The following is a 112,447-nucleotide window of genomic DNA, read 5'->3' on the forward strand; positions in this document are numbered from 1 at the left end:
GCGAATTGGCCAGGAAATAGTCGACTGCTTCCTGTTCGCTCCAACCCTTCGAGTGAATGCCTGTGTCCACCACCAGCCGGATCGCGCGCCACATTTCGTTGGTGAGCCGCCCGAAGTCGGAATAGGGATCTTCGTAGGCGCCCATCTCTTTCGCAAGCAGCTCCGAATACAGCGCCCATCCCTCGCCGAAGGCCGAGATGAACCCGCCCTGCGAACGGAATTTCGGGATACCGGTCAATTCCTGCGCGATCGAGACCTGCATGTGGTGGCCGGGATTGCCCTCGTGATAAGCGATCGCCTCGAGCACGGGCTTGGGCATCGCCCGCATGTCTGAGAGGTGCGCATAATAGATGCCCGGGCGCGAACCGTCGGGTGTGCCCGGGCGATAATGCTGCGCGGCCCCATCCTGCTCTCGGAACGGCTCGACCCGGCGCACTTCCAGCGGAGCCTTGGGGAGCGTGCCGAAATACTCGGGAAGCTTGTCATCGATGAATTCGAGATGTTCTTCCGCCTGGGCAATATACTGCTGCGCGCCGGCATCGTTGTCAGGATAGAAGAAGCGGTCGTCCTCGCGGGTGAAGGCGAAGAAATCCTTGAGCGTCCCTTCGAAGCCGACCTGCTCCATGATCGCTTCCATCTCGCCGCGAATGCGGGCGACTTCCGAAAGCCCCTTTTCGTGGATTTCGTCAGCGGTGAGCTCGGTTGTCGTCATCGTCGCGAGCCGATGGTCGTAGAAGTCGCCGCCATCGGTGAGCGTGCTGACGCCCTGCGCCTGTTCGGCGGAATTGGGCCGGTCTTCGGTGAACCAGTCGATCACCCGGCGATAGGCCGGAGCCATCTCCTCGACCAGCGCCGTTCGGGCATCCTCGCGCAACTCGTCGGCGCGTTCCTGCGTGATCGTTCCGTCTTCGACGAGCCGCGCGAGATGGTCCTGTGTCGCGGTCCACAGCGCCGCAGGTTCTCCGTCACCGAATGGAGCACCGCTGGTAAGCTTTTCGGATTCGGCGATCACCGCATCATAGGCGAAGCGCGGCGGACGTGTGCCCTCGGCGGCATTGTTCTGCGCGCGTTCGAGCAGCTGGTCCATCGCGATACCGATCGCGCCGATGCGGGCGATGAAGGCGACCATATCGCTCTCGTCCTCGACTTTGTGCTGGGTGAGCAGGAAGCTGGGAAGCGCGGTGTGCGTCCCGTTCATCTGGGTGAGGATGTATTGCTGGTCGCGCCATTTCGCCGCAGCTTCGGCCTGGTCGAGCCGGAACTGCCACATGTCCCATGACAGCTTGGCTTCGTCGGAAAGCTGGTCGTAGTCGAAATTGGCTTCCATCTCGCGCGTCGCCGCGCGCCACCATTCGAGCTGTTCCTGTTTGGCTTCGACAGAGAAATCGTCGATCTTGTCGTAATCGGTCTTCCGGCCCAGCGCGGTCTGCTGGATCGGGCTGAACTTCAGCGCTTCCTCGAACTTCGCATCGAACCATTCGTTGATGCATTCGGTCTGGGTCGTCGCGCATTCGATCGCCGCTACCGGCGGCCCCATCATGTCGCAGGCCGTGAGCGCAATCGACGACAGCAGCAGCGCTGCAATGTGTTTTTTCATTTTTCGGATTTTCCCTGATTCCCCAACTTTGCTTTCCGACCCTGCGACACCGGCGGGCAAATTGGAAGGGCTGACAAGGGCAGGCGATCGTGCCCGACCGATCAATCGTCGCCTTCGCGAACTTTTGCGATGCTCGCCGAGGCCATCGGCTCGCCAAGGCCAAACAGCCTGCGCACCCGTTCGTTGGGCTTGAGGTTGGCGCGCGGATAGTGCCGCTGGTAGAGTTCGCGCAGCTTCGCCATGTGGGTGTCCTTCCCGAGGCTAGTCGCGAATTCGCCAACGATCGCGCTCTTGCCCCAATGCGGGCGGACGTCGTCGAAATAGGTCAGCACTTCACGCTGCAAACGCTCGAGCCAGGCAAAGTCGCGGGTGTCGGCAAAGACGTCGATGGCTGCTGTGGGGCGCCCGAAGTTCCCCGCGAACGGGAGCGGCGAGGCGTCGCTCAGCTCGCGCACTCCGATCAGACTCTTGAGATAGAAGCCAAGCGGCCGCCATTGCTCCAGCTCCAGCATGATGAATCTCACGACCTCGTCGGCGCGTTCGAGCGGGACGTGGAAGGCGAGGTTGTAGGCGGTGTGGGTGGTCGAAAAGAAGCCGGTCAGGATGTCCGGTGAGCGCTGGCTCTTCAGCAGCGGTTCGGGGTCGTAGAGATAGTCGAGGTCCGCCGGATCGGTGATCGTGCGGCGGTGGCTCCGCACGTCGATCCGGTCGACGAGCCGCTGGAGCGAGCGGCGCAGCTTGGGGAACATCCGGTCGATCGCCCAGTAGCGTTCGATGATGAACATCGCGAGACCCGCCATAGAGAAGACATTCGGACGGTGCTGTTTCGCGCGCTTGCCTTCGCGTGCCGGGCGCAAGGTATGGAGCATGATCAGCGGATCCGAGGGGTTGCTGTAGGGGACGACCGCCCAGGATGTGGCGACCGACCCTTTCTTGAGCGCGGGCTTCTTCGATAGCCGGGTGATCCAGGCGTCCGATTGAAAGCTTTCGAGCGGCGCGGATTCGAGCGTGACGCTGGTGATCGGGCCGACCGTACCGAAGGACAGCACGGCATAGGGAAAATCGGGATCGCCGCGCTTGAGGGACACCTCGCGCCCATTGCCGTCGAGAAACGTTAGCGCCGTGACACCGTCGGCCATGGTGGCCCGCGCGCCATAGCCGTGCGTGCCGGTGACCAGAGCGCCGGGTACGGTCTGGGCCATGTAATTGCCGCTGTTGAACATCTTGCGCTCATGCTTGAGCAGTTCGCGCTTCAGTTGTTCGATCGTGGTCGAGGGGCCACAAGTGATGGTCCGGGTGACGGGATCGAAGCTGGTAGCGTCGAGCGCCGATGCCCCCATCATCGCCGCGTTGAGACCGGGAACGATCTGGATGCCGTTGTAGCTGTGCGACTGGCCGACGCAGAAATAGTCGTTACCGGAAACGAATTCGGAGAGGTTCTGGTCGGCGTCGAAACGGTGCTTGTACACCTCGCCGAAGAACACCTTCATCCAGGCATCGAGGCGTTCTTTCGCAACTGCGCCACTGTCTGCAGTAGCGTTCTCCCCACGCATGAATTCCGGCAAGATGCGCATAGACCCGCCCCCCGTTCCAGACCCGCAGCGGCAATGATCGGAGGATTGCATTGATCTTGCAAACAAAAAACCCCGGGAGCGCGAACTCCCGGGGCCTTTGTGTTCAAGCGATGCGGCCTGCGCGGGCTTAGAAGCCCATGCCGCCGCCCATTCCGCCCATGCCGCCCATGTCGGGCATGGCCGGGGCTGCATTCTTGTCTTCCGGAGCGTCGGTGATCGCCGCTTCGGTGGTGATCAGCAGGCCGGCAACCGAGGCTGCGTCCTGAAGTGCGGTGCGCACGACCTTGGTCGGGTCGATCACGCCGGCATCCACGAGGTTCTCATAGGTGTCGGTCGCAGCGTTGAAGCCCTGCGTTTCGTCGCCTTCACGAAGGAGATTTCCCGAAACGACGGCGCCGTCGTGACCAGCGTTCTGAGCAATCTGGCGAACCGGCGCCAGGATCGCGCGGCGAACGATGTCGATACCGCGGGTCTGGTCGTCATTGTCGCCCTTCAGGCCTTCAAGCACCTTGGTCGCATAAAGCAGCGCGGTGCCGCCGCCCGGGACGATGCCTTCTTCCACAGCGGCGCGCGTTGCGTGCAGCGCGTCGTCGACGCGGTCCTTGCGTTCCTTCACTTCGACTTCCGAAGCACCGCCGACCTTGATCACGGCAACGCCGCCAGCAAGCTTGGCGAGGCGCTCTTGCAGCTTCTCGCGGTCATAGTCGCTGGTGGTCGCTTCCATCTGAGCCTTGATCTCGCCGACGCGGGCCTTGATGTCGGCTTCGTCACCGGCACCATCGACGATGGTGGTGTTGTCCTTGTCGATGGTGACGCGCTTGGCTTCACCGAGCATGCCCAGCGTGACGTTCTCGAGCTTGATGCCGAGATCTTCGCTGACCATTTCGCCCTTGGTGAGGATCGCGATGTCCTGCAGCATGGCTTTGCGACGATCGCCGAAGCCGGGTGCCTTGACCGCAGCAACCTTCAGTCCGCCGCGCAGCTTGTTCACGACGAGGGTCGCGAGCGCTTCGCCTTCGATGTCTTCGGCGATGATCAGCAGCGGACGACCGCTTTGGACCGCCGCTTCGAGCACCGGCAGCATCGACTGGAGGTTCGACAGCTTCTTCTCGTGGATCAGGATGTAGGGGTTATCCAGTTCCACGGTCATCTTGTCCGGGTTGGTGATGAAGTACGGCGAGAGATAGCCGCGGTCGAACTGCATGCCTTCGACGACGTCGAGCTCGAATTCGAGACCCTTGGCTTCTTCGACGGTGATGACGCCTTCCTTGCCGACCTTTTCCATGGCTTCGGCGATTTTCTCGCCGACTTCCTTGTCGCCATTGGCCGAGATAACGCCGACCTGGGCGATTTCGGAGGAGCCGGAGACGTCCTTCGAACGGCTCTTGAGGTTCTCGACAACCTTGGTGACGGCGAGGTCGATGCCGCGCTTGAGGTCCATCGGGTTCATGCCGGCGGCGACCGACTTCATGCCTTCGCGCACGATCGCCTGGCCGAGCACGGTGGCCGTGGTGGTCCCGTCACCGGCGAGGTCGTTGGTCTTGCTGGCGACTTCGCGCAGCATCTGCGCGCCCATGTTCTCGAACTTGTCCTTGAGCTCGATTTCCTTGGCGACGGTGACACCGTCCTTGGTGATGCGCGGTGCGCCGAAGCTCTTGTCGATGACGACGTTGCGACCCTTCGGGCCGAGCGTCACCTTCACGGCGTTTGCGAGCGTATCGACGCCCTTGAGAATGCCTTCGCGTGCTTCACGCGAGAATTTCACGTCCTTGGCAGACATTGATGTTTCTCCTGAGAAAAAGTGGTGATCCCCAGCGAAGGCCGGGGTCTTGTTCGGTATCGAGGGAGGTCCCAGCCTGCGCTGGGACTCAAGATATCATCAGCCGATGATCCCCATGATGTCGCTTTCCTTCATGATCAGCAGGTCTTCGCCGTCGATCTTGACTTCGGTGCCGGACCACTTGCCGAAGAGCACGCGGTCGCCGGCTTTCACATCCATCGGGATGCGATCGCCATCGTCGTCACGGGCGCCTTCGCCGACGGCGACGATCTCGCCTTCGCTCGGCTTTTCCTGCGCGGAGTCGGGGATGATGATGCCGCCAGCGGTCTTCTGGTCGGCTTCGATGCGACGGACCACAACGCGGTCGTGCAGCGGACGAAATGCCATTGTTATGACCTTCCTAAGAATGATTATGACTTTTTGGCACTCTCCCCACGAGAGTGCCAGCACGGCGCATGTGGTTGCGGGAACTTCGTGAGTCAAGGACGGTTGAGTAAAAAAATGCAGGGCCTGGACGGGTCCGCTGTCGCCTCAAACTTCCAGTCACAACGGAGCCCATTCGAGCATGACTCTCGACACCGATTTCGCCGCGCTTTCCGTACCTGAAACGATCCTGCTTTGGTTCAAGGCCAACATGATGGACCTGATCGGCGCGGTCGCTGTCCTGGTCATCGGACTGACTATTGCGGGGCTCCTCTCGCGCAGTGTTTCCCGGGCGCTTGCCAAGTCCGACAAACTCGATCCGAGCGTTGCGGGCCTTCTTTCCAACCTTGTCAAATACTCGCTCTGGGCGGTCGTTCTCATCACGGTCCTGACCCAGTTCGGAGTCGAAACCACCAGCATCATCGCGGCCCTGGGCGGCATGGCGCTTGCGGTCGGCCTCGCGCTTCAAGGGACCCTGAGCAATGTCGCATCCGGAGTCATGATCCTGGTGCAGAAGCCCTTCAAGGTGGGCGAGACCATCAGCGTCGGATCGATCCTCGCCACGGTGCAGGAAATCGGCCTGTTCACCACCGAACTGAAGCAGCCCGACGGTCTGTTCGTGATGATGCCCAACAACGCCCTGTGGAACCAGCCGATCGTCAACTTTGCGCGGCATCCCGTGCGTCGCTTCGAGCTTGTTGTGGGAATAGGCTATGGCGACAGCATGGAGCAGGCCCGGAGCGAGTTGATCGCGCTGGCCGAGGCCGATGAGCGCGTGCTCGCCGAGCCCGCGCCGGTCGCCTATGTCAGCTCGCTCGACGACAGTTCGGTGGGTATCAGCTTGCGGGTGTGGTGCAACACTCCCGATTACCTCGGCCTGTCATGGGATCTCACGGAAGCGGCGAAAGCGAAGTTCGACGAAGTCGGCATAACCATTCCGTTCCCGCAGCGCGAGGTCACGACGAAGGCTGCGTGACCGGGGCGGCGGCGGCGCGCGCGGTCAGATCCAAGCGGTCGCGCAGCGTCCAGCGCCAGGTCAAGAGGATTGCCGCCGTCGCGAGGCCGGTTGCCAGGCCGATCCACACGCCCACGCCCTCCAGCGGGGTGAAGAACCCGAGCCCGATCGCGAGACCGAAGCCGGGCACCCAGTAGCTGAAAATCGCGATCCACATCGGCACCCGCGTGTCCTGCAATCCGCGCAAGGCTCCGGCGGCGACCGCCTGTACCCCGTCGACCAGCTGGAACGCGGCGGCAAGCACGAGATATTGCAGCGCGAAGCCGACCAGCGCCGCGTTCTTGGCTGCATGGGGATCGACGTAGATCGACAGCAGCGTGTAGGGCGCGAGCACCATTGTACTGGCGGTTACAGCCATAAAGCCGGTGGCGATTGCGATGCCGACCCATCCGGCCCGCTTGATCCCGACCGGATCACGCGCGCCATAGAAATAACCCACTCGGATGGTTGCCGCCTGCCCGACCCCGAAAGGTACCTGGAAAGCGAGCGCGGCGAGCTGAAGCGCGACGGTGTGACCCGCAAGCTCTGCCGCGCCGAAGCGGCCCATAAGGAAGGCCGCCGCGCCGAATATGCCCGCCTCGGCTGTCACGGTCAGCGCAATCGGCGTGCCGATGCGGACGATCAGCCAGAAGCGCTGCCAGTCCGGCTTCCAGAAACGATAGAAGATGCGGTAGCGCGCCAGCGCCGGGTCGGCGAGAATCGCGACGATATACACCAGCACGGTGAAAATCGATGTGATGATCGTCGCCACCGCCGCGCCTGTCAGCCCGAGCTCGGGCGCTCCCAGATTGCCGAAAATGAAGGCATAGTTTGCAGCCGCGTTCACGAAGATGCCGAGGCCCGTGATGGCGGTCGCAAAGATCGGGCGACCGAGAGCCGAGACATAATTGCGTAGCACCCCTGCGAGCAGCATCGGGATCAGCGAGAAGATGATGACGACATTGTATTCGGCCGCGAGCGCGATGATGCGTTCCTGCTGGCCGGTGACGCGCATCAGCGGTTCGAGCAGCAGGCATATTCCCATCCCGATCACGCCGGTTATGACCGCCAGCCACAGCGCCATGCGCGTCGCTCTGCGCACGGGACGCATGGATCGCGAGCGCGCGCCGATGGCCTCGGCGATCAGCGGTGCGACCGCTCCCGTCAGCGAGGTCATCGCCCACAGCACCAGCCCGAACAAAGCCACGGCCAGGGCGGAGGCGGCAAGCGGCTCGTCGCCCAGCCGTGCGATGAAGATGACGTCGACCGCGTAGGTAAGCATCTGCAGCAGATTTGCAGCCGCCAGCGGCGCGGCGAGCAATGTCGTCGCGCGCAATTCGCCGCTCCAGGAGGGCGTTTCGAGATGCACCGTCTCGTGCATAAAGCCGGCCCGGATACGCGCGCGGTCGAGTCGGGGAAAGCCGGTCTTGTTCAGCGCTGTAACTTAGCTGTGACGCTGCGGCATTGGCGCTACACCGTTAGATGTGAGTTGGTCTCCAGTTTGGGTGGAATTCGGCGTTACACCTGAGCTTCCTATTCAGACGAGGCTTGTCGCCATAACCACCATGCGAGCGCAATCCTTACGCCTGTTTGGAATGGGCCATAAAGATAGCCGTAGATCCATCCCGTTATCGCGGTAAGACCTGCTGCAGGAGCAAGATAGTATCCTGCGAATGCAGTCAGAGAGACCACGCCAAGCGCAACCATCACCACCCCAATGATTTGGCCCAAGAAGTCGAACGACAGTAAGCCAAATCCCAGAAGAACCGAGCCAACACCGAAGCCGAACAACAGCACGAAATACTGGCTGTCGGAGATCGCGGGGAAACCGATCAGAAGAGTTTCGAATGCCTGTCTTTGCGATCCATCTTCGGCGTTGAGTAGACCAGGTCTCCAGAACTGATTGAGTGTATCGATAATGAATGCTTGTTGCGTCATCTCGGTAACGGCCCAAATCATAAGGTAGAATATCCCAATCAAGGCCAAAGCGGGGCGCTTCTTCCAAATAACAAACGCCGCGCCAATCGAAGCGATAAACGCGAACTGAGGATGGAAAAATAGAATCCAAGGTTTGTAGAGAGCCAACCAATTGGACGATAGTTGCGCTTCATTCAGTAGGCCTTCAGCCGGTTCAGGGTTGGGGCCATAAATCAGAACAGCAGTAGTTATAGCTGAGCAGAGGGACGCCCACACCGCGACCATAAGTAAGCCTCGCAGAGGGCCTTTCGGGTTCTCAAGTGCTGTCTTCATCCCGACCTGTTAGCTGGAGCAGCGCTGCCCTTCAAATTGCCTAATTGACCAAGCGGGAACCCAGTTCGACGAACGAGCAATCTGGAGAAAACTTAAGCGCCTCTTCCGGTTGGAAGCCCGACGCCCGCAATTAGCTCGGTAACTGACACAAAAAAAGGGCGGCGCCATCGCTGGCACCGCCCTCCGTTGATCAGTCGAAACTGAAAGAAGCTTACTTGAGCTCGACGGTACCGCCAGCTGCTTCGATCTTGCCCTTGATCTCTTCGGCTTCGGCCTTGTTGACGCCTTCCTTGAGCGGCTTCGGCGCGCCTTCGACGAGACCCTTGGCTTCGGTCAGGCCCAGGCCGGTGATGGCGCGGACTTCCTTGATGACCTGGATCTTCTTGCCACCGTCGCCGGTGAGGATGACGTCGAATTCGTCCTTTTCTTCAGCCGGAGCGCCGGCGTCGCCGCCGCCAGCCGGGCCAGCAACTGCAACTGCAGCAGCAGCCGAAACGCCCCACTCTTCTTCGAGGGCCTTGGCGAGTTCAGCTGCCTCAAGGACGGTCAGCTTCGAAAGTTCTTCAACAAGCTTGGCAATATCAGCCATGATGTTCACTCCAAATTTTGGCGGGGCGGAAAAATGCCCCATGATGTTTCGTCTCTTGCGAGAAAGCGTCTCTTAAGCGGCTTCGCTGGCGCCATAGGCACCGAACACGCGGGCAAGCTTTGCAGCCGGTGCATTGACGACCTGAGCAACCTTGGTTGCCGGGGCGTTGACCAGACCAACAATCTTTCCGCGCAGCTCGTCGAGCGACGGCATCGAGGCGAGTGCCTTGACCCCGGCTTCGTCGAGCACCTGCGTGCCCATCGAACCACCGACGATTTCGAGCTTGTCGTTCGACTTGGCGAAATCGACAGCGGCCTTGGCAGCCGCGACCGGGTCTTCCGACCAGGCCAGCGCGGTCGGGCCGGAGAGAAACTCTTCGATCCCGACGTAATCGGTGTCCTTCAGGGCGAGCTTGGCGAGACGGTTCTTCGCAACCTTGTAGGAAGCACCGGCTTCACGCATCTTCCCGCGCAGTTCGGTGGACTGGTCCACCGTCAGGCCGAGGTTGCGGGTCACGACGACCACGCCGACCTCTTTGAAGACGTCGTTGAGCTGGGCAACCGCTTCGGCTTTTTGCGAACGATCCATGCCTTACTCCTTCACTGTGGCCGCACGCAGGCTTGCGCACGACCGGCTCACATTCACCCATGCCGATCATCGACACGGGAAAGGTCCAACGATGGGGAAGGAGTGCGCCGCGAAACGGCACGTGTGGCCGCCATTGGAGGGGGCCGGAAAATCTCGTTTCCCCGTCTAGGCTGGAAATTAAGAGAGCCCGATTGCTCTCACCAACTGTCTCGGACGGACGACTGCTCCACCTTTCGATGAAACGGTCGGCGGCGCGTCTAGCCGGTTGGCCGCAGGAGTCAAGGCGCGATGTTGCCGAAGAACAGGTCGAGATGCGCGCTGGCCTTGTGCACCAGGGTGATCAGCGTGAGGCTCGTCGTGGCGGCAATGGCGAGCAGGAGCGGGCAGATAAGGGCGTAGGACATGGGTTGCCTCCGATTTCGATGCCGCGATTGTGTCGGGCTGGGGGCTGGCTCGCGATGGAGCGGATACGCGATCCGCAGGGGCTCGGGCGACGCAAATGGTCCGGTCGATCCTGGGGCGGGATCGACCGGGCCATCCGCTGCCAACCGGCAAAGCCAGGTTAGTCGCTGGTCGACAGTTCGACGCTGTCTCGGCGGCTGCAGACGAAGCTGTCGCTGATCACCTTGTGCTTCTTCAGTCTCCATCCGAAGTGCTTGCCGGGCAGCCGGTACTCGATCCGCAGCTTCGTTTGGCGCTGATTGACGCGGCGCAGATTGCGCGTCTCGTCCCACGTGACGCCCGGCGAGAGTTTCTCGTTGCGGACATAAATCGAGCGCCAGCCGCCGTTGCGACCCTTTGCCGGGTCCCAGTAATCGATATCGACGATCTTGATCTTGCCGCCGGTGTCGTTGGTGAATTCGATCGCGACGTTTTTGCAGGTGTTGCCCGCCATGGCCGGAGCCGCGGCTCCGAAAGCGGCGGTTGCGGCAAGGGCGATGGTGGCGGCAGTCTTTGTAACGGTACGGGTATTCATTTCGGTTCTCCTGAAAGTGTTGGCAGAAACCCCTCTCGAGTTCCTGCCAACCTTTCTACGGAGCGCTCCGATTGCGCTGTATGGGGTGGATCCCCCATCATTCGGGCGAGGCTATTCTCCCTTGTCGTAGGCGAGCAGATCGCCCGGCTGGCACTCGAGTTCGCGGCAGATCGCAGCGAGGGTCGAGAACCGGATCGCCTTGGCCTTCCCGGTCTTGAGGATCGAGAGGTTTGCCAGCGTGAGGCCCACGCGCTCGGCCAGTTCGGTGAGGGTCATGCGGCGTTCGTGCAGCAGGTCGTCGAGTTTGACCATGATCGTTGCTCCTTCGTCTTCTGCTGGCATCACACGGTCCCTTCGAGGTCTTCGCGCATCGCTGCGCCGTGTTTGAACACGCGGGCGAGGATGAACAGGACGATCACCATCAATATGCCGGTCAGGTCTAGGCCTGCATCGATCTTGAGCGAGGTACCCTCAATCCGCACCGCCCATTCGGATACGATGAGACCAAGCGCGGCGATCGGTATCATCAGCAACTGTACGCCCAGAAGAAGCCAGGCCATGACACTCAGCCGGTCGGCATTCTCCGGGACGAACGGGTCCCGCTCACCTACGGTGCCGATGACGGCACGAAGCTTTCCGAAGAACAGGAAGACGAGGGCGACGGCCACGATCGACAGCGCGAACAGCCCCACCAAAGGCAAGGTGGGCAAGTTAGAAAGGGTTTCGGCATGTTCAGCCGAAATCTCGGTGTTGATTGCATTCTCGAAGAAGATCACGACCGGGATCATGATCGCAAGCACGATTGCCGCGAGCGCCATCACGCCCTGCATGAAGATGGTCAGGACCTTTCCGGCAAGCAGCAGTGGGTCGTTGAATTGTTCTTTCATTGTGTATCCCCTGATTGGCCTTCGTTCAGGCCAGTTCGGCTGCGATCACAGGCGACATGGCCTGCGCGGGCGGTACGGAAACGATAGTGCCGATCGAGCTGAGGGTGAGGAACAGCGCGGCGGCAAGGGCGAGAGATTGATTTGCGATACGTGACATATTGAACTCCTTGATGCGTCTTATTGAAATTCGATAATCACGATCTAGGAGCGATTCGATTTATTGTCAATCAACAATATTGAAAAACAATATGTGGCATATCGTTTTGCGCGGATCTTTGCCGGTGCGGAGTTGACGAAGTTGACACTGTGTCACCCTCATATTTCGAAGATTTTCGACTGATTATGAGAGACTTAGGGGCCAGAAACGAAGTTGACACTTTCCGGAATCAAACTGGAAATCCGGGTGTGGAGGGATCGATGAAAGCGCATGCAACGACGCTATTGCCCGATGCCGGAGTAGGAAAGTTTTCGCTGGCCCCGGCCAGGCGAGCCGCCGCCCAATCGCCCCCTTTACAAATCCGGCGTGCGCCCTAAATAGCCCACACACGCCAGCTTCGAGACAGACCGATTCATGCGCGGGGATCGGTTCCAGAATAGAAGCGGCGCTAGCCATATTCGCGACGATTAGATCAGCTGCACCCAGGCGGCCCGGAAGGGTTGCGCCAAGGCGTGCGGCTCTTTTGCGTCGAATATGGACCCGTTTCGCGTGACGTGAGTTTTCATTCCGGCATGCGGGTCTTCTGCCCGCGCGCACCAATATAAAGAGGCGAATCTCCTCCATGGCGACCAAGGCGAAGGCACCAAAGACTTCGAACAAGCTCCGCAGCCGCAAGGCGCAGGGCACCGCGAAGAAGCGCATCCGCAAGATTTTCGGCGACATCCACGAAGTCGTCGACATGCCCAACCTGATCGAGGTCCAGCGCGAGAGCTACGAACAGTTCCTGCGCTCGGACAAGGAAACCGGATACGTTTCCGGTCTCGAAAAGACCCTGCGGTCGGTCTTCCCGATCCGCGACTTCGCCGGCACCGCAGAGCTCGATTTCGTCAATTACGAGCTTGAGCCCCCCAAATACGACACCACCGAATGTCGCCAGCGCGGGATCACCTACGCCGCTCCGATGAAGGTCACGCTGCGCCTGATCGTCTTCGAAGTCGACCAGGAGACCGAGACCCGCTCCGTCCTCGATATCAAGGAGCAGGACGTCTACATGGGCGACATGCCGCTCATGACCGAGAACGGCACCTTCATCATCAACGGCACCGAGCGCGTGATCGTCTCGCAGATGCACCGTTCGCCGGGTGTTCTGTTCGACCACGATCGCGGCAAGACCCACTCCTCGGGCAAGCTGCTGTTCGCCGCCCGCGTGATTCCGTATCGCGGCTCGTGGCTCGATTTCGAATTCGATGCGAAGGACATCGTCAACGTCCGGATCGACCGCAAGCGCAAGCTGCCGGTAACGGCGTTGCTGTACGCGCTGGGCCTCGACAGCGAGGAAATCCTCCACCACTTCTACGACACCGTCATCTGGGAACGCGCCAAGGACGGCTGGAAGATCCCGTTCGTGCCCGAAAACTGGCGCGGCCAGAAGCCGACCTTCGCGCTTGTAGATGCCAAGACCGGCGAGGAAGTGTTCCCGGCCAACCAGAAGATCAGCCCGCGCGCCGCCAACAAGGCGGCCAAGGATGGTCTGACCGAACTGCTGCTGCCGACCGAAGAAGTCGTGAGTCGCTACGCCGCCAAGGACATGATCGACGAAAGCACCGGCCGCATCTACATCGAGGCGGGCGACGAGATCACGCTCGAGCATGTCGAAACCTTCGACAATGCCGGGATCGACAAGCTCGAACTGCTCGATATCGACGAGATCAACACCGGTCCGTGGATCCGCAACACGCTCAAGGCCGACAAGGCCGAGAACCGCGAGGAAGGCCTCGAGGCGATCTACAAGGTGATGCGCCCGGGCGAACCGCCGACCAAGGAAACCGCCGAAGCCCTGTTCGAAGGCCTGTTCTTCGACGGTGAGCGCTACGACCTCTCCGCCGTGGGTCGTGTCAAGCTCAACATGCGTCTCGAACTCGATGCCGAAGACACGGTGACGACGCTGCGCAAGGAAGACATCCTTGCCGTGGTCAAGGAACTCGTCGGCCTCAAGGATGGCAAGGGCGAAGTCGACGACATCGACAACCTCGGCAACCGCCGCGTGCGTTCGGTCGGCGAGCTGCTGGAAAACCAGTATCGCGTCGGGCTGCTGCGGATGGAGCGCGCGGTGAAGGAGCGCATGAGCTCGGTCGACGTCTCGACCGTCATGCCGAACGACCTTATCAACGCGAAACCGGCTGTGGCTGCGGTGCGCGAATTCTTCGGCTCCTCGCAGCTGTCGCAGTTCATGGACCAGACCAACCCGCTGTCGGAAGTCACCCACAAGCGCCGCGTTTCGGCGCTTGGCCCGGGCGGCCTTACGCGTGAGCGCGCGGGCTTCGAAGTCCGCGACGTCCACCCGACGCACTATGGCCGCATCTGCCCGATCGAAACGCCGGAAGGCCCCAACATCGGCCTGATCAACTCGCTGGCGTCGTTCAGCCGGGTCAACAAGTACGGCTTCATCGAAACCCCGTACCGCAAGGTCGAGAACAACAAGGTCACCGGCGACGTGATCTACCTCTCCGCCATGGAAGAGCAGAAGCACACCGTCGCGCAGGCTTCGGCCGACCTTACCGACGACGGGACATTCGTGGAGGACCTCGTGTCCTCGCGCCACGCAGGCGACAACCTGATGGCTCCGAACGACCAGATCACGCTGATGGACGTGTCGCCGAAGCAGCTCGTTTCGGTCGCGGCGTCGCTGATCCCGTTCCTCGAAAACGACGACGCCAACCGCGCTCTCATGGGCTCGAACATGCAGCGCCAGGCGGTGCCGCTTGTGAAGGCCGAAGCCCCGTGGGTCGGCACCGGCATGGAAGAAACCGTGGCGCGTGACAGCGGCGCGGCGATCGCGGCCAAGCGCGGCGGTATCGTCGACCAGGTAGACGCGACCCGTATCGTGATCCGCGCCATCGGCGATGTCGAGCCCGGCCAATCGGGCGTCGATATCTACACGCTGCAGAAGTTCCAGCGCTCGAACCAGAACACCTGCATCAACCAGCGCCCGCTGGTGAAGGTGGGCGAAACGATCGAGGCCGGCGACATCATCGCCGACGGTCCCTCGACCGACCTTGGCGAGCTGGCGCTCGGCAAGAACAGCCTCGTCGCGTTCATGCCGTGGAACGGCTACAACTACGAGGACTCGATCCTGATCTCCGAACGCATCGTGAAAGACGACGTGTTCACCTCGATCCACATCGAGGAATTCGAGGTCATGGCCCGCGACACCAAGCTCGGGCCGGAGGACATCACCCGCGACATCCCGAATGTCGGCGAGGAAGCGCTGCGCAACCTCGACGAAGCGGGCATCGTCTACATCGGTGCCGAAGTGCACCCGGGCGATATCCTGGTAGGGAAGATCACGCCGAAGGGCGAAAGCCCGATGACGCCGGAAGAAAAGCTCCTCCGCGCGATCTTCGGCGAAAAGGCTTCGGACGTTCGCGACACCTCGCTGCGCCTGCCGCCGGGCGTTGCCGGGACCGTCGTCGAAGTGCGCGTGTTCAACCGCCACGGTATCGAGATCGACGACCGTACGCGTGCGATCCAGAACGAGGAAATCGAGCGCCTCCGCAAGGACGCGGCGGACGAACGCAACATCCTCAACCGTGCGACCTACAACCGCCTCAAGGACATGCTGCTCGGCCAGACCGCCTCGGCTGCTCCGAAGGGCGTGAAAAAGGGCGTCAAGATCGACGAGGACCTGCTCGATGGCATCGACCGCCACGAATGGTTCAAGTTCGCGGTGGCCGACGACAATCGCCAGGCACAGATCGAAGCGATCAAGTCGCAATACGACGAAGCCGTCGCCGGCATCGACGCCAAGTTCGAGGACCGCAAGGAGAAGCTCGAACGCGGTGACGAACTCGCCCCGGGCGTGCTCAAGATGGTCAAGGTCTTCGTCGCGGTGAAGCGCAAGCTGCAGCCGGGCGACAAGATGGCCGGTCGTCACGGGAACAAGGGTGTGATTTCGCGCATCCTGCCGGTCGAGGACATGCCGTTCCTCGAAGATGGCACCCCCGTCGATCTCGTGCTCAACCCGCTCGGCGTGCCTTCGCGCATGAACGTCGGCCAGATCTTCGAAACCCACCTCGGTTTCGCGGCTCGCGGGCTCGGCATGGACATTGCGCAGAAGCTCGAAGAGTGGCGTGCAGCCAATCCGAATGCTGCTGAGGACTACAAGAAGGCGAAACCGCCCGAAGCTGTCGTCGAGCGTCTGAAGGACGTCTATGGCGAGCAGTATTTCGAGGATATCGACAGCCGTTCGACCGAGCAGATCGTCGAACTCGCGACCAACCTGAGCGCGGGCGTGCCGATGGGCACTCCGGTGTTCGACGGAGCGCGCGAACCCGACGTCACCGAAATGCTGGTGAAAGCCGGCGTCGACAGCTCGGGCCAGTCGACCCTGTTCGACGGGCGCACCGGTGAAGCGTTCGACCGCAAGGTGACCGTGGGCATCATTTACATGCTGAAGCTGCACCACCTTGTCGACGACAAGATTCACGCTCGCTCGATCGGCCCGTACTCGCTCGTCACCCAGCAGCCGCTGGGCGGCAAGGCGCAGTTCGGCGGACAGCGTTTCGGCGAGATGGAGGTCTGGGCTCTGCAGGCATATGGCGCTGCCTACACCCTGCAGGAAATGCTCACCGTCAAGTCGGACGACGTGGTCGGCCGCACCAAGGTCTACGAAGCGATCGTCAAGGGCGACGACACCTTCGAAGCGGGCATTCCGGAGAGCTTCAACGTGCTCGTCAAGGAAATGCGCTCGCTCGGCCTCAATGTCGAACTCAAGTCGCTGAGCGACGGCGAGGACGACGAGGACGAATGGCCGGAGGCAGCGGAATAAGGGGAGCGGGCTTCGGCCCCTCCCGCCTTTTCGCACCTAAGAATTCATCCCCCGAGGGAACCAAGTCATGAACGAACTGACCAAATTCACCAACCAGCTGGCCAAGCCGGAAACCTTCGACCAGATCCAGATCGGGATCGCGAGCCCCGAGCGCATTCGCTCGTGGTCGTTCGGCGAGATCAAGAAGCCGGAAACGATCAACTACCGCACGTTCAAGCCCGAGCGTGACGGCCTGTTCTGCGCGCGCATCTTCGGCCCCGTGAAGGACTACGAGTGCCTGTGCGGCAAGTACAAGCGGATGAAGTACAAGGGCGTCGTCTGCGAGAAGTGCGGCGTCGAAGTGACCGTCACCAAGGTGCGCCGCGAGCGCATGGGCCACATCGAGCTGGCCGCGCCGGTCGCGCACATCTGGTTCCTCAAGTCGCTGCCGTCGCGCATCGGCCTGCTGCTCGATATGCAATTGAAGCAGCTCGAGCGCGTGCTCTATTTCGAAAGCTACGTGGTGATCGAGCCGGGTCTGACCCCGCTCGAGAAATTCCAGCTGCTGACCGAAGACGAGCTGCTCGAAGCGCAGGACGAGTATGGCGAAGATGCGTTCTCGGCCGATATCGGTGCCGAGGCGGTCAAGGTCATGCTGATGGATCTCGACCTCGAGCAGGAGCGCGAAGACCTGCTTGAAGAGCTCGCGACCACCAAGTCCGCGCTCAAGCCCAAGAAGATCATCAAGCGCCTCAAGGTCGTCGAGAGCTTCATCGAATCCGGCAACCGTCCGGAATGGATGATCCTCGAAGTGATTCCGGTGATCCCGCCCGAACTGCGCCCGCTGGTGCCGCTCGACGGGGGCCGGTTCGCGACCTCGGATCTCAACGATCTCTATCGCCGCGTGATCAACCGCAACAACCGCCTGAAGCGCCTGATCGAGCTGCGCGCGCCGGACATCATCGTCCGCAACGAAAAGCGCATGCTGCAGGAAGCCGTCGATGCGCTGTTCGACAATGGCCGCCGTGGCCGTGTCATCACCGGCGCCAACAAGCGTCCGCTGAAGTCGCTCAGCGACATGCTCAAGGGCAAGCAGGGCCGCTTCCGCCAGAACCTTCTCGGTAAGCGCGTCGACTATTCGGGCCGTTCGGTCATCGTGACCGGTCCGGAGCTCAAGCTGCACCAGTGCGGCCTGCCCAAGAAGATGGCGCTCGAACTGTTCAAGCCGTTCATCTACGCCCGCCTCGATGCCAAGGGTCTTTCGATGACCCTCAAGCAGGCGAAGAAGTGGGTCGAGAAAGAGCGCAAGGAAGTCTGGGACATCCTCGACGAGGTGATCCGCGAGCACCCGGTGCTGCTGAACCGCGCGCCGACGCTTCACCGTCTCGGCATCCAGGCGTTCGAGCCCGTGCTGATCGAAGGCAAGGCGATCCAGCTTCACCCGCTGGTCTGCTCGGCCTTCAACGCCGACTTCGACGGCGACCAGATGGCGGTCCACGTGCCGCTTTCGCTCGAAGCCCAGCTCGAAGCACGCGTGCTGATGATGTCGACCAACAACATCCTCTCGCCCGCCAACGGCAAGCCGATCATCGTGCCGTCGCAGGACATGGTCCTCGGCCTCTACTACCTCTCGATGGAGCGTCAGGAGAAAACGCCTGAATTCCTCGAGAACGAAGACGGCACGAAGGAAGAGAAGCTGCCGCGCTTCGCCGATATGGCCGAAGTGCACCAGGCGCTCGAAACGAAAACGGTCACGCTCCACACCAAGATCATCGCCCGCGTCCCGCAGGCCGATGAGGATGGCAATGTGGTGATGAAGCGCTTCGTCACGACGCCGGGCCGCATGCTGATCGGCGAATGCCTGCCCAAGAACCACAAGGTTCCTTTCGACATCATCAACCGCCTGCTCACCAAGCGCGAAATCGGCGACGTGATCGACCAGGTGTATCGTCATACCGGCCAGAAGGACACGGTGCTGTTCGCCGACGCGATCATGGTGCTCGGCTTCCGCTACGCCTTCAAGGCGGGGATCTCGTTCGGCAAGGATGACATGATCATCCCCGATGCGAAGGTGAAGCTTGTCGACGAGACCAAGGAACTGGTTGCCGGTTACGAGCAGCAGTACCAGGATGGCCTCATCACCCAGCAGGAAAAGTACAACAAGGTGATCGACGCCTGGAGCCGTTGCGGTGACCAGGTTGCCGACGCCATGATGGCAGAGATCAAGTCGCAGCCGATCGACAAGAACGGTCGCGAGGCAGAGATCAACTCGATCTACATGATGAGCCACTCGGGTGCGCGTGGTTCGCCGGCGCAGATGAAGCAGCTCGCGGGTATGCGCGGCCTGATGGCCAAGCCGTCGGGCGAGATCATCGAAACCCCGATCATCTCGAACTTCAAGGAAGGCCTGACCGTCCTTGAATACTTCAACTCGACCCACGGCGCCCGCAAGGGCCTCGCGGACACCGCGTTGAAGACCGCGAACTCGGGATACCTGACCCGCCGCCTCGTCGACGTGTCGCAGGACTGCGTCATCGTCGAGGAGGACTGCAAGACCGACAACGCGCTCGAAATGCGCGCGATCGTTCAGGGCGGCAGTGTCATCGCATCGCTCGGCGAACGTATCCTCGGTCGCACCGTGGCCGAAGATCTCGTCAATGCGAAGACCGATGAAGTCATCGTCAAGGCAGGCACTCTGCTCGACGAGCCGATGGTCAAGGCGATCGAGGAAGCCGAAGTGCAGTCGGCCAAGATCCGCAGCCCGCTGGTCTGCGAAGCCGAACAGGGCGTTTGCGCGACCTGTTACGGCCGTGATCTTGCCCGCGGTACTCCGGTGAACATCGGCGAGGCTGTCGGCGTGATCGCCGCGCAGTCGATCGGTGAGCCGGGAACCCAGCTGACGATGCGGACTTTCCACATCGGCGGCGCGGCGCAGCTCAACGAGACTTCGCACCTCGAATCGATCTCGGACGGCAAGATCGAATATCGCGACATGCCGACCATCACCGACAAGAAGGGCCGCATCCTTTCGCTCGCACGCAACGGCGAACTCGCCGTGATCGACTCCGAAGGGCGCGAGCGCGAGATGCACAAGGTGCCCTACGGGACCGTCCTGATGTTCAAGGACGGGGCGAAGGTGAAGGAAGGCGATCGTCTCGCGGAATGGGACCCGTTCAGCTTGCCGATCATCACCGAGCAGTCCGGCGTGGTCAAATACCAGGACCTCGTCGAAGGTACGACGCTCGAAGAGCAGACCGACGATGCGACCGGTATCGCCCAGCGTGTGGTGACCGAGAACCGGGCGACCGGGCGCAAGAAGAAGGAAGAACTGCGTCCGCGCCTGACCCTCCTCGGCGAAGGCCAGAGCGAGGATGAAACCGAAGCGCAGCGTTACCTGCTCGCTCCGGGCACCACGCTGTCGGTCGAGGACGGCCAGCAGGTCGAAGCCGGCGACATCCTTGCACGTGCATCGCGCGAGGCGGCCAAGACCCGCGACATCACCGGCGGTCTGCCGCGTGTGGCCGAACTGTTCGAAGCGCGCATGCCGAAGGACGTGTCGGTCATCGCCAAGATTTCGGGCAAGATCGAGTTCGTCCGCGAATACAAGGCCAAGCGCAAGATCGCGATCGTTCCGGAGGAAGGGGATCCAGTCGATTACCTGATCCCCAAGACCAAGGTGATCGACGTGCAGGAAGGCGACTTCGTGAAGAAGGGGGACACCCTGATTTCCGGCTCGCCGAACCCGCACGACATCCTCGAAGTCATGGGTGTCGAGGCGCTTGCCGAGTACCTCGTCAACGAGATCCAGGAAGTCTATCGACTCCAGGGCGTGAAGATCAACGACAAGCACATCGAGGTGATCGTTCGCCAGATGTTGCAGAAGGTCGAGATCACAAACGGTGGCGACACGACGCTGCTGCCGGGCGAACAGGTCGATCTGGCCGAAATGATGGAAATCAACGCCAAGCTGACCAAGGGCAAGAAGCCGGCAGAAGGCACGCCGATCCTGCTCGGGATCACCAAGGCGTCGCTGCAGACCCGCAGCTTCATCTCGGCGGCTTCGTTCCAGGAGACCACCCGTGTGCTCACGCAGGCGGCGGTTGAAGGGAAGAAAGACACGCTGATCGGCCTCAAGGAGAACGTGATCGTCGGTCGCCTGATCCCTGCTGGCACCGGTGCGGGCATGAACCGCATGCGCGTGACCGCATCGAGCCGCGACGCGGCGCTCAAGGCCGCGTGGAAGAAGCAGCAGGAAAAGCTCGCTGCCGAGAACGCGCCGGAACCGGAGCCCGAAGCCGACGCCATTCCTTCCGAGGAAGCGATGAAGGCGGCGATGGGCGGCGGAGACGACGCCGAATAAGCGTCGCAGCGGCCCGCGCCACGAATTGAACAACCCCGCCGGAGCAAAGCGCTTCGGCGGGGTTTTTCGCACCCGCTTTCTGGCGCTCGTCCGTTGTTGGGCGAGTGATATCCTCGTGATGGTCCAAGGGAGGGACGCATGATGAAGAAACTCGCACTCGCCGCAGCCGCATCATCGCTGCTCGCGCCGGTCCACGCGTTGGCACAGGAAACCATCGTCGTCACGGACTCGCGACAGGATCGCTCGGCCACCAACGCCTATTTCTCACCCAACAGCGGACCATCCGCGATCGGCGTTACCCGGCAGGCCGACTACTTCGTTACGCCGCTGTTCGTCAGCTCGGATTCGCGTGACAGCGACATGCGGATCGACGAGCTGTTCGGCAGCGCTTACGGAGTGGAAATCACCGGGCTCGAAGGCGATCTTTATTGGCAGCAGGCGAGCGAGACCGAGGTGTTCCTCTCCATCGAGCACGAATTCGTAATCCGTCCGCGTTAGGTGTGACTGCATGTCCGATCCCGATGACATTCCGAATTCGTGGGAAGGCGAACCCGATCCGGGGCCGCCCGACGAGTTCACACAGATGCTGTTCAAGAGGCCGGGGCCTCCGCCGCCGCATCTCGTGAAGTTGGGCGAGACGCTTGTCGGTCGCGCAAAGCTGAAGCTCCGGGATTTCCGCGTCGACCGAGAAGATATCGAATGCGCCGCAGTTGCAGCGGCGAAGAACGGTGAATTGAGCCAGCACGATGCGCGGCTGATCTTTCTCGATACCGGCGATGTTGTTTCGAGGCCGCTGGTGCAGCGCTATCTCGATGCGCGCGAATTCGAGCTCATCGCGAAATATCTAAGGTATCGCATCATGTATCACCCGAGCGGATGGCTGACCGAGCGCAACCGGCTGGCGCTCGACGGCATGATCGCCGGGGGCGAAGCGGCGATGGCGGTCGGGCTGCTGCGCGAATTCCTCAAGAAGCTGCACCGCCACACACAAGAACGGTGGCGGGCGGCTGGCAGAAAAGCGCCGAAGGGCATGACTGACCCGCACTCGCGCGATACCTACGACAAGATGCGCAGCGATGCGATCCGCGAACTACCGGGTCACCTTCAGATCGCCGAGCTCGAACTGGCGGAGATCGGGCAATACCTGTCCGAGCACGGGAGCCGCGAGGACAACCGCGCAATCGAAAAATTTCGAGAGGAAATCGCCAAGGTGCGCCAACGCTTCGGCATCGAGTGATTGAAACCTGGCCCAAACGCTATTGCGAATAAATTGCAATAAAGCTATCCGAGTCGGGTCATTCCACGCCGACCGGAGGATTCCCCGCACCGATGCCCCGCAGCAATCTGCCCTCAGCCGCCGCCCGCTCGACCATCGCCGATCTCGCCAGATCTCCCCGCATCGAAAGCCTCGGCCCGCTCGGCGCGCGGTTCGTCTACTCGCTTCGCCTCATTGCCCTTCACGATCGCGCAAACCGCGACCCGGTTTCCGAATTGGCGGTGCGGCTCGGCAGTGTCGAAGTCGCGGCGAAGGCGCTTGCGCTGGCGCAGGCGATATCCTCGGTCTGGCCCGAGAATATCCATGTCTCGCGCTTCTGTTGCCAGATGCTCTCGCACGACGAGGCCACCATCGGAAAGCTGATCGACAGCGCCGCGACCTGTGATCGTGCCGGGTTCGAGGAGGCGATCGCTGGGTTGGTCCGCCCCGATCGCCATCACCGCCTTTGGGACGCAGCGCTAGGCCTCGTCGCTGCCGAGACCCGCGCCGCCTGAGCACAAGTGGCGCTTGCCGCGCCGCGCGCCGCTGTCTAACGGCAGGCGGCATGACCACAACGCGTTTCGCCCCGTCCCCCACCGGCCGCCTGCATGTCGGCAACATCCGCACCGCGCTCCACAACTGGATGCTCGCGCGTAAGGCGGGCGGCACCTTCATCCTGCGCATCGACGACACCGACGCCGCGCGCTCGAAGGAGGAATATGTCGAGGCGATCCGCGCCGACCTCGCATGGCTCGGAATCGAGGCAGATCGGGAATTCCGCCAGTCGCAGCGGCTCGAGCGTTACGAGGCGGCATTCGAGCAATTGCGCGCAGCGGGCCGGATCTACCCCGCCTATGAGACCCAGCAGGAACTCGAACTCAAGCGCAAGATCCAGCTCGGTCGCGGATTGCCGCCGATCTACGATCGCGCCGCGCTCGAACTCACCGAACAGGAACGCAAGGCCAAGGAATCGGAGGGCATCGAGCCGCACTGGCGGTTCAAGCTCGACCATGACGAGCCGATCACATGGGAAGACGGGGTGCGCGGCCCCAACGCATTCGACCCCAAGCTGCTGTCCGATCCCGTTATCCGCCGCGCCGACGGGTCGTGGCTCTACATGCTGCCGAGCACGGTCGACGATATCGACATGGGTGTGACGCAGGTGCTGCGCGGCGAGGACCATGTCTCGAACACCGCGGTGCAGATCCAGATGTTCACCGCGATGGGAGCGGCGCCTCCCGACTTCGCGCACGAAGCCCTGCTGGTCGGCAAGGAAGGCAAGCTCTCCAAACGGCTCGGCTCGCTCGGCTGCGATGCGTTTCGCGAGCGCGGGATCGAACCCGAAGCCATCGTCGCGCTGCTCGCGCGGCTTGGCACCTCGCTTCCGGTCGAGCCGATAGTCGATCGCGAGGCGTTGCTCGAAACTTTCGACCTTTCGACGTTCGGCCGCGCGCCCGCCAAGTTCGACGACGCCGAGCTCGATCGGATCAACACCGCAATCGTCCACGCGATGCCCTTTGATGCGGTCAGGCACCGTCTGCCCGAGGGTATGGATGCTGCCGGCTGGCACGCGGTCCAGCCCAATGTCGCGACCGTGGGCGAAGTCGAGGACTGGTGGCGGCTGGTCACCGGCCCGATCGCGCAGGTCGAGTTCTCCGACGAGGACCGCGCCTACCTTGGCGAAGCGGCGCAGGCGCTCGAATGGGGCGACGACCCATGGCACGCGCTCACCGCCGCGCTCAAGGACAGCACCGGTCGCAAGGGCAAGGCGCTGTACCTGCCGCTGCGCCAGGCGCTGACCGGCATGAACCATGGCCCGGACATGGGCGAGCTGCTGCCGCTGATCGGCGAGGACGAAGCCCGCGCCCGGCTTGCGAGCGCTGCGAAGTAAACCGCCGCTTTAACCCGATTTACGAACCTTTGTGTTTGTCTGGATGCGGCGAAGGTGAATCTCGCCGGTATTCAGGGGGAGTTTCATGGCTGGCAGCAAGAGCGGCACGGAACTTAAGGCGGTCGTGCGCTATCGCACTCGCTCGAAAATGGAGATGCCGGTGCTCGATCTGAGCGCAGGCGGATGCATGGTGAGTTCGCGCGGCTGGTCGGCCAAGCCCGACGAAAGCGTCTCCGTGAAGCTGCCGGGACTCGGCTTCATCCCCGCCAAGGTGGTCTGGATCGAGGACCAGCGCGCCGGGATCGCCTTCGAGGAAGCGCTCTACGGCCCGACGCTGGAACACCTGATGGGCTGAAATCGGTCCAAGCCGAAGATGACGAAGTTGACACCGTGTCAAGCAGAAATCGTGTCTCCAAGTCCTGGATAAATAATCACAAATTGGCCTCTCGGCGAAGTTGACACTTTGCAGATTTCAAATTCGCGCGTGAGCAGGGTGCCATGAGCGGACAATGGGTGCGACGATGGGAAAGAGCAGGCAGCACGCTAGCGGTCCGGGGCGGAGTAGGAAACGTCCGACTTTTGGTGGGGAGTGGACTTTCGCCCCGCGCTGCGGTTGCGCCCCGTTTTGCCAACATATCCGGTAAGTGCTATTTCTTTGTCAGGGCCGCTTGCGTGATCGCGCGGTCCGAGTCTCGCCTTGGCCGTTGGTCACATCCAAGGGAGAGGAATAATGAGAAAAAGTGCAATCGGTGCTGCGATAGCAGCGTCCGTCACGCTGAGCACGCCGGCGATGGCGCAGAACTTCACTTATGATGTCACTTGGGGGCCGGTCGAGTCCTACGGCGGCTTGAGCAGTCCGGATGGGCCGCAGTATCGCGGCGGTGCAGTCAAAGGCACCTATGTTTCGACCGATAGCGATGGGACCGTCGCCAATGGCACGGTCAGGTGCGTCGGCACCCGGCAGCCTCCGGGCATTTTTGCCATTCACCTCGCTTGTACTTCACAAGACCAGCAAGGAACCTACTCTGTGGCCTATGGCTGCAACTGGCTGGGCGAACCGGGTCCAGAAACCCCACTCGGCTGCGTAGGCGCTTTGGAGGCGACGGACGGCGAGTTGAAAGGCACGCGTGGCAGCCTGACCATGTACTGGTACTCGAACGAAAAGGCAGTTGGCACGGGGCAATGGTACACTGCACAATAGAAAGCGAGCCAGAATAGCAAAACTCACCGGCCGCGGAGCGCGCGCTCCGCGGTCGGCTTCTGATCCATCCTATCCGCCGGCGCTTGCATTCGCTCAGGGTGGCAAGCCAGCACATTGATCTCCAAAATGGCTTTCTTGAACGCCTTGCGCATCGCACAGCGTCATTGCTTGAATAGCCTGCGGGATGAGGTTGAGCGTGAACCTTCAGGTGCGCTCCGCTTCATCTGCAATTGCTCCTTCGAATCCATCGCATCGTCCGCAATCGGGTCGAAAGCCGCCTGCTACCCTCCGTGCTTGTCCAGCTCGTCACCCGATAGCGTCACGACGTGCAGCAGGTTGGTCGCGCCCGGAGTGCCGAACGGCACGCCTGCGAGCGCGATCAGCTTGCTGCCCGCCTGGCCGAAGCCGTGGCGCAGCGCCATGCGCTTGCCCTTGGCGATCATCTCTTCGAAGCTGCCGATATCCTTGGTCGCCACCGCATGCGCGCCCCACAGCAGCGCGACCCGGCGCGCGGTCCGCATCGAGGGGGTGAGCACCAGCATCGGCGTGTCGGGCCGCTCGCGCGCGACGCGGCGCGCGGTCGATCCGCTCGACGTGAACACCGTGATCGCGCTGATCGAAACGGTGTCGGCGATGGTCATGCAGCTGTGCGCCAGCGCGTCCGCCGTGGTCTTGTCGGGCGGGGTTTCCAGGAACCGCACGCGTTCCTTGTAACCCTCGTCGCGTTCCACCTGCGTCGCGATCGAGTGCATCATCGCGACCGATTCCTCGGGCCAGTCGCCCGCCGCGCTCTCGGCCGAAAGCATCACTGCATCCGCCCCGTCATAGACGGCGTTGGCGACGTCGGACACTTCGGCGCGAGTCGGCATCGGGCTTTCGATCATGCTTTCGAGCATCTGGGTCGCGACGATCACCGGCTTGCCCGCGCGGCGGGTCGCATTGACGATCCGCTTTTGCAGAGGCGGGACCTCGAACGCCTCGAGCTCCACCCCGAGATCGCCGCGCGCGACCATGATCCCGTCGGCCATGTCGATGATGTCGGACAGGCGATTGACCGCCATCGGCTTTTCGATCTTGGCGCACAGCGCGACGTTCTGACCGCCCGCCGCCGCGATCAGCTTGCGCGCTTCGGCAAGGTCGTCAGGCCGCTGGACGAAGGAAAGCGCAATCCAGTCCGCTCCGTGTTCGACCGCAAAGGCGAGATCCTTGCGGTCTTTTTCGGTCAGCGCAGGGATCGGAACCTCTGCGTCGGGCACGTTCACGCCCTTGCGGTCCGAAATCACCCCGCCGACTTCGGCCGAACAGAAGATGCGGTTCTCGTCCGCCTCCTTCACCCGCAGGCGGATCTTGCCGTCGTTGATGAGCAATCGCTGGCCCGGCTCCATGATCCCGAACAATTCGGGGTGCGGCAGGCACACGCGGGTCTCGTCGCCCGGCGTTTCGTCGCGGTCGAGGGTGAAGTGGCCCGAATGGCGGATCACGGCTTTGCCGTCCTTGAAGGTGCCGACGCGCAGCTTCGGGCCCTGGAGATCGGCGAGCACGGCGATGGGGCGCTGGAATTGCTTTTCCAGCGCGCGGATCGCGGCGATCGTCTCTTCGTGATCGGCGTGGCTGCCGTGGCTCATGTTGACCCGGAATGCGTCGGCGCCGGCCCTGAACAGCTTGCGCAGCATCTCGGGCGAGCGGCTTGCCGGACCCACTGTCGCCAGAATCTTGACCTTCCGGCCTCGCGGGTCGATCCTTGTGTGATCGCGTTTTGCCATCGATCCCAATTTCCCTTGTTTGGTCGATCCTATGGCACAGGCAGATTGCAACTCAAGGAATAGTCATCATGGATACGAATTCACCCGATCCGCTCGACCAAATCGACGATGCCGTTGCGGCGGCAGCATTCCGGCGGCTGGTACGGCACTTGCGTCATCGCCACGACGCGCAGAACATCGACCTGATGGGGCTGGCAGGGTTCTGCCGCAACTGCCTCGCCGACTGGATCAGGGATGCCGGGTACGAAGGCGACAAGGCCGCCGCGCGCGAGCTCATCCACGGCATGCCGATGGAGGAATGGAAGTCGAGCCGCCAGACTCCGGCCACCGAAGCCCAGATTGCGGCGATGGAAGCGAGCCTGACCAAGAACCAGGCCGACCTGCGCTAGGTTTACCCACATCAAATCGGACTGTTGTGGAAAGCGCACTTTTGCCCGCGCGCGGTGCTGCCTATTCAGCGGCCAACCGATTCTCAATTCACCGGAGCTGATTGAACCATGGCCGAAGCCACCGACGACCGCCTGCGCCTGCTGATCGAGCGCATCGAACGCCTCGAGGAAGAAAAGAAGGGCATCGCCGACGATATCCGTGACGTCTACGCCGAGGCCAAGGCGGTCGGATACGACCCCAAGATCATGCGCCAGATCGTGCGACTGCGCAAAATGAAGCCCGACGACCGCAGCGAACAGGAAACGATCCTCGAAACCTACAAGGCCGCGCTGGGCATGGGTTGAGGCCGGATGTCATTGAACTTTCCCGATTGTGTATTATCTCGATAATACAGCAACAAAGGGAGAATTTGAATGGCAGGACCGTGGAAGGACGCGCGCGGTGTGATCGTCACCACCACCCCGACGGTGGAGGGCCACCCGATCCAGGAATATTGCGGCATCGTCGTCGGCGAAGTGATCGTCGGCGCAAACCTGTTTCGCGACCTGTTCGCCAATATCCGCGACATCGTCGGCGGACGCTCGGGCAGCTACGAACGCATCCTGGCCGATGCGCGCAACCAGGCGATCGAGGAATTGCAGGCCGAATGCGCGAGCAAGGGAGGCAATGCCGTTGTGGGGATCGACCTCGACTACGAAGTGATCGGCGACACCGGCTCGATGCTGATGGTCTCCGCCAGCGGAACCGCGGTGAAGATCTGAGCGCCATGATTGTGGCGCATCGCCTTGCAGCGGGCGATCTTGCGGGCTTTCGCGCGATGAACGCGTTGTTCTCCGAGGTATTCGGCGAACCGGAGAACTACACCGCGCATCCGCCGGACGATGCCTATGCCCACGGCTGGCTCGCAAACCGGAACAATATCGCTATCCTGGCGCAAGCCGATGGCGAGCCGGTCGGTGCGCTCGCGGGCTATGTCCTGCCCAAATTCGAGCAGGCCCGCAGCGAGCTATACATCTACGACCTTGCGGTTCTCGAAAGCCATCGCCGGATCGGCGCCGCCACAGCGATGATCGGGGAAATGCGCCGGATCGCGCGAGAAGTCGGCGCATGGACGGTGTTCGTGCAGGCCGACATCATTCCCGAGGACGAGCCGGCCCGCGCGCTCTACCGCAAGCTCTCGCACAGCGAGATCACCGCGCTGCATTTCGATATCGAGCCTTAGCCTTCCATTCCCGCAGCCATCGCCAGCAGCGCGAGGCTGATCGCAAAGCCATTATGCGCGGCGTGGGTCACGATCGCGGTCCACAAGCCGTAGTTTACGCGGCTGTAGGCGGCGATGGTGCCGAGGATGAATTGCGGGAGCAGCAATGGCAGCAGCGCCAGCAGTGTTCCTTCGGTATAGTTGAGCAGATGCACCAGTGCGAAGCCCGCCGCGCTGAGCCAGAAGAACACCGGGAACAACGCCGCGAACCAGCGCATCGGGGGGCGCTTTCGCAGGGCGATCAGGGCGATGATCGCGAGCACCAGACCGCCCAGGATCGACAGGCCGACGCCCAGTGTCGCCTCCTCCCCGGTATTCGCCACGCCTTGCATTGCAGCCACCACTCCTGCCCCCAGCATGATCGCGAAGGCAACGAGATAGCCGGGCTTGCCCGAGAGCCAGCCGCGAAACACCAGTTCCTCGAGCACCGGCGCGGCGATCACGATCAGCGCGATTGTCCCCGCGTTGAGATCGAGCTGTGCGTTGAGGTTCTCGGGCAGTTCGACCCCCAACGCCACCACGGCCATCAGGATCGCGATCAGCGTTCCCATGATGATGAGATCGAGCACAATCATCCGCCCCATGGCCCTCGTGGCGATGCCACCGGGGGCAATTTCTTCGGGAAGCGCCGGTCGCTTCAGGAACGCGCCGAATTTGCGCCACTCGGCGCGCATCGATTGCGCTTGGTGGATCGCCGGATCGCGCGGATCGCCTTCGCCGAAAACAGCTTCGATCGCGGCGGGGTTCGAAGGGCTTGTGGTCATATCGCTCATCGGGCTAATGCGATGCCAGTTTCATCCAGCTTAAGCCACCAAGATCTGAAGGCTGAAAAAGAGTTCCCATGGCAGGCCATTCCAAATTCAAGAACATCATGCACCGCAAGGGTGCACAGGACAAAAAGCGTTCCAACCTGTTTTCCAAACTGAGCCGCGAAATCACCGTCGCGGCCAAGATGGGCACGCCCGATCCGGACATGAACCCGCGCCTGCGGCTCGCGGTCAACACCGCCAAGGCGCAATCGATGCCGAAGGACAACATCCAGCGCGCGATCGACAAGGCGAGCGCGGCCGACGGCGAGAATTATGAAAACGTGCGCTACGAAGGATACGGCCCCGGCGGCAGCGCGATCATCGTCGAGGCGCTGACCGACAACCGCAACCGCACCGCCACCGCCGTGCGCACCGCGTTCAGCAAGAACGGCGGCAATCTCGGCACCGAAGGATCGGTCGCGCACGGTTTCGAGCGGCTCGGCTATATCGAATACGGTGCGGACGCAGGCGACGAGGAAACCGTCCTGATGGCGGCGATGGAAGCGGGGGCTGAGGACATCGCTTCTTCGGAAGATGGCCACGAAATCTGGACCGCGGCCGACGATCTTCATGCGGTTGCCGAAGCGCTCGAAAAGGCGCTGGGCGAGGCCAAGGAAGTGAAGCTCGCATGGAAGCCCAACCTCACCGTCGAACTGGACGAGAAGGATGCGGGGGTGTTGCTCAAGCTGGTCGATGCGCTCGACGACGATGACGACGTGCAGACCGTGTGGGGCAATTACGACATCAGCGACGAGATCATGGACAAGCTCGACGCGTGAGCCACCGGGCGTGACGTGGCGGGAATGGGCCTTCGCGCTGGTGCTGGGGGCCGCATTCCTGCTCGCGCTCGTATGGCGCCTGGGCTGGCGGATCGGGTTGTAAGACGATGATAATCCTCGGCCTCGATCCTTCGCTGTCCTGCACCGGCTGGGGCGTGATCCGGGCCGAGGGATCGCGCATCGCGCATATCGCCAATGGCCAGATCAAGACCTCCGCGCATGCGCCGATGCCCGACCGGCTTGCCGATATTCACCGCGCCATCGGCGGGGTCATCGCACAGCACCGTCCGACTCGTGCGGCGTGCGAAGAGGTGTTCGTCAACAAGAACCCGCAATCGACATTGAAGCTCGCCCAGGCGCGCGGCGTGGTGCTGGCTGCGTGCGGGGCGACCGGGCTCGAAGTGAACGAACACGCCGCGCGGCTGGTCAAGAAAGCGGTGGTGGGAACGGGCGGGGCGGAAAAGGCGCAGGTGCAGGCGATGCTCGGGATACTGCTTCCCGGCGCGGATATCGCCGGAGCCGATGCCGCCGATGCGCTTGCGGTCGCGATAGCCGACGCGCATCTCGCCCCGTCACGCTGATGAAATTCGGACCTCGCTGCATTCGGTCATGCGCCGGACCCTTTCTGCCATCACTCTTGCGACGACCAGCGTGGCCATGCGCGAGCCCCCGTCTATCTTGATCGAGCCGGCATCCACCAGCGCGTCGAATTCATCGCGGTAGCCGGCGATATCGGTCATCGTACCCACCACGCTTTCACCTATCACCGCCCTTGCGAATTTCAGTCCCTGGCCTTTCATGAAGCTCTCCGCCTTGTCGCTGGCATTGGCGACAGCATCCTCCCACAACTCCTCGACTTTTTCGGCAAGATAGTCACGATCCATCAGGTGCCGGGGCAATGCGGTTGTCGGAATTGCAAACCAAGCCTGTTCGCTTTTGCCGTCCTTCTCGACATGGATGACAAGGATTGCTGCAAAAGGCGTGATGCTTTCCTTCGCCTTTACTCCCATCGCTTTTTTCATTCCGGCCACCGCAAGCTTTTCGACCAGCGACGTGTCATCGGCGATCGTGCGTGCAAAGGTTTCTTCGCTCACTTCAATCAATTCCACCGCCTTCACGTCGGCTTTGAGCGGTGCCCAGATCGTCGGCCGGTCAGGTCGGAGAAGGAAGCTCCAATCCAAGAAATGATCTGGTTCGTCGCTGGCGCTATCGGCCTTTTTCACGAAAATCCTTTCGCCTGCGTCGTGCAAAGCCGCGTTGCAAAGGGGTGAGGTGAAATCGCGAACCCCTTCGGCTGTCTTGAGAGCCATTGTGAGGAAAACCGGAATGCTCTCGCCGGAATGATCGGGGAACAGGGAATCGATGAGCCTGCGTTTTCTCCATTTCACAACGGATTGCGCGGTCGCCACGATGATGATGAACGCGACGAAACCGGCAGCCATCGCGGCCAGAGCGCCCCAATCCTGTGCGAACCGCTCGTTTAGGTCGATGGCAAGAAAGAGGCCGAAGACCGGACCGACCAGCATCGCGCCCCAGATAATGATTTTGTTGCTGGATTCGAACGAATTGATTTGCGAGACAGCCATTGACCCCCCTGTCGGCCACATCGTTGCCAGCATTCGCGCTAAACTCAAGCGACCGCTTGCGAAGGGACGACAAGGCGGACGTATCCGTCAAGCGAGGAATGAATGAGTATCCACCTATACGGCATCCCCAATTGCGACACCGTGCGCAAGGCGCGCAAATGGCTCGAAGCGCGCGAGCTCGAATATGCCTTTCACGATTTCAAGCAGGAGGGTGCCGACCCGGCGAACCTCAAGGAATGGATTGCCGACAAGGGTCTCGATATCGTGCTCAACAAGCGCGGCACCACTTACCGCAAGCTTTCCGACGACGAGAAAGCGGCTGCGGGCGATCCTGATCGGGCGGTCGCCCTGCTCGTTCAGCACCCTTCAATGATCAAGCGCCCAGTGGCCGTGCATTCGGGCGGTACTTTGGTTGGATTCAAGGAAGAAGAATGGTCCGCAGCCTTTTGAGGAATTTGGCTCTGGGCGCGCTCGCCTGTGCGCTCGCCATTCCCGCGCCGCTCCTGGCGCAAGACGACCCCCTTGTCATCGCGCATCGCGGCGCCTCCGGCGACCGGCCCGAACACACGCTTGCCGCCTATGAGCTCGCGATCGAACAGGGCGCGGATTACATCGAGCCCGATCTCGTGGTGACCAAGGACCTCGTGCTCGTCTCGCGCCACGAAAACGAGCTGTCCGGCACCACCGATGTCGCGAGCCGCGAGGAATTCGAAGATCGCCGCCGCGACAAGATGATCGACGGGCAACGGGTGGCCGGCTGGTTCGCCGAGGACTTCACGCTCGCCGAATTGCGCACGCTGCGGGTCCGCGAACGCGTGCCGAGCGCGCGGCCCGCCAATGTGCGCTACAACGGGCTTTACCAGGTCCCGACATTTGCCGAGATCGTCCAGCTGGTGCGCGCCAAGGAAGCCGAGACCGGGCGCCGGATCGGGCTGTATCCCGAATTGAAGCATCCGACCTTCCTGCTCGAGGATTCGGGGATCGACATGGTCGACCTGCTGCTGAAGGAATTGCGCGATCTCGACATTGGACCGGACGACCCGATCTTCATCCAGAGCTTCGAGGTCGGCACGCTCCAGCGGCTCGACAAGCGCAGCGACTACAAGCTGGTGCAGCTGATCCATCCCGAAGGCGGGCCGGTCGACGAACCCGACATGCGCTATGCCGAGATGGTGTCGCAGACCGGTCTCGAAGAGATCGCCGCCTATGCCGACGGGATCGGGCCGTGGCTCGGCTATGTGCTCGATCCGGCGACGATGGAGGCGACATCGCTGGTTGCGGATGCGCATGCGGTCGGGCTGGAAGTCCACCCCTGGACCCTGCGCAAGGAAAACGGTTTCCTCCCCGCCACACTGCAAAGCACCGGCGGTCCGGCGGCCGATGGCGCCTATCGCCAGCTGTGGCAGGCCGCGATCGCCAGCGGCGCGGATGGATTTTTCACGGACAATGTGAGGGAATTCGTGGAGGTCGCAGGCGACTAGACGATACGCTGCGCGGCGAGGATGTAGTTCAGCGCCTCGTTGTCCGAGAGGTGGAGGCCCTTGCCGATGCTGAAGGATATCCCGCGCAGCTCGGTGACTTCGAGGCCGACCTCGGCGAGCAGATCCTCGAATTCCTCGGGCGTGATGAAGTCGTTCCAGTCGTGTGTGCCTTTAGGAACGTAACCGACCGCCTCGGCGGCGCCGACCAGCAGCAGGCGCGATTGCACCGTGCGGTTGGGCGTCGACATCACGAGCAGCCCGCCTGGTGCGAGCCGTGCCGCGACGTCCTTGAGGAATGCGCGCTTGTCGGCCACGTGCTCGATCACTTCGACGCTGGTCACAAGGTCGCACTGGCCGATATCGAGGCTCGCGACCTCGCCCGCCATGTAGCGGATATCGAGCCCGACCATCTCGGCATGGGTCGCTGCGACCGACACGTTCTCGGCGCTGGCGTCCACCCCCGTCACCTCGGCGCCCAGTCGGGCAAGCGGTTCACACACCAGCCCAGCGCCGCATCCGATATCGAGCGCGGTCTTGCCCGCGAGTGGCCTGATGCCGCGCGGATCGGTGCCCCAATGTGTGTCGACCGCTTTCCGGATGAACTCCATCCGCACCGGATTGACCTGGTGCAGCGAGGCCATCTTGCCCTTCGGGTTCCACCAGTCGCGCGCCAATCCCGAGAAGAACTCGGCCTCTTCCGGGCGGATGGTTACATTTGAGACGTTTGCGTTTCCCATCCACCCCCGTTAGCAGCGCGCGAAAGGTCTAACCAGCAGGAGAATCCTGGCTTTGGCCAAGAGTGGGCAACGTATCGTGATGAAATTCGGCGGCACCTCGATGGCGGGGACCGAACGGATTCGCCGCGTCGCCAATATCGTGCGCGCGCAGGCGGCGGGTGGAAACGAGGTCGCGGTCGTCGTCAGCGCGATGGCGGGCGAGACCGACCGGCTGGTCAATTTCTGCCGCGAGGCGAACGCGCTCTACGATCCCGCCGAATACGATGTCGTGGTCGCCAGCGGCGAACAGGTGACCAGCGGGCTGCTCGCGCTGACGCTGCAATCGCTGGGCTGCAAGGCGCGCAGCTGGCTCGGCTGGCAGATGCCGGTCAAGACGGTCGAAGCGCATGCCAAGGCGCGGATCGAAAGCATAGACGCACCCGAGATGGTCGCCAGCATGGAAGCGGGAGAGATCGCCGTCGTGCCGGGCTTCCAGGGAATTTCCGAGGACGGGCGGGTGACGACGCTCGGGCGCGGGGGGTCCGATACGTCTGCGGTCGCGGTCGCCGCGGCGGTGAAGGCCGATCGCTGCGATATCTACACCGATGTCGACGGGGTCTACACGACCGACCCGCGGATCGTCGCCAAGGCGCGCAAGCTGAAAGCGGTGACCTACGAAGAAATGCTCGAACTTGCGAGCGTCGGTGCGAAAGTGCTGCAGACCCGCTCGGTCGGGCTCGCGATGAAGGAAGGGGTGCGCCTGCAGGTGCTCTCCAGCTTCGTCGGCGACGATGCCGTTTCGGCGGACGAATTGCCCGGGACCATGATCGTCTCGGATGAAGAAATGGACGAATTGGTGGAGAAGGGCCTGATGGAACGCCAGCTTGTGACGGGGATCGCGCACGACAAGAACGAGGCGAAGATCATCCTCACCCGCGTGCCCGACAAGCCGGGCGCGGTGGCTCACATTTTCGAGCCGCTGGCGGATGCGTCGATCAATGTCGACATGATCATCCAGAACGTCGGTCGCGACAAGGGCGAGACCGACGTGACGTTCACCGTGCCGCAGGCCGACCTTGCGCGCGCTCAGGCGCTGCTCGAAGACAAGCGCGAGGACATCGGCTTCAACCGCATCATCACCGACAGCCAGATCGCGAAGATCAGCGTGGTCGGCGTGGGCATGAAGAGCCATGCGGGCGTTGCCAGCACGATGTTCCGCGCGTTGTCCGATCGCGGCATCAACATCCAGGCGATCTCGACTTCGGAGATCAAGGTCAGCGTGATGATCGACGAGGACGAGACCGAACTCGCCGTCCGCGTGCTCCACACCGCCTACGGGTTGGACGCGGTTGATTAACGCGCCTCATCCTGCGGCTCGCCGCGGGCGTTTGGTCGATATTAACCATAGCCGGTAGGACTTTCTTAAAGCAGCTAACCGGACTCATGGCGCTCCCAATCGGAGTTGCATGCCATGGTCATCAAAGCCCACCTCGATCCGGCCCCCAGCGTTCTCGACGAACGGCGCGAGCCGCGCCGCGCGCTGCACATAGAAACTTCCGGCGTCCTTCCGAGCGGGCTGGAGGCCAATGTCACCGTGCTCAACCTGTCGACGACCGGTCTGCTGATCGAAACCGATGTGCCGCTCGAGACAGGAGAGATGCTGGAGATCGATCTGCCCGAGATCGGGCCGGTCGAGGCCGAGATCATGTGGCAGAGCGATCGCCTGTCGGGTTGCGCCTTCGCCGACAGCCTGCCGAAGAGCGCGCTCGCGACGGTCGACTTGCAGGCCTTGCCGGCTTCCTCGCCGTCACACATTCCCCATTCGCCCGGCGAGCCCTTCGGGACGCGACTCAACCGGCTCCGGCGCGAACGGGGTCTGACCCTCGCCCAGGTTGCCGCATCGCTCGATGTCAGCAAGCCGACAGTGTGGGCCTGGGAAAAGGGCAAGGCCCGCCCGCTGCCCGAACGGATCGAGGCGATCGCAGAAGTGTTGGGCGTCTCGGTGGAGGACTTGTCCGAAAGCCGCGAGGGCGATGCCGGTCGCAGCGTTGTCGAGGATTGCCGCCTACGTATCGCCACGGCCTATGCCACGAGCCCTCAGAATATCCGGATCATGGTTGAGGTATAAAAACAACACACCCCATGTTTTACTCAACAACGGGACGAGTCGTTCCAAATTTATGGTAAACGAATTCTAGCGTTGATTCGTTTTTTAGTTCAGTAAACTGACTAGACTAACAATATAAAGCAGTCAATACCGGAACAGTAAGGGGAAATTTAGTTCCGGATGGTTGTGCGTTAGCTTACAGCTTGCCGAATTGAAGGCGGAAAGACAGGGGTAGGTCGCTAACGCCGGGGGCAATTCGGCATGAATATGGGTTTGAGTGATGTGGAAGGCCGTGTGTTGCACGGTCTTGTTCAAGAGGCTTCGGGTGACATTGTCGTAAGGCTGGACGCAGACGGCTTTATCGTATTCGCATCGGAAAACGTCGCGGATCTGGGGCATGATCTGACAGGGCTGCTGGTGATGCCGCATGTGGCGGATCTCGCCGCGCCGGAACACAAGTCTGCGCTCTCGCGCTTCGTCGAACAGGTGCTGAAGGGCGAAAAGCCCAAGAGCTGGTTCGAGTTTCCGGTGAACGTCCAGCCGCGCGGGGAGGATCCCGATCCCGAGGAATGCAGCCGCTGGTATGCGCTCAGCCTGCGCCGGATCGATTGCGATCGGGGCGAAGTGCAGGGCGCGCTCGGCCTGTTGCGCTCGATCCAGCACAAGCGCTCGCTCGAAGGCGAGCTGCACAGCCGCGCGGTCACCGATCCGCTGACCGGGCTTGCCAATCGCCAGGCGTTCTGCGCCAGCCTCCGCCGACATCTCGCGCATGGCGGCGGCGACATGATCGCGATGTTCGGGGTGGACCGGATGCGCGCGCTCTACATGCAATTCGGCCACCGCACCGCCGACGAGATCATGTGGGGCTTTGCCAAGTTCCTCGAGACCATGGCGTTGCCGGGACATGAGGTCGCACAGGTCGATAACGAGCGCCTTGCTGTCGCGCTCACCAACATGTCGCCCAAGGCTGCGCGCGAATGGGCCGAGGATGTGCTCAAGACCTTCTCCAGCCTCGCGCTGCCTTCGTCTTCGCGAGCGCCCAAACTTAGCGCGAGCGCCGGTCTTGCCCGGATCGAATGCACGGTCGACTGGACCCTGAGGCAGGCCGAGCTGGGCCTGGTCATGGCGCGCGCGGGCGGCGGCATGAAGGTGCGGCAATGCGGTTATCAGCGCGGGGCGGGCCACATCCACCAGGCCGCGGGCTAGACCGCGCGGTCGCGCCCGATCGCGGTGCAGCGTTTGGAGTTGCGCGCTGCTGGCGCTAAGCGCTTGGGCCATGGCTCACATTGCAACGATTCTCCTCCTCGGCTCGGGCGAACTGGGCCGCGAATTCGTCATCTCGGCCAAGCGGCTCGGCGCGCGGGTGATCGCCTGCGATGCCTATGACGATGCCCCTGCGATGCAGCTCGCCGATGCGCGCGAGGTGTTCTCGATGCTCGACGGCAAGGCGCTGCGCGCGGCAGTCGAGAAGCATCGCACCGATTATATCGTGCCCGAAATCGAAGCGATCCGCACCGAAGTGCTGGCCGATCTGGAACACGAAGGCTTCAACATCGTCCCTTCGGCGCATGCGGCGCAGCTGACCATGAACCGCGATGCGATCCGCGATCTTGCGGCGGGGGAACTCGGGCTGGTGACGTCGAAATACCGATATGCCGAGAGTTTCGAGGAAGTCGAGGCAGCGGTCTCGCACACCGGCTTTCCTTGCGTGATCAAGCCGGTCATGTCCTCCTCGGGCAAGGGCCAGAGCAAGGTCGAGGCTGAAGCCGAATTGCAGGCTGCATGGGACTATGCCGTCGCCAATATGCGCGGAGACCGCGCGCGGGTGATCGTCGAGGAATTCATCGATTTCGATTACGAGATCACGCTGCTGACGGTGCGGCACAAGCAGGGGATTTCGTTTTGCGATCCGATCGGACACCGTCAGGAACGCGGCGACTACCAGGAAAGCTGGCAACCCGCCGCGATGAGCCCGACGGCGCTGGGAAAGGCGCAGGACATGGCGGCGAAAGTCGTTGGCGCGCTGCAGGGCAATGGCCGCGGCTGGGGGCTCTACGGGGTCGAATTCTTCGTGCGCGGGGAGGAAGTGATCTTCTCAGAACTCTCTCCGCGTCCGCATGACACCGGCATGGTGACGCTGGTCTCGCAGGACCTGTCCGAATTCGACCTGCACGCCCGCGCTATCCTAGGCCTGCCGGTGCCTGCGGATATTGCCAGCTGCCCGGCCGCTTCGGCGGTGATCCTCGCCGACCGGGATAGTTCCAACTTCGTCTATGAGGGGCTCGGCGAAGCGCTCGACACTCTCGAGGATGTCGATGTGCGGATATTCGGGAAACCGGTGACACGGCCGTTTCGCCGGATGGGAGTCGCACTCGCGACCGCCGAGGATACGGATGAAGCCCGCCGCATCGCGGGGGATGCAGCGGGCAAGATCCGGATCGAGTATCGCGACTAGCGGCAGCGACCGCGGTCGATTTCGCGTCCGAGCAAAGCGCCGCCGGCTGCGCCGAGGACCGTGCCGAGCGTGCGATCGCCGCGCGTGTCGATTTCGCGGCCCAGCAGCGCACCGAGCGCCCCGCCGACGATCAACCCGGTCGTTCCGTCGCGCTTGCGGCAGTAGACCCGTCCGTCGCGTCCGCGCCACACCCGGGTGTCGCGATAGACCGGCTCGTAATAATCGTCATCGTCATCGTCGTAGTCGTAGTCGTAGTCGTAGTCGCGGTACCGCTTGGCGCGATGGCGGCGTTCCTTCCAGTATCGCTTCTCGGCCTTGCGCCGGTGTTTCCAGTAATCGTCGTCGTGATAGCCCGAGACCAATTCGCTCATCGCGCCGGTCTCGGCATGCGGCATGGCGGGTATCTCGACGGCATGGGCCGGTGCGGCGAGCACCGCGCTTCCCATCGCCATTCCGACTGCTCCCGATAGAATCATGTTTCTCATTGACCGTCTCCAGTTCTGCACCTGAGTCAGCTTTGGACCAAGTTTCCTGAACGGCCCGGATGCACGATTGTCAGGATTCGGAAAGCTGGGATGAACGGAATGCCTCTTGCGACGAACGCCGAATTCTTGCCGTTCGCTGCGTCGCCAATTAAGCGCGCTGGGATGGATTACCCGACGACCACGGCATCGCGGCTCTAGCATGGCAGACCCGTTGATCCTCACCCTGTCCTGCGCCGACCGTCCGGGGATCACCGCCCGGGTCACCGGCTTCCTGTTCGAGCGCGGGTGCAACATCCTCGACGCGCAGCAGTTCAACGACCGCTCGGACGAAGGCGACCGGTTCTTCATGCGCGTGGCGTTCGATCCGACCGGGACCGGCAGCGAGAGCCTCCGCGCGGATTTCGCGCGGCTGGCTTCGGAATACGGCATGGAGTGGAAGCTTGTCGCCGAGGACCGCCCGCGCCGGGTCATCATCATGGTCAGCAAGTTCGACCATTGCCTCGTCGATCTGCTGTATCGCTGGCGCACGGGCGAGCTGAACATCGATCCAGTGGCGATCATCTCCAACCATCCGCGCGGCGCGGCGATCAGGGTCGATATAGCCGACATCCCGTTCCACCACCTGCCGGTGACGAAGGAGACCAAGCCCGACCAGGAGGCCCAAGTCCGCCGGATTGCCGAAGAGACCGACGCCGAACTGGTGGTGCTCGCGCGCTACATGCAGATCTTCTCGGACGCGCAATCGGCGCATTTCGCCGGACGCTGCATCAATATCCACCACAGTTTCCTGCCCGGCTTCAAGGGCGCAAAACCGTATCACCAGGCGCATGAGCGCGGGGTCAAGATCATCGGCGCGACCGCGCATTTCGTCACCGCCGATCTCGATGAAGGGCCGATCATCCACCAGGATGTCGAGCGCGTCAGCCACGCCGACACCGCAGACGACCTCGTGCGCAAGGGCCGCGACATCGAGCGCCGCGTGCTGGCTGAGGCGGTGCGGCTGTTCGCGCAAGAGCGGGTCCTGCTCAATGGCGGCCGTACGGTGGTGTTCCGGCCCTAGGGCACGCCCTTGCGGATGTAGATCGGGTTGGGAATGCAGGGGCGCCCGTCTACCGGAGCATCATAGGCTGTCGACACCGGCGGTATGCGTCCATTGCTCCACCATGTCGTGATGTATCCCGCGCCGAGGTTCGCGGTGTAGGGGCAATAGGCGCTTGAATAGGCGGGCGCGGGCGGATTGTAGCGCGCCTGCCGGTCGCGCAGCCGCGCAAGCGCGGTGCGCTTTCGTTCGAGGCACACGCTGTCGTAGCCTTTGAACTTGCCTTCGCGGTCGTAGACCGAACATTGCTCGTAATCGCCGTCGGACAGTGTCTGGGCGGCAGCCGGCGCGGTAACGCCGAGTGTGCCCGCAAATGCCGCAGCCGCGAGCGTGATCGAAAGTCTCATGGAAACGTGTCTCCCCCGAGTTGCGTGACCCGGGAAAGCGCTAGACCCGCAGCATTTTAGCCTCGCTGAACTGAGTTGTTGTCTTCGAGCAAGGTTGGAGCGTCACCGCCGCGCCATCCTGTCCGCCGCAGCCTCCATCGCCTTGTCCTCATTAGCGCGCTGGATCACGTAGGCGCGGATCGCTTCGATTTCCTCTTTCGAAAGCGAGGGGGCGAAGCTGGCCATGCCGTTGTCCTTTAGGATGCCGTCATGCACCACCGCCTGCCACGCGGTCGGGTTTCCGAGCGTGCCCGAACGCCTGAGGTCGGGAAGCTCGGTCGATCCGACAGCGGCGGGGGCGTGACACACCGCGCAATAGCGCGCGTAATTCGCCTTGCCGAGCGCGATGGTCTCGGCGTCCGCCCGGCTCGGCGGGGGATCGAGCGGAAGGTTTGCCAATTCCGGCATCGGTGGCAGTTCGCCGTTCGCGCCGAGCTTGAACACCAGCAGGCGCGAGATGTTGCGCACCGGCCCCTGGCTGTTGATCAGGTCGCCATCGGCGGTGATCGCATAGGCGCCGCCCCAGCCGGCCAGCACCGCGACATATTGCTCCCCATCGACCGTATAGGTGATCGGCGGGGCGACGATCCCGGTCTGCGCTGGGAAGCTCCACAGCTTCTCGCCGCTGGCCGCGTCGTAGGCCGCGAACTCGCTGCCCGAATTTCCCTGGAACACCAGCCCGCCGCCGCTGGCGAGCAGCCCGCCGTTCCATGGTCCGGGGAATTCGACTGTCCAGCGCGCTTCCTGCGCCACTGGATCCCACGCCGTCAGCTTGCCCTTGACCGTGCCGTAAAGCTGGCGGCGGATGCCGAGATCGGGCGGAAGATCGCCCGCGCCGAGATCGTATCCGACATTGAAACCGCGCGCGCGATCGGGCTTCCAGTTCGCCTCGGGAGCATAGATCGTCGCCGCCTCGAATGCGGGGATGTAGACCAGCCCTTCGCCGGGATGATATGCCATCGGGTGCCAGTTGTGTCCTCCCAGCGGCCCCGGCATCACCATTGCCGGCTGGCCGGTCACGTCGATCCGCGTTTCGGGATTGAAGATCGGGCGACCGTTCGCGTCGATCCCGGTCGCCCAGTTCTGCGGGATGTACTCTTCGGCGCTGATGAACGCGCCGGTTTCCCGGTCGAGCACGTAAAAGAACCCGTTCTTGGGCGCCTGCATGAGTACCTTGCGCGGCGCGCCATCCAGTTCGATGTCGGCAAGGATGATGTGCTGGGTCGCGGTGTAATCCCACGTCTCGCCTGGTGTGGTCTGGTAATGCCAGACATATTCGCCGGTATCGGGCCGGATCGCGACGATGCTGGAGAGGTAGAGATTGTCTCCTTCGCCCTTGCCGTCCTCGCCCGGAGAGCGATAGGCGCGGTTCCACGGGCTCCCGTTGCCGACACCGATATAAAGCAGGTTCAGGTCGGGATCGTAGGCCATCGAATCCCACACCGTCCCGCCACCGCCGATGCCGTTCTCGCTGCCGAGGACGTCGCCGAACCATGTTTCGGACGCCCTTTGCAGGTATTCGGGATCGTCGGACGAATCGCCATCGGGCACGGTGTAGAACCGCCACAGTTCCGATCCGTCTTCGGCGGAATAGGCCGCGACATAGCCACGCACGCCGAATTCCGCGCCGCCATTGCCGATGATGACCTTGCCATCGATCACTCGCGGCGCGCCGGTGACGGTGTAGCTGCGTTCCGGATCGGTAGTCTGCACCGACCAGTTGACTTCGCCGGTGTCGCGATCGAGCGAGACAAGCCGTCCGTCGAGCGTGCCGAGGAACAGGCTGTTCCCCCATGCCGCAAGTCCGCGATTGACCGTATCGCAGCACGCCTTGACCCCGGTCTCGCCGGGCACCTCGGGATCGTAATCCCACAGCGGTGCGCCGGTCGCAGCGTCGTAGGCCTTCACCTTGCTCCATGCAGTGGTGAGGTAGAGCTTGCCATCCATCACCAGCGGCGTCGCTTCCTGTCCTCGCGCGGTGTCCATATCTGCGTACCACGCGAGGCCGAGGTCGCCGACGGTTTCGGCGTTCACCTGGTCGAGCGGGGAATAGCGTTGTTCCGAATAGGTCCGCCCGTGCGTGATCCAGTTCGCGGCATCTCCATCGGCGGCGAGCAGCATTGCCTGGGTTACGCCGCCTTCTTCGCCGCCGGAAAACAGCTCGCTGCACGCAGCGATCGAAAGCGCGCTCCACGCAAGGACGCCGAGCGCCCAGTTCCTGATTGTCATGCGGATCCCTCTCCCTATCCGCTTCCCATGTTGCCGCGTGCGGGAACGGTTGTCCATAACCACGCGTCTTCATAGAAACGCGAGATGTGCCAAGAGGAGATGCGGCAATGTGCGATGAGGCAAAACTGAAGAATTGGGCGAAGGACGCGATCAGCCGCAGGCAGTTCGGCGTACTGGCCGGCGCCGCGGCGGTCGTGGCCTGCGCTCCGAACGGGGGAGAGGCGACCGGAGAGAGCTCCGCAGGCTCGCGCTCGATGTTTTCCGATGCGGTCTCTTTCGCCACCGAAGACGGCACGATGGACGGTGTTCTCGTCTATCCCGAACAGGGCGAGGACTATCCGGCCGTGATCATGTGGCCCGATATCGCCGGCCTGCGCCAGTCGAAGATCGAAATGGCGATGCGGCTCGCGGCCGAAGGCTATGCGGTGCTGGTCGTGAACCCTTACTATCGCGATGTGCAGGGCGAGCAGTTTGCCGACTTCGCCGCCTTCATCGAGGCGGAGGGATTCCAGAAGGTCCGTCCGTGGCGCGAGAAGCTGACCGCCGAGGCGATCATGCGCGACGCCAAATCGATCGTCGCGTGGCTCGACGGGCAGGAGCAGGTCGATACGTCGCGCGGGATCGGCACGCAGGGCTATTGCATGGGCGGACCCTTCACCGTCTGGACCGCCGCTGCAGTCCCGGACCGCGTCAAGGCGGCGGCGAGCTTCCACGGTGGCGGGCTGGTGCGCGAGGACAACCCGATGAGCCCGCACAACGTGCTCGATCGGGCGCAAGCGAGCTTCCTGATCGCGGTCGCGCAGGACGACGATGCCGAGGATCCGCAGGCCAAGGCGACCTTCGCCCAGGCGGCCGACGATGCAGGGCGCCCCGCCAAGATCGAAGTGTATGCCGGAGATCACGGCTGGACCGTGCCCGACAGCCCCGCCTATGCCGAAGAGGCAGCGGAAAAGGCCTATGCCGACCTGCTGGAGCTCTATTCAGCGACGCTGTAATCCCAGCGCCGGTCCGGGCCCGGCGGTTTAGGCGATCTTCGATCCCGCCTTGTTCCGCGCGTTGGCGCGTTCGTCGCTGCGCCCGAAACGGCCGAACCGGCGGTAGCGGGTCATCCACTTGTCGAGGAACAGGCCGAGCGGGCGCGGCGTGATGCCGAGATCGGCAAAGGTGCGGTGCTCGCCCGAAACCACGCTTCCCGCCTTGAGCAGCGTCCACTGGTCGCGGCTCATCGGCGTGCCGGGCAGGCTCGCGAACAGGCCCGAGACGCCATCGGGCATGGCGATGAAGCGGCGCTTGCGCCCTTGCGCCTCGGCGATGCGCTGGTTGATTTCCATCATGGTGAGCACTTCGGGGCCGCCCAGCTCGTAGATGTGCCCGCCATGCGCCGCCGGATCCTCGAGCGCGACCGCGATCGCTTCGGCGACGTCGTCGGCGAACACCAGCTGCATCTTCGCATCCGGTCCGAACACGGGGAGGGCGGGGAGCATCTCGATCATCTGCCCGAACATGTTGAGGAAGTTGTCGTCCTTCCCGAACACGATCGAGGGCCGCATGATCGTCGCCGCCGGGTAGGCGGCGAGCACATTGGCCTCGCCCTTGGCCTTGCCGCTGGCATAGGCGGTAGGCGAGCTTTCGTCGGCTCCGATCGCGCTGACATGCACCACCGCAGTGACGCCTGCTTCGCTCGCGAGCCGCGCGATAGTGCCGGGCGCCTCGCCCATCAGCGTGTCGAGATCGCCGCTGAAGGCGCCGACGAGGTTGACCACGTAATCCGCCCCGTGGAGTGCCGCCTTGACGCTGTCCTCTTTGGTAATGTCGCAGCGCGCGAACTGCAGCTGTCCGAGATTGGCGAGCGGCTGGAGCGAGTGCGCCTTCTCCGGGTGGCGGCTGGCGATGCGCAGCCGCGCTCCGCGTTCGAGCAGGCTCTGCGCGACGTAATTGCCGATATAGCCGCTGCCACCGAAGACGGTGACGAGCTTATCGGCGAGCGGAGAGGTCTTGGTCATGTTCGGGCGATCCCGTGTGGCTCTGGTTACTGAATGGCGGTGCCAATGCTTCAACACGGCTTGCCGGGCAAGTGTTCCCTTACCATATTGCGGAGACAAAGCGTTGACAGGACAGCGCGCGGCTCGCTATTGGCCCGCGCCTACCGAGCGGCGACGCGACGACGACTCGCTGCGACAAGTGTGCCCAGATGGCGGAATTGGTAGACGCACCGTCTTCAGGTGGCGGCGCTCGCAAGGGCGTGGAGGTTCGAGTCCTCTTCTGGGCACCAACATTTTCAAGCACTTGAAACCCTTGAAAAACAGCGCATAAAGCCTCTTTGAAGTACACTTTCGAAGTACACAGAGAGGCTCATGTGTCTGGTAGGATGCGTCACCTTCAACTGATCAACGGTCACTATCGGTACCGCCGCCGCTGGCCCAAGAACGTGATCGCGGTGGCAAAGGGTGAGTTTTTTATTCGCCACCTTGGCACCTCGAGTCTCGAGGAAGCGGTGCGTTTGCGACCCGCTGCGGAGATCGAGTTCTTCTCGGAAGTGGACCGCCTTGGTCAGTTGGTGGACAACGCTCCTAGAGAAGTGACGCAAGCTGAAGCGACAATCCTGGTGTCTCGTTGGTTTGCAGAGCGGGTCAAGAAAGATGCCGAGTACGACCTACTCCACCCGACAGTTGACCCTGAGGCTCGTCGAGTAGCCTTCGACGGCACCAACCCGATCATTGAAGTTGTGTCGGAAATGATCGGCACCGGCGACCTCGAGGTCTTTGAAACTCATGCAGAGCGGCTCTTCGCTGAGCACGGCATCAAGGCCGACCGTGATACTCCTGGTTTCCGTCTCGCGGCTCAGCTTATGGCGAGGGCGGATAAAGAGCTGTGGCAGATGAGGGACGCCAGGATTCGAGGCGACTTCGGCTACCAGCCTTCTGATCCGGTCTTTGCCTCCGCGCTAAGGGCAGTCGATGAAAAGAAGGCCAAGCCAACGCTCGGTGGACTCATCGAGGCATTCAAAAAAGACCGTGAAGACAGATGGTCGCCTTCGAGCACAGCGGCCTATGTCCCAGTCGAAAGAGTCATGCGGGAAGTGCTCGGCTCTGCCCGTCAGCTAGATACCATCACACGAGAGGATGGCAGAAAGCTGTTCGATGTAGTGCGCCAACTGCCGAGAGGTCTCGGCAAGTCACCCAAGCTTCGCGGCCTTTCGATCCTTGAAGCCATCAAGACCGACTTCCCCAAGCTCTCCCCCAAGAGCATCAACGGGACATATCTGGCAATGATGAAGGCGACTTTCCGCTTCGCTGTTCAAGAGCAGTGGATGGCGGCTGATCCATTGTCGGGCCTTAGTGTCCATGATCCGGTTGCAGAGGCCGATAAGCGCGATCCATTCACCATCGAGCAACTCAACATCATCTTTGGCGGTGAGCCGTGGTGCCCTCGAGACGACGCTCCGAAGGGACGTCCTCTACACTATTGGGGCCCCTTGATGGCTCTCTATCACGGCATGCGGAGAGGCGAGATCGCCCAACTTACCACCGACGACATCACAGAGATCGATGGAGTGCCTGTTATTCTGGTTAGGGCAGGCGGAGCGAGGCGCCTCAAGACAACCAATGCACGGCGGATGCTGCCCGTGCATCCTGAGCTCATTACGCTCGGCTTCTTGGATTACGCGAAGGCGCAAAAGGACAGCGGGGGCGAGCAGCTTTGGCCCGGGGAGAAGCCGGACTCGCGGGGCAAATGGGGCGATGGTTTCTCCGACTGGTTCCTTCGCCTTTTGAAGGAGCGCGAGGTGACGGGGAACAAGCTGGGTCTGCACAGCTTCCGTCACAACTTCCAGGACCGCCTTCGGGAGGCAGGCCTTCACGGAACGGCCCTAGGGGAGGAGCTTGCTGGCAGGTCGAGGGGAGGCACGACCTCCAACAACTACGGAAGTGGTCACTCGACAGCGATGCTTCGAGAAGCAATCGCCAAGATATCCTATCCGGGATTTAAGCGCCCACCTGTCGGATGACGACTGTTTTGGTTGCGTTTCCCTTTGGGCTCGGCATGTTACAGCCATGCCGACACCTGAAGAACAGGCCCGCGAACTGATCGACGCCCAGCTTGAGGCGTCCGGCTGGGTCATTCAGGATCGCTCGCAAATGAACCGCACGGCCTCACTGGGTGTTGCTGTGCGCGAGTATCCGATGGCGACGGGCCCCTGCGACTACCTTCTGTTTGTCGATGGGAAAGCCTGCGGGGTTGTCGAAGCGAAACCGGAGGGGAGCACGCTCTCGGGCGTTGTCGACCAGTCGCGTCGCTACCAGCTCAAGCCACCTGAACAGCTTAAGCACTGGGGAGATCCTCTTCGCTTCGATTACGAGGCTAGCGGCTCGGAGATTCAGTTCTCGGACCTAGCCGATCCGGACCCACGCTCTCGCCGCCTCTTCGCCTTCCATAAGCCTGAAACGCTTCTCGAATGGCTCAAGGATGGCTCTAGCCTCAGGGCACGCCTGAAGGGCCTGCCGCCGCTGGACACGCAGGGCCTCCGCGATTGCCAGGTCGAGGCCATTGAGGGGATCGAGGAGTCCCTGGGCAAGGACCAGCCGCGCACCCTTATCCAGATGGCCACCGGCGCGGGCAAAACCTTCACTGCTGCCAGCCTCAGTTACCGGTTGCTTGCACATGGGGGAGCCAAGCGGATCCTCTTCCTGGTCGACCGCAACAACCTTGGGCGACAGACGCTGAAGGAGTTCCAGGCATTCCGTCCGCATGGCACCGGCAGGCTCTTCACGGAGCTCTACAACGTCCAGCGGCTGGGCCCTGCCGGTCTCGACAAGGACGCCAAGGTTGTCATCTCCACGATCCAGCGTGTCTTCTCGCAGCTCTCCGAAACGGAATTGAGCGAGGAGGAGGACGAGGTCAGCGGCTTCGAGCGCACCGGCGGTCCCCCAAAGGTCGTCACCTACAATCCCGACTTTCCGCCCGAGACTTTCGACATCGTGATCGTCGATGAGTGTCACCGCTCGATCTATGGCACATGGCGGCAGGTGTTGGACTATTTCGACGCGCACATCATCGGGCTCACCGCGACCCCTTCGGTGCACACGCTGGGTTTTTTCCAACAGAACCTTGTGGCCGAGTATCCCTACGAGCGCTCGGTCGCCGATGGCGTCAACGTCCCTTACGAGATCTTCCGCATCCGCACCCAGATCGGCGAGCATGGCAGTAGGATTCCTGCTGGTTTCACCGTGCCCCGGCGGGACCGCCACACGCGCCGTCAGCGGTATGAGGAGCTCGAGGACGACCTGATCTATGGCGGCGCGGATCTCGACCGCTCGGTCATCGCGCCAAACCAGATCCGTACGGTGCTTGAGACCTATCGGGATACTATCTCGACAGAACTCTTCCCTGGCCGCACCGAGGTCCCGAAGACGTTGATTTTCGCCAAGGACGACCACCACGCGGAGGAGATCGTCAACATCGCGCGCGAGGTCTTCGGCAAGGGCAACGATTTCGCCAAGAAGATCACCTACAAGGTCACCGGCGTGGATCCGGAGCAGCTGATCAGCTCCTTCCGCAACGATTACAATCCGCGCATCGCGGTCACGGTAGACATGATTGCCACCGGCACTGACGTGAAGCCTATCGAGGTGGTGATCTTCATGCGCGATGTGGGCTCGGCGCTCTACTTCGAGCAGATGCGCGGGCGCGGGGTCCGCACGGTCAACCCCAGCGACCTCAATCGGGTCACCCCCGATGCCAAGGTGAAGGACCGTTTCGTTCTGATCGATGCCGTCGGGGTCACCGAGAGCGAAAAGCACGTTGCCAAGCCGCTGGAGCGGGAGCGCACGACGTCCTTCGATAAGCTCCTGGAACAGATCGCCAGCGGGCGCAGTGACGAGGATGCCGTCTCGACCCTCGCAGGTCGTCTAGCGAGCCTCGACCGCAAGCTCAGCGACGAACAACGTGAGGAGGTCCGTAAGGCCACTGGAGGGCTCTCTGTGGCCGATCTGGCTGGGCGGCTGGTGGATGCCATCGACAATGACAAGATCGCCGCCCAGAGCTCTTCAGAAGAGCCTGAGGAGGCGGTGGCCGAGCGACTGCGGGAAGAAGCGCTGGAGCCCTTCAACAGTCCTGAGCTCCGTAACCTCCTGATCGATCTCAAGCGGATGAGCGAGGTTGTCATCGACCAGCACTCGCCTGACGTGGTGATCTCGACTGGCTTCGACGAGAACGCCGCGAAGGAGATGATCACGAGCTTCGAGAAGTTCCTGGAGGAGGAGAAGGACCAGATCGTTGCGCTCTCGATCCTCTACAGCAAGCCCGAGGCTCAGAAGAAGCTCACTTACGAGCGCTTGGAGGAGCTCCAGTCGGCCATGATGCGACCTCCTTGGTTGCTCCAGCCGCCTGCGCTCTGGAACGCTTACAGGCGGCTTCAGGGTGACAAAGTGCGGGGCAATCCGGCCAAGGTGCTCACTGATATCGTTTCGCTTGTGCGCTTCGCCATTGGAGCGACCGAGACACTTGCGCCACTGTCGATGGATATGGCTGGCCGTTTCAACCTCTGGCTTGGGCGCGAGAAGAAGGCGGGGCGTGAATACACGCAGGAACAGCTCGCCTGGCTTGAGGCCATTCGGGATCACCTCGCAGCCAATATCGAGCTATCCCTGAGGGACCTGCAGGACTTCCCACAGTTTACTTCGAAAGGCGGCGTAATTGCTGCCCGCAAGGCCTTTGGTTCCCGGCTCGAGGACGTTATCGGCGACGTGACCGAAGCATTGGTGGCGTAAGGGTTTTTTGGGTGGCGAGGGACAGCAAGAGAGGGATCGTCAACTCGGGACCCATCGAAGGGCCCTCACCCTTGCCGGATGGATGGCGCTGGGAGCCGCTTGGCGCCGTGGTGCGACAGAGCAAAGAAAAGCTGCAGCCAGATCCTGCGAGTAAGCTTCCATTCGTGGGATTGGATGCGATTGAACCGCACACAACTTCCCTTACGTCCACAGTGCCGTTCGCGTCGATGCGGAGCAGCGCCAACCGTTTCCGCGCAGGGAACGTCTTGTATGGGAGGTTGCGTCCCTATTTGAACAAGGTTTGGCTCGCGGATCAGGACGGGGCTTGCTCGGGAGAGTTCATCGTCTTCGAAACCCGCGAAGACGTTGATCCGGACTACCTTAAGTGGCTGCTCCATCATTCTCGATTTGTCGACTTCACCAGTCACGCAGTGACAGGGGATCGACCAAGAATCGATCTGGCAAGGATGAGCCCTTATCCCTTTCCACTGCCACCACTGGAGACCCAAAAACGCATCGTTGCGCGGATCGATGAGCTCTTCACCGAACTGGATGACGGTGAAGCTGGCCTCGAGCGGATAACGGATGATATTGAGACCTACCGCAAGTCGCTCTTAAAGGCCGCAATGGCCGGAGAGCTCACTGCAGACTGGCGAGCGACCAATCCTCTGCAGCAAAATGGTGAGCAACTCTTGAGGCAGATCCTAGCAGAGCGTAAAACTCGGTGGGATCGCGACCCGAAGAATAGGAAGAAGAAATACAAGGAGCCTGAAGCGGCGGATACCAGCGAATTGGTCGACCTTCCTGATGGATGGGCCTGGGCCAGTTTCTCCCAGCTTTGCGATGTGCGTAGTGATGGTGGGCTTAAGCTCAAAGAGCGGGACTATCTGGTTGAAGGCAAGTTCAAGGTTATCGACCAGGGAGCCAAAGACGTCGCTGGCTACACCGACGATGAGACTCTGCTACAAATGGTCGATCAGCCGTTGATCTTGTTTGGAGACCATACTCGTAGATTCAAGCCGGTGTCAGAGCCCTTTTGCATTGGAGCAGATGGCATCAAAATCATTGCACCTCACCCGATGGTTGATGCGAGATATATGCTTCATGCGTTTAGGGCGGCACATTTCGAAGATCGTGGATATAGCCGCCATTTCCAGTTTGTTAGGGCACTTGCACTGCCGTTGCCCCCATTGCACGAACAACGACAAATAGCTCTTCTGCTCGACGCCTTGTTTGAGGAGGCGGGAGATTTTGCACTCAAAGGCGAGGATGCTGCTTCAATGTCGCGCATCCTTCGCCATTCCATTCTTGCCTCGGCCTTTAAAGGGGAACTGGTTCAGTGAACGAACAGGCACTTGTCTCTAAGGTCTGGAACTACGCCCATGTTCTCCGCGATGACGGCGTCTCTTACGGCGACTATCTAGGTCAGATCAGTTTCCTGCTCTTCCTAAAGATGGACGAGGAGCGGACGAAATATATTGGCGAACCTTCCGCGATCCCAGAGGACTGCCGGTGGGACACCTTGCGGGGCAAGTCAGGTATTGCCTTGGAAAACCACTACAAGGATGTCCTTGAAAAGCTCTCGAAGCGTGATGACATCGTCGGAACGCTCTTCCTGAAGGCAGAGAGCAAGATCGGCGACCCAGCCAAGCTCCAGCGGCTGGTGACCCTCATCGATGGCGAGACGTGGATGGGTCTCGACGTCGACGTTAAAGGCTCGATCTACGAAGGTCTGCTTGAGCGCAACGCGGGCGAAGTGAAGTCGGGGGCGGGTCAATATTTCACGCCTCGTCCGGTCATCGAGGCGATGGTCGAGGCCATCGATCCGGATCCTGGCGAGACCGTCTGTGACCCAGCCGTCGGCACCGGCGGTTTCCTGCTGGCTGCCTACGAGCACATGCGAGACAAGCCTGGCGCAACCGACCGCGCCACCTCCCGCAAACTCCGTGAGGAGAGCTTCTTCGGCACCGACATTGTCGCCGAGGTAGTCCGGCTCTGCGCGATGAACCTCTACCTCCACGGCATTGGCGGGGACAACTCGCCGGTGAAGCAGGCTGACGCGCTGCTCAGTGATGACGGCCAGCGCTACGATCTCGTTCTCGCCAATCCACCCTTCGGAAAACGCCAGTCCTTCCGGATCGTCAATGCTGAAGGACAGATAGAGAGCGAGAAGCAGGAGTATGTCCGGGACGATTTTGTCGTCACCACGGGGAACAAGCAGCTCAACTTTCTCCAGCATATAATGACGATCCTAAAGGTCGGCGGATCGGCGGCCATCGTGATGCCCGATAACGTGCTGTTCGAGGGCGGGGCGGGGGAGGCCCTACGTCGCAAGCTGCTTAAGGACTTCGACTTCCACACGCTCCTGCGGCTCCCAACCGGGATTTTCTATAGCCAAGGCGTGAAGGCGAACGTCCTGTTCTTCGACAAGGCCACCGCTGGTGAGCAGGTCGCCACAAAGGAGCTCTGGGTCTACGATCTCCGGACGAACCAAAAGTTCACCCTCAAGGATCGCCCGATCCGCCGAGCTGACCTCGATGACTTCGTCGAGTGTTATCGCCCGAAGCACGCCCGCCACACCCGTGAGGAGACCGAGCGCTTCCGCAAGTTCACCTACGAGGAGCTGATCGAGCGCGACAAGGTCAACCTCGATATCTTCTGGCTCAAGGATGACAGCGCGACCGACCCCGACAGCCTCCCGCCACCCGACGAGATTGCCGCAGAGATTGTGGTGAACCTCGAGGAGGCTCTTGAGAAGTTCCGGAGCGTAGCCGCGAAACTGGGGGCTCAGCCAGCCGAATGACAATGGAACTACCGAAATCAGGGCTCCATGCCTTTGTAAGGCGCGGAGCAAACGAAGGCACTCTTCTCTTCCCGCACAGGCATCGCGACGGGTGCTTCGTTGTGTCGAAGACCCGCTTCGAAAAGGACTACATCAAGGTTCCTGACGAAGATGACCTCGTAGGTTGGCTGGAGAAGGGATACTCGCTCCGGATGTCCAATGCGGACGGCGGTGTGAAGCAGCCCAGCCTAATTGAGCCACGCAAGATTTACCGACCAATCCTGACCTAGCAGACATGACAAGAGAAGATTTGCTCGAGGCCCAACAGGCCCTCGAAGATGAATCCCGCGCCTTGGGCATAGCCCGTTATCGGCAGCAAAGAAGCAAGTGGACGAGCGTTCTTGGAAAGGGTGTCGACGAGGCGGACTTGCCGCCAGGACGCAGGCTCTTGCGGCTCGCGCTCCAGCCGACCGTTTCTGCTATCGATGGATTTCTTGATGCAGCTCAGCGGGGCGTTGCGGGACGAAAGCACAGCGCGATAAAGCTGCTTAAGGGTGCTGAGCCGGAGCCACTTGCGGTTCTGACACTGCGCTCCGCCATTCAGTCTGGGGTCCAGCGGCTGGTCTGGCAGAAGGCTGCGGTCGCTGTGGCCTCTGCGGTCATGGGGCATATGGAGGCTGAAGCCCTCCGAAAGGTGAACAAGGCGGGCGCGGCTGGCCTTGATAGAAGCTTGCGGAAGACAGCGTCTCCCAGCCAACGCAGACTTCGCCTGACCCGCGAGATCTACCGCCAGGAGGGCGTAGCTCTCGATTGGTCGCCGCGAGATCGAGTTCTGGTGGGTTCTAAACTGATCGAGCTCGCCATGGATGCCACCGGCCTATTCACGAAGGTCCGTGTCGACGAGGGGATGGGGAAGAAGCGACGGACACACTACCGTCTCGAGCTGACTGACAAGGCTGGAGAATGGCTCGAAGAGCAACACGCTCGATGCGAACTGCTCGATCCGATTCCGATGCCTATGGTTGTCCCGCCATGCCCGTGGACTACGCCCTTTGACGGTGGTTATCTCGATCCGCCACCGGGAAATGCCATCATCCGACAGCACTCCCGGCCCTACTTTGATGAGCTCGAAAACATTGAGATGCCGCTCGTCTTCAGCGCCATCAACGCGATCCAGGGCACTGCCTGGAAAACTAATCGTCCTATCCTTCAAGCGATGCGAGCGGTCTGGGAAAGTGGAGGCACTCTCGGCGGTCTGCCACCTCGAGACGACGAACTAGTTCCGGCGAGGCCAAGCGGTTTCGAAGAAGATGAAGCTATCCGTCAGGAGTGGAAGAGTAGGGCGGCCAAGGTTCATGCGGTCAACGCACGACGCAAGGGCAAGCGCCTTGCCTTGATGCAGAAGCTTTGGGTGGCGGAGAAGCTGGCGGACTATCCGGCGGTCTATTATCCGCACAGCATGGATTGGCGCGGGCGGGTCTATCCGATCCCGGCTGGCGGACCTTCGCCGCAGGGCGATGATATAAGCAAGGCTCTCCTGACTTTCGCTGTCGGGGAACCGCTAGGGCCCAGGGGGGCACGCTGGCTGGCTATCCACCTTGCGAACCTCTTTGGGGTCGACAAGGTGAGCTTTGAGGATCGCGTTCGGTGGGTCGAGACGCACGACGCTGAGATCGTCGACAGCGCGACCAATCCGCTCAATGGTCAGCGCTTCTGGAGCACAGCGGATAAGCCTTGGCAGGCGCTTGCGGCATGTATCGAATGGGCAGGGTATCGACGGGAAGGTGAGTCGTTCTGTTCTCACGTGCCGATTGCGCTCGATGGATCGAACTCCGGCCTACAGCACTTCACGGCGCTTTTACGGGATCCATACGCTGCCCCTCACGTGAACCTGGTCGATCAGGAGCGCCCAGGGGATCTTTACTCGGTTGTTGCCGCCCGCGCGCAAGAACTGGTGAACGATTCAGATGATCCAGGCGCATTACCGTGGAAGGGACAGACGATCACCCGCAAGATCGTCAAGCGCCCCTGCATGACCTACACCTACTCAGCCACGCGCCACAGTATGGCCGAGCAAATCGACGAGGTTCTTCAAGAACTGGACGAAGAAGCACTACTGCGCGGACATGAGCCCCATCTTGGGAGCTTCGATAATAGAGAAGCTGCTTTCTGGCTGGCGGGGCTGCTATACAGCGAGTTGGGCAAGCAAGTGCCAGCAGCGAGGAAGGCGATGGATTGGCTCCGGAAGGTCATGAGCCTGGTCAACAAGCTTGATCTTCCAATCTGGTGGGATACCCCGGTGGGCCTTCCAGTACTGCAGCGATACCCAAGGGAGAAGGCTCGATCTGTTGAGGTAACCATTCAGGGCAAGACGCATCAGCTACGCGTCGCAGGGGAGGATGGGAATCCAACGCTTGCAGACTTTCTAGCCGACAACAAAGGGCGCTGGAACGACGCTCGCGCCGCCCTTTCAGGCATCGCCCCCAACTTCATTCATTCGCTCGATGCCGCCCACCTGATGATGGTAGCTAACGAGTGTTCGGTGCAGGGGATCCAAAGCTTGGCCGTAATTCACGATAGCTTCGGCACTCACGCCGCGAAGACTGACGATCTTGCAGCAATCCTCAGGGAAACGTTCATCGACCTCTATGAGGGAGATCCGCTGGCCGCCTTTCGGTCGTCTGTTCTGGATGATCTCAAACACGCCCCTGAGATCGCCAAGCAGATCCCCGAAGCGCCCAAGAAGGGCGATCTCGATCTCGGCAGCATCAGGCAGGCGACCTACATGTTTGCCTGACGTGAGCAATTACCCGGGACTTATAGAGGGATGACTGTAGGGGCGGCGACGGGAGTGATGCTTCCACCTCGTTACAACCGATACTCTCAGGCTAGGCTTGGTTCACTGTGCGCTTACCTTCGAAGCCGGATCCTCAACTAGCCGACACTACCCGCCAAGCTGATTGGTTTCGTCGCAAAAATCCGAAGCGGATAAACGTAGGCGATCTGATTTAATCTCCCCCCGGTGGGGGTGCCTCGAAACAACTTCTTACTTCCTCGGACACCTCAATGCTCTGCGAAATGATCGTAAGCCCATGGCGCAAAAGCAGCAGACTTCTTTCGGGATCGAACCAATGTCCGTTGAACTTCGCCCCGTGAAACAAGTTATTCCGTACACGGCAGACATAGAGGAGTAGCTGCCCAGTCTTGGTGCTCGATGAAACTGGTCTTTCTTCGAACACAGTCTGACCAGCTTTCAAGACCTGTTTGAGGGGAGGTGTGTCGAGATAATAGTTGATCGCCTCCTTGAGCTCGACATCCTCGGACATAGCGTCGCTGAGAGCGCTCTCTATTTCAGCCCCAAAGGCCTCCCAGTCGGCTTCCGGAGTTTTCTTCCCCGCTTTCAACCTGCCAGAAACCTTTAAGGCCCCCTCTGCACGACTAAAGAGATGAAAGAAGCGATAGGCGAGCTCGTCAAGATCTGGATTATCAGTCATCCTGCCTCGATAAGGTTCTGGGAGAAAACGTCCATGTCTCAATTCGGTATACCCACCCGAGACGTCTCACTTCCACCACCCCAGTGTCTCTTTAGGGTTGACCTGGAGATTCTGAGACGACTATCAGTATGGGTCTAGACCCAAATGAGACGGAGGTGTTCTATGCTGGTGGGGTATGCTCGAGTGAGTTCGGTCGGACAGAGCCTGGAGGTTCAAGAAGACCTTCTTCGCGAAGCTGGATGTGAAAAGGTCTTCGCTGAGAAGAAGAGCGGCAGGACCACGAACGACCGCAAGGCTCTGCATGAGGCCCTTGAGTTTGTCCGCGAAGGTGACACGCTGGTGATCACCAGGCTCGACCGCCTCGCCCGCTCAATCATGGACCTTCGCCAGATCGTCGACCAGCTCGCCGCCAAGGGTGTCACCTTCCGATGCCTCCAACAGGGAGCCATCGACACCACTCGGTCGGACGGCAAGCTCCTGCTCAACATCCTTGCCTCCTTCGCCGAGTTCGAAGCTGATATCCGCAGCGAGCGGCAGCGCGATGGGATCGAGAAGGCGAAGGCGAGGGGGGTCTATCAGGGGCGTCCAGCGTCCATCGATCCAGCCGAGGTGCGGCGACTTAAGGCGTCTGGCTTAGGGGCAACTCAGATTGCTCGAGAACTCGGGATCGGTCGAGCTAGCGTTTATCGTGTGCTGAATTCCTAGCATTTCGCTCGCCTTTCCTCTTACCTGCCTTTCCTCTTACCTGCCTTTTTCTTTGTTTCCTCTTGGGTTAGTTGGCTTGAGCATGAACCATGACTTCTCCAAACTTTCTGGCCTCGATTTTGAAGAGTTGGTGCATGACCTACTCGAAGAGGAATGGGGCCTAAAGCTCGAGATCTTTGGTCCGGGTAAGGATGGCGGGATCGATCTTCGCGCGCTCGGTCCGAACGACAAGGCCGTCATAATCCAATGCAAGAACTACCAGCGTTCTGGTTTTGCCGCGCTACGTTCGACCATGAAAAACAAGGAGCTTCCCAAGATCCAGAAACTCAAGCCAGCGCGCTACGTGCTGGTCACTTCCTGCGATCTGACGGTCGGTCAAAAGGATGATCTGTTCCAGATCTTGAAGCCCCACGTTCGAACAAAGAAAGACATCATAGGGGGGGCAGAGCTAGAAAAGCGGCTCGAGAAGAATCCTGAAGTCGTAAAGCGGCACTACAAACTCTGGATGTCGAGTGTGTCTGTTCTCGAGAAAGTCCTCCACGCAGCAGAGCATGAGCAGACACAAGCTCAGGTGGACCGCATCACTAGAAAACTGCCCCTCTTCGTTCAGACTGATGCTTACGGAAGGGCGATGAGTTCACTAGATGAGCACCGCATCGTCATCGTTTCAGGCGCGCCCGGAATAGGCAAGAGCACGATAGCTGACATGCTCCTTTACGCGCATATCGCCGATGGCTTCGCACCTGCGGTGATTAAGACTGGGCTAGCCGAAGGGCGCAGACTAGCATCGTCCACGAAGCCAACGCTATTCTACTTTGACGATTTCCTGGGCCAGACTTTCCTTGGAGATCGCCCAGATTTCCTTGGAAGGAAGGAAGACGCAGACTTGGTCGATTTCATCGACTGGGTGAGATGTCACAAGTCACATCGCTTTGTCTTGACCACAAGAGAGCACATCCTTTCCGACGCGCTGCAAAGGTCTGAGAAGTTGAGGCATTCAGGTGTTGCCGACGAACGTTGTCTTGTGACTGTGACAGATTTTAGCCGGGGGCAACGAGCTCGGATATTGTATAATCACCTCTATTTCAGTGACTTGCCACAGGAATACAAACTAGAGATGTTGCGGGATGATTTCTTTTTGAAGATCATCGACAGCAATCAATTTAACCCTCGGATTATCGAGTGGCTGGCGAGTCAGAACAGGCTCAAGACTGTCCCGCCGGAGAACTATCGGAAGCATGTTGAGGCGCTGCTCAAAGATCCAAAAGAGATATGGCGTCACGCTTTCATCTATGAACTCTCGCAAGGCGCTCGAGATCTTCTCGTCGCACTCTATTCGCTCTCGTTCCAAGTCTACTTAGAGGATTTGGAGGAAGCCTTCGATCGCCTTCATGCTCGATCGATTGAGCGGACTCAGCAAAAGAGTGCCGTGAGCGCCTTCAAGAGTGCGATGAAAGAGCTAGACGGCTCCTTCATACGAATCGGAGAGTGGGGTGTTGAATTCATCAACCCCTCAGTTCGCGATTTCATAGCAAGCATATTGAACGAAGATCCCGAGATCGTGCTCGATGTCATACGCGCGGCTGTAAAGTTCAATCAGGTCTTGAACATGCTGAGTGGCGCGAAAGAAGGCGGCCCATTCTCTGCAGCACGCAATCGTCTGGAGCAAAACAAGGCCTTTATTGCAGAAAAACTCGACCAGCTCCTCAATACCGAACATCTGCGATGGGTTGACTCCCGGTCTGGTAGACGGGGCATGTACGTGGACCACAGCCTTCCACGAAAAGTGGAGGCTCTATTCGAGTTACATAAGGAGCTCCCTGAAGCGAGGCCGGTTACACTGCGCGCGCTGGAACAGCTAACCCAAGTGGTCGAGAGGGGAACTCTGCAATACTCCGAGTTGCGTGGAGTGGTCGAGTATGCCTGGAATAACCGCGGATCCGGTCTATGGGACGACATTCAGCCCCTGCTGAAGGCTGTAGCCAGCGATCTAGAGCGAGCATTTGCAGACGACTGGCTTGTATTACTCGAGCTCGATGCTTCCATAGGCGACGACTTTGAAGCCGCAATCCCTGGCTTCTCTGATGCATTTGAGGCCTACCAGGAGTCAGGCTGGCAAGATGAACGCTCATCAGGTGGCGGGCGAGAGCATCTTGAAGAGTTGCGGTCGACACTTGAACTCATAGAGCAACGCTGCGGCACAGACTTCTCGAGTCAGATAAGCAACCTCGACGCTGAGATTGATGAGTATGGATATGACTACGACGAGCCGGCGCAATCAGCACGGAGGGCAGTCGACGAAGTCAAAACTGACATCGGTGACGTGGAGATACGTGCGATGTTCAGGTCGCTAGTGGATGGGGAATAGAATCCCATGGAGCTCACTTCGTCAACCCACATGGTTCGAGTCTCTTTTTGAGCACAAAGTCATTGGGGGCCTTTTTGGGGGCAAAATGGGACATTTGGGAAGTACACAAGGTACACAATTCCGATACTTTTCTGTTATTTATCAAGGATAAATGAGCGGAGAATCGAGTCCTCTTCTGGGCACCATTTTTTCGATTGCAGCACGTTTTCGGTATCCGCTCGCGGTGTGGGCATCGGTTGGCTGTTCGACCGCTCCCGGCCCGCAGTCACTTCGTACTGGCATGAGCCGACCTTTGCCCAAAAACAATGACGGCCGGACGCCCCCTCTCGGAAGCGCCCGGCCGCTTCTTTGCGACCCTCTCGGGGGCTCAGAAGCCGAAGGAAACGCCGATATGCACCCCGGTGCTGCTGAAGTTGTCGGCCCCGATTCCGTCGTGGAAAGCCGAGAGGCTGGCGCGCAGGCCGCCGGGGGAGAACAGGTCGATACCGCCCTCGACCCGGGCCCGGAGCGAGCCCAGATCGAGCATCCGGTCGTTGCCGAAATTGCCGATTGCGAAGCCCGAGGCCTCGCCGAAGGTTAGGATTCCCTCGGCTTCGCCATAGGGACGCAGCGCCCAGCCGCCTTCGAGATCGACCAGATGGCTGATGCGCGGACGGAAGCTGATGTCGCCCTGATCGACCACCTGCGAAGGGATCGTGACATCGAGGCTGTCGACGTAGCCCTCCTGCTCCTCGCGGATATAGCGCACCGTCACCTCGGGCCGGATCGTCGTCCGGTCGCCGAGATCGAACTGGCCGATCAGCGAGCCCGAATAGAAGCTGCGATTGGTGTCGAAGCTGTCACTGAACGTGCCCAGCGGGGAGACGATGTTGTCCGATAAACCCCATGCCGCGCGTGCCTCTGCGTAGAAGCCTTCGCCGAGCTTGGCGGTGAGGTAGGGACCAGCCATCCAGCCATCGCCTTCGGCCTCGCCGGCCTCGAGCCTGTCCTTGTCGTTGAAGGTGTCGAACGCCACGAGCGCACCGACCAGGAGGTTGTCGCCGAGGCGATAGTCCGCGCCGATATAACCGATGCGGAAGCTGCCTTCCTGACCGCCGATCCGCGCCTGCGAGACGTAGAGCTCGCCCCACAGGTCGAAGGCCCGGCCTTTCTCGTCGCGCCCGTCGAGAGCGGAAGTAACGGTGGAGAGCGACGTGCTCGCCTGCGCGCGGCCCTGTCCGACGGTGAAATCGACCGGCAGCTTGCCCGCACCCGGGACCGGGAGGTTGTAGGCGGAACCCGATCCGCCTGAACCGGGCACCCCGTTCAGGCGATCGAGCCGCCGCTGGAGGTCGGGCTGGTGGGAGAGGATCAGCGCGTTGCGCCCGGTCAGGAACTCGGCAATCGCCACCTCCGCCGCCTCGCGGGTATTGGCGAGCGAGAAGGTGCAGACGAGGTCCTCGTTAGGCGAAAGCTCAAGGGCGACCGACCGACTGGCAATGTCGGTGCGGCTGTCGCTGTCGTTGCAGGCTATGTCGGTGAGCGCGTACCCCTGCGCAGAGAGATCGGCTGCGGTCATGCCATATCTGCCGACGGCGACGTTGGTTGCCGCCAGCTGCCCCGAACCGTTGCTGGTCGCTATCGTCCCTGTCAGCGCCGCGAGGCTCGAGGTGTAGGCGACGCTGGTGTCGCTCCCGATCACCCGCTGCACGATCGTGATCGTGCCGACCGCGCGGACCGAGATCGTAACGGTGTCGGCGACCGAGCTCACCTGTCCGTCGCTTACGATCAGCTGGAAGACGAGATCTTCGTTGCCCGACACCACCGGAGCGGCGAAATTCGGCGACGCGGTGCTTGCACCGTTCAGCGTGACCGCCGTGCCTGAAACCTGTGTCCAGGTGTAAGTCAGGCCATCGCCATCGGGGTCGCTCGATCCCGTCCCGTCGAGCCTGACCGTCTGGCCGCTGTCGATCGGTCCCTGATCAGGTCCGGCATCGGCAACGGGAGGACGGTTCGCTTCGATCGTTATTTCAACCGTGTCGAAGGGCAGGTTCTGGAGCCCGTCGGTGATACCGTCGCTTACCGTCACCTGGAACACGAGCGTCTGCGCGGTCCCGGTCGCTGCTGGAGCGGTGAAAGTCGGCTGAACAGCCGCCGCATCGCTGAGCGTCACCGGCGGACCGGAAACCTGCGTCCAGCTGTAGGTGATCGGATCGCCATCGGCATCGGTCGTCCCGCTGGCGTCGAGCGTGACCGTGCTGTTGCCCTGCACCCCCTGGTCCGGCCCGGCATCCGGAACCGGCAGGGTGTTGCGCTCGACGAACACGAACACGATGTCGGCTGCGGAATCGGCCGTCCCATCGTTGACGATGAGCTGGAAGCCGATCTCCTGCGGCCCATTGCGCCGCGGCGGAGCGGTGAAGGTCGGATTGGCCGCAGTCGGATCGGAAAGCGTCACCGGCGGACCCGAAACCTGCGTCCAGCTGTAGGTGATCGGATCGTTGTCGCTATCGCTCGATCCGGAGCCGTCGAGTTGCACGACGGCCTCGCCGGGCACCGTTTGGTCCTGACCGGCATTCGCGACCGGTGCATTGTTGGCCGCGATCTGGATCGTGATCTGTTCGGTGTCGCTTGCGTCGAAATTGTCGGCGACGAGCAGCTGGAACACGACCGTTTGTACGGAACCTGTCGCCGCCGGAAGCACTACGTCGGTGGATGCCGCGCCGGGATTTGCGATCGTCGCGGTTGGCCCGCTGACCTGGGTCCACTGGTAAACCAACGGGTCGTTTTCGGGATCGGTCGAGCCGCTGCCGTCCAACGAAACTGTCGCTCCGCCCGAAGCGGTCGAGGGACCAGCGATCGCCGCGGTTGGCGGCTGGTTGGCTTCGACCGTGATCTCGACCGTATCGGGTGCCGAGGCGTTGTTGTTGCTGTCGGTCGCGACGAACTGGAACACGAGCACTTGCGGTTGAGGACCACGCGGCGGAGCGGTGAAATCGGTCGAGAGATTTTGCGGCGCGAAGGTGACCGGAGGTCCCGAAATCTGGGTCCACAGCGGCGTGATCGGATCGTTCTCGGGATCGGTCGCTGTCGCCGCCAGCGTGACTTGCGATCCGCCCGCGACAGTCTGGTCGGGTCCGGCGTTGACGGTCGGAGGCGCATTCGGCTGCACCGTGATGACCACTTCATCGGGCTGTGACGGATCGATCCCGTCATCGGCGACCAGTTGGAAGGTCAGGGTGACAGGGCCGGTAACGGTCTGCGGAGCGGTGAAGGTCGGGTTGGCCGTATTGGGATTGCTGAGTGTGACCGAAGGTCCGCCGATCTGGCTCCACTGGAAATTGAGCGGATCGTTATCGGCATCGGTGCCGGTGCCTGCCAGCTGGACCGTGTTGCCCGAGCTGACAGTTTGATCGGGGCCGGCATCGGCCACAGGCACGTTGTTCGGAGCCGCCGCTATGGTGATCGCAACATCATCATTGGCTGATGTAAGTGCATCGGAGCCGGTCAGACGGAAGACAAGGGTTTGAGGCTGGTTGGTTTGCGTCGGCGCGGTAAAGCTGGGAGAGGTGGTGGTGGCCCCATTCAAGGTCACAGCGGGGCCTGAAACTTGCGACCAACTGATAACGAGGGAATCATTGTCGGGATCGGAAACCGACCCGCTCAGACTGACCACCACTCCACCGCTGGAGAGATTCTGATCGGGACCAGCATTTACCAACGGCGCGCTGTTGGACACCATCGAAGCGCATCCGCTGCCACCCGCAAGGAGATCTGATCTGGGAATGGCTACGGTTGCGATGGGATTGCCCAACGCGGCGGGGGTTCCGCTTAAGGTCGTCGGATCGAAAAATCGCACTTCGCGATCCTCCTGCACCCCGCCTTGTGAGAAATTGACGGTCGCACCGGTAACCTGGTTGGTCACTCCCGTCCCGACGAAGGAGAGATTGGGAAAATTGAATCTTTGGCCACTCGCCGTGTAGACGCCAAACGCATAATAATCGGTATTGCCGCCGCTATCGTTGGCCGTGCCAGTTACATCGAAAGCAAGGGTGACTACGCACGACTGATTGAAACTGGACACATTCGTTATCACGGCATTGCCAACCGTCGCAGCCTGCGCGGCGCTTGGCAGCGCCAGCAGTCCTGCTAGCGCCGCACCTGCCACGCCCGCGCGCAACATTGCCTTGTTCGAATTCAGATACGCCACCCTCGTGCCCTCCCTCTGTTTGGAAACATCTCCGGGAGGGTGGGTAGGAATTAGCCGGGGGTCGCTGATGCCATAAGTTTGGTGGGCGGCAGGATTTCGTTAACCCGGGCCCTCAAAGCTTCAGTTGGCCGGTCTTGAGCGCCTCGTACACTGCCTCGCTGCGCGAATGGACCGCGAGCTTGCTGTAGATCGTCTTGACGTAATTGCCGACGGTGAGAGGGGAGATACCCATCTGGCGTGCCGCTTCCTTGTAGGTCAGGCCGCGCGCGAAGAGGTTGAGCAATTCGATCTCGCGTGCGCTCAGATCGTGGTCTTCCTGCTCCGCCGCTTCGACCAGCGGTTCGCCTGCGCGCATCGTTTCCAGGATGTAGACCGCAGCCGCCGGGCTGACCGGCGCCGCACCGTCGAGCGTGCTCTGGATTGCGGCGATGATGTCGTCGGGCGCGCTGTCCTTCAGCAGATAACCGTTGGCGCCGGCCCGGATGGCATCGATCACCGTTTCGCGATCGCCGAAGCTGGTGACGATCAGTATCTTCGCGCCGCATTGCTCTGCGATCTCGGGCACGAGGTCGAGGCCGCTGCCATCGGGCAGGCCGATGTCGAGCAGGAACAGGTCGGGCTTCAGCTTCAGCAGGTTGCGTCCGGCGAGCAGCGAGGCGGCGGTGCCGACGATATCGAGATTGGCGACGGGCGAGACGATTTCGACGAAGTGATCGCGCAGGTTGGGATCGTCCTCGACGATCGCGATACGGCGGGTCCTCGGCTCGTCGGTCATGCGGCAGGGACCTGTTGCGGCAGAGGCGATGCCGCAATCCTTTCACCGATCCCGTCGGGGCGCAGCTGCAGGTTCACCACGGTGCCTTCATCGCTCCCGGCAATATCCAGCTGTGCGCCGATGCTGGCGGCGCGGGCGCGCATGTTTCGAAGACCATGCCCGCCCGGACGCTCCGGCGATGGAAGCGTGCCTGCGCCATTATCGCGCACTTCCAGAGCGAGCGCGAAATCGGGGTCGGTCGAAGGATGCACCGTAATGGCGATCCTGTCTCCACCCGAGTGTTTCAAGGCATTGGAGACGGCCTCTTGCAGGATACGAAAGACCTGCAGGACGGTGCGCGCGTCGTAATCGGGGGGCTTTCGGCCCTGCATCGCGTCGTGCCACTCCAGCGTGAAGCCGGCTGACTCGATCCGCGCCGACATGATCTTGCGAAAGCTGTGAAGGGCGATCTCGAGCGAGTCCCCGACCGAATCGAGCGATTCGATCATGAGCCGCATCTCGTCGATCACCTGCTGGATTCCCTCGGCGAAATCCTCGGGCTTGCCGACCCCGCGCTTGGCCATCACCAGCAGCGCCATGAGGTGGCTGCCGAGCCCGTCGTGCATGTCGCGCATCAGGCGGCGGCGTTCCTCATCATGGGCTTGCTGGCGCACCAGCTTTTTCTCGCGGCTATGCGCGGCATGGAGTTCCGCCGTCTTCTCGTCGAGTTGATCCTGCAACAGCGCGTTGATCTGCGCAGTCGAGCGAAACAGCTGGAAATTGCGCGAAAAGATCATGATCGCCAGAGCCAGCAAGATCAGCGGCTGGCTCAATCGGAAATACGGAAGATTCGGCCCGCCCAGCGCGAGATTGACGAGGAAATAGGCAAGCAGCGAAGCGGTGAGCACCAAAAGCGCCGCTTCCCAGTATCGTCGCTCCTCGCGCACTCTCACGAAGTGCCAGACGAGCCGTCCGATCATCGCCGCGAAGAAAAACAGTCCGGCAGCGTCGAGTACCTGCTGGGCATGGAACCAGCCATATTGCCCGCCCATCCCGAAGATCAGATAGGTAACGGCAACTATCGCCAGCGCCAGCACGACGCCGACCATCCAGCGAAACCAGCGCAGGCTTCGCTCGCTCCAGGCGTCGATCACGAGCGGCCAGGCCGCCGACATGACCAGCAATGTCACCGAATAGAATTCGGCGCGCGCCAACCCGCCGAACGGCACCTCAGCGAGAAAGCCGAACAGGTTGTGCAGCGACCATGCGAAAGCGAGGGCGAACAGCGTGGCGGGGAGGTATTTGTCGCGGCTTCGCACCAATGCGACGAGCACGAACAGCGAAAGGACGAAGCCGGCCGCCACGGTGATGAGTAGCCACGTGGTGCGGATGAAGAGTGAGACCCTCGTGGCTGCGACGAAGGCCTCGTATTCAGCGATCACCGGTGTGAAGAAATTGCTCATGCGCGCAGGCTCGCCGATCACATGGATCGTTTCGATCACGTTCTCGCCTTGGCGGAGGTAGACCGGAGGAACCTGTTTGATGGAGGAACGCAGGTTGTAGTAGCTCGGCGCATCGACAGACATGCTGCCATCGAAAGGCAGCGCTTCGCCGTTGACCACGTGACGGACATTGTCGGTCCCGTCGAACATGGCGACGCCGATGCCCCGCTCGGGCACCGATTCGAGCGTAAAGGTCGAGCGCGTCGCGAAATGGCCGGGCATGCGCGGACCATCGCCGGGCGCGTATTCGGCGAAATCCGCCTTCTCCAAGGCCGCTAACGTGGGCGCCGAGATTGGCGCGATCTGCGGCCCTTCGACTTCGATCGCGATCGGCCCCAGTTTCACCTGCGCGAACAGCGCCGGATAGACCGCCAGCCAGAATATCGCCTGCACAACCACGATCGCAGCCAGCAGCCGCATGAGCGGGTGCGCCGCGATGGCTCGCGCGCGGCCTGTGGCGTCTGGCTGGTCTGCTGCGTTTTCCATCAATGCTTTCCTGCCAAGCTCGCGCGCGCTTGGGAAGCGGCGTGCGGCGCTGCCCTATCCGTCTTCGATCGGCTTATGGGGCGCAATCGCCGCCTTCAGTTCGTCGATCGAACGGTCGGTCGCCGCGATCATGATGTTCATATCGCCATAGTCGCCGGATTTCTTGTTCAGCGCCGTCGCCATCTTCTGCGCGCGTTTGACCGGGAATAGCGCTGGGTCCTTCAGATGAACGCAGATGACGTTCTGGATGTTGATCTTGCGCTGCGTAATACGCGTCAGCTCCTCCCAAGGCACGGTCTGGTCCGACCAGGGGCGGTACAAGATGCCCTCGCCCGAGACCCGCAGTTCGACCGGCGCACGGAACACTGCCGGAAGCCTGACGAGGACGACGATCAGGCCGAGGATTCCGACCGCCCGGAGCGCGAATTCGAGCCGGGCCATGAAGCGTGATCCTTCGGTCGGCAGTTGCAGAACCAGAGCGATGACGCAGAGCACCGCCAGCACGACCAACAGGCCGATCAGTCGGCCTCTGCTGCGCCTGGCCTCGAATACCGGGCCTGCGGCCGAAGTTTCCTCGGCTTCCATCAGATGTTCTCGCACGCCATCGGCGTATGCTGGCCCGAGCGCATGTAGGTGCGGCCATATCCGCCGCCGCCGGTCGCCTTCTGCTCGAACAGAACCATGTAGGCGTGGCAGGTCCCCTCGGCGTCACGGATGCCCATATGCGCGCGCTGATACCGGCTCAGGATGATCCCGGTGATCGAATTGCGCTCGACCGTCCAGCCCGTCTCGATGAGGTTGGTCTTCAGGATCGCAGCGCCCGGGAATTCCTTCGCGGTGTACGCGCTGGCTTTGAACGCGCGGTTGAAGTCGGCGGCGAGCGACGCGTTGGTCCGGCGAGCGGGGCGCAGGCGAATACGCGCGGCCTTCTCAGCCTCGGCAGAGGCGATGCGCTGTTCGACTTCGGTGAAACTTCCCAGTTCGGCGACCCGCTGCCGGGTCGCGGCGACCGCGTCGGCAATCTTGGCATTGTCGGGATAGAGCCGCGCGAGTTGGCGCAACCCTTCGCCTTCGAATACCATCGCCACGAACTGTCCCCGCATCGCGCCGCTGATCGCCCGCTCCTCTGCAAAGCTGAAATCGGCACGCAGGATGCGGTTTTTGGCCTGATCGGCCCATACTTCCGCCCGGCGCACAGCGCGGCGAGTTCCGCGCTGCTCAGGATCGTTCGCCCGGGCGATGAATTCGGGCGTGAGGACGGCGTCCATCAATGCGCGGAATTCGGCAAGTTGCACGCGCGCATTGTCGGTGGAATCGTCGCGTCCCGTCAGATAGGCTCGATGATCCGGCTGGAAGCGGCGGATAGTCTCGACCACATCCTCGGCGTCCATCGGCTCCGAAGCCGCTTGCGTCGCAGCGCCGATAAGGACGGCACCGGCGCCGTCATGTGCTGTCGCCATCGCAGGAGCGGCAAGCCCCAGTATCACTGCTGTGCCTACCAGCCCCAGTGCACCGCGCGGGCTCATTCGCTCTCTCCGGCCGGATCGACCGCCTGCTCCGCTTCGAGCTCGGCAAAGAACTCATTGATGCAGGAACCGAGCGCATCGTCCAGCGCAGCGTCCTCGGGCATTGCGTCGGCAGTCAGGTCTTCACTGTCGAGGAGCTTTTCGATGGTGCAATCGCAAACCGGCCGGGCGGCCTCTGTCGGGACCTGCTGGAGGACGGCGACATTGACGCATTGCCGCTTGTAGGAATTGATCGTCATGTCCGACAGCTCGGCCGCTTCCTCCTGTGCATCGCCGGCGGCTTGCGCGCCGCACCCCGCGAGCAGGGCGAGCGAGAGGATTGCGGGAAACGGAACGAGTTTTTGCATCTGGGCCTCCATCTTCGCCGCCGGATGCGACCGGCGCGGACTGCGAGGGAGGATAGAAATGCCGTGTAGGCCAGACAGCCATATTCATGGTGGTCGATTGCCCGCCTGCATGCACGCGAGCGTGCCGTAATCCGCTCAGCAGCGGCTTTCGATCAGCGCTGCGAAGTTGCGTCCGGCTGAACCGCAATCGCGACAGCGGCAATCGCGGCTAGAGCGAGAGACCAGGCGATCCGCGCGCCCATTGTTCCGCCTCCTCGCCCGCGCGGGCTGGCCGGGCCAAAAACAGAACAGCAAAGCTTGCCGAAGCCAGCATCGCCTGGTTTAGCCGCGGATAGTCGGTGATAGACTTCGGGCCGCTCAAGCTGAACTGGGTGGCCGATCTCGGGCTGAGCCTTCTCGCGGCGGCTGCGGCTGGATTCTACGTGAAGGTGGTGCGTTCGCCCCGCTAATGGCTCGCCGCGACAATCCTCGCGATCTGCCGACTGGCGGTGCCGTCGCCATAGGGATTGTGCGCCTTGGCCATCGCTTCATAGGCCGACCGTGAGTCAAGCAGGCGGATGACTTCGCGAGTGATCCGCGATGCGTTGGCGCCGACCAGAAGCGCGGTCCCGGCCTCGACCCCTTCCGGACGCTCGGTGGTGTCGCGCATCACCAGCACCGGTTTTCCGAGGCTCGGTGCCTCTTCCTGGATGCCGCCGGAATCGGTCAGGACGATATCGGATGCTTCCATCATCGCGACGAAGCCGAGGTAGTCGAGCGGCTTGACCAAGGCGATATTGTCCATGCCCGAAAGCGCCGGGCGCATCACCTCGACGACGTTGGGGTTGGGGTGCATCGGATAGATGATCGCGACATCGTCGCGCGCTGCGAGCTCGGCGAGGGCGGCTGCGATCTGGTGCATCCCTTCGCCGAAATTCTCGCGGCGGTGTGCGGTGACGGCGATGATCCTTTTGTCCGCGAAGCGCCGTTTCAAGGCGGCGACGTCCGGCGCCAGCGAGGGATTGGCGGCGATTTTCTCGCGCGCCGCAAGCAGCGCGTCGATAACTGTGTTGCCGGTTACATGGATTGCACGGTCGGGCACGTTTTCGGCGCGCAAAGCGGCGGCGGCGTTCTCGGTCGGGGCAAAGTGCTGGTCGGCGATCGCGCCGGTCACCTTGCGGTTCACCTCCTCGGGCCAGGGGGCGTAGATATCGCCGCTGCGCAGACCCGCCTCGACATGGCCGACCGGGATCCGGCGGAAATAGCAGGCGAGCGTCGCCATCATGGTCGTGAGCGTGTCGCCGTGGACGAGGACCCGGTCGGGCTTCTCGACGTCGAGCGTCTCTCCGAAGCGGGTGACGATCCGCGCGGCAAGCGCATCGAGGCTCTGCCCCGGCTGCATCAGGTCGAGGTCGACGTCCGGCTCGATCCCGGCGATCTCCAGCACCTGATCGAGCATCTCGCGGTGCTGCGCAGTCACCGCAACGCGCACGTCGAAGCGGCCTGTTTCGCGCAGCGCCTGTACCACGGGGAACATCTTGATCGCTTCGGGACGCGTTCCGAAGGTCACGAGGATGCGCGGTTTCCCGCCCGTTTGGTTCATTTCTTCAGCATGCCGCGGGTGTCGAACACCAGCTTGCCCGCAAGATCGGCGGGGAGCAGGTGTTTGAAGGCGGTGTGATCGACCAGCACCACGACGATTTCGGCGGATTGCAGCGCATGGTCAAGCGTCACCAGTTCGGCGCCGGTTCCTGCGAAGCCCTGCGGAAGCTCCTCGGCGAAGGGTTCGACCACCATGATCCTCTGGCCGCGGGTCTTTGCGAGGCTCAAAGCGATCTCGAGCGCCGGGCTTTCGCGGAAATCGTCGATATCGGGTTTGAAGGCGAGGCCGAGCAGCGCGACTTTCCCGCCCGGCACCGCGTCGAGCAGGCCGCGCACGCGCCGTTCGGTGTAATTGGCTTTGAAGTCGTTCACCTCGCGGGCGGTGCGGATGAGCCGCGCGGCCTTGGGCGAGCCCGAGACGAGGAACCATGGGTCGACCGCAATGCAATGTCCGCCGACGCCTGGGCCGGGCTGGAGCACGTTCACGCGCGGGTGGCGGTTGGCGAGCGCGATCACGTCCCACACGTCGACGCCCAGATCGTCGGCGATGACGCTCAGCTCGTTGGCGAAGGCGATGTTGACGTCGCGGAAGCTGTTTTCGACCAGCTTCACCGTTTCGGCGACGCGGGCGTTGGTGGTGAGGCAATCGCCTTCGACGAAACTCGAATAGAGCGCGACGGCGCGCTCGGCGCAGGCCGGCGTAATGCCGCCGATCACGCGATCGTTCTGCACCAGCTCGCGCACGATCTTGCCCGGCAAAACCCGCTCGGGGCAATAAGCCAGCGCGATGTCGCCGCCCTGTTGCGAGCCGTAGACCGGGACCGTCAGGTCGGGCCGCATTTCGGCAATGATCTGAGCGACGCGCTCGGTCGTACCGACCGGCGAGGTGCTTTCGACGATCACGCAGGCGCCCGGCAGGATTCTGGGGGCGATGGCGCGCGCGGCGGCCTCTACATAGCTGATATCGGGTGTGTTTTCGCCTGTCAGCGGGGTCGGTACGGCGATCATGTAAAAGTGCGCCGTGGGCACCTCGGTCGAAGCGGTCAGGCGACCGCTTTCGGTCGCTTCGCGCACCAGCCGGTCGAGATCGCGCTCCTCGATATGGACACCGCCTGCGTTGACGGTTTCGACAACCTTTTCAGAGACATCCACCCCGCATACATTCCAACCGGCGCTCGCCATCACGGCGGCGGTGGGCAGGCCGATATAGCCCAGGCCGACCACCGCGATCTGGTGATCGGGCGCAGGCTGGACGGCTGCATCCGGCCCGAAAGCCGCCGAAGTGTCGAAAGGTGCGTTCACTGAACCATTTTCCCGCTGAATTGCGCGGGTTTTCTAGGCACGAAGGGGTAAATAACGCGTTAGGTTTGTCGCCTTTTTCGGAAGGCTCCAAAATCGCGCACAACGCGACTGAAAGGGGGCAGAAGGCGTTACAGCCTTCCGGTTTCGATGAAACTCGCGACCGCAGAATGCAATTGCTGCGCGCTGTCCGACTTTTCCGCCGACCAGTCGCCGAGGTTCAGGCCCTGCTCGATCCGGTCGGGCAGTTGGGTCTCGTCGGAGGCGACAAGGATTCCGGGGCGGCCGCCAAGGCTCTTCACCGTTGCCAGCTGATGATCGTTGCGATGTTCGCCCCGACTGGCGCGGCGGGGCATCAATACGACCGGCGTGGCGAGGCGCTGTGCGGTGAGTACCGTCCCGATACCCGCATGGCTGACGACCAGCCTGGCTTTCGCAACCAGCGTTTCGAATTCGTCGGGCGCGATCCGCTCGCGCACCTCCATGTGGAGCGGGCGGTATTTGCCTTTCCCGACCTGCGCGATCATCCGCAAATCGTATTCGGGAGCGATCGCATCCATCGCCCGCACCAGCCGGTCGAAGCCCAGTTGCATTCCGACCGTTACCAGAATCACAGCACGGCTCCGCGATATCCGGGCTGGGGATCGGCGGCGAGATGCTCCCACTGGGTGAGGCACTGGTGCGCGACAGTCTTCGACAGCCGACCGCACATCGAAAGCTGTTCGCCGTTGGCGACGCTGTCGATCCACAGCGTCCTCGCACCGATCAGCCGCCCGGCGAGAATGCAGAAAAACCCCGGAGCCGCACCGGTCGAAATCACCACATGCGGCCAGGTCCGCAGCACGATCCATGCCGCGATGATAGCGCACAAAGCGGAGCGCACCGGCTTGTCCTGATTGCAGTCGGGGAGGATCCTTGCATCCGCCACGCCATGCTGCGCGGCGACATCGCCGTCGGTCGTCGCAAAGCGAACGTCGAATTGCTCGAGCGTCGGGCGCAGCATCATCAGCTGTTCCCAATGCCCGCCGCCCGACGCGACCGCCAGCACCCTTCGTCTGCCTCTACCCAAGACTGCGATTACCGTCTGATTATTGATCCCACTTACGGTTGTGCAGTTATTGCCAGCGCAGCGCGTCTGTCAATCGTGACGGCAACAAGCCTCGCCTCTTGCTCTCGCGGCGACCACACGCCAGAAGCTCGGCGGAAAGGGAGAGCATTCGATGAGTGAAGCGCAGGGCCCGCTGGCGGGTCTCAAGGTGATCGAGTTTGCCGGGATCGGGCCGGGGCCGCATGTCGCGATGCTGCTCGCCGATCTTGGCGCGGAAGTGGTGCGCATCGACCGGCCGGGCGGCGGCGTGATGAACCCGGTGGTCGAGCGCGCGCGCCACCGGGTGACGGTCGATCTCAAATCGGAGGAGGGCAAAGCCTTTTGCCTCGATGCCTGCGCCAAGGCCGACGTGCTGATCGAAGGTTTGCGCCCGGGTGTCATGGAGCGTCTCGGTCTCGGACCCGACGAGCTGCTCGCAGCCAATCCGCGGCTCGTTTATGCCCGCATGACCGGCTGGGGCCAGGACGGCCCGCTCGCCCAGGCCGCCGGGCACGACATCAACTATATCGCGATCACCGGCGCGCTCGACGCGATCGGCAAGCCGGGCGAACCGGCGATCCCGCCGCAGAACCTCGTCGGCGATTTCGGCGGCGGCTCGATGTATTGCGCCTTCGGGATCATGGCCGCGCTTTACGAACGCGAACGCTCGGGCAAGGGACAGGTGGTCGACGCGGCGATCGTCGACGGGGTGACAAGCCTGATGAGCTTCTTCTTCGGGCAGAAGGCGGGGGCCGTGCGCACCACCGAACGCGGCAAGGGGCTGCTCGGCGGCGGCGCGCATTTCTACCAGTGTTATGAATGCAAGGACGGCAAGGAGATCTCGCTCGGGTCGATCGAGCCGCAGTTCTATGCCGAACTATGCCAGCGCGCGGGCCTCCCGGCGGAACTCGCCGAAGGGCAGATGAACCCCGCCAACTGGGAAGCGAACAAGGCGAAGCTGGCGGCGATCTTCAAGACGAAGACGCAGGCCGAGTGGAACCAACTGCTCGAAGGGACCGATGTCTGCTACGGTCCGGTGGTCCCGCTCGACGAGGCGCGCGAGCATCCGCATATGAAGGCGCGAGAAGCCTATGTCGAACACGACGGCGCATGGCATCCTGCCCCGGCACCGCGCTTCAGCCGCACGCCGGGCGAGGTGCGGTCGAGCGCCGAGAACGGCGCGGAGGTCGTCGCCAAGTGGAGTGCAAACTGATGGCGGGCAAGTTTTTCGACGAGTGGCAGGTGGGCGAGCGGATCGAGCACGAGATCCGCCGTACCGTGACCGAGACCGACAACCTGCTGTTCTCGACCATGACACACAATCCGCAGCCGCTGCATCTCGACGTCGAAGCGGCGAAGGAAAGTGGCTTCGGGCAGATTCTGGTCAATTCGACCTTCACCTTCGCGCTGCTGGTCGGCCTTTCGGTCGGCGACACGACGCTCGGCACGCTGGTTGCCAATCTCGGCTTCGACAAGGTTGTGACGCCCAAGCCGGTCTTCATCGGCGACACGCTGCGTGCGCAGAGCGAGGTCAAGGAACTGCGGCCAAGCAAGTCGCGACCCGAAGCGGGGATCGTGACCTTTACTCACGAATTGCTGAACCAGCGCGACGAAGTGGTGTGCCGCTGCGAGCGTTCGGCGCTGTTGCGAAAGTCGAACTGAATGCGCCGGCCCGCCCATCCTCTCCGACACGGGGGAGCGTGATGGACGGGCGCAAATCCAGCGATCCCCATTCGGTGGGCGATGTCGTCCAGGCGATCGAGGAACTGGCCGAGCAGGAAAGCACGGTCACGATCGGCGATGTGCTGCGGAAATTCGGCGATCACAGTTTTGCCCCGGTCATGCTGGTGTTCGCTCTGATCGAGCTGACTCCGGCGGGGGGCATCCCTGGTGTTCCGACTTTCCTCGCGCTGTGCATCTCGCTGGTCGCGTTGCAGATGCTGTTCGGGCGCGACCATATCTGGGTGCCGCAATGGATCGGCCGACGCGGCGCATCGAGCGACAAGCTGAAGAAAGCCTCGCAAACGCTCGAGAAGGTTGCGCGGCGGGTCGACAGCGTTGCGCACAGTCGGCTCGAAGCCTTTGCCTCGGGTACGGGCCTGCGGATTGCGGCTGGCGTCATCATCGCGCTGTGCCTGATCATCCCGCCGTTCGAGGTCGTGCCGTTTGCGAGCACCGGCCCGATGCTGGCGATCGACATCATCTGCCTCGCGATCATGGTCCGCGACGGGCTCGCCATGCTGGTCGCCTGGGGACTCGCTGCGGCGGCGCTCATCGGACTGGGGTATTACTCCTTCGCCTCGCAGGCGGCGAATGGCGGCTACCTGCCTTTCTGACCGCGCTTGACGCGGGCGCGTTTCGCGCGGCACTGTCGCAGGCGGAGAGAGGGGAGATCGCATGATGCGCGCATGGAGTTCGATCGCGCTGGCGGGCATTTCGGCTTTGGCGCTTGCGGGGTGCGACAGCGCCGCTCCGGTCGACGAGTCTCAGACCGGCGATGGCGAAGGCACGATCGAGCTCGCCGAATTCCCCGACCGGCCCTATTGGGGCGACACCCACCTCCACACCGACAATTCGGTCGACGCGTTCGGCTTCGGTGTTCGCCTAGGACCGGAAGAGGCTTTGCGGTTTGCACGCGGCGAAAAGGTCACCGCGACCACCGGGGGCGAGGCACAGCTGGCCCGTCCGCTCGATTTCCTCGTCATCTCCGACCATTCGGACGCCATGGGCGCGACCCGGCGGCTTTACGATGCGCCGCGCTGGTATGTCCGCTGGGTGATCGGCGACGAGACCGTGCTGCGCTGGTACGACATGATGCACGAGAGCCCCGAGCAATCGACTCTCGCGATTGCGGAACTGATCACAGCGGTTTCCAATGATGAGGTTCCCGAGGCGTTTGCCGATCCCGAGGCGCAGCGCGAGGGCACCAAGGACCTCTGGAGCAGCCAGCTGGACCTGCTCGATCGCTACAATGTGCCGGGGGAATTCACGGCTTTCGCGGGGTTCGAATGGACCCTGATGCCGAACGGCAACAACCTCCACCGTGTGGTGATGTTTCGCGACGGATCGGACAAGACCGGGCAGGTGCTGCCTTTCCCCGGGATCGACACGACCGCCGAGCAATTGTGGGATTACATGAGTGCTTATGAAGCCAGCACCGGAGGCCAGGTGCTCGCGATCCCGCATAACGGCAATCTGTCGAACGGGCTGATGTTCGAAATGACCATGCCCGACGGCTCGCCGATGACGGCCGAATACGCCGCCAAGCGCGCCGCTGCTGAGCCGGTGGTCGAGGTAACCCAGATCAAGGGCGACAGCGAGACGCATTCGTTCCTGTCACCCAATGACGAGATGGCGGGCTTCGGCGTCAAGGGCTGGGAGCTTGGCAACCTGCCGCTCACCGCCCGCGCGACGCCCGATATGTACGCAGGCTCCTACACCCGCGAAGCGCTGAAGCGCGGGCTCAGCCTCGAGCAGCAGCTGGGCGTCAATCCCTACGCCTTCGGGATGATCGGATCGACCGACAGCCACACCGCCTTTGCCACCGGCGACGAAGACAATTTCTGGGGCAAGCACACCGGCAACGAACCCTCTTACGAGGATCGCGCGGTAAGGTCGCAGAACCTTGGTACCCGCCAGGGTCGGTTCGGCTGGCACTATCTTGCAGGGGGCTATGCGGCGGCGTGGGCGAGGGGGAACACGCGCGCGGAGATCTTCGACGCGTTCCGGCGCCGCGAGGTCTATGCGACGACGGGCCCGCGCATGAGCGTGCGGGTGTTCGGGGGCTTCGATTTCGAAGAAAGCGACTGGAGCGGCGACTGGGTGCGCAAGGGCTACACCACCGGCGTGCCGATGGGCGGTGAGCTGGCGGACCAGGGCGAGGCACCGCGCTTCATGATCTCCGCTTTGAAGGACCCCGACGAGGCGAACCTCGACCGGGTGCAGGTGGTGAAGGGCTGGATCGACGCATCGGGCGACTTGCAGGAACGGGTCTACGACGTCACCTGGAGCGACATGGAGAGCCGTGCGCGGGTCGGCGGCAAGGTGCCTGCGGTCGGCGATACGGTCGACCGCGAGACGGCGACCTATACCAACACCATCGGCACGGCCGAACTGCGCAGCGTCTGGATCGATCCCGACTACGTCGAGGGCCAGCGCGCGTTCTATTATGTCCGCGTGCTCGAAATTCCGACCCCGCGCTGGACGCTGTTCGATGCGGTGCGGTTCGGGATCACGCTGTCGCCCGAGGCGCAGGAGGATGCGGTCGCGCAAGAGCGCGCCTACACCTCGCCGATCTGGCTCAAGCCGAACGCCTGAGCCGCGCATGACCTTTCCCGGCTGGACGCGCGAGCCGCTGGTCCACTTCCTTCTTGGTGGTGCCTTACTCTACGCCCTCATTGCGATGAGTGGCGGCTATGCGGTCGATCCGGCTTCACGCGTGATCGAAGTGGGCGAACGGGAGCAGGCGCAGCTTGCGTTGCAGTTCGAGCGCACCATGGGCCGCGCGCCGACCGATGCCGAGCTCGATGCCGCGATCGAGCAGTATGTCCGCGACGAAGTGCTCTACCGCGAGGCGTTGCGGCTCGGGCTCGACCAGGGCGACGCGGTGGTGCGGCGGCGGCTGGTGTCGAAGATGGACATGGCGGCGGGCGCTGCGGCGGAAGTTGCCGAGCCGAGCGAGGCGCAACTGCGCGAATTCCTTGCCGACAATGCGGATCTTTATGCGGGCAGTCAGGAAATAAGCTTCGAACAGCGCTATTTTGCAACCGAAGCGGCGGCGCGGGCGGCATTGTCAAACGGGGCCGAGGGGGAAGCGATCAGCCTGCCCGCCAGCATGGAAGACGCATCGCCGCGCGACATACGCGACCGGTTCGGCGCGGAGTTTGCGCAAGCCGTGGAGCGGATCGAAGCCGGTTCGGGATGGTCGGGGCCGGTGCGCTCCGGCTTCGGCTGGCACGTCGTACGCGTGACAGGCCGTTCGGTTGTCGAGACCGGTTTCGAGAGCATCCGTCCACGCCTCGAGAATGACTGGCGCAGCGCCGAGATTGCCCGGCGCAAGGCAGAAGCCTACCAGCTTCTCCGCAATGCCTACCGGGTCGAGATCGACCGTTGAGGTGGATGCTGGCGCTGCTGCTCGGGCTGATCGCCGCTCCAGCATGGGCGGACGAGCTGCGCCCGGCAGTGATCGAGCTGACCGAACGTTCGCCGGGCGAATTCACGCTCGAATGGAAGCTCCCGGTTAGCGCCGGGCCTCGCGGAACCGCGCTTCCGCTGGCCGAGCCGGTGTTGCCCGAAGGATGCACGATGGCGAGCGAACCGGTAGTGCGCGCGGCGCCGCTCGACCTGCTTGGCAGCGCGCGGCTGAGATGCGAGGGCGACCTGTCGGGCCAGGGCTTCGGCCTGAGCGAACTGCTGGGCAATGCCGATGCGCTTGCGCGGTTCGTGCCGCTGGATCGCCCGGTGCAGACCTTTCGTCTCACCGCCGACTCGCCGACCGCGATGATCGCCGCCGCACCCGATCGCTGGCAGGTCGCGCGCGATTATTTCGCGATCGGGACCGAGCATATCCTGCTGGGCTGGGATCACCTGCTGTTCGTCATCGCGCTGGTGCTGTTAGTGCGGCGCGGCTGGGCGGTGGCGGGTGCGGCGACGGCTTTCACCCTCGCGCATTCGATCACGCTGGTCGCGACCACGCTCGGCTATACCGGCCTGCCGAGCCGTCCGGTCGAGGCGCTGATCGCGCTTTCGATCGTGTTCCTCGCGGTCGAGGTCATCCGCGCGATCCGCGATCCCGAACACATCACCCTGACCCGCCGCGCACCGTGGCTCGTCGCGTTCGCCTTCGGCCTGCTCCACGGCTTCGGGTTTGCCGGGGCGCTGGCGGAGATCGGTCTGCCACAGGGCGAAATCGCGTCGGCACTGGTGGCGTTCAACATCGGGGTCGAGGCCGGTCAGTTGCTGGTGATCGCCGCGCTTGTTGCCCTGCTTGCTGCGCTCCGGCGCGCAGCCCCGCTGCTCGAAACTCCGGCGATCCGCGCCGCGACCTACGCCATCGGTATGACCGGGAGTTTCTGGCTGGTCGAGCGAGTTATCGGATAGGCTCTCCTCCGAGCGCCTGCCACAGCAGCACCCGCGCCCGCGCGGCGCGGCCCAACGCAGCGGCGGCGCGTTCACCGCTCGCATCGGCGGCGCGGCGCGCTTCGAGCACTTCGAGGAAGCTGGCGAGCCCCGCGCGGTAGCGGGTGTCTGCCAGGCTCGCGGCGCGCTCGAGCTCGTCGCGTTCCCTCACGGCCAGCACCGCCTCGGTGTCGGCGGCTTCGGTCAGGCCGTAGGCGGCCTCGGCATCGCCGAGCGCCTGAAACACGGCACCGCGATAGGCGGCGAAGGCGGCTTTCTTGTTGGCGGCGGCGCCATCGATCTCGGCTTCGATCCGACCGAAATCGAGCAGCGGTGCCGCCACTCCGGCGGCGAGCGTTCCGACGGTCGAGTCTTCGTCGAACAGGTCGCCGGGATCGAAGGCAAGCAAGCCGACCACCGCCGAGAGCGTGATCCGCGGGAAGCGTGCACGCGCGGCGGAAGCGAGCTCGGCATCGGTCGCGGCGAGCTCGCTTGCAGCGGCGAGGACATCAGGGCGGTTCGCAAGCAGATCGGAAGGTTGTGCAGCCGGGGCGGGGCTGGGGGCAAGCGCCGGCCCCGGCTGCAACAGCGCTGCGTTCACTTGCGCCGCGCCGTTTCCGGTGAGGGTGACGAGCCGCCCGACGATGCGTGCCTGCTCGCTTCTGAGCGCCGCGAGACGCGAGCGCGAGGCGCTGGCTTGCGCCTCGGCGCGAACCCGGTCGAAGCCCGGCGAGATGCCTGCATCCTCGCGCGATTTGGCAAGCGCCGCGAGGCGGAGTGCCGCTTCGACATCGGCTTCGAGCGCGGCGGTGCGGGCTTCGATGGTGCGCCAGTCGATCACGCTTCCGGCGATTTCGGCGAGCAGCGCGATCCGCACCGCGCTGGCCGAAGCGCTGGCCGCATCGATCCGCGCGATCGCGGCGCGTTCCTGCGCTTTCAGCCGACCGAAAATGTCCGGGTCCCACCGCGCGGTGAGGTTGGCGCCGTAGGAAACCTGCTCGGTGTCGATTTGCTGCGCGAACGGGTTGTTGCCACCGAATTGGTTGGGATTGGTGCGCTGGCCGGTGATGCTCGCTTCCGCACCGATACTGGGTAATCGTTCGGCGCCTGCGCGGCGCGCGCCGGCGCGTGCCGCCTCGACCCGTGCGAGCGCTTCGCCGAGGCCGGGCGAGTTCGCGAGCGCGGCTTCGGACAGCGCCTGATAGGCCGGATCGTCGCTCGGCAGCAGCGCGGAGAGCGAGGCTTCGGTCGCAGCGTCGCCGCGGTAGAAGAAGTCCTGCGGCAATTCCGGCGTCGGCGTAGCGATTTCGGGCGGTGGTCCCGCAACGCAAGCGCCGAGCGCCAGTGCGAGAAGGAGCGGGGCAGGGGTGCGCATCGGCTCAGCCCTCCTCATCCGCAGCCTTGTTGGCGGGGATGAAGGCATCGACCTGCTGGCCGACGCGGAACACCTCCGACTCCTGCGTGTCGGGCAGCGCATAGATCAGCTGCAGCACCCGCACGTCCACGCGCTCGGCGGCGCTGTTGGTCAGTTGCCGCTTGGGGACGACCTGCGGCTCGGCACGCACGAAGCTGGCTTTCACCTGGATTTCGGCGGCGCCGCGCGGCGAGACCACCGCTTGGGCACCGAGCTTGACCCGCACCGCTTCGTTCTCGTCGATATCGATGCGGACGTGCAGCGGATCGGTCTGGCCCATCTGGATGAAGGGTTCGGCATTTCCGCCGCCCTGCGTCGCGACGAATTCGCCCGGGCGGATATTCACCGCAAGGATCTCGCCACTGATCGGTGCGCGAACGGTCAGGCGGCCGATCTCGGTGCGGGCACTGGCGGCCTGCGCCTGCGCGGCGGAAAGGCGGGCGCGGGCGACCCCGAGGCGGCTTGTCGCTGCATCGGCTTCCCCTTGTGCGCGGATCACTTCGGAACGGCTGACAGCGGCGGGATCGTCGATGCTTTCGTACAGCGCGAGCTGCTGGCGCGCCGTCGCACGGGCAGTTTGCGCTTCGTTGATCGCGGCGCGTGCCTCGGCAATCGCGGCGTTGGCTTCGGCGAGACGCGCGCGGGCTGCGCGGGCATCGACCAGGAACAGCGGTTCGCCTTTCTCGACCCGGTCGCCCGGCTCGACGCGGACATCGGTCACCAGTCCCGAAAGCGCCGAGCCGATATCGATGATCTCGCTCGCAGGCTCGACCAGTCCCGATCCCGCAACACGCGGGGCATTGGCGAGGTCTCCGGTCGCCTTGGCGGGCTGCTGCTGGGGTTCTGCGACCTCGCGATCGGGCAAATCGCTGACGATGTAGAACACCGCCGCGATGATCCCGATCACTGCGATCACCGGCAGGATCTGGCGCGAGAAGCTGAGATTGGAGAGGTTGATTGCCATAAGGGGTCTCGGTTCGCTGCGGGCTTAATGGTCGTCCGGCATTTCAGTGCCGTCATGGGTGACGCGGCCGTCCTCGAGCACGAGGATACGGTCGGCGAGATCGAAGATGCGATTGTCATGGGTGACGATGATGCAGGCGCGATCGGGCGCAACCGCGACCTCGCGCAGCAGGTCCATCACCCGGCGGCCCGAGGAAGCGTCGAGCGCGGCTGTGGGTTCGTCGCACACGACCAGGCGCGGCTCGTGCACCAGCGCGCGGGCGATCGCGACGCGCTGCTGCTGCCCGCCGGAAAGCTGGTTCGGCAGCTTGTCCGCCTGGTCGCCGATATTGAGCGCTTCGAGCAGCTCCTTTGCCTTTTCGCGCGCTTCGTCGATCGGCATTCCCTGCGCGATCAGCGGCACTGCGGCATTGGCCGCGGCATCGATCGAGGGGATGAGATTGTACTGCTGGAAGATGAAGCCGATGTTCTCGAGCCGGAACTTGACCAGCTCGGTGTCGGAGAGTTCGTAGATATCGGTTCCGAACACCCGGACCGCTCCCTCGGTCGGCCACAGGATTCCGCACATGATCGAGATCAGCGTGGTCTTGCCCGATCCGCTCTCGCCGACGACATAGGTCATCTCGCCCGGCTTGATGTCGGTGCTGATCCCGTGAAGCACGCGGATCGTCGACTGACCCGCCTCGAAATCGCGCACGATATTGCGCGCGCAGATGGCCGCCTCCGGCGAACAGCCGCCGATTTCCGAGGTGTCCATGGGTTTGCCGCCGCTCACCGGAAAACCGCCGCCGGTTCGGTCGACAACACGTTGCGCAGCGCCAGCCAGCCTGTGATTGCGAGGATGACGATCACCGCGCCGAGGCTGATGAGCGGAATTTGCCACGGGATATAGAACCCCTTGAAGAAGGGATTTCCCGAAAAGCCCCAGATAAACAGAACGGTGCCGATCACGCCCAGCGCATAACCGATCGACCCGACCAGCCCGGCCTGCGCCGCGACCATCCGCACGATCTTGGCATTGGTGACGCCGATCGCCTTGAGCGCCCCGAATTGTTTGATGTTGTCGCGGATGAACAGGCTGAAAGTGAGGCCGACGATGGCGACCCCGACGACGAATCCGAGCACCACGGTGATCCCGAAATTGGTCGGAATGCCGGTGTTCTGGATGATGAAATCGATCCCGGCCCGTGCGAAATCGTCCCGCGTTTCGGCCTTCAGGCCCGTCTGCTCTTCGATCCGCGCGGCGACATCGGCCGGATCGAGACCGTCGCTTACACCTGCGAGGACGAAACTCAGGCGATTGCGCGTGCCCGGTACGTAATTCAGCGCCTGGCTGTATTTTGTATAGAGCGTGACCTGGCTGGTGAAGCTGGGGATCGCATCCGCAACGCCGCGGATGACCGCGCGCTGATCGTTGAGTTCGAGCCGCTGTCCGATAGGATCGGTTCCGTTTTCGAACAGGTTGTTGATCCCGACATCGTCGATCACAACCGTATCGGGCTGCGAAAGGACGCTTTTCGATTTCTCGACCATGCGTTCGGGGAGCCCGATGAGCGTCGCATCGTCGACGCCGATGATCGCCACGCCCTCCAGGTCGCCGGTGCTTGTCCTCACAGCCGCATTGGCGCGCAGATGCGGGACCGCCCACTCGACACCGGGGACCGAGCGCACTTCGTCGAGCGCGGTCGAGGGCATTTCGTATTTGACGTCGGTCGTGCGGCTGACCGGGTCCATCACCCAGATTTCCGCCTCGGGCGCGTTGTAGACGCCGCTCGCGCCGCGTTCGATCAGGTTGACGAAAATCGTCAGCTGCTGGGTGATCAGCAGGGTTGAAAAGGCAATGCCGAACAGCAGGCCGTAGAATTTTTGCGCATCGCCGGTGAGCATGCGGATGGCGATCCAGAGCATCGGGGGAACCTTCGGAGGGGGCTAAGGGTTGCTTTGGAAAAGGGAATCACTAAATATTGAACGGTCGCGTTTAATTGAACGGAGCCGTTCACTTTGTCAACCACCCACCCGAAAAAGATCGGTCGCCCGTCCGACCTTGCCAAACGCAAGGCGATCGCGGAGGCGGCAGCGCAGAGCTTTTTCGATGTCGGTTTCGCGGCGAGTTCGATCGAGCAGATCGCTGCCGATGCGGGCGTTTCCAAGGTCACCGTCTACAACCATTTCGGCGACAAGCGCGGCTTGTTCGCCGCCGCGGTCGAGCGCGAATGCGAGAAGATGCGCGGCCACTTCAGCCTCGACCAGATGCCGGCGGGATCGATCCGCGAGCGGCTGACGGTGATCGGGGAGGCGATGCACGCCTTCCTGCACCGCCCCGAGATGATCCAGTTCGAACGCCGCATCGCCGCCGAAACCGAGCACGAACCCGCGCTCGGCAAGGCGTTCCTCGAAGCGGGGCCGTGGCGAATGAAGCAGGCTTTCAGCGCCTATCTCGCCTTTGCCTCTGAGAGCGGCGAGCTCGAGATCGACGACCCCCATCTCGCCGCCGAACAATTCGTCTCGATGTGCAAGGGCATGGGCGATCTCGAACGTCGATTCGGCGCGGAGGTTGCGGACGAAGACAACCGGCGGAGGATCGCCGGAGCGGTCGATGTCTTCCTTACCGCCTACGGACCTGGGGCGGCAGACGGTGACTGATCGAAATTTTGCACCGCTCTGTTCGAAAATAAGCGTCCTGCGCAAACTCGCGCATTATCTTGCCATTCACACGCTCGATCCTACATAATCGGACGAGAAAGGAATCCCCTCATCATGAGTGACCCGAACGATCCGAACCAGCAGCCGCCCGAGGGCCAGAACCCTTGGGTGAAGCAATTGATGATCTGGGGCGGCATTTTTCTTGCCCTCCTGCTGGTCGTCTCGCTGTTCAGCAATGCCGGTCAGAACCCCGGCACGCAGATCCAGTATTCGGACTTCCGCAATCAGGTCGAAAGCGGCGAAGTGCAGGAAGTGTCGCTTGGCGAAGACCTGATCACGGGGACGCTCAAGAACGGGCAGACCTTCCAGACCATTCCGGTGCCGACCGACACGCAGCTGACCCAGCTGTTGCAGGAAAACGACGTCAAGTTCTCGGGCAAGCCGCGCGAGGAGCCGAACCTGCTGCTCTACATCCTGATCCAGTCGCTCCCGTTCATCCTCATCCTCGGCATCGCGTTCTTCGCGCTGCGGCAGGTGCAGAAAGGCGGCGGCGGCGGCGCGATGGGTTTCGGCAAGTCCAAAGCCAAGATGCTGACCGAGCGTTCGGGCAAGGTCACGTTCGAAGACGTCGCCGGGATCGACGAGGCGCGCGAAGAACTCGAAGAGGTCGTCGAATTCCTCAAGGACCCGCAGCGCTTTTCCAAGCTCGGCGGACAGATCCCGAAGGGCGCGCTGCTGGTCGGCTCGCCCGGTACCGGTAAGACGCTGCTCGCCCGCGCGATCGCGGGTGAGGCCGGCGTGCCGTTCTTCACCATTTCGGGCTCCGACTTTGTCGAAATGTTCGTCGGCGTCGGTGCAAGCCGCGTGCGCGACATGTTCGAGCAGGCGAAGAAGAATGCTCCTTGCATCGTCTTCATCGACGAAATCGACGCGGTCGGTCGTTCGCGCGGCCACGGCCTCGGTAACTCGAACGACGAACGCGAACAGACGCTCAACCAGCTGCTCGTCGAAATGGACGGCTTCGAAGCGAACGAAGGCATCATCATCGTCGCGGCGACCAACCGACCCGACGTGCTCGACCCCGCGCTGCTGCGTCCGGGCCGTTTCGACCGCCAGGTCGTGGTGCCGATCCCCGATATCGACGGGCGCGAGAAGATCCTTGGCGTTCACATGAAGAAGGTGCCGCTGGCGCCCGACGTGAACCCGCGCACCATCGCGCGCGGTACGCCTGGCTTCTCGGGCGCTGATCTCGCAAACCTCGTGAACGAGGCCGCGCTGCTGGCCGCACGCCGCAACAAGCGCCTCGTCGCGATGCAGGAATTCGAGGATGCGAAGGACAAGGTCATGATGGGCGCGGAACGCCGCTCCATGGTCATGACCGACGACGAGAAGAAGATGACGGCCTATCACGAGGCCGGTCACGCGCTTGTCAGCATCAACGAACCCGCATCGGACCCGATTCACAAGGCGACGATCATCCCGCGCGGCCGTGCGCTGGGCATGGTGATGCGCCTGCCCGAACGCGACAATTACTCCTATCACCGCGACAAGATGCACGCGAACCTTGCGGTCGCGATGGGTGGCCGTGTCGCCGAGGAAATCATCTTCGGCCACGACAAGGTCTCATCGGGCGCAAGCGGAGACATCCAGTATGCCACCGACCTTGCGCGCAACATGGTCACCAAATGGGGCATGTCCGACAAGCTCGGCCCGCTGATGTACGAACAGAGCCAGGAAGGCTATCTCGGCATGGGCCAGACCTCGCGCACCATGGCGGGAGCGGAAACCAACAAGCTGATCGATGCCGAGATCAAGGAACTGGTCGAAGGCGGTCTCAAGCGAGCGACCGACGTGCTGACCGAACAGGAGGACAAGCTCCACCTGCTCGCGCAGGCGCTGCTCGAATACGAGACGCTGACCGGCGATGAAATCACCCAACTGCTCGAAGACGGCAAGATCGACCGTCCCGACGAGCCCAAGGGTCCTAGCGTGATCAAACCGTCGCACGGGTCTGCAATCCCGAAGGCGGGAAAGCGCTTCAGCGGTAGCGGCGAAGCCCCGCAAGGCGCCTGACCCGCACACCCCCGCATGGAGCCAGGAGGGCCGTCCGGAGCGATCCGGGCGGCCTTTTCCTTGGGCCTAGAACGCGCCGATCACCATCAGTGTCTGGACGAACAGCAGGATAATGATCCAGATGAACAGGCTGATCGCCAGCAGTCGCCATAGGGCCGAAAAGCGCCCAATCTCATAGGTCTTGCGCAGATGCTTGTAGAGGTGAAACGGGGGAATGATCATCATCGCCAGCACCACCGGCGCCACCGGGATGCCCACGGCGATCACGATCGATGCCGTGATGAACAGCAGCGACATGAAGCTCAGCGAATAGGTGATGAAGATCGCGTGGTCATAGGCTTTGAACCGCCTCTTCCAGGCGAAGATCAGCCACACGAAGGGAACCGATAGCGGGATCAGCAGCCAGCTGAACTTATACGCATTGGCCTGCATCTTGTAGAGCATCAGGCCGGGGTTCTCGTTCCACTTCTTGACGATACCCTGGTCGATGGATTCGATCCCGGTAAGGTTTAGCTCCCAGCCGCCCCCGTCACTCGCCGAAGCTTCGGCCACGGCGCTGGAGCCCTCGATCACCCGTTCGAGCGTGGCCAGATTCTCTTCGAGTTCGACCCTCTGTGGATCGCCTTCGGGCAGCGCGGCGATCCGCTCACGCAGTCTTTCGCTCTCCGCCTGACCCTGCTGCTGCAGCGTAGCCGCCGTCGTACCGACATCGAATCCACCCCTGAAATCCGCCGGTGCGCTGATGCCGACGGCCTGGAACACCGCGAACATGGCGAAGACGCTGAACAGGAACATCGCCATCGGGCTGACGAACTTGGCGCGCTCGCCTTCGATATAGCGTCGGGTCAGCGTACCCGGCTTGAACAGCAGGAGCGGAAGCGTACGCCAGAACTTGCCATCGAGATGCAGCACAGCGTGGATCAGGTCGTGCCCGATCGCCGATAGCGTGCGATGAACATGGCGCCTCTGGCCGCAATTCTGGCAGTAGTTGCCGAGCGGCGTCTCGCCGCAGTTGAGGCAGGCCCCCTCGCCCTGCGCGGCAAGCCCTTCCCCGCCGTCCTTTCTCTCGACCGCGCCGCCCAGCAGCGCGCCTTCGATGGCAGTGCCGATACCCTCGGTTACGTCGCTCATCACGCCCCCTCGATCCGGTCCGGTCTATAGGACGAAGAATGTCCCTTGGAAAAGGGCGCTCTAGCGCTTCTTCAATGCCAGCTTGCGTTCGATCGCGGTCCAGAGCTGCGCAAATGCGCGCGCGCCGGGGGAACGCGGGGCGAAGGCGCCGACCGGCTGGTGCAGGACCGCGCATTGCTCGATCGCGCTCGCAAGCGGGACCACAGGCCAGGTCGGGTTGGCCGCGCGCGCCTGTTTGTGCAGCGTGCGGCGCATGTCGAGCATCGACAGCACGGGCAAGATCGGGGGATGGCTCTTGCCGCTGCCGCGCACCTCCTCGACCACCTGTTCGAACGCACGGGTCGACAGTGGTGAAGGCGGAAGCGGCACGATCACGAGGTCGGATGCACGCATCACCTGCGTGCTCACTTCGTTGAGCACCGGCGGGCAATCGAACACGATCCGGTCGTAGTCCTTGCGCAAGCCATCGGTCAGCTTGGCCAGCCGCTTCTTCTTGCCGATCCTGCCGAACTGGCGATCGAGCGTGCGGATGCTCTCGTCCGCCGGAAGCAGGTGAAGGTTGGCGAACTCGGTCTTACGGATCAGCTTGGACGGCGTTCTGTCGGCGGCGAACACGCTTTCGGCCGTGCGTTTCTTCTTGGGATCGACGCCGAGCAAAAAGCCCGAGCCGTTGGCAGGGTCGAGGTCCCACAGCAGCGTGCGGCGGCGCGAAATGGTCGCCGCGCACCAGGCGAGATTGACCGCAAAGGTCGTTTTCCCGACGCCTCCCTTGACGCTGTAGACTGCGATCGAAGCCATTGTAGTCGCGCTTCCTGCCGGATCCTCTTGTGTGACACGCCGATTACACCAACGCCAATATCGCCGGACAGCCCCTTGGCAAGGCCTGCTCCGACGCGTCGCATTGGTGTCATCAAAGGCGATAGCCGGAGCGGATACGAAAAAGGCCGCCTTGCCGGCGGCCTTCTCGAATTGGGACAGATCGCCCCGGTATCACGCCGGTCGCGGTCAGCCGTCGTAATCGGCTCCGATCGAGGTCGAACGGGTCGGAGCGCTTGCCGTGATGCGCAGTGCCTCGGCCGACTGGCTCAGCGAACCGATTTCATCCGCATCGTCTTCGTCGTCGGGAAGGATCTTCTGGAGGCTGGTGACCAGCGATTCCTGCAGTTCCTTGGGCTTGATCGTCTGTTCGGCGATCTCGCGCAGCGCGACGACGGGGTTCTTGTCGCGGTCGCGATCGATGGTCAGCTCTGCGCCGCCGGAAATTTCGCGCGCCCGCTGTGCGGCGAGCAGGACGAGGTCGAAACGGTTGGGAACCTTGTCGACGCAATCTTCAACGGTAACGCGTGCCATCGTACGGGCCTTTTCGAAACTACTTGTCTGAAAGAGCGATGCACCTAGGGTCGGCACTGCCGAGAGTCAAGATTTTGCATCGCGCGCAACAAACGCGCATGGAGCGCTGGTGACCGACGCCATGACCAGACCGGAACCGGAAAATCCGCCCGCGGAATACCGTGATCCCGACCCGTTCAGGGTCGAGGCAGCGGATCACGTGTTCACCTTTCTCCCGCGCGGGCTAGACCGGCTGGAGGCGCTGCTCACGACGGTCGCCGGTGCGCGGCAATCACTTCGAATCTTCTACTACATGTTCCAGGATGACGAATCGGGCGTTGTCGTGCGCGATGCACTGGTGAATGCTGCCCGGCGCGGGGTCGACGTGCATCTCATCGTCGACGATTTCGGAACCGACGCGCCGCGCAGCTTCTTCAGGCCGCTAGTCGAGGCCGGTGGCAAGTTCGAGATTTTCGCTGCACGCTGGAACGTGCGTTACCTGATCCGCAACCATCAGAAATTCCTCATCGCCGACGGCACCAAGGTGATAACCGGCGGCGCCAATGTTTCCGATCATTATTTCAAGCCGCCCGACGATAACGGCTGGTGCGATCTCGCGGTCTCGATCGAAGGCCCGGTTGTCGAAAAGTTCACCGAGTGGTTCTCGCTGGTGCATGAGTGGACCGACAACGACAGTGCCCAGTTCCTCCGCATCCGGCAGATGGTCAAGGATTGGGAGCCCGGAGAGGGGCCTGTGCAATTGCTCGTCGGCGGCCCGTTGATCCGCAAGGGGCGCTGGGCCTGGCGCTTCCGCCACGACATGATCAAGGCGACCCGGCTCGACATGGTGACGGCCTATTTCACCCCGCCGCGCAGTACCCGCAGGGTGATGGCGCGGGTCGCACGCCGGGGGAAGGCGCGCCTGATCGCCGCGGGCAAGTCCGATATCGGTGCTGCGATCGATGTCGCGCGCCTGCTTTACAAGGACCTGCTGGGCGCCGGCGTGAAGATTTTCGAGTTCCAGCCATGCAAGCTCCATATGAAGCTCTTCGTGGTGGATTCGATCAGCTATTTCGGCAGTGCCAATCTCGACAAGCGCTCGGTGCGGCTGAATGTCGAGTTGATGGTCCGGGTCGACGACGAGGAACTCGCGGCGCGCTTGCGCGAGCTGATCGACCACCTCGAGGGGGCGAGCATGCCGGTCACTCAAAAATGGTACGAGCGCAAGGCGAATTGCCTCAACCGGGTGCGGTGGCGGCTGACCTACATGGCGGCGCTGGCGGATTATCGCGTAACGCGCACGCTGACCGAATAGAGGCCTGTCTACTCGTATCCGTAGTCCGAGTAATCGCGCTTGTTGGGCGAGGTGAACTTGGTGATCTCGCTCTGGAAGTGGAGCGGCACATTGCCGGTCGAGCCGTGGCGCTGCTTGGCGACGATCAGCGTCGCCTTGTTCTTGAGTTCGAGATAGCGCTGTTCCCAAGTCGCGTATTTCTCGACAACGTCGGCGCTGCTCGTCTCGCTTGGCATGTCGGGCCGGATCGCTTCGTGATAGTAATCGGCGCGGTAGATGAACCACACCATGTCGGCGTCCTGCTCGATCGAGCCGGATTCGCGCAGGTCCGACAGCATCGGACGCTTGTCTTCGCGCTGCTCCACCGCACGCGAAAGCTGCGACAGCGCGATGACCGGGACCGAGAGTTCTTTGGCGAGCGTCTTCAGTCCGCGGCTGATCTCGGAGATTTCGTTGACGCGGTTGTCGTTGGCGCGGCCCGAACCCTGCAGCAGCTGGAGATAGTCGACCACGATCAGGCCGATATCGTGACGCCGTTTCAACCGCCGCGCGCGGGTGCGCAGCCCGCCGATGGTGAGGGCGGGGGTGTCGTCGATGTAGAGCGGCAGTTCGGCGAGGCGCTGGCTTGCAAAGCTGAGGCGCTGGAAATCGTCGCGGCTCATCTTGCCGGTGCGCAGCGTCTCCGAAGGGATCTCGGCCTGTTCGGCGAGGATACGCGTCGCCAGCTGGTCGGCGCTCATTTCGAGGCTGAAGAACGCGGTCGGCGCGCCGTAATTGAACTCGCCGCCATCGCGCTGCCATTCGAGATGCGCTTCGGCGCAATTGAATGCGATGTTCATTGCGAGCGAGGTCTTGCCCATACCCGGCCGCCCGGCGAGGATCACGAGGTCCGAGCTGTGAAGGCCTGCGGTTTTCTGGTCGATCACTTCGAGCCCGGTGGTCTTGCCCGAAAGCCCGCCGCCCGAATTCATCGCCGCTTCGGCCATCTTGATCGCGGTCAGCGCGGCATCGCGAAAACTTGCCGCCTCGTTGCCGGTCGCGGCCCCTTCGGCAACCTTGAACAGATCGGCTTCGGCCTGGCTGATCCGGTCCATCGGATCGACCTCTTCGGAGGTGTCGAGCGCGCCCTCGACCAGACCGCGCCCGACGCTGACGAGCTCGCGCAGAAGCGCAAGGTCGTAAATCTGTTGCGCCAGTTCGCGCGGAGCGAGCAGGCCCGCGCCATTCGCGGTCAGCTGCGCGAGATATTTGGTCCCGCCCAGATCCTTCAGCGCTTCGTCGGCTTCGAAATAGGGCCGCAGCGTCACCGGCGATGCGGTCGCGTTGCGCTCGATCAGTGTCAGCACGCGCTCGTAGATGCGCTGGTGCAGCGGTTCGAAGAAATGGTCGGGCCGGATCGGAGTTTGCAATTCCTCGATCACGCGGTTGTCGATCAGCACCGCGCCGAGGAACGCCGCCTCCGCCTCGAGGTTGGACGGGAGCTTGCGCGCGGTGTCGGAATCGGAGTCGACGAGGGAGAGAGGTTTCGCTTCGGCCATGCGCAGTCTGATGGGCGTCGGCAGGGCAAGTGGCAATGCCCGGAAGCGGTAAAATCGCCGCACATCGCTGTGGATAGCGTGGATGGATTATCGAAGTGCTTGAATACCGCACCTGCGAAGTGCGATGGCGTTCCAGATGGCCGACCTGCCGACCGATTCCGCGACTACGCCTTCCGGCAAACATCGCATTGCCCACATCGCTCTCGACGAAGAGACGATCCTGTGGCGCAATGCCGATGTCGAACAGGAACGGCGGGTCGCGATCTACGATCTGATCGAGGAAAACACGTTCAAGCCCTGCCGCTCGGCCGAGCGCGGGGCGCAAGGTCCCTATCGCCTGCATCTGGGCGTCCGCGACGGACGCCTCGCGATGCAGATCAGCGATACCGACGAAAACGAGCTCGAAACGCTGCTGATCGGCCTTGCCCGCTTCCGCCGCCCGATTCGCGAGTATTTCGCGATCTGCGACAGCTATTATCAGGCCATCCGCAAAGCGACCCCGGCGGAGATCGAGACGATCGACATGGCCCGGCGCGGCATCCACAACAACGCCGCCGAGCTGCTGATGGAGCGTCTCGACGGCAAGGTCGAAACCGATTTCGCTACCGCGCGGCGGCTTTTCACGCTGATCTGCGTGCTGCACATCAAGGGCTGAAGCGGTGGCACGATCCCGGCGCAAAAAGAGCGGCGCGGGCCGCTGGATGTTCAGGCTGGCAGCGCTGGTCGCGCTCGTCGCGCTCGGATTTGCGGCATGGTTCTGGTGGGACATGCGCGAATGGCGCCCCGACGAGGCGACCTATCCCGAACAGGGGGCGGTGATCGCGAGCGGGGCATCGGGCACCAAGTTCGAAACGGTGAAAGCGTTGGGCGGCGACTTCGTGTATCTCGAGCTCGCACCGCCGGGCGGCGCGCCCGATCCCGGCTTTGCCGCGCGGCTGGAAGCGGCGGGAGAGGCGGGTCTCAAGGTCGGGGTGATCTATCCCTTCGATCCATGCCTGCGGGCCGATCCGCAGAGTTCGCGCTTTACCCGGATGGTGCCGCGCAGCGCCGACCAGTTGCCTCCGGCGATCGCGCTCGAGCGGGTCGGGGACGGGTGCGAACCGGCGGTCAGCGATGCCGCGGTCGAAAGCGAACTGCTCACGCTCGTCAACCAGATCGAGATGCACGCGGGCAAGCCGGTGATCCTGAAGCTGGGCGACGCGTTCGAGGCGCGCCATGGCACCGCGCGCAGCATGGAACGCGACCTGTGGCTGATGCGCGACCGTGCTCGCCCCGATTACGCCGGGCGGCCATGGTTGCTATGGAGCGCCAACAGCCAGTTGGTAACCGCAGCTTCGGAGGAGCCGATCGAATGGGTGGTGGTGCAGAAGTGAAAGCGGAGGACCTGATTGCCGCAGCGCGCGGAGCCGCGCAGCATTCGTGGTCGCCTTATTCGAAATACGCCGTGGGGGCGGCGCTGCTGTTCGACGACGGCGCGATCGTGACCGGGACCAATATCGAAAACGCCAGCTACGGCCTCGCGCTGTGTGCGGAGACGGTAGCTGTGGCGAAAGCCATGGGCGAAGGCCGACGCGGCGGGCTGATCGGCGTGGCGGTGGTCGGGCCGGAAGACAAGGGCGACGGTGCGCCCATCACGCCGTGTGGCCGCTGCCGGCAGGTGCTCAACGAAATCGCGCAGTTGGGGAACACCGATCCGCGCATCCTCTGCGTCGGATCGGAAGAAGTGCGCGAGGTGAAGCTTTCCACGCTGCTCCCGCACGCATTCGGGCCTGCGCATCTGGACTGAGACCAAGCGCCGCACAGATACAGAAAGGGGACCGGAGGCCAGCGCCCACGGTCCCCTTTCGATTTATCGTTTGATCGGTGTGATCAGAATTTGGCGCCGAGCGTGAACACCGCCTGGTGACGGTTGCCGTTCACGTCGATAAGCAGCACGTCGCTGACGTTGTAGTTCGAATAGCGATATTCGAACCGGCCGACGAAGCCGCCGAAATTGTGCTCGAAACCGGCGCCGACGCGGATACCTTCGAGGTTGTCGACAAAGTCGATATCAACGTTCGAATAGCCGGCCTTGACGTAGATGATGTCGTTGTCGTCCATCTCGTAACCGAGACGCACGCCACCGTAGATGTCGAGGCCTGCATCGCCGACGTCGTCGCTGATGGTCGTGTCGGTCACTTCGGCTTCGATGCCGATGATAGCCTTGCCGGTGTCGACATCGTATCCTGCGGTCAGGCCGTAGACGAGACCGGTGTCGTCGGCGTCGTTGCCACCTTCTTCGAGGTTGATCACGTCATAACCGCCAACCGCGCCGATGAAGAAACCGCCATTGTCGCCGGTGCCGTCATCCTGCGCGAATGCCGGGGTTGCGAAGGTCGCAGCAGCGGCTGCAGCCAGGATCGTAAACTTTTTCATGGGAACTCCACTCTTTTGAACTCGCGCACGAATATGCCCGACAGTGGTCAATCGAAAGGATATTCGGACGGTCCTGCGCCAAATCCGCAGTCTTGTTGCAGTTCTGCAACGTACAATGTCGCCCAAATACAATCGATCGGGCGGTGGTTGCCCGCTATTGGCCGAACAGCCCGCCTAGCGGATTTCTGCGGAATTCGCGTTCTTCCCTGCCGATATAGGCGAAGATCCCGTCGAGACCCTGGTCGGTCACGGATTTGTTGATGCTTTGGCGGTCGAGCCCGGCATCGCGGATAAAGCTGTGTTCCTCGGCGAGACCATCGAATTGCCTGTATACACCGAGTTCGTCGAGAGCATCGTCAACGAGCGGTTCGAGCCGGCCGTGCAGTCGCTCGTTGGAGGAGCGGCGCAGGTATTGTGTGCCGCCATCCGCCTCGCGAATGATGCCCGGCGCATCGCTGAAAGACAGATCGTCGATCGCGTCGTGGAAGATCGGCTTGGCCTCGCCGGCCGCAACGCCAGCGGCATCGTTGATCTTGCGGGTGATGTCTCCGAGAACGCCCAGCCGGTTGCCGGCGCTAAGCAGCGATCCCAACAGACCGCCGCTGCGTCCGCCGAGATTGCCGACGATCGGCAGGCCGATACGGATGTCCTCGTCGTTGTAGAACGCGCCGGGCTGGGCGAGCTTGTCGAGCGCGCTGTCGGTCGCCCTGCCGAGGATCGAGGAAAGCCTGAGGCCCTGCGCGCGCACTGGCGCAGCGGCCAGCACAGCGCCAACCCCCAATCCGGCAAGCACCATCCTGCGGTTCAGCGAAAACCGGTTTGCGACCATGGCCTTTCCACTCCTTGCGATCGGTAAAGGCATAGCATGGAGCTACGCAAAAAGCCTCAGCCTTCCTCGGTCTCGAGCCATTCGAGCAGCGCGGCAAGGCATTCGCGCGCGAGCAGCTTGCAGCGCTCGGGCGACCAACCCTGTTCGGGCTCGGGGAAATCGGCGAGATCCTTGTAGGGCATTTCCAGCGTCATCGCGCAGGCGCGAAAGCGCTCGGCCACCTGGTTGGTGCTCATCGACAGGTTGCCCTTGCCCGGCGAAGCCTTCGGATAGCCGAGCGCGGTCTGGAAGTCGGGCGTGCGGCGGTCGAGGATCCGCTGGTAGCGGTAGAACTGCTCGCCAAGCTCGTCGGTCCAGCTCGGGATGCCTTCGTATCCGGCAAGGAACACCGCCGGGATCGCTTCGTCGCCATGGACGTCCATCGCATAGTCGACGCCGGTTACGTCCATCCGGTCGCGGATCGCGAGCACTTCGGGTGATTTTTCCGGTGTCGGGTTGTCCCATTCGCGGTTGAGGTTGGTGCCCACGGCGTTGGTGCGCAGGTGGCCCCGGCGCGATCCGTCGGGGTTGCAGTTGGGGACGATGTGCAGGCGGCAGAGCTTGCGCAGGCCGCGCGCGACCGGATCGGTCGGATCGGTGAGGCATTCGAGCGCGCCTTCCATCCACCATTCGGCCTGCGTTTCGCCCGGATGCTGGCGGGCGTAGAGCCACACCTGCTTGTCGCCCTCGCCCATCTCCAGCATGTCGAGCGGCTGCCCGTCATGCGTGGTGGTGAGCCGCACCAGTTCGACACCTTCGCACGCGACCGCCTCGGCGACGAGATCGTGGTGGCGCTCCATCGAATAGGGCGCGAAATAGGCGAACCAGGCGACGTTCGAGGCAGGCGTGTAGCGGATCGTCAGCGTGCCGTTATCTTCATCCTTGTCGAAGGACGAGGCAGCGCGCGCCCAGTATTCGCGGTCTTCCGATACGCAGGCGTCGTAATCCGGCCAGCCGCCGGGATAGGCGCTGCCATTGAGGCCGGTGATCTTGAGCTCGACCTCGGCACCGGCCGCGCCGGTCATGCGGAAATGGAACCACTGCGCGAATTCGCTCTGGTGGTCCTTGCGGATCGCCAGCCGTGCCGTGTTACCGTCGATGGAAAGTACGTCGATATTGCCGCTGTCGAAAGCGGCGTCGATGAATAGGGAGGTCATGGGGTCCTTTCGATTTCATCGACCGTTAGTTGCACCGTTTCGCCATTGCCACCCGGAAAATCCCGGAACAGCGCCGCTGCAAGCGTGCGGGCGCTCGCATCGACTTCGGAATAGGGAGACTTGACGCTGGTCGGCAGTTCGGCGCGGCCTTCCCAGAGCGTGTCGCCCCCGGCGCTCGATATGCGCACCGAAAGCTCGGTCACCACTGCGGGTCCGCGCTCGCCGCCGCCGAGATTGATGCCGATACCGAGGCCGACGCCGCTGCCATAGGTGCCGGTGCTGGCTCCTCCGCCCACTGTCACCGGGCTGCGTCGGCGAACGCCTGCTCCTTCGATCGGATTGCGGCTGGTGCGGACGCTGGCGACCTGCGTGCCGGGGCCTTCGGTCATCACGAGTTCGTAGCCGAGAGTGCCGAGTTCTTCCGCCACCGCACCGGCGAAGGCGCTGCGGACCCGCTCATTGGAAATCTGGTCCGGAAAGACCAGCGTGATGTTGCCCTGCCCAAGGCCATCGGGGTTTTCGGCGATGAAACGGGTGACTTCGACCGGGCCGGTGTAGGTGCCCGCGCAGGCTCCGAGGCCAAGGGCCAAGGCGGTTGCGGCGGCAAGTTGCAGTGGGCGGCGTGCGTGCGACATGGCAGGCTCCTCTCTCTTCCCCGCCTTATAGGGCGGTCGGTCCGCTGTGCAAAAGCCCGCAATGGCTTGGGACATGTTCATTTATTTGCAGGCGTTCTCTGGTATGGGCGCAGGCCATGGTCGAAACCGCATCTCAAGCAGCAAAACCTTGCGTCCTCGTTACCGGCGGCGCGGGCTATATCGGCAGCCATGCCGTTCTGGCGCTCAAGGATGCGGGCTGGCCGGTGGCGGTGATCGACAACCTTTCCACCGGATTCCGTTTCGCCGTGCCCGACGACGTGCCGCTTTATGAAGGCGATATCGAGGATGGCGACCTGCTCGCCCGCATTGTCGCCGAGCAGGGTGTCGGTGCGATCATGCATTTCGCCGGATCGATCGTGGTGCCCGAAAGCGTTTCCGATCCGCTCAAATACTATCACAACAACACGGTGAAGAGCCGCGCGCTGATCGCGGCGGCGGTGAAGGGGCATGTGCCGCATTTCATCTTCTCCTCGACCGCTGCGACCTACGGCATGCCCGAAGTCTCGCCGGTGACCGAGGAGACGCCGCGCATCCCGATCAACCCCTATGGCTGGTCGAAGCTGATGACCGAGCAGATGCTCGCCGACACGGCCAACGCGCACCCGATCAATTATTGCGCGCTGCGGTACTTCAACGTCGCCGGGGCCGATCCGCGCGCGCGCTCGGGCCAGTCGACCGCGGGGGCGACGCACCTGATCAAGGTCGCGGTCGAGGCGGCGCTCGGCAAGCGCGACTTCGTCAGCGTTTACGGCACCGATTACGACACGCCCGATGGCACCGGAGTGCGCGACTACATCCATGTGAGCGACCTCGCCGCCGCGCACCTGCTCGCGCTCGAGGCTCTGATTGCGCAGCCGCAGCGCTCTTTGACGATGAATTGCGGCTACGGGCGCGGCTTCTCGGTGATGGAGGTGCTCGACGCTGTCGACCGGGTGACCAACATGACAATCGAGCGCCGGATCGAACCGCGCCGCGCGGGCGATGCCGGTTCGCTTGTTTCCGACCCTGCGCGCATCCGGGCCACGCTCCCGTGGCAGTCGCAATATGCCGATCTCGATACGATCATCGGCCACGCGCTCGCATGGGAGCGCAAGCTGTCCGAGATCAGAGGAGACGGTTGACTTTTCGCGATTCGCACCCTAGCTGCGCACCCTGATATTCCGGCATCGGAGACGCTCTCCGGTGCTTTTTTATTCGCAGGAACCCGAAATGAAAGTCCGCAACAGCCTCAAGTCGCTGAAGAACCGCCATCGTGACTGCCGTGTAATCCGCCGTCGCGGTCGCACTTATGTCATCAACAAGACCAACCGTCGCTTCAAGGCCCGCCAGGGTTAAGCGATAGAGTGGCCGGTCGCCTGCGGGTGATCGTTCAGACGCAGCGGCCCGCCTCCCGTCGGAGAGCGGGCCGCAGCCGTTTGAGGAGGTGGTGAATTGCGCAAGGCGGTGGTTTTCGATGTCGGGCGGGTGCTGTTTCATTGGCAGCTGCGCGCGCTGTTCGAGAAGCTGATCGAGGACCGCCAGGAACTCGACTGGTTCCTGTCGAACGTCGTCACAGAGGAGTGGCACTTCCAGCACGACCGGGGTCGCCCCCTCGCCGAGATGGTGCCCGAACGGATAGCCGAATACCCTGCCTATGAATCCCACATCCGCGCCTATGCCGAGCGCTTCAATGAAACCGTGCCGGGTCCGGTAGAGGGAACCCACGCACTGGTCGAACGGCTCGACGAGCGGGGTGTGCCGCTGTTCTGCCTGACCAATTTCGGCCACGAATTCTGGGAAACCTTCCATCCGACCGAGCCGATCTTCCGGCGCTTCGAGGACATCATCGTCTCTGGCACCGAGCAGGTCGCCAAGCCGGATGCGCGCATTTACGAGATCGTCGAGCGGCGCAGCGGTCGCAGTGGCGGGGAGCTGTTCTTCACCGACGACAATCCCGCCAATGTCGAGGCTGCGAGGGAGCGCGGCTGGGACGCGCATCTGTTCACCGATGCCGCAACGCTCGAGTTGCAACTCTCGGCGTCCGGCTTTCTTTAAACAAAAACACCCCCGGAGCATCGCTGGGGATCGCGGCTCCGGGGGTTTTTTGGCTCCGTCCGGATGTGGAGAGTGACCGGACGGAGGGGGGAACGCGGGGGATTGTCCGCGTATGCAGTCAGCGGCTCAGTTGCCGTTGCACTTGGCCAGCTTGTCCTCGGCGAGTTCCTCGCCTTCGGTCTTGAAGCTGGTGATTTCACCGAACTCGCGGGCGAGGCCGCGGCAAATGCGCATCGGGCGGCTGGTGCCCTTGTTGGCGACGCAGGTGGTGCCTTCGCAGGCCCAGGCGACGCCGCCGGCAACCGCGCGGTCGTCCTCGGCGGGCTGGGCAAGGGTGGCGGTGTAATAGGCGCCGCCCTGCGCCGAAAGTGGTGCCGGAGCGACCGCTGTGCCGAACGTCAAGGCCGTGTAGGCGATGGCCGAGACAAAGATGGAGATGCGGCTGGAGGCTTTGAGGGAGAGGTTCATCGTAAAATTCCTTTCGCGGATCGTGCGGTAAGGCGGGCTTGCATTTCACTCGGTTTGTGCGAATCAGGTTTCGAATCAAAACCAGTTGCGAATCACTACCTATGCGGTTAGGTTTTAAGTTGCAACTCAAAACTGAAATTATTTTCAGTGCCGGGATTCGGGCGATTTTGCCTTCCGGGAATTTCCGGCTAAATAGGTTGCACGGAAGGGACTGATATGGGCGACATGAGAGAACCACTGCGCGAGCTGATCGAATGCGGTCTGCCACAAGCGCTTGAAGTGATGGGCGAACGCTGGTCGTTCATGATCCTTCGCGCGAGCTTCAACGGGCTGAAGCATTTCGAGGAATTCCTCAGCGAACTCGGGATTGCGCGCAACATCCTCTCCAACCGGCTCGCCAAGCTGGTCGAACATGGCATCCTCAAGCGCGAGCCTTGCGCCGATGATCGCCGCAAGATCGAATACCGCCTGACCGAAAAGGGTTTCGACCTGCTCCCCGCGATGATCGCGCTGCGTCAATGGGGCCAGAAATACGGCACCGAGATGAAGGAAAACCCGGTTCTCGTCGACGAACGTGACCGGCTGCCGATCGGCCCTGTCTCGATCCTCGCCCATGACGGGCGCATCCTCGATCACACCGATCTGCGACTGGTTCGCCCCGAAGATCTCGGCAAGCGCGCGGATGGCACCATCGCCACTTCGGGTGATCATCTGGGCAAAGGCGATGTGGTAGACCTTGAAGCGGCGAAAGCAGCGGCTACGGGTTGAGACAGCCCCCGCGGCCCGCGCGCCGCACCCACCACCCCGCCGAGGTCACATGACGGCCACCGACAGCGCCGATCTGCAAGATATCCTGCGCCATACCTTCGGCTTCTCGGGTTTCCGCGGCAAGCAGGAGGCGGTTGTTGCGCGGATTATGGAAGGCCAGCACACCTGCGCGCTGATGCCCACGGGCGCGGGCAAGTCGCTCTGCTACCAGCTGCCCGCCGTGGCCCGGCCCGGCACCGCGATCGTCGTCTCGCCGCTGATCGCTTTGATGCACGACCAGATCCGCGCGGCTGAGGCGGTCGGCATCCGCGCCGCGTCGATGACCAGCGCCGATGCCGACAACGCGGCGACCGCCCAGGCCTTGCGCAGCGGCGAGCTCGACCTGCTTTATGTCGCCCCCGAGCGCGCCAACACCGGCGGTTTCCGCGCGCTGCTCGACACCGCGGACATCTCGCTATTCGCGATCGACGAGGCGCACTGCGTCTCCGAATGGGGTCACGATTTCCGGCCCGATTATCGCCAGCTGCGCCCGATGCTCGACCGTTTCGGGCATGTCCCGAGGCTTGCGCTCACCGCGACCGCCGACAAGGCGACCCGCGCCGACATCCTCGTGCAGCTCGGCATTCCAGACGACGGGCTTATCGTGGCCGGGTTCGACCGGCCCAATATCCGCTATGCGATCCAACCCCGCCAGAACGGCGCAAGACAAGTCGCCGATTTCGTCGCGCGCACACCGGGTGCGGGGATTGTCTACGCCACCAGCCGCGCCGCGACCGAAAAGCTCGCGCAGGCCATCGCCCAGACCGGGCGCGAAACCGGCTTCTATCACGCGGGCCTGCCGCCCGAGGAGCGCGCGCGGGTGCAATCCGACTTCGTCCGGTCGGACGATATGGTGATCGTCGCCACCATCGCCTTCGGCATGGGAATCGACAAACCCGACGTCCGCTTCGTCGTCCATGCGGGCCTGCCCAAGTCGATCGAGGCGTATTACCAGGAAACCGGCCGCGCGGGCCGCGACGGCGATCCGGCAGAAGCGCAATTGTTCTGGAGCGCCACCGATTTCGCCAAGGCCCGCCAATGGCTCGGCGATGTCGAAGAAGCGCGCCTTGCCGGCGAACGCGCGCGCCTCAACGCGCTCGCCGCACTGGTCGAAGCTCCGACCTGCCGCCGCGCGATCCTCTTGAGGCATTTCGGCGAAGAGCCGCCCAGGACCTGCGGCAATTGCGACAACTGCCTCGAGCCGCCCAAGGTGATCGACGTTACCGAAACCGCGCGCAAGCTGCTGTCGGCGGTCTACCGCACCGGGCAGAGTTTCGGCCTCGGTCATGTCGAGAAGGTGCTGCTCGGGCGCGACGACGATCGCGTGATCCAGCGCGGCCACGACAAGCTCTCGGTGTTCGGCATTCTCGGCGAGGACGAAGCGCCGCTTCTGAAGCCGGTGATGCGCAACCTGATGGCGCACGAGATGCTGGTGGCCACCGACCATGGCGGGATGGCGCTCGGAAGCACCGCGCGCGAAGTGCTGCGGGACGAGCGCGCGGTCCTGATCGCCGAGCCGCCCGCGAAGAAACGCCGCCAGCGCAAGGGTGCGGAAGCCAATCCGGTCGGCAATCCGCTGTTCGACGCGCTCCGCGCAAAACGCGCCGAACTCGCCAAGGAACGCGGCATCCCCGCCTATATCATCTTCCACGACAGCGTGCTGCGCGCGATGGCGGCGGAGCGGCCCGAGACCCTGTCCGAACTGTCGCGGATACAGGGCGTCGGCGACAAGAAGCTCGAAACCTGGGGTGCGGAATTCGTCGACGTCGTGCGCAACGCGGCAGCCTAACGCACCCCGATCGTCTGGCGGTAGCTCAACGCCTCCGCAACATGCACGCGCCCGACCTGCTCGGCGCCCGCCAGATCGGCGATGGTCCGCGAGACCCGCAGCATCCGCGTGTATCCGCGCGCCGATAGCCGCAGCTTCTCCGCCGCCTGCATCAGCAGGTGCTTGCCCGCCTCGTCGGGCTGGGCGTGGCGCTCCAGTTTCTCGCCTTCGAGTTCGGCATTCGAGCGCACCCCGCGCGCCGATTGCAGTGTGCGCGCCGCGGCCACCCTCGCGGCGACCTGCTCGCTTCCCTCGGCAGGCGGGGGAAGCCCGAGGTCCATCGCCGAGACCGCGCCGACTTCGACATGGAGGTCGATCCGGTCGAGCAGCGGGCCGGAGAGCCGCGCCTGGTACTCGGTCGCGCAGCGCGGGCCGCGTGCGCAGACATGGCCCGGCTCGCCCGCATGCCCGCATCGGCAGGGGTTCATCGCCGCGATCAGTTGCACCCGAGCGGGGAAGGTCACATGCGCATTGGCGCGCGCGACATCGACCTGCCCGGTTTCGAGCGGCTGGCGCAGCGAATCGAGGACGGGGCGCTGGAATTCGGGCAATTCGTCGAGAAACAACACGCCGAGATGGGCTAACGAGACCTCGCCGGGGCGCACCTTCAACCCGCCGCCGGTCAGCGCGGCCATGCTCGCCGAATGGTGCGGCGCGCGGAACGGGCGGGCGCGACTGATCCGCCCCGCATCGAGCATTCCGGCGACCGATTGCACCATCGACACTTCGAGCGCTTCGGACGGCGTGAGTTCGGGCAGGATGCCGGGCAGGCACGAGGCGAGCAGGCTCTTGCCCGATCCGGGCGGCCCGACCATCAGCAGATTATGTCCGCCCGCCGCCGCGATTTCGAGCGCGCGCTTGGCGGTTTCCTGACCCTTCACCTGTCTGAGATCGGTCACCGGCGGCGGATCGGCGACATCGCCGCGCGTGGGCTCTTCGAGCACTTGCGAGCCCTTGAGATGACCCAGCAGCGATGTGAGGTCCCGCGGGGCGAGCACCGGCACGCCGCTTGCCCATTTGGCCTCCGATCCCTGATCGAAGGGGCAGATCAGCCCGCATTCCTGCTCGCTCGCGTGCAGCGCCGCGATCAGCACGCCGGGGCTGGCGACGATCCGCCCGTCCAGCGACAATTCGCCGACCGCGATCCAGTCGCCCAACTGCTCGGCATCGGTCACGCCCATCGCCGCGAGCAGCGCCAGTGCGATCGGCAGGTCGTAATGCGATCCGTCTTTGGGCAGGTCTGCGGGAGAGAGGTTGATCGTAATCCGCTTGGGCGGCAGCGCGAGACCCATCGCGGAAAGCGCCGCCTGCACCCGCTCGCGGCTTTCGCTTACCGCCTTGTCGGGCAGGCCGACGATGCTGAAGCGCGGGAGACCGGGCGCGACCTGGCATTGGACCTCGACGCGCCGCGCCTCCAGCCCGAGATAGGCAACAGTCCTGACCAGCGCGACCATGAACCCGGCCCACCCCCGCTTACGTAAAGTCCCGTATTTGTGGCGGGTTGGACACTAATTGTCGAGCGCGAAGGTCTACAGCGTAAGAGTTTCGCAAGGATAAACCTTCGCACTTCCTAAAAGGCGCGGGCGGCATCCCTATCGGGATGAAACGTTTCGCCGCTTTGCTTGCCGCGCTGCAACTGCTTTTCGTGCCGTCGATCCTCGCGGCGCAGGGGCAGTATGGCGCGCGGGTGGTTTCCACGACCAGCTGGGTCGAGGAATGGGACCCGGCAAGCCAGAGCTGGGTCCGGATCGAAGCGGATGCGAGCGCTGCACCCGCCCAGACCGTCACGACCACCACGACCGTCATCGTCAATGGCGAAGTCGTTTCCGAATTCACCGAAACCGAAGAGGCCGCGTCGCGGTATGCGATGCCCGAGCGTCCGGGCGATGCCCGGGTGCCGATTGGGCAATACGGGCCGTTCCGCGTTCTTGATGCGAGACGCGCCGCCTTGGTCGGATCGACCGGAATCGGCAGCCCGGCGCAGTTCGACGCGATGCTGCGAGACTTTCCGCAGCTCGAAGTGCTCGAAATGGTCGAGGCGCCGGGCACGCGCAACGACATCGCCAACCTTGCCGTCGGACGCCGCATTCGCGAGGCGGGGATCGCCACGCATGTTCCTGGCAATGGATCGGTGCGCTCGGGTGCGGTCGAGCTGTTCCTTGCCGGGGCGACCCGGACGATGGAGCCGGGTGCGCAATTCGCAGTCCATTCGTGGCTCGACAATTATGGCCGCGAGCCGGGCGATTTCGCGCCCGACGCGCCGGAGAACCGGCTCTATCTCGATTACTACGTCGAGATGGGCATGAGCGAGGCGCGCGCCCGCGATTTCTACGCCATGACCAACTCGGTCCCGCACGCCGCCGCGCTGTGGCTTCGCGCCGCCGACATGGAGCCGTGGATCGCCCCGGAAAGCCGGGCACCGAGCTTTGCGATGCGGGAGGCTCCCCTGTCCCTGCCGGAGCTGGCTACGGAGCCGGTGGAACTCGCGGTGATCGTCGCCGAGGCGCCGCGCATTGCCTATTCCGACGGGCTGGTGCCGTCCGGACTGTGACCCCGTCAGATCGCTTGACTCACGTGCCGGTTTCCCATAGTTGCGCGCACCTGATCCGGCTGCCTTGATCGGTGGCCGCTTTTTTATTGGCGAGCACCGGCGCGGGAAGACCCGCGAGGACGCCCGCCGAACCAGTTACTCGAGGACGATATGAAGCGGACTTTTCAGCCTAGCAATCTCGTGCGTGCCCGTCGGCACGGTTTCTTCGCGCGCAAGGCAACGCCGGGCGGCCGCAAGGTCCTGCGCGCCCGTCGCAAGCGCGGCCGCAAGAAGCTCTGCGCGTAGTTTTCTGGCGCCCTCAGGCGCCGGGCGCGGGCCATCCGGCCCGCTTGGCTACGCGGCAGTGGCCGCGACGGGCAGTCGCCCTTGCGGGCTCCCATCGGGAGCCCGTTTGCATTTGAGGTCATTGGCTTGGTGGCGGAGCTCGGCTGCGCAGCAGCCGCAAGCCCGACCGGGCGCCCGCAGCGACGCGACCTTCAGGTCGCACGAGCGAGGATATCGCGGCGCGGATGCGCAGCGGAAAACAAGGACTCGGGGAGCCACAACGGTTCCGCTATGCAGGGTTCGATGATCCAGACCCTCACCAAACGCGCCGACTTCCTCGCGGCCAATAAGGGGCTGCGCAATGCGCGTCCGGGCTTCGTGCTGCTGACCCGGCCCAATGACGGGCAGGGCATGCGTTACGGGATCACCGTCACCAAGAAGATCGGCAATGCTGTGGTGCGCAACCGGATGAAGCGGCGGTTTCGGGAACTGCTTCGCGCCGCGCTTCCCGAAAAAGGGCTGCCCGATCACGACCACGTGCTGATCGGCCGGTCGGGGGGGATCGAACGGGATTTTCATCAGATGGCGAAGGAACTCGACTATGCCCTGGCCAGCGCGCGCGAGGGGAAGTCCGATGCGGGGCGTCGTCCGCGCAGGGGCAATCGGGGTCGGAGTGCGGGGCAGGGGCCGAAATGAAGTATCTCTTCATCGCCATCGCCCGGGCGTGGCAACTCGGCCCGTCGCTGATCCTGCCGCCGACCTGTCGCTACTCTCCGTCATGCAGCGAATATGCCATCCAGGCGCTGCGCAAATATGGTGCTCTCAAGGGTGGATGGCTGGCGATAAAGCGGCTAGGGCGCTGCCACCCATGGGGCGGACACGGGCACGATCCGGTTCCGTGACCTGCGGGCATAGCAATCGCGACTGTCATATCTATATAACACAGCCATAGACGAAGTTACGGGATCGAACCTTGGACAATCAGCGCAATCTCCTGCTCGCCGTCGCGCTTTCGGGCCTGCTCATCCTCGGCTGGGATTTCGGCATGCGGTATTTCTATCCCGAGGCGTCGATCACGGCTCCGATCGAACAGTCGGAACCCGCTGCACAGACCAGCGCGGGCAACGTCTCAGGCACGACCACGGTTGCGGGCGATCTGCCGGAAGGGGCGGAGGTCCCTGCCGGTCCGGTCGATCTCGAAGCGGCGCTGGCCGATCCGCGCCGGGTGGTGATCGATACGCCGAAGGTGGCCGGATCGATCAACCTCGTCGGCGCTCGCATCGATGACATCGTGCTCAAGGATTACCGCCAGACGGTGGACGAAGACAGCGGCCCGGTCCGTCTGTTTGCCCCGGCGCGCTCCGATGGCCAGTATTTCGCCGAGTTCGGTTTCTCGACCGATGGCCGGCAGATGCCTTCCGACGCGGTCTGGGAAGCGGACGGCGAACGCCTCACGCCCTCGACCCCGGTGACGCTCACCCGCACCGACGACAAGGGAATCACCTATTCGATCGCGCTGTCGATCGACGAGAATTACATGATCTCTGCCGAGCAGAGCGCCTCGAACGCTACCGAAAGTCCGGCGGTCATCCGTCCCTATGCCTTGATCGACCGCACCAGCACCACCGCGACGCCCGATGAGTTCATCATCCATTCCGGACCGATCGGGGTGTTTGGCGGGACGCTCTACGATGCCAACAGCTACGAAGAGCTGTCCGAAATCGGTCGGGACCTGCCCGAAGGCGCAGTCAGCTGGCTCGGCTTTACCGACCGCTACTGGCATTCGGCGCTTATCCCTGGAGAGGGATCGGTCGATACGGCGGGCTTCCGCTCGCTCGGCGATGAGCTGTTTCGCACCGGCGTGACCTATGACGAACAGATCGTTCCCGCAGGCAGCACGCTGACGCAGTCGACCCGGCTGTTCGCGGGCGCGAAAGACAGCATCGTCCTCGACCAGTACGAGGACAGCGGCATCACCTATTTCGGCAAGGCGATCAGCTGGGGCTGGTTCGAGTGGTTCGAAAAGCCGATGCTGTGGCTGCTCCGGACGCTCAACGGGCTGGTCGGCAATTTCGGCGTCGCGATCATCTTGCTGACCGTGATCGTGCGCGCGCTGATGTTCCCGATCGCGCAGAAGGGCTTTGCCTCGATGGCCGCGATGAAAGCGGTCCAGCCGAAAATGAAGGCGATCCAGGAACGCTACAAGGACGACAAGCAGCAGCAGCAGCAGGAGATCATGAAGCTGTACAAGCAAGAGGGCGTGAACCCGCTTTCCGGCTGTCTGCCCATGTTCCTGCAAATCCCCGTGTTCTTCGCGCTTTACAAGGTCCTGATGCTGGCGATCGAGATGCGGCACGAGCCGTTCATCGATTTCTGGATCAAGGACCTTTCCGCGCCCGATCCGTGGACCGTGCTCAACCTGTTCGGGCTGTTGCCCTACGAGGTGCCGGGCTTCCTCGGTATAGGCGTGCTCGCGATCCTGCTCGGCATCACGATGTTCCTCACCTTCAAGCTCAATCCGAGCGCGATGGATCCGATGCAGCAGCAGATCTTCAACATCATGCCGTGGATCCTGATGTTCGTGATGGCGCCCTTCGCCGCAGGCCTGCTGCTGTACTGGGTGACCTCGAACATCCTGACGCTGGCGCAGCAGAGCTATCTCTATTCCAAGCATCCGCAGCTGAAAGCGCAGGCGGAAAAGGACAAGGCCGAGATGGCGAAGAAGAAAGCCGCCGAGGACAAGGCAAAGGGCAAGGCGTGACGCCCCCGAATTCCGATGGTTCGGAAGAACGCGAACAGCGGTTCCGCGAGGAAGCCGCTTCGAAGCTGTTTTCGGGCCGCGTCGAATTCCTGCTGTCCGCGCCGCAGCTCAAGTTCCTGCCCGATCCGATCGTGCCCGAGATCGCTTTTTGCGGGCGCTCGAATGTCGGCAAGTCTTCGCTGCTCAATGCGCTCACCGGGCGCAAGGCGATCGCGCGCGCTTCGGTGACGCCGGGGCGCACGCAGGAGCTCAATTTCTTCGATGTCGGCGGAGAGCCCGGCGGAAAGCCATTATTCCGGCTGGTCGATATGCCCGGCTACGGCTTCGCCAAGGCCCCTGTGAAGGTGGTCGAGCGCTGGAAGAACCTCGTGAAGAGCTATCTGCGTGGTCGACCGGTGCTGGCGCGCAATCTCGTGCTGGTCGACAGCCGCCACGGACTGAAGGACGTCGATCGCGAGATGATGACCATGCTCGACGAGGCGGCGGTGGGCTACCGGATCGTGCTAACCAAGACCGACAAGATCAAGGCAAGCGAGCTGGAGCGCGTGGCGAACCAGACCGCCGACGAAGCGAAAAAGCACGTCGCGGCCTATCCCGAACTGCACCTCACCAGCAGCGAGAAGGGCATGGGGATCGCAGCGCTGCGCGCGGCGGTGGTGGCCGATGCGTTGGGCGAGAGTTGGTTCGAGCGCAGATAAGCTGCCAATCGAGCGCGGGGGTCAGGAAACTACGAAGACCGGTCGCGAATAGCTGATCGTCGAACCTGGCAGCTCGACGCCGGGCAGGAAATCCGACAATCTGTAGGTCAGCTGGATATCGATCTCTACCGCACCGGCGATCCGGCTCGTCCCCGAACGATCGACAGTTACGGTCAACCGGTCGCTATCGAGCAGGTAGGGCGGGTTTACCGCTTCGCCGAGAACCACCGAGCGTATCTGCTCGTCGGTCAGCGTATTATCCTTCTGGTACTCGATCATCACGTAGCGCGCGCCGTCGGAAGCGAGCGACTGCACCGCATTGTAATTCTGCAGGTACACGCTGACCTGGAGCACCCCAAAAAAGATCACGAAGAAAAGGGGGGCAAGCAGCGCGAACTCGATCGCGGCGACACCTCGAGTGCCCTTGACCAGACGGCGGGTAAACAGTTTCATGGTTTTCGTCTCGGCCATCGTCAGGACACCTGCACCGAGCGATCGACTTTGAAGGTGATTTTCTCACCAACTCCGAATGCAGTCCAGACGGGGGTGTGGGTGTCGGTCAACGACACCGTGATATACGAAGATATGGTAGCGTTAGAGGGGCACGCTCCCTGGCTCTTCACTTTGCCGTTGGAGGCGTTGCAGCGATATTCCCTCTCCAGAACGATCCTTTCTCCGGAGAGACCGACCGATTCACTTATGATTGCCTTCATTTCCGAAATCTCGACTTCGGGGCCGCGATTGGCGGCCATTACGATGATAGTCGCTTCGTTGGCTGCCGACTGCAGCTCGTGTTGTCGGGCAACGATCGAGCCGGTCTCGAATACGCCGAGCGACATGATGATCAGGACGGGCGCAACCACGGCGGTTTCGATCGTCATGGTTCCGGAATGCGCCGAAAGCAGGCGCTCAAGCAGTCTCTTCATGATTACGCAACCAGTCTGACATCGGCCAATGAGGTGCCCACCTCGGTGGACTCGTCGATCGGGCATAGCGTTTCGAGAAACGCGCCCCCGCGAACGTCAATTGTGTAGGCTGAAATCTTCAGGCATTGGGCCGCGACATCTGCTGTTCCGTTCACCTGAAGGTTGCCGTCCGGCAGGTAGATCAACCCCTCGATCAGCGAATTCGAGTTTCCGTTGAAGATATGGTCTTGGCCCGGATCGTTGTTGCGATCTTCGAAGATCAGGATGTCGGCGTAGTCGTCGGCCTTGGATTCATAAGGCGTTCCGAAAAAGTCTGCCGATTGCATTGGCGTCAAATTCAGCGAGTTGTCGTTGCCTTGGCCGCCCAGCTTCACCGTCGCGCCATTCTTGAGCACGAACATGACGCGGTTACCGGTCACATCGTAATTGGCCGACAGGTCTAGTGTACCGCCGTCGATGACATAGATGCCGCTCTGCAACTGTGTGGTGCATTTTACGACCATGCTCGTATAGGTGCCCGGCTGGAGTGAGGCCTGCCTGTTCTTGCCACTGCCTTGACATTTGTAGTCGCGCGCGGTGTCGTTGGTAGGCGGTTCGAGTTCGGCGTAAGAGTCCTCGAGGCCCTGGACGCCTTCGGTTGAAAGGTATTCCAGGCCTTCCGCATCGATCGTTCCGCAGGCTGCGATCGACTCGGTCTGGACAGTCGCGCTCCCATCGATAACGATGGCGTTCTCGTCGCAAGAGAGTGCGGCAAGACCGCAATTTGCCCGCACAGTCGCGTTCCCGCCGATGGTTGTGCCCGAGCCCGATTCACGCAGCGAAATAAGGCACGCATTGTAGGTCGCGCCTTCACGGTAAGAAGCCTGCGCGGTTGCGCGGACCGTTGCGGCTCTACCCATGATGAAGCTGGAGAATGGTAGTTCCTTGCTGGCTGTAGCCGTGACGACAACGCTGTTCTGGCTGCCACCCGCATAGTCCGCGAGCGACACTTGCGGAGGGGTGTCGAATTCTTCCACCTTGGCTACGTTGGCATCGTATTCCTGCAGCGCACGCGTTGCGTAGGTGCTTTCGGTGCCCACATCGGCCCTTGCCCACGCTCCTGCAATTGCCGCCTGATCGACCGCGTGCTGCAGCTCACGCTTCCACATATACCACTGCGCGGTATCTACGGCGAAGCCAGCACCGCCAACAAGCACAGGCATGCCGATCGCAACGAGTATAAGTGCATTACCGCTGGAGCATTTCTTGATCCTGGAGATCAAGGAAGGGAACGTTCTCATTGATTAAAAACCGTCATCCGAGTGTTGTCTTGACGCGGCGTATTATGCGCTCACCGGCATACTGTTTGGTATCGCGATTTGGTAAAGCGCAGGCTAACGTGCGCTACGAACTCGCACTTACCGGCTCTTGCTTGCTTTCGTTGTCGCGACTGGGACGCGCGGGCCGATACTCTCAGGGTGGGCCTGAACTGTACGATTACCCGTCGAATCGGGTATTCGGTGAGCAAGCGCTCCACGCAGCCATTCCAGACGATGCATAGCGAAACCTTCAGGTCGCAAACAGCTGGCCCATATCGGCAAACGCCTTGAACTCGAGCGCGTTGCCCGAGGGGTCGCGCAGGAACATCGTCGCCTGTTCGCCGGGCTTGCCCTTGAAGCGGATCGTCGGCTCGATCACGAACTCGGTGCCTGCCGCGACCAGCTTGTCGGCCAGCGCCTGCCAGTCGTCCATCGACAGCACCAGCCCGAAATGCGGGACCGGCACATCGTGCCCGTCGACCGGATTGCTGGACCTGTCTCCGGCGTCTCCTGACATGTGCGCGACGATCTGGTGGCCGTGGAAATCGAAATCGATCCATTCGTCCGAGCTGCGCCCCTCGGCGCACCCCAGCAGTTCGCCGTAAAAGCTCCGCGCGGCGGCGAGATCGTGGACCGGGAAGGCGAGGTGGAACGGGGGAAGGCTCATAAGGCGCATTGTTAAGCGCACTTTCCCGGCTGGAAAACCGTTTTCCTACTCGCCGACAAACCGGCATGGCGAAGCGATGATCACGGTGGAATCGCATTTTCGAATTCCAGCAGTGTCAACTTTGCAATTCCGCTCCAAGCCTCTGACAGAACGAAAGAAATCGTCCGATATCGCGCTTGACACGGTGTCAACTTCGTCAATCCTGCCGTTCAGCCTCGACACGGAAACCCTGAATACCTAGGTGGGAGACCAACCCGAGAGCAAGGTGGAGCGTCCGGCGATGAAGCTCATTATCGGCAACAAGAACTATTCGAGCTGGTCGATGCGCGGCTGGCTCGCGGCCAAGCAATCCGGCCTCCATTTCGACGAGATCATCGTCCCGCTGCTTGGCGAGGAAATGCAAAAGGCCAAACAGGGCATGGGCGAAATGGCACCCAGCCACGGCAAGGTGCCGATCCTGTGGGACGATGAGGCGGTGGTGTGGGATAGTCTCGCGATCCTCGAATACCTCGCCGACAAGGTCGGGCGCGAACGCTTCTGGCCCAAGGATGACGCGCCGCGCGCAATGGCGCGGGCAATGGTGGCGGAGATGCATTCGTCCTACGCTTCGCTGCGGCAGGATTTGCCGATGAATATCCGCCGCCGGGTGCAACTGGAAAACGTTTCCGACCAGACCCGCGCCGATATCGTCCGCATCCTCCAGCTCTGGGCCGAGGCGCGGGCGCGCCACGGCAACTCGGGGCCGTTCCTGTTCGGGACCTATGGCGCGGCGGATATCTTCTTCGCCCCGGTCGTTTCGCGCTTCATAACCTACGGGATCGGCGTGCCCGGCTTTGCGCAAAGCTATATGGAAGCGATCTGGGAACACGCCTGGACGCAGGAATGGATCGCGGCGGCTGAAAACGAGGAATGGGTGATCGAACAGTTCGAGACAGTCGGATGAAGAGGCTGCTTGTCGCGCTTGCCGCGCTGGTTGTGGCGATGCCCGGTCCGGCGCAGGCCTGGGGCTTCTTCGCGCATGGCGTCACCGCAAAAGTGGCGATGGCGAACTCTAGCCCATCGGTTCGGCGCGAGGTGTATCTCCTCATGCAGCACCAGGAGCAGTTGGGAACGCCCAAGTGCCCGATCACCACAATCGACGAGCTGGCGACCTGGGCGGATTGCGTGCGCAACACCCGCTGGCGTTGGGGTCACACTTCGCCATGGCACTATCGTCAGACGCCGATTTGCGAGGACTACGATCCCTGGGCCAACTGCTTCGGTGGAAACTGCGTAACCGGGCAGATCGTCCGCAACCATCGCATTCTGGCCGATGAAAGCCTGCCTGCGCCGATCCGGCTGCAGGCTCTGGCGTTCATGGTGCATTTTGCAGGCGACATCCACATGCCGCTCCATTCGGGCGACAAGGACGATCGCGGCGGCAATGATCGGATTACTGATTACGGGATCGTTCCCGATCTCAACCTGCACAGGATCTGGGACAGCCAGTTGGCCGAACGCGCGATAACCACCGGACCGCTCCCGACGATCCGGCGCTATTCGGCTGCCGAGCGCGCCGAACTGGGCGGAGGGACGCCCCCGGACTGGGGGCGCGAGAGCTGGTCGATCAGCCGCAGCTTCGTCTATCCGACCGCGTTCGACACCGAGGATGTGTGCGCAACCGAGCTGCCGATGAAGACCGCGCTGACGCAGGAGGATATCGTGCGCGGTGTGCCGATTGCCAAACGGCGGGTGCAGCAGGCGGGCCTCAGGATCGCCGAATTGCTCGAAAGTGCGTTCGCCCCGGGTCCGCTGCCGCCGCCCGAGCGCGACTAAAGGAACGCCTTGGCGAGGAACCACGCGCCCACGCCGAGCATGCCCACCGCCAGAACACGCCGCACCACCAGCGCGCGACCGTCGGCCATCAAGACGGGGCGGACGCGCTCCGCGCCAAGGATCAGCGCAAGGTGGATGCCGGTCGCAATCGCGACGCTGATTGCCGCCATGGTCAGGCCTTGCGCATAGGTCGGCCTGCCATCGGGCACGAATTGCGGCATCACGGTGACGAAGAACAGCGTCGCCTTGGGATTGAGGAGGTTGATCGTGAATCCTGCGAGAGCATGATGGCGGGCGGCGCGGAACGGCATGGTGTCGGGCGAGCTTTCCCCGGTATCGCGCCACGCCTGCCACGCAAGATAGGCCATCATCGCCGCGCCGAGCAGCGAAATCCCCTGCGCGAGCGCATCGCTCTGCTGCAGGACCCAGCTCGCCGCGAGCACGCTGAGCGCCGCGTTGCTGGCAAGGCCCAGCGCGATGCCCGAGATCGCCGCCAGCCCCGCGCGGCGGCCCTCGGTCAGGGTCAGCGCCACCAGCCAGCCCATGTTGGGGCCGGGCGTCAGCTCGATGAGCAGGACGGCAAGGGCGAAACCGATCAGGTCCATAGATGGGGATCAGTAGTCGAAATCGCTGCCGTCCTTGCGGTGGAACCCGCGGCCGTCGGTAAGGTGCATGTCGATATCGGGATAGTGGCAGTCGCTCGCCGAAGGCCGGCCGATGGCGACGAAGATGCATGGTTCGTCGGAGCGGTTCTGCAGCGCGTGCCCGTTGCCGTCGTTCTTGGGGAAAGCGGCGACATCGCCGGCTTGCATGACATGCTCGCCATCGTCGTCGACCAGCACCGCTTCGCCGGAAAGCATCACCACCAGCTCGTCCTCATCCACATGCCAGTGGCGCTGGGCGGACCAAGCCCCCGGTTGCAGCACGACATGGCTCGCACCGAAATCCGACAGGCCACTTGCAGGTGCGA

At 62.7% G+C, this 112,447-nt stretch carries 106 protein-coding genes, 1 tRNA gene and 1 pseudogene (2 of these 108 cut by a window edge); 56 read left to right on the plus strand and 52 right to left on the minus strand.

Annotated elements, in window-relative coordinates; translation table 11 throughout:
• The 4 genes from ACI5KX_RS03070 to groES form a co-directional block, all read right to left on the minus strand.
• Positions 1–1,597, minus strand: the 5' portion of a protein-coding gene (locus ACI5KX_RS03070) for a DUF885 domain-containing protein (protein WP_406809207.1). It extends 242 nt beyond the left edge of the window; only the first 1,597 of its 1,839 coding nucleotides appear in the window; the start codon lies at positions 1,595–1,597; its stop codon lies off the left edge, out of view.
• A gap of 101 nt (positions 1,598–1,698) precedes the next feature.
• A complete protein-coding gene (locus ACI5KX_RS03075; protein WP_406809208.1) occupies positions 1,699–3,171 on the minus strand; it encodes an FAD-binding protein in 1,473 nt (490 codons plus the stop codon).
• 127 nt (positions 3,172–3,298) lie between these two features.
• Entirely contained in the window at positions 3,299–4,951 is a 1,653-nt protein-coding gene (gene groL / locus ACI5KX_RS03080) for a chaperonin GroEL (RefSeq protein WP_406809209.1), read from the minus strand.
• A 99-nt stretch (positions 4,952–5,050) separates the two neighbouring features.
• Positions 5,051–5,338, minus strand: a complete 288-nt coding sequence (gene groES / locus ACI5KX_RS03085) for a co-chaperone GroES (RefSeq protein ID WP_406809210.1) — start codon at positions 5,336–5,338, stop codon at positions 5,051–5,053.
• Positions 5,339–5,516: 178 nt separating this feature from the next.
• On the opposite strand from groES, the gene ACI5KX_RS03090 reads away from it, so the two are divergent.
• Complete coding sequence (locus ACI5KX_RS03090) at positions 5,517–6,350, plus strand: mechanosensitive ion channel family protein (protein ID WP_406809211.1); 834 nt, start codon at positions 5,517–5,519, stop codon at positions 6,348–6,350.
• On the opposite strand, the gene ACI5KX_RS03095 is transcribed toward ACI5KX_RS03090, so the two are convergent.
• From ACI5KX_RS03095 to ACI5KX_RS03135, 9 genes are all read right to left on the minus strand, one after another.
• Positions 6,331–7,749: an MATE family efflux transporter gene (locus ACI5KX_RS03095; RefSeq protein ID WP_406809212.1), complete on the minus strand. Its 1,419-nt coding sequence runs from the start codon at positions 7,747–7,749 to the stop codon at positions 6,331–6,333. The two genes, ACI5KX_RS03090 and ACI5KX_RS03095, sit on opposite strands and share 20 nt — an antisense overlap.
• A gap of 152 nt (positions 7,750–7,901) precedes the next feature.
• The gene (locus tag ACI5KX_RS03100; RefSeq protein ID WP_406809213.1) at positions 7,902–8,618 is read right to left on the minus strand and encodes a hypothetical protein; all 717 of its coding nucleotides are present in this window, start codon (positions 8,616–8,618) and stop codon (positions 7,902–7,904) included.
• A gap of 211 nt (positions 8,619–8,829) precedes the next feature.
• Positions 8,830–9,207 (minus strand): 50S ribosomal protein L7/L12, encoded by a 378-nt coding sequence (gene rplL, locus ACI5KX_RS03105; protein WP_212449099.1) that lies wholly within the window; start codon positions 9,205–9,207, stop codon positions 8,830–8,832.
• 72 nt (positions 9,208–9,279) lie between these two features.
• Positions 9,280–9,795: a 50S ribosomal protein L10 gene (gene rplJ / locus ACI5KX_RS03110; protein WP_406809214.1), complete on the minus strand. Its 516-nt coding sequence runs from the start codon at positions 9,793–9,795 to the stop codon at positions 9,280–9,282.
• Positions 9,796–10,073: 278 nt separating this feature from the next.
• A complete protein-coding gene (locus ACI5KX_RS03115; protein ID WP_406809215.1) occupies positions 10,074–10,199 on the minus strand; it encodes a hypothetical protein in 126 nt (41 codons plus the stop codon).
• A gap of 158 nt (positions 10,200–10,357) precedes the next feature.
• Positions 10,358–10,771, minus strand: a complete 414-nt coding sequence (locus ACI5KX_RS03120; RefSeq protein WP_406809216.1) for a hypothetical protein — start codon at positions 10,769–10,771, stop codon at positions 10,358–10,360.
• A 111-nt stretch (positions 10,772–10,882) separates the two neighbouring features.
• Positions 10,883–11,113, minus strand: coding sequence for a helix-turn-helix domain-containing protein (locus tag ACI5KX_RS03125; protein ID WP_406809217.1), 231 nt, complete (start codon positions 11,111–11,113; stop codon positions 10,883–10,885).
• A complete protein-coding gene (locus ACI5KX_RS03130; RefSeq protein ID WP_406809218.1) occupies positions 11,113–11,658 on the minus strand; it encodes a DUF2975 domain-containing protein in 546 nt (181 codons plus the stop codon). The genes ACI5KX_RS03125 and ACI5KX_RS03130 overlap by 1 nt, the downstream gene beginning before the upstream one ends.
• A 25-nt stretch (positions 11,659–11,683) precedes the next feature.
• Positions 11,684–11,815, minus strand: coding sequence for a hypothetical protein (locus tag ACI5KX_RS03135; protein WP_406809219.1), 132 nt, complete (start codon positions 11,813–11,815; stop codon positions 11,684–11,686).
• A 622-nt stretch (positions 11,816–12,437) separates the two neighbouring features.
• Between ACI5KX_RS03135 and rpoB the strand changes: the two genes are divergently transcribed.
• From rpoB to ACI5KX_RS03175, 8 genes and pseudogenes are all read left to right on the plus strand, one after another.
• Entirely contained in the window at positions 12,438–16,643 is a 4,206-nt protein-coding gene (gene rpoB / locus ACI5KX_RS03140; RefSeq protein ID WP_406809220.1) for a DNA-directed RNA polymerase subunit beta, read from the plus strand.
• A 67-nt stretch (positions 16,644–16,710) separates the two neighbouring features.
• Positions 16,711–20,860 (plus strand): annotated as a pseudogene (gene rpoC / locus ACI5KX_RS03145) (DNA-directed RNA polymerase subunit beta'); the annotation flags it as partial.
• Positions 20,861–21,120: 260 nt separating this feature from the next.
• Positions 21,121–21,480, plus strand: a complete 360-nt coding sequence (locus ACI5KX_RS03150; protein ID WP_406809221.1) for a hypothetical protein — start codon at positions 21,121–21,123, stop codon at positions 21,478–21,480.
• A gap of 10 nt (positions 21,481–21,490) precedes the next feature.
• The gene (locus ACI5KX_RS03155) at positions 21,491–22,219 is read left to right on the plus strand and encodes a hypothetical protein (protein WP_406809222.1); all 729 of its coding nucleotides are present in this window, start codon (positions 21,491–21,493) and stop codon (positions 22,217–22,219) included.
• A gap of 92 nt (positions 22,220–22,311) precedes the next feature.
• The gene (locus tag ACI5KX_RS03160; RefSeq protein ID WP_406809223.1) at positions 22,312–22,752 is read left to right on the plus strand and encodes a DNA-directed RNA polymerase subunit beta'; all 441 of its coding nucleotides are present in this window, start codon (positions 22,312–22,314) and stop codon (positions 22,750–22,752) included.
• A gap of 50 nt (positions 22,753–22,802) precedes the next feature.
• Entirely contained in the window at positions 22,803–24,128 is a 1,326-nt protein-coding gene (gene gltX, locus ACI5KX_RS03165) for a glutamate--tRNA ligase (RefSeq protein WP_406809224.1), read from the plus strand.
• Between the two features lie 85 nt (positions 24,129–24,213).
• Positions 24,214–24,483 carry a PilZ domain-containing protein gene (locus ACI5KX_RS03170; protein WP_406809225.1) on the plus strand — a complete coding sequence of 90 codons (270 nt, stop codon included), beginning with the start codon at positions 24,214–24,216 and terminating at the stop codon, positions 24,481–24,483.
• A 375-nt stretch (positions 24,484–24,858) separates the two neighbouring features.
• Positions 24,859–25,329 carry a hypothetical protein gene (locus ACI5KX_RS03175; protein WP_406809226.1) on the plus strand — a complete coding sequence of 157 codons (471 nt, stop codon included), beginning with the start codon at positions 24,859–24,861 and terminating at the stop codon, positions 25,327–25,329.
• A gap of 281 nt (positions 25,330–25,610) precedes the next feature.
• On the opposite strand, the gene pyk is transcribed toward ACI5KX_RS03175, so the two are convergent.
• Entirely contained in the window at positions 25,611–27,092 is a 1,482-nt protein-coding gene (gene pyk, locus ACI5KX_RS03180; protein ID WP_406809227.1) for a pyruvate kinase, read from the minus strand.
• 68 nt (positions 27,093–27,160) lie between these two features.
• Between pyk and ACI5KX_RS03185 the strand changes: the two genes are divergently transcribed.
• The 4 genes from ACI5KX_RS03185 to ACI5KX_RS03200 all read left to right on the plus strand — a co-directional run bounded on the left by ACI5KX_RS03185 (position 27,161) and on the right by ACI5KX_RS03200 (position 28,704).
• The gene (locus ACI5KX_RS03185) at positions 27,161–27,481 is read left to right on the plus strand and encodes a DUF1244 domain-containing protein (protein WP_406809228.1); all 321 of its coding nucleotides are present in this window, start codon (positions 27,161–27,163) and stop codon (positions 27,479–27,481) included.
• Between the two features lie 108 nt (positions 27,482–27,589).
• A complete protein-coding gene (locus tag ACI5KX_RS03190) occupies positions 27,590–27,826 on the plus strand; it encodes a DUF2312 domain-containing protein (protein ID WP_406809229.1) in 237 nt (78 codons plus the stop codon).
• A 99-nt stretch (positions 27,827–27,925) separates the two neighbouring features.
• A complete protein-coding gene (locus ACI5KX_RS03195; RefSeq protein ID WP_406811310.1) occupies positions 27,926–28,243 on the plus strand; it encodes a heavy metal-binding domain-containing protein in 318 nt (105 codons plus the stop codon).
• Positions 28,244–28,248: 5 nt separating this feature from the next.
• Entirely contained in the window at positions 28,249–28,704 is a 456-nt protein-coding gene (locus ACI5KX_RS03200; RefSeq protein WP_406809230.1) for a GNAT family N-acetyltransferase, read from the plus strand.
• On the opposite strand, the gene ACI5KX_RS03205 is transcribed toward ACI5KX_RS03200, so the two are convergent.
• The gene (locus ACI5KX_RS03205) at positions 28,701–29,516 is read right to left on the minus strand and encodes a type II CAAX prenyl endopeptidase Rce1 family protein (RefSeq protein ID WP_406809231.1); all 816 of its coding nucleotides are present in this window, start codon (positions 29,514–29,516) and stop codon (positions 28,701–28,703) included. The genes ACI5KX_RS03200 and ACI5KX_RS03205 overlap by 4 nt on opposite strands.
• Before the next feature lie 68 nt (positions 29,517–29,584).
• Here ACI5KX_RS03205 and ACI5KX_RS03210 point away from each other — a divergent pair, with 68 nt between their 5' ends.
• Together ACI5KX_RS03210 and ruvC are read left to right on the plus strand one after the other, a co-directional pair.
• A complete protein-coding gene (locus ACI5KX_RS03210) occupies positions 29,585–30,331 on the plus strand; it encodes a YebC/PmpR family DNA-binding transcriptional regulator (protein WP_406809232.1) in 747 nt (248 codons plus the stop codon).
• A 107-nt stretch (positions 30,332–30,438) separates the two neighbouring features.
• Positions 30,439–30,912, plus strand: a complete 474-nt coding sequence (gene ruvC, locus ACI5KX_RS03215; protein WP_406809233.1) for a crossover junction endodeoxyribonuclease RuvC — start codon at positions 30,439–30,441, stop codon at positions 30,910–30,912.
• Here the strand turns inward: ruvC and ACI5KX_RS03220 are convergent.
• Positions 30,904–31,950, minus strand: coding sequence for a hypothetical protein (locus tag ACI5KX_RS03220; RefSeq protein WP_406809234.1), 1,047 nt, complete (start codon positions 31,948–31,950; stop codon positions 30,904–30,906). The genes ruvC and ACI5KX_RS03220 overlap by 9 nt on opposite strands.
• A gap of 69 nt (positions 31,951–32,019) precedes the next feature.
• On the opposite strand from ACI5KX_RS03220, the gene ACI5KX_RS03225 reads away from it, so the two are divergent.
• Together ACI5KX_RS03225 and ACI5KX_RS03230 are read left to right on the plus strand one after the other, a co-directional pair.
• On the plus strand, positions 32,020–32,367 hold the full coding sequence (locus ACI5KX_RS03225) for an arsenate reductase (RefSeq protein ID WP_406809235.1): 348 nt from the start codon (positions 32,020–32,022) through the stop codon (positions 32,365–32,367).
• On the plus strand, positions 32,349–33,398 hold the full coding sequence (locus ACI5KX_RS03230) for a glycerophosphodiester phosphodiesterase family protein (RefSeq protein WP_406809236.1): 1,050 nt from the start codon (positions 32,349–32,351) through the stop codon (positions 33,396–33,398). Before ACI5KX_RS03225 ends, ACI5KX_RS03230 begins: the two co-directional genes overlap by 19 nt.
• Here ACI5KX_RS03230 and ubiG read toward each other — a convergent pair.
• Positions 33,395–34,135 (minus strand): bifunctional 2-polyprenyl-6-hydroxyphenol methylase/3-demethylubiquinol 3-O-methyltransferase UbiG, encoded by a 741-nt coding sequence (gene ubiG, locus ACI5KX_RS03235; RefSeq protein WP_406809237.1) that lies wholly within the window; start codon positions 34,133–34,135, stop codon positions 33,395–33,397. The genes ACI5KX_RS03230 and ubiG overlap by 4 nt on opposite strands.
• A gap of 79 nt (positions 34,136–34,214) precedes the next feature.
• Here ubiG and ACI5KX_RS03240 point away from each other — a divergent pair, with 79 nt between their 5' ends.
• The 4 genes from ACI5KX_RS03240 (at position 34,215) to purT (ending at position 38,676) form a co-directional block, all read left to right on the plus strand.
• A complete protein-coding gene (locus ACI5KX_RS03240) occupies positions 34,215–35,471 on the plus strand; it encodes an aspartate kinase (protein ID WP_406811311.1) in 1,257 nt (418 codons plus the stop codon).
• Between the two features lie 114 nt (positions 35,472–35,585).
• The gene (locus ACI5KX_RS03245; RefSeq protein WP_406809238.1) at positions 35,586–36,242 is read left to right on the plus strand and encodes a helix-turn-helix domain-containing protein; all 657 of its coding nucleotides are present in this window, start codon (positions 35,586–35,588) and stop codon (positions 36,240–36,242) included.
• A 276-nt stretch (positions 36,243–36,518) separates the two neighbouring features.
• On the plus strand, positions 36,519–37,427 hold the full coding sequence (locus ACI5KX_RS03250) for a diguanylate cyclase domain-containing protein (RefSeq protein ID WP_406809239.1): 909 nt from the start codon (positions 36,519–36,521) through the stop codon (positions 37,425–37,427).
• 70 nt (positions 37,428–37,497) lie between these two features.
• Positions 37,498–38,676 carry a formate-dependent phosphoribosylglycinamide formyltransferase gene (gene purT, locus ACI5KX_RS03255; protein WP_406809240.1) on the plus strand — a complete coding sequence of 393 codons (1,179 nt, stop codon included), beginning with the start codon at positions 37,498–37,500 and terminating at the stop codon, positions 38,674–38,676.
• Here purT and ACI5KX_RS03260 read toward each other — a convergent pair.
• Entirely contained in the window at positions 38,673–39,161 is a 489-nt protein-coding gene (locus ACI5KX_RS03260; RefSeq protein WP_406809241.1) for a glycine zipper 2TM domain-containing protein, read from the minus strand. The two genes, purT and ACI5KX_RS03260, sit on opposite strands and share 4 nt — an antisense overlap.
• Before the next feature lie 199 nt (positions 39,162–39,360).
• On the opposite strand from ACI5KX_RS03260, the gene purU reads away from it, so the two are divergent.
• Complete coding sequence (gene purU, locus ACI5KX_RS03265) at positions 39,361–40,221, plus strand: formyltetrahydrofolate deformylase (RefSeq protein WP_406809242.1); 861 nt, start codon at positions 39,361–39,363, stop codon at positions 40,219–40,221.
• Here purU and ACI5KX_RS03270 read toward each other — a convergent pair.
• Together ACI5KX_RS03270 and ACI5KX_RS03275 are read right to left on the minus strand one after the other, a co-directional pair.
• Positions 40,218–40,607 (minus strand): hypothetical protein, encoded by a 390-nt coding sequence (locus ACI5KX_RS03270; RefSeq protein WP_406809243.1) that lies wholly within the window; start codon positions 40,605–40,607, stop codon positions 40,218–40,220. The two genes, purU and ACI5KX_RS03270, sit on opposite strands and share 4 nt — an antisense overlap.
• 102 nt (positions 40,608–40,709) lie before the next feature.
• Complete coding sequence (locus ACI5KX_RS03275) at positions 40,710–42,875, minus strand: PQQ-dependent dehydrogenase, methanol/ethanol family (RefSeq protein ID WP_406809244.1); 2,166 nt, start codon at positions 42,873–42,875, stop codon at positions 40,710–40,712.
• A 107-nt stretch (positions 42,876–42,982) separates the two neighbouring features.
• Between ACI5KX_RS03275 and ACI5KX_RS03280 the strand changes: the two genes are divergently transcribed.
• Positions 42,983–43,870: a dienelactone hydrolase family protein gene (locus ACI5KX_RS03280; protein WP_406809245.1), complete on the plus strand. Its 888-nt coding sequence runs from the start codon at positions 42,983–42,985 to the stop codon at positions 43,868–43,870.
• Between the two features lie 27 nt (positions 43,871–43,897).
• Here the strand turns inward: ACI5KX_RS03280 and ACI5KX_RS03285 are convergent, their stop codons facing one another.
• On the minus strand, positions 43,898–44,878 hold the full coding sequence (locus tag ACI5KX_RS03285; RefSeq protein WP_406809246.1) for a complex I NDUFA9 subunit family protein: 981 nt from the start codon (positions 44,876–44,878) through the stop codon (positions 43,898–43,900).
• 182 nt (positions 44,879–45,060) lie between these two features.
• On the opposite strand from ACI5KX_RS03285, the gene ACI5KX_RS03290 reads away from it, so the two are divergent.
• The 6 genes from ACI5KX_RS03290 (at position 45,061) to ACI5KX_RS03315 (ending at position 55,221) form a co-directional block, all read left to right on the plus strand.
• Positions 45,061–45,147 (plus strand) — tRNA-Leu (locus ACI5KX_RS03290).
• 96 nt (positions 45,148–45,243) lie between these two features.
• Positions 45,244–46,881, plus strand: a complete 1,638-nt coding sequence (locus ACI5KX_RS03295; protein ID WP_406809247.1) for a hypothetical protein — start codon at positions 45,244–45,246, stop codon at positions 46,879–46,881.
• 46 nt (positions 46,882–46,927) lie between these two features.
• Complete coding sequence (locus tag ACI5KX_RS03300; RefSeq protein ID WP_406809248.1) at positions 46,928–49,642, plus strand: DEAD/DEAH box helicase family protein; 2,715 nt, start codon at positions 46,928–46,930, stop codon at positions 49,640–49,642.
• 71 nt (positions 49,643–49,713) lie between these two features.
• Positions 49,714–50,985 (plus strand): restriction endonuclease subunit S, encoded by a 1,272-nt coding sequence (locus ACI5KX_RS03305; RefSeq protein WP_406809249.1) that lies wholly within the window; start codon positions 49,714–49,716, stop codon positions 50,983–50,985.
• Positions 50,982–52,445, plus strand: coding sequence for an N-6 DNA methylase (locus tag ACI5KX_RS03310; RefSeq protein ID WP_406809250.1), 1,464 nt, complete (start codon positions 50,982–50,984; stop codon positions 52,443–52,445). The genes ACI5KX_RS03305 and ACI5KX_RS03310 overlap by 4 nt, the downstream gene beginning before the upstream one ends.
• A 274-nt stretch (positions 52,446–52,719) precedes the next feature.
• On the plus strand, positions 52,720–55,221 hold the full coding sequence (locus ACI5KX_RS03315; RefSeq protein WP_406809251.1) for a DNA-directed RNA polymerase: 2,502 nt from the start codon (positions 52,720–52,722) through the stop codon (positions 55,219–55,221).
• Between the two features lie 211 nt (positions 55,222–55,432).
• On the opposite strand, the gene ACI5KX_RS03320 is transcribed toward ACI5KX_RS03315, so the two are convergent.
• Positions 55,433–55,918 carry a hypothetical protein gene (locus ACI5KX_RS03320; RefSeq protein ID WP_406809252.1) on the minus strand — a complete coding sequence of 162 codons (486 nt, stop codon included), beginning with the start codon at positions 55,916–55,918 and terminating at the stop codon, positions 55,433–55,435.
• A gap of 162 nt (positions 55,919–56,080) precedes the next feature.
• Between ACI5KX_RS03320 and ACI5KX_RS03325 the strand changes: the two genes are divergently transcribed.
• Together ACI5KX_RS03325 and ACI5KX_RS03330 are read left to right on the plus strand one after the other, a co-directional pair.
• The gene (locus tag ACI5KX_RS03325) at positions 56,081–56,623 is read left to right on the plus strand and encodes a recombinase family protein (protein ID WP_406809253.1); all 543 of its coding nucleotides are present in this window, start codon (positions 56,081–56,083) and stop codon (positions 56,621–56,623) included.
• A gap of 82 nt (positions 56,624–56,705) precedes the next feature.
• Entirely contained in the window at positions 56,706–58,991 is a 2,286-nt protein-coding gene (locus ACI5KX_RS03330) for a restriction endonuclease (protein WP_406809254.1), read from the plus strand.
• A gap of 367 nt (positions 58,992–59,358) precedes the next feature.
• Here ACI5KX_RS03330 and ACI5KX_RS03335 read toward each other — a convergent pair whose 3' ends face one another.
• From ACI5KX_RS03335 to ACI5KX_RS03380, 10 genes are all read right to left on the minus strand, one after another.
• The gene (locus ACI5KX_RS03335; RefSeq protein WP_406809255.1) at positions 59,359–63,180 is read right to left on the minus strand and encodes a PKD domain-containing protein; all 3,822 of its coding nucleotides are present in this window, start codon (positions 63,178–63,180) and stop codon (positions 59,359–59,361) included.
• Between the two features lie 112 nt (positions 63,181–63,292).
• Complete coding sequence (locus ACI5KX_RS03340; protein ID WP_406809256.1) at positions 63,293–63,955, minus strand: response regulator; 663 nt, start codon at positions 63,953–63,955, stop codon at positions 63,293–63,295.
• Positions 63,952–65,922, minus strand: a complete 1,971-nt coding sequence (locus tag ACI5KX_RS03345) for an ATP-binding protein (RefSeq protein WP_406809257.1) — start codon at positions 65,920–65,922, stop codon at positions 63,952–63,954. The genes ACI5KX_RS03340 and ACI5KX_RS03345 overlap by 4 nt, the downstream gene beginning before the upstream one ends.
• A gap of 54 nt (positions 65,923–65,976) precedes the next feature.
• Entirely contained in the window at positions 65,977–66,507 is a 531-nt protein-coding gene (locus ACI5KX_RS03350; RefSeq protein ID WP_406809258.1) for a hypothetical protein, read from the minus strand.
• Entirely contained in the window at positions 66,507–67,382 is an 876-nt protein-coding gene (locus ACI5KX_RS03355) for a hypothetical protein (protein WP_406809259.1), read from the minus strand. Before ACI5KX_RS03355 ends, ACI5KX_RS03350 begins: the two co-directional genes overlap by 1 nt.
• A gap of 62 nt (positions 67,383–67,444) precedes the next feature.
• A complete protein-coding gene (locus tag ACI5KX_RS03360) occupies positions 67,445–67,795 on the minus strand; it encodes a hypothetical protein (protein ID WP_406809260.1) in 351 nt (116 codons plus the stop codon).
• A 445-nt stretch (positions 67,796–68,240) separates the two neighbouring features.
• The gene (wecB, locus tag ACI5KX_RS03365; RefSeq protein ID WP_406809261.1) at positions 68,241–69,377 is read right to left on the minus strand and encodes a non-hydrolyzing UDP-N-acetylglucosamine 2-epimerase; all 1,137 of its coding nucleotides are present in this window, start codon (positions 69,375–69,377) and stop codon (positions 68,241–68,243) included.
• Positions 69,374–70,606, minus strand: coding sequence for a UDP-N-acetyl-D-mannosamine dehydrogenase (wecC, locus tag ACI5KX_RS03370; protein ID WP_406811312.1), 1,233 nt, complete (start codon positions 70,604–70,606; stop codon positions 69,374–69,376). The genes wecB and wecC overlap by 4 nt, the downstream gene beginning before the upstream one ends.
• A 200-nt stretch (positions 70,607–70,806) precedes the next feature.
• The gene (locus ACI5KX_RS03375; protein ID WP_406809262.1) at positions 70,807–71,268 is read right to left on the minus strand and encodes a glycosyltransferase; all 462 of its coding nucleotides are present in this window, start codon (positions 71,266–71,268) and stop codon (positions 70,807–70,809) included.
• A 17-nt stretch (positions 71,269–71,285) separates the two neighbouring features.
• A complete protein-coding gene (locus tag ACI5KX_RS03380) occupies positions 71,286–71,723 on the minus strand; it encodes a glucuronosyltransferase (protein ID WP_406809263.1) in 438 nt (145 codons plus the stop codon).
• Between the two features lie 172 nt (positions 71,724–71,895).
• Here ACI5KX_RS03380 and ACI5KX_RS03385 point away from each other — a divergent pair, with 172 nt between their 5' ends.
• The 6 genes from ACI5KX_RS03385 (at position 71,896) to ACI5KX_RS03410 (ending at position 77,861) form a co-directional block, all read left to right on the plus strand.
• Positions 71,896–72,975: a CaiB/BaiF CoA transferase family protein gene (locus ACI5KX_RS03385; RefSeq protein WP_406809264.1), complete on the plus strand. Its 1,080-nt coding sequence runs from the start codon at positions 71,896–71,898 to the stop codon at positions 72,973–72,975.
• A complete protein-coding gene (locus tag ACI5KX_RS03390; protein ID WP_406809265.1) occupies positions 72,975–73,424 on the plus strand; it encodes a MaoC family dehydratase in 450 nt (149 codons plus the stop codon). The genes ACI5KX_RS03385 and ACI5KX_RS03390 overlap by 1 nt, the downstream gene beginning before the upstream one ends.
• Before the next feature lie 41 nt (positions 73,425–73,465).
• Positions 73,466–74,098, plus strand: a complete 633-nt coding sequence (locus ACI5KX_RS03395; RefSeq protein ID WP_406809266.1) for an exopolysaccharide biosynthesis protein — start codon at positions 73,466–73,468, stop codon at positions 74,096–74,098.
• A gap of 61 nt (positions 74,099–74,159) precedes the next feature.
• A complete protein-coding gene (locus ACI5KX_RS03400; RefSeq protein ID WP_406809267.1) occupies positions 74,160–76,079 on the plus strand; it encodes a DUF3604 domain-containing protein in 1,920 nt (639 codons plus the stop codon).
• Between the two features lie 7 nt (positions 76,080–76,086).
• A complete protein-coding gene (locus tag ACI5KX_RS03405) occupies positions 76,087–76,875 on the plus strand; it encodes a peptidyl-prolyl cis-trans isomerase (protein ID WP_406809268.1) in 789 nt (262 codons plus the stop codon).
• 5 nt (positions 76,876–76,880) lie between these two features.
• Positions 76,881–77,861, plus strand: coding sequence for a HupE/UreJ family protein (locus ACI5KX_RS03410; protein ID WP_406811313.1), 981 nt, complete (start codon positions 76,881–76,883; stop codon positions 77,859–77,861).
• On the opposite strand, the gene ACI5KX_RS03415 is transcribed toward ACI5KX_RS03410, so the two are convergent.
• The 4 genes from ACI5KX_RS03415 to ACI5KX_RS03430 are packed head-to-tail and all read right to left on the minus strand — an operon-like array spanning position 77,851 to position 82,164.
• A complete protein-coding gene (locus ACI5KX_RS03415) occupies positions 77,851–79,254 on the minus strand; it encodes an efflux transporter outer membrane subunit (protein WP_406809269.1) in 1,404 nt (467 codons plus the stop codon). The two genes, ACI5KX_RS03410 and ACI5KX_RS03415, sit on opposite strands and share 11 nt — an antisense overlap.
• Positions 79,255–79,258: 4 nt before the next feature.
• Positions 79,259–80,257, minus strand: a complete 999-nt coding sequence (locus ACI5KX_RS03420; RefSeq protein WP_406809270.1) for an HlyD family secretion protein — start codon at positions 80,255–80,257, stop codon at positions 79,259–79,261.
• A gap of 24 nt (positions 80,258–80,281) precedes the next feature.
• Entirely contained in the window at positions 80,282–81,013 is a 732-nt protein-coding gene (locus ACI5KX_RS03425; RefSeq protein WP_406809271.1) for an ABC transporter ATP-binding protein, read from the minus strand.
• Positions 81,014–81,027: 14 nt separating this feature from the next.
• On the minus strand, positions 81,028–82,164 hold the full coding sequence (locus ACI5KX_RS03430) for an ABC transporter permease (protein ID WP_406809272.1): 1,137 nt from the start codon (positions 82,162–82,164) through the stop codon (positions 81,028–81,030).
• 93 nt (positions 82,165–82,257) lie between these two features.
• On the opposite strand from ACI5KX_RS03430, the gene ACI5KX_RS03435 reads away from it, so the two are divergent.
• Together ACI5KX_RS03435 and ftsH are read left to right on the plus strand one after the other, a co-directional pair.
• A complete protein-coding gene (locus ACI5KX_RS03435; protein WP_406809273.1) occupies positions 82,258–82,899 on the plus strand; it encodes a TetR/AcrR family transcriptional regulator in 642 nt (213 codons plus the stop codon).
• Between the two features lie 114 nt (positions 82,900–83,013).
• On the plus strand, positions 83,014–84,972 hold the full coding sequence (ftsH, locus tag ACI5KX_RS03440) for an ATP-dependent zinc metalloprotease FtsH (RefSeq protein ID WP_406809274.1): 1,959 nt from the start codon (positions 83,014–83,016) through the stop codon (positions 84,970–84,972).
• A 66-nt stretch (positions 84,973–85,038) separates the two neighbouring features.
• Here ftsH and ACI5KX_RS03445 read toward each other — a convergent pair whose 3' ends face one another.
• The 3 genes from ACI5KX_RS03445 to rpoZ form a co-directional block, all read right to left on the minus strand.
• Positions 85,039–86,103 (minus strand): DUF3667 domain-containing protein, encoded by a 1,065-nt coding sequence (locus tag ACI5KX_RS03445; RefSeq protein WP_406809275.1) that lies wholly within the window; start codon positions 86,101–86,103, stop codon positions 85,039–85,041.
• Positions 86,104–86,163: 60 nt separating this feature from the next.
• Positions 86,164–86,901: a ParA family protein gene (locus ACI5KX_RS03450; protein WP_406809276.1), complete on the minus strand. Its 738-nt coding sequence runs from the start codon at positions 86,899–86,901 to the stop codon at positions 86,164–86,166.
• A 207-nt stretch (positions 86,902–87,108) separates the two neighbouring features.
• Complete coding sequence (rpoZ, locus tag ACI5KX_RS03455) at positions 87,109–87,453, minus strand: DNA-directed RNA polymerase subunit omega (protein ID WP_406809277.1); 345 nt, start codon at positions 87,451–87,453, stop codon at positions 87,109–87,111.
• A gap of 109 nt (positions 87,454–87,562) precedes the next feature.
• Here rpoZ and ACI5KX_RS03460 point away from each other — a divergent pair, with 109 nt between their 5' ends.
• Complete coding sequence (locus ACI5KX_RS03460) at positions 87,563–88,747, plus strand: phospholipase D-like domain-containing protein (RefSeq protein ID WP_406809278.1); 1,185 nt, start codon at positions 87,563–87,565, stop codon at positions 88,745–88,747.
• Positions 88,748–88,755: 8 nt separating this feature from the next.
• Here ACI5KX_RS03460 and ACI5KX_RS03465 read toward each other — a convergent pair whose 3' ends face one another.
• The gene (locus ACI5KX_RS03465) at positions 88,756–90,264 is read right to left on the minus strand and encodes a replicative DNA helicase (protein WP_406809279.1); all 1,509 of its coding nucleotides are present in this window, start codon (positions 90,262–90,264) and stop codon (positions 88,756–88,758) included.
• Between the two features lie 136 nt (positions 90,265–90,400).
• Here ACI5KX_RS03465 and ACI5KX_RS03470 point away from each other — a divergent pair, with 136 nt between their 5' ends.
• From ACI5KX_RS03470 to ACI5KX_RS03480, 3 genes are read left to right on the plus strand one after another with little or no spacing between them, the layout of a single operon-like run.
• On the plus strand, positions 90,401–90,919 hold the full coding sequence (locus tag ACI5KX_RS03470) for a UPF0262 family protein (RefSeq protein ID WP_406809280.1): 519 nt from the start codon (positions 90,401–90,403) through the stop codon (positions 90,917–90,919).
• Positions 90,920–90,923: 4 nt separating this feature from the next.
• On the plus strand, positions 90,924–91,637 hold the full coding sequence (locus tag ACI5KX_RS03475; protein ID WP_406809281.1) for a glycoside hydrolase family 25 protein: 714 nt from the start codon (positions 90,924–90,926) through the stop codon (positions 91,635–91,637).
• Positions 91,616–92,050: a cytidine deaminase gene (locus tag ACI5KX_RS03480; protein ID WP_406809282.1), complete on the plus strand. Its 435-nt coding sequence runs from the start codon at positions 91,616–91,618 to the stop codon at positions 92,048–92,050. Before ACI5KX_RS03475 ends, ACI5KX_RS03480 begins: the two co-directional genes overlap by 22 nt.
• Before the next feature lie 83 nt (positions 92,051–92,133).
• Here ACI5KX_RS03480 and ACI5KX_RS03485 read toward each other — a convergent pair whose 3' ends face one another.
• From ACI5KX_RS03485 to ACI5KX_RS03500, 4 genes are all read right to left on the minus strand, one after another.
• Positions 92,134–92,679, minus strand: coding sequence for an outer membrane protein (locus tag ACI5KX_RS03485; protein WP_406809283.1), 546 nt, complete (start codon positions 92,677–92,679; stop codon positions 92,134–92,136).
• A 154-nt stretch (positions 92,680–92,833) separates the two neighbouring features.
• Complete coding sequence (locus ACI5KX_RS03490; RefSeq protein WP_406809284.1) at positions 92,834–93,508, minus strand: DUF4197 domain-containing protein; 675 nt, start codon at positions 93,506–93,508, stop codon at positions 92,834–92,836.
• A 56-nt stretch (positions 93,509–93,564) separates the two neighbouring features.
• Positions 93,565–94,704: a M14-type cytosolic carboxypeptidase gene (locus tag ACI5KX_RS03495; protein WP_406809285.1), complete on the minus strand. Its 1,140-nt coding sequence runs from the start codon at positions 94,702–94,704 to the stop codon at positions 93,565–93,567.
• Positions 94,701–95,339: a hypothetical protein gene (locus tag ACI5KX_RS03500; RefSeq protein WP_406809286.1), complete on the minus strand. Its 639-nt coding sequence runs from the start codon at positions 95,337–95,339 to the stop codon at positions 94,701–94,703. The genes ACI5KX_RS03495 and ACI5KX_RS03500 overlap by 4 nt, the downstream gene beginning before the upstream one ends.
• Before the next feature lie 116 nt (positions 95,340–95,455).
• Here ACI5KX_RS03500 and galE point away from each other — a divergent pair, with 116 nt between their 5' ends.
• The 3 genes from galE to ACI5KX_RS03515 all read left to right on the plus strand — a co-directional run bounded on the left by galE (position 95,456) and on the right by ACI5KX_RS03515 (position 97,394).
• Positions 95,456–96,481 (plus strand): UDP-glucose 4-epimerase GalE, encoded by a 1,026-nt coding sequence (gene galE / locus ACI5KX_RS03505; protein ID WP_406809287.1) that lies wholly within the window; start codon positions 95,456–95,458, stop codon positions 96,479–96,481.
• 88 nt (positions 96,482–96,569) lie between these two features.
• Positions 96,570–96,695 carry a type B 50S ribosomal protein L36 gene (gene ykgO / locus ACI5KX_RS03510; RefSeq protein ID WP_011415100.1) on the plus strand — a complete coding sequence of 42 codons (126 nt, stop codon included), beginning with the start codon at positions 96,570–96,572 and terminating at the stop codon, positions 96,693–96,695.
• 96 nt (positions 96,696–96,791) lie between these two features.
• Positions 96,792–97,394, plus strand: a complete 603-nt coding sequence (locus ACI5KX_RS03515; RefSeq protein WP_406809288.1) for an HAD family hydrolase — start codon at positions 96,792–96,794, stop codon at positions 97,392–97,394.
• A gap of 126 nt (positions 97,395–97,520) precedes the next feature.
• Here ACI5KX_RS03515 and ACI5KX_RS03520 read toward each other — a convergent pair whose 3' ends face one another.
• The gene (locus ACI5KX_RS03520) at positions 97,521–97,862 is read right to left on the minus strand and encodes a CC_3452 family protein (protein ID WP_406809289.1); all 342 of its coding nucleotides are present in this window, start codon (positions 97,860–97,862) and stop codon (positions 97,521–97,523) included.
• 216 nt (positions 97,863–98,078) lie between these two features.
• Between ACI5KX_RS03520 and ACI5KX_RS03525 the strand changes: the two genes are divergently transcribed.
• Together ACI5KX_RS03525 and recQ are read left to right on the plus strand one after the other, a co-directional pair.
• Positions 98,079–98,630 carry a winged helix-turn-helix transcriptional regulator gene (locus ACI5KX_RS03525; protein ID WP_406809290.1) on the plus strand — a complete coding sequence of 184 codons (552 nt, stop codon included), beginning with the start codon at positions 98,079–98,081 and terminating at the stop codon, positions 98,628–98,630.
• 49 nt (positions 98,631–98,679) lie between these two features.
• Complete coding sequence (recQ, locus tag ACI5KX_RS03530) at positions 98,680–100,458, plus strand: DNA helicase RecQ (protein WP_406809291.1); 1,779 nt, start codon at positions 98,680–98,682, stop codon at positions 100,456–100,458.
• Here recQ and ACI5KX_RS03535 read toward each other — a convergent pair.
• A complete protein-coding gene (locus ACI5KX_RS03535) occupies positions 100,455–101,951 on the minus strand; it encodes a YifB family Mg chelatase-like AAA ATPase (protein ID WP_406809292.1) in 1,497 nt (498 codons plus the stop codon). The two genes, recQ and ACI5KX_RS03535, sit on opposite strands and share 4 nt — an antisense overlap.
• 146 nt (positions 101,952–102,097) lie before the next feature.
• Between ACI5KX_RS03535 and ACI5KX_RS03540 the strand changes: the two genes are divergently transcribed.
• From ACI5KX_RS03540 to yihA, 6 genes are all read left to right on the plus strand, one after another.
• On the plus strand, positions 102,098–103,048 hold the full coding sequence (locus ACI5KX_RS03540; RefSeq protein WP_406809293.1) for an alpha/beta hydrolase: 951 nt from the start codon (positions 102,098–102,100) through the stop codon (positions 103,046–103,048).
• Positions 103,049–103,198: 150 nt separating this feature from the next.
• Positions 103,199–103,333 (plus strand): 50S ribosomal protein L34, encoded by a 135-nt coding sequence (rpmH, locus tag ACI5KX_RS03545; protein ID WP_034955521.1) that lies wholly within the window; start codon positions 103,199–103,201, stop codon positions 103,331–103,333.
• A 282-nt stretch (positions 103,334–103,615) separates the two neighbouring features.
• The gene (rnpA, locus tag ACI5KX_RS03550) at positions 103,616–104,008 is read left to right on the plus strand and encodes a ribonuclease P protein component (protein ID WP_406809294.1); all 393 of its coding nucleotides are present in this window, start codon (positions 103,616–103,618) and stop codon (positions 104,006–104,008) included.
• Entirely contained in the window at positions 104,005–104,214 is a 210-nt protein-coding gene (gene yidD, locus ACI5KX_RS03555; RefSeq protein WP_406809295.1) for a membrane protein insertion efficiency factor YidD, read from the plus strand. Before rnpA ends, yidD begins: the two co-directional genes overlap by 4 nt.
• 71 nt (positions 104,215–104,285) lie before the next feature.
• Complete coding sequence (gene yidC, locus ACI5KX_RS03560) at positions 104,286–106,073, plus strand: membrane protein insertase YidC (protein WP_406809296.1); 1,788 nt, start codon at positions 104,286–104,288, stop codon at positions 106,071–106,073.
• Complete coding sequence (gene yihA, locus ACI5KX_RS03565; protein WP_406809297.1) at positions 106,070–106,771, plus strand: ribosome biogenesis GTP-binding protein YihA/YsxC; 702 nt, start codon at positions 106,070–106,072, stop codon at positions 106,769–106,771. The genes yidC and yihA overlap by 4 nt, the downstream gene beginning before the upstream one ends.
• A 21-nt stretch (positions 106,772–106,792) precedes the next feature.
• On the opposite strand, the gene ACI5KX_RS03570 is transcribed toward yihA, so the two are convergent.
• The 4 genes from ACI5KX_RS03570 to ACI5KX_RS03585 form a co-directional block, all read right to left on the minus strand.
• Entirely contained in the window at positions 106,793–107,242 is a 450-nt protein-coding gene (locus tag ACI5KX_RS03570) for a TadE/TadG family type IV pilus assembly protein (protein WP_406809298.1), read from the minus strand.
• Between the two features lie 2 nt (positions 107,243–107,244).
• Positions 107,245–107,652, minus strand: a complete 408-nt coding sequence (locus ACI5KX_RS03575) for a TadE/TadG family type IV pilus assembly protein (RefSeq protein ID WP_406809299.1) — start codon at positions 107,650–107,652, stop codon at positions 107,245–107,247.
• 47 nt (positions 107,653–107,699) lie between these two features.
• On the minus strand, positions 107,700–108,959 hold the full coding sequence (locus ACI5KX_RS03580; protein ID WP_406809300.1) for a TadE/TadG family type IV pilus assembly protein: 1,260 nt from the start codon (positions 108,957–108,959) through the stop codon (positions 107,700–107,702).
• A 286-nt stretch (positions 108,960–109,245) separates the two neighbouring features.
• Entirely contained in the window at positions 109,246–109,662 is a 417-nt protein-coding gene (locus ACI5KX_RS03585; protein ID WP_406809301.1) for a VOC family protein, read from the minus strand.
• A gap of 280 nt (positions 109,663–109,942) precedes the next feature.
• Between ACI5KX_RS03585 and ACI5KX_RS03590 the strand changes: the two genes are divergently transcribed.
• Together ACI5KX_RS03590 and ACI5KX_RS03595 are read left to right on the plus strand one after the other, a co-directional pair.
• Positions 109,943–110,605 (plus strand): glutathione S-transferase family protein, encoded by a 663-nt coding sequence (locus ACI5KX_RS03590; protein WP_406811314.1) that lies wholly within the window; start codon positions 109,943–109,945, stop codon positions 110,603–110,605.
• Entirely contained in the window at positions 110,602–111,477 is an 876-nt protein-coding gene (locus ACI5KX_RS03595) for a S1/P1 nuclease (protein WP_406809302.1), read from the plus strand. The genes ACI5KX_RS03590 and ACI5KX_RS03595 overlap by 4 nt, the downstream gene beginning before the upstream one ends.
• On the opposite strand, the gene ACI5KX_RS03600 is transcribed toward ACI5KX_RS03595, so the two are convergent.
• Entirely contained in the window at positions 111,474–112,082 is a 609-nt protein-coding gene (locus ACI5KX_RS03600) for a LysE family translocator (RefSeq protein WP_406809303.1), read from the minus strand. The two genes, ACI5KX_RS03595 and ACI5KX_RS03600, sit on opposite strands and share 4 nt — an antisense overlap.
• Positions 112,083–112,091: 9 nt before the next feature.
• A protein-coding gene (locus ACI5KX_RS03605) for a cupin domain-containing protein (RefSeq protein WP_406809304.1) crosses the window boundary here: on the minus strand, positions 112,092–112,447 show its 3' portion. 97 nt of this gene lie beyond the right edge of the window; the window shows 356 of its 453 coding nt (coding positions 98–453); the start codon falls outside the window, past its right edge; it ends in the stop codon at positions 112,092–112,094.

The sequence above is a fragment of the Erythrobacter sp. GH1-10 genome (assembly GCF_045363165.1).
Lineage (GTDB): Bacteria > Pseudomonadota > Alphaproteobacteria > Sphingomonadales > Sphingomonadaceae > Erythrobacter.

Bases quoted from the DNA above. Each gene is read 5' to 3' on its own strand.
- ACI5KX_RS03075 (WP_406809208.1), bottom strand. From the start codon at position 3,171: ATGCGCATCTTGCCGGAATTCATGCGTGGGGAGAACGCTACTGCAGAC.
- groL (WP_406809209.1), bottom strand. From the start codon at position 4,951: ATGTCTGCCAAGGACGTGAAATTCTCGCGTGAAGCACGCGAAGGCATT.
- groES (WP_406809210.1), bottom strand. From the start codon at position 5,338: ATGGCATTTCGTCCGCTGCACGACCGCGTTGTGGTCCGTCGCATCGAA.
- ACI5KX_RS03090 (WP_406809211.1), top strand. From the start codon at position 5,517: ATGACTCTCGACACCGATTTCGCCGCGCTTTCCGTACCTGAAACGATC.
- ACI5KX_RS03095 (WP_406809212.1), bottom strand. From the start codon at position 7,749: ATGCACGAGACGGTGCATCTCGAAACGCCCTCCTGGAGCGGCGAATTG.
- ACI5KX_RS03100 (WP_406809213.1), bottom strand. From the start codon at position 8,618: ATGAAGACAGCACTTGAGAACCCGAAAGGCCCTCTGCGAGGCTTACTT.
- rplL (WP_212449099.1), bottom strand. From the start codon at position 9,207: ATGGCTGATATTGCCAAGCTTGTTGAAGAACTTTCGAAGCTGACCGTC.
- rplJ (WP_406809214.1), bottom strand. From the start codon at position 9,795: ATGGATCGTTCGCAAAAAGCCGAAGCGGTTGCCCAGCTCAACGACGTC.
- ACI5KX_RS03115 (WP_406809215.1), bottom strand. From the start codon at position 10,199: ATGTCCTACGCCCTTATCTGCCCGCTCCTGCTCGCCATTGCCGCCACG.
- ACI5KX_RS03120 (WP_406809216.1), bottom strand. From the start codon at position 10,771: ATGAATACCCGTACCGTTACAAAGACTGCCGCCACCATCGCCCTTGCC.
- ACI5KX_RS03125 (WP_406809217.1), bottom strand. From the start codon at position 11,113: ATGCCAGCAGAAGACGAAGGAGCAACGATCATGGTCAAACTCGACGAC.
- ACI5KX_RS03130 (WP_406809218.1), bottom strand. From the start codon at position 11,658: ATGAAAGAACAATTCAACGACCCACTGCTGCTTGCCGGAAAGGTCCTG.
- ACI5KX_RS03135 (WP_406809219.1), bottom strand. From the start codon at position 11,815: ATGTCACGTATCGCAAATCAATCTCTCGCCCTTGCCGCCGCGCTGTTC.
- rpoB (WP_406809220.1), top strand. From the start codon at position 12,438: ATGGCGACCAAGGCGAAGGCACCAAAGACTTCGAACAAGCTCCGCAGC.
- ACI5KX_RS03150 (WP_406809221.1), top strand. From the start codon at position 21,121: ATGATGAAGAAACTCGCACTCGCCGCAGCCGCATCATCGCTGCTCGCG.
- ACI5KX_RS03155 (WP_406809222.1), top strand. From the start codon at position 21,491: ATGTCCGATCCCGATGACATTCCGAATTCGTGGGAAGGCGAACCCGAT.
- ACI5KX_RS03160 (WP_406809223.1), top strand. From the start codon at position 22,312: ATGCCCCGCAGCAATCTGCCCTCAGCCGCCGCCCGCTCGACCATCGCC.
- gltX (WP_406809224.1), top strand. From the start codon at position 22,803: ATGACCACAACGCGTTTCGCCCCGTCCCCCACCGGCCGCCTGCATGTC.
- ACI5KX_RS03170 (WP_406809225.1), top strand. From the start codon at position 24,214: ATGGCTGGCAGCAAGAGCGGCACGGAACTTAAGGCGGTCGTGCGCTAT.
- ACI5KX_RS03175 (WP_406809226.1), top strand. From the start codon at position 24,859: ATGAGAAAAAGTGCAATCGGTGCTGCGATAGCAGCGTCCGTCACGCTG.
- pyk (WP_406809227.1), bottom strand. From the start codon at position 27,092: ATGGCAAAACGCGATCACACAAGGATCGACCCGCGAGGCCGGAAGGTC.
- ACI5KX_RS03185 (WP_406809228.1), top strand. From the start codon at position 27,161: ATGGATACGAATTCACCCGATCCGCTCGACCAAATCGACGATGCCGTT.
- ACI5KX_RS03190 (WP_406809229.1), top strand. From the start codon at position 27,590: ATGGCCGAAGCCACCGACGACCGCCTGCGCCTGCTGATCGAGCGCATC.
- ACI5KX_RS03200 (WP_406809230.1), top strand. From the start codon at position 28,249: ATGATTGTGGCGCATCGCCTTGCAGCGGGCGATCTTGCGGGCTTTCGC.
- ACI5KX_RS03205 (WP_406809231.1), bottom strand. From the start codon at position 29,516: ATGAGCGATATGACCACAAGCCCTTCGAACCCCGCCGCGATCGAAGCT.
- ACI5KX_RS03210 (WP_406809232.1), top strand. From the start codon at position 29,585: ATGGCAGGCCATTCCAAATTCAAGAACATCATGCACCGCAAGGGTGCA.
- ruvC (WP_406809233.1), top strand. From the start codon at position 30,439: ATGATAATCCTCGGCCTCGATCCTTCGCTGTCCTGCACCGGCTGGGGC.
- ACI5KX_RS03220 (WP_406809234.1), bottom strand. From the start codon at position 31,950: ATGCTGGCAACGATGTGGCCGACAGGGGGGTCAATGGCTGTCTCGCAA.
- ACI5KX_RS03225 (WP_406809235.1), top strand. From the start codon at position 32,020: ATGAGTATCCACCTATACGGCATCCCCAATTGCGACACCGTGCGCAAG.
- ACI5KX_RS03230 (WP_406809236.1), top strand. From the start codon at position 32,349: ATGGTCCGCAGCCTTTTGAGGAATTTGGCTCTGGGCGCGCTCGCCTGT.
- ubiG (WP_406809237.1), bottom strand. From the start codon at position 34,135: ATGGGAAACGCAAACGTCTCAAATGTAACCATCCGCCCGGAAGAGGCC.
- ACI5KX_RS03240 (WP_406811311.1), top strand. From the start codon at position 34,215: ATGAAATTCGGCGGCACCTCGATGGCGGGGACCGAACGGATTCGCCGC.
- ACI5KX_RS03245 (WP_406809238.1), top strand. From the start codon at position 35,586: ATGGTCATCAAAGCCCACCTCGATCCGGCCCCCAGCGTTCTCGACGAA.
- purT (WP_406809240.1), top strand. From the start codon at position 37,498: ATGGCTCACATTGCAACGATTCTCCTCCTCGGCTCGGGCGAACTGGGC.
- ACI5KX_RS03260 (WP_406809241.1), bottom strand. From the start codon at position 39,161: ATGAGAAACATGATTCTATCGGGAGCAGTCGGAATGGCGATGGGAAGC.
- purU (WP_406809242.1), top strand. From the start codon at position 39,361: ATGGCAGACCCGTTGATCCTCACCCTGTCCTGCGCCGACCGTCCGGGG.
- ACI5KX_RS03270 (WP_406809243.1), bottom strand. From the start codon at position 40,607: ATGAGACTTTCGATCACGCTCGCGGCTGCGGCATTTGCGGGCACACTC.
- ACI5KX_RS03275 (WP_406809244.1), bottom strand. From the start codon at position 42,875: ATGACAATCAGGAACTGGGCGCTCGGCGTCCTTGCGTGGAGCGCGCTT.
- ACI5KX_RS03280 (WP_406809245.1), top strand. From the start codon at position 42,983: ATGTGCGATGAGGCAAAACTGAAGAATTGGGCGAAGGACGCGATCAGC.
- ACI5KX_RS03285 (WP_406809246.1), bottom strand. From the start codon at position 44,878: ATGACCAAGACCTCTCCGCTCGCCGATAAGCTCGTCACCGTCTTCGGT.
- ACI5KX_RS03295 (WP_406809247.1), top strand. From the start codon at position 45,244: ATGCGTCACCTTCAACTGATCAACGGTCACTATCGGTACCGCCGCCGC.
- ACI5KX_RS03300 (WP_406809248.1), top strand. From the start codon at position 46,928: ATGCCGACACCTGAAGAACAGGCCCGCGAACTGATCGACGCCCAGCTT.
- ACI5KX_RS03315 (WP_406809251.1), top strand. From the start codon at position 52,720: ATGACAAGAGAAGATTTGCTCGAGGCCCAACAGGCCCTCGAAGATGAA.
- ACI5KX_RS03320 (WP_406809252.1), bottom strand. From the start codon at position 55,918: ATGACTGATAATCCAGATCTTGACGAGCTCGCCTATCGCTTCTTTCAT.
- ACI5KX_RS03325 (WP_406809253.1), top strand. From the start codon at position 56,081: ATGCTGGTGGGGTATGCTCGAGTGAGTTCGGTCGGACAGAGCCTGGAG.
- ACI5KX_RS03330 (WP_406809254.1), top strand. From the start codon at position 56,706: ATGAACCATGACTTCTCCAAACTTTCTGGCCTCGATTTTGAAGAGTTG.
- ACI5KX_RS03340 (WP_406809256.1), bottom strand. From the start codon at position 63,955: ATGACCGACGAGCCGAGGACCCGCCGTATCGCGATCGTCGAGGACGAT.
- ACI5KX_RS03345 (WP_406809257.1), bottom strand. From the start codon at position 65,922: ATGGAAAACGCAGCAGACCAGCCAGACGCCACAGGCCGCGCGCGAGCC.
- ACI5KX_RS03350 (WP_406809258.1), bottom strand. From the start codon at position 66,507: ATGGAAGCCGAGGAAACTTCGGCCGCAGGCCCGGTATTCGAGGCCAGG.
- ACI5KX_RS03355 (WP_406809259.1), bottom strand. From the start codon at position 67,382: ATGGCGACAGCACATGACGGCGCCGGTGCCGTCCTTATCGGCGCTGCG.
- ACI5KX_RS03360 (WP_406809260.1), bottom strand. From the start codon at position 67,795: ATGCAAAAACTCGTTCCGTTTCCCGCAATCCTCTCGCTCGCCCTGCTC.
- wecB (WP_406809261.1), bottom strand. From the start codon at position 69,377: ATGAACCAAACGGGCGGGAAACCGCGCATCCTCGTGACCTTCGGAACG.
- ACI5KX_RS03375 (WP_406809262.1), bottom strand. From the start codon at position 71,268: ATGCAACTGGGCTTCGACCGGCTGGTGCGGGCGATGGATGCGATCGCT.
- ACI5KX_RS03385 (WP_406809264.1), top strand. From the start codon at position 71,896: ATGAGTGAAGCGCAGGGCCCGCTGGCGGGTCTCAAGGTGATCGAGTTT.
- ACI5KX_RS03390 (WP_406809265.1), top strand. From the start codon at position 72,975: ATGGCGGGCAAGTTTTTCGACGAGTGGCAGGTGGGCGAGCGGATCGAG.
- ACI5KX_RS03395 (WP_406809266.1), top strand. From the start codon at position 73,466: ATGGACGGGCGCAAATCCAGCGATCCCCATTCGGTGGGCGATGTCGTC.
- ACI5KX_RS03400 (WP_406809267.1), top strand. From the start codon at position 74,160: ATGATGCGCGCATGGAGTTCGATCGCGCTGGCGGGCATTTCGGCTTTG.
- ACI5KX_RS03405 (WP_406809268.1), top strand. From the start codon at position 76,087: ATGACCTTTCCCGGCTGGACGCGCGAGCCGCTGGTCCACTTCCTTCTT.
- ACI5KX_RS03410 (WP_406811313.1), top strand. From the start codon at position 76,881: ATGCTGGCGCTGCTGCTCGGGCTGATCGCCGCTCCAGCATGGGCGGAC.
- ACI5KX_RS03415 (WP_406809269.1), bottom strand. From the start codon at position 79,254: ATGCGCACCCCTGCCCCGCTCCTTCTCGCACTGGCGCTCGGCGCTTGC.
- ACI5KX_RS03420 (WP_406809270.1), bottom strand. From the start codon at position 80,257: ATGGCAATCAACCTCTCCAATCTCAGCTTCTCGCGCCAGATCCTGCCG.
- ACI5KX_RS03425 (WP_406809271.1), bottom strand. From the start codon at position 81,013: ATGGACACCTCGGAAATCGGCGGCTGTTCGCCGGAGGCGGCCATCTGC.
- ACI5KX_RS03430 (WP_406809272.1), bottom strand. From the start codon at position 82,164: ATGCTCTGGATCGCCATCCGCATGCTCACCGGCGATGCGCAAAAATTC.
- ftsH (WP_406809274.1), top strand. From the start codon at position 83,014: ATGAGTGACCCGAACGATCCGAACCAGCAGCCGCCCGAGGGCCAGAAC.
- ACI5KX_RS03445 (WP_406809275.1), bottom strand. From the start codon at position 86,103: ATGAGCGACGTAACCGAGGGTATCGGCACTGCCATCGAAGGCGCGCTG.
- ACI5KX_RS03450 (WP_406809276.1), bottom strand. From the start codon at position 86,901: ATGGCTTCGATCGCAGTCTACAGCGTCAAGGGAGGCGTCGGGAAAACG.
- rpoZ (WP_406809277.1), bottom strand. From the start codon at position 87,453: ATGGCACGCGTTACCGTTGAAGATTGCGTCGACAAGGTTCCCAACCGT.
- ACI5KX_RS03465 (WP_406809279.1), bottom strand. From the start codon at position 90,264: ATGGCCGAAGCGAAACCTCTCTCCCTCGTCGACTCCGATTCCGACACC.
- ACI5KX_RS03470 (WP_406809280.1), top strand. From the start codon at position 90,401: ATGGCCGACCTGCCGACCGATTCCGCGACTACGCCTTCCGGCAAACAT.
- ACI5KX_RS03480 (WP_406809282.1), top strand. From the start codon at position 91,616: ATGGGTGGTGGTGCAGAAGTGAAAGCGGAGGACCTGATTGCCGCAGCG.
- ACI5KX_RS03485 (WP_406809283.1), bottom strand. From the start codon at position 92,679: ATGAAAAAGTTTACGATCCTGGCTGCAGCCGCTGCTGCGACCTTCGCA.
- ACI5KX_RS03490 (WP_406809284.1), bottom strand. From the start codon at position 93,508: ATGGTCGCAAACCGGTTTTCGCTGAACCGCAGGATGGTGCTTGCCGGA.
- ACI5KX_RS03495 (WP_406809285.1), bottom strand. From the start codon at position 94,704: ATGACCTCCCTATTCATCGACGCCGCTTTCGACAGCGGCAATATCGAC.
- ACI5KX_RS03500 (WP_406809286.1), bottom strand. From the start codon at position 95,339: ATGTCGCACGCACGCCGCCCACTGCAACTTGCCGCCGCAACCGCCTTG.
- galE (WP_406809287.1), top strand. From the start codon at position 95,456: ATGGTCGAAACCGCATCTCAAGCAGCAAAACCTTGCGTCCTCGTTACC.
- ykgO (WP_011415100.1), top strand. From the start codon at position 96,570: ATGAAAGTCCGCAACAGCCTCAAGTCGCTGAAGAACCGCCATCGTGAC.
- ACI5KX_RS03520 (WP_406809289.1), bottom strand. From the start codon at position 97,862: ATGAACCTCTCCCTCAAAGCCTCCAGCCGCATCTCCATCTTTGTCTCG.
- ACI5KX_RS03525 (WP_406809290.1), top strand. From the start codon at position 98,079: ATGGGCGACATGAGAGAACCACTGCGCGAGCTGATCGAATGCGGTCTG.
- recQ (WP_406809291.1), top strand. From the start codon at position 98,680: ATGACGGCCACCGACAGCGCCGATCTGCAAGATATCCTGCGCCATACC.
- ACI5KX_RS03535 (WP_406809292.1), bottom strand. From the start codon at position 101,951: ATGGTCGCGCTGGTCAGGACTGTTGCCTATCTCGGGCTGGAGGCGCGG.
- ACI5KX_RS03540 (WP_406809293.1), top strand. From the start codon at position 102,098: ATGAAACGTTTCGCCGCTTTGCTTGCCGCGCTGCAACTGCTTTTCGTG.
- rpmH (WP_034955521.1), top strand. From the start codon at position 103,199: ATGAAGCGGACTTTTCAGCCTAGCAATCTCGTGCGTGCCCGTCGGCAC.
- rnpA (WP_406809294.1), top strand. From the start codon at position 103,616: ATGATCCAGACCCTCACCAAACGCGCCGACTTCCTCGCGGCCAATAAG.
- yidD (WP_406809295.1), top strand. From the start codon at position 104,005: ATGAAGTATCTCTTCATCGCCATCGCCCGGGCGTGGCAACTCGGCCCG.
- ACI5KX_RS03570 (WP_406809298.1), bottom strand. From the start codon at position 107,242: ATGGCCGAGACGAAAACCATGAAACTGTTTACCCGCCGTCTGGTCAAG.
- ACI5KX_RS03575 (WP_406809299.1), bottom strand. From the start codon at position 107,652: ATGACGATCGAAACCGCCGTGGTTGCGCCCGTCCTGATCATCATGTCG.
- ACI5KX_RS03585 (WP_406809301.1), bottom strand. From the start codon at position 109,662: ATGAGCCTTCCCCCGTTCCACCTCGCCTTCCCGGTCCACGATCTCGCC.
- ACI5KX_RS03590 (WP_406811314.1), top strand. From the start codon at position 109,943: ATGAAGCTCATTATCGGCAACAAGAACTATTCGAGCTGGTCGATGCGC.
- ACI5KX_RS03595 (WP_406809302.1), top strand. From the start codon at position 110,602: ATGAAGAGGCTGCTTGTCGCGCTTGCCGCGCTGGTTGTGGCGATGCCC.
- ACI5KX_RS03600 (WP_406809303.1), bottom strand. From the start codon at position 112,082: ATGGACCTGATCGGTTTCGCCCTTGCCGTCCTGCTCATCGAGCTGACG.